This is a genomic window from Mycobacterium sp. SMC-21, assembly GCF_045310825.1.
Taxonomy (GTDB): Bacteria; Actinomycetota; Actinomycetes; order Mycobacteriales; family Mycobacteriaceae; genus Mycobacterium.
In genome coordinates this window covers 114303-229645 of record NZ_JBJIAO010000005.1, presented here as the reverse complement: position 1 = coordinate 229645, position 115343 = coordinate 114303, and the positions used below count along the sequence as shown (strand labels likewise).

Here is a 115343-nt window from a genome sequence, read left to right as displayed (position 1 = left end):
AGGGCGAATGATGGCTGATGTCAAGAAGTTTCAGGTCACCTTCGACTGCGCGGTACCCGAGCGGGTGGCGCGGTTCTGGTGCAACGTGCTGGGATACGTCGTACCGCCGCCACCGCCGGGATTCGCATCGTGGGACGACTTCGACCGTGCACTGCCACCCGAACATCGAGGTTCGAAGTTCGCGTGCGTCGATCCTGAAGGCGTCGGCCCGCGCCTGTTCTTCCAGCGCGTTCCCGAAGGCAAGACGGTGAAGAACCGCGTGCATCTGGACGTGCGCGTGGCCACCGGTCTGGCCGGGGACGAACGACTGGCGGCGCTCGAGGCGGAGTGCGAACGGCTGGTCTCGCTCGGTGCGGTCCGCGTGCGATTGCTTCCCGCCGACGACATCAACGAGTCGTGCATCGTCATGCAGGACGTGGAGGGCAACGAGTTCTGCCTCGACTGACCGCAGGCCCGTTTACCGCTGGCGCCGTGGGGTATTCACCAATTGCCTACGGCGCCAGGTCCGCTCGTTCGGGGGTCGGGCACGCTCGCCAGGTAGGAATGCGATGTCGCATCCGTCGCGGACCTTGACGCATGAGGCCATGCAGTCGAGGCAAGGACGAGACAATGACCATCAAACAACTGGCAGCAGCAGCCACCGTCGCCGGCAGTCTGGCGGCCGGCTTGTTCGGCGTGGCCGGCGGAATCTCCACAGTATCGCCGAGCACCCTGGGCAGCGGCGTCGCGAGCGCCGAACCGAACGTGCCCCCGGCGATTCCGCCGCCCTGGGCGCCGGTCCAACCGAACCCGCCATGGTGGGCTCCGGGCGCGTCCGTGGTGTGGAGCCCGGCCATCGAGCGTTGGGGCTTCTGGTGGTTCGGCAATTTCATGCCGATGTAGGCAGGTTGCCGTAGCCACCGGAACGAGCCGGTCGTCGCATCTCAGAAAAGAAATGCGGCGACCGGTTCAACGGCGTAGATGTGGTGAATCGGGATTGGCGACGACAACAAGAGGGGTGTCATGAGGCGACAGGTTGCGATCGGTGCGGTCAGCGTGGCGGTTGTCGTGGGGATCGCCGGCTGCAGTGGCGAGAAACCGCCGTCGGAGACGACGAGCTCGAGCAGCAGCACCACCACCACCAAGTCCACGTCATCGCCGGCATCGTCAACGACGGCCTCGCCCACCCAACCGCCGACCGGCAATCCGCCGCCCGGCCAGGCCGAGGTGACCGTCGACGGGGTGCGTCAGAACATCACGGGCAATGTGGTCTGTACCAACGCCGTCGGAAACTTCAACATCGCCATCGGTCAGAAGGCCTCGGGAGTGGCGGTGGTGCTGACACCGGACGCCGCCACGGTGCACTCGGTGATCCTGGGGAACGTCAACGGCGTCATTCTCGGCTATCAGCAGGGCATGTCGGGCGGTGAGGCCACGGCGTCCAAGGATGGCGACACCTACGTCATCAGCGGTAGCGCTACCGGGGTGACGGCAGCGCTACCGCCCGTGATGGTGACCAAGCCCTTCGAGATTCGCGTTACCTGCAGCTGATGCTCACGCCGCGATCTGAGTGACGTTGAGGTGCTTGTGCGCCTCGGCCTTCCGCTGCGCGAGCTTCGAGTGTGACCTGCCGTAGACGAAGTACAGCGCGACGCCGACGGCCATCCACACGACGAACCGAAGCCAGGTCTCGACCTCGAGGTTGATCATCAGCCAGAGGCACGACAGCGCAGCCAGGATCGGGACGAGTGGCACGAGAGGCACCCGGAAGCCGCGTTTGAGATCGGGCCGTGTGCGGCGCAGGATCGGCACTCCGATCGCCACGAGGATGAAGGCGACGAGCGTGCCGATGTTGACCATGCCCGCGAGGGTGCCGAAGTCCACGAATGCCGCCAGAACCGCGCACACCACGCCCACGATGACGGTCAATCGTACCGGGGTGCCGTGCTTGCCGGTGTGCGAAAGCCGCTTGGGGAGCAGGCCGTCGCGGGACATGGCGAACAGGACGCGGGTCTGGCCGAGGAACATCACCATGACGACGGTCGACAGGCCCGCCAATGCGCCGATGGAGATGATGTTCTTGGCCCAGGTGTCACCGTGGAGGGCGAATGCCGTTTGCGAGGGTGGCATTTTCTCCCTGCAGTTCGGTGTACGGCACCATGCCGGTGAGCACGAACGACACCGCGACGTAGCAGACGGTGACGATGGCCAGCGCGCCGAAGATGCCGCGCGGGACGTCGCGCTGCGGGTTGCGGGTCTCTTCCGCCGCGGTGGCGACCACGTCGAAGCCGATGAACGCGAAGAACGCGATGCTGGCCGCGGTCAGCAGACCCAGCCACCCGAAGCTCGTGCCGCCGGTTCCGGTGAGCCAGGCCAGCATGGACTGGTGTACGCCATCCGCCTTCGCCGAGGGCTGCGCCGCCGGGATGAAGGGGGTGAGGTTCGAGGCCTTGAAGTAGGTGGCGCCGACAACGAGGATCAGCACGATCACGGAGAGTTTGATCGCCACGGCGACGGCCGAAACCCGCGACGACAGCTTCGTTCCGGTCGCCAGCAGCACACCGACGATGGCGATGATCACCAGCGCACCCCAGTCGAACTTGACCGACCCAAGGTGCACCACCGGTGACACCGTCCCACCGAGGACGTGGCCGAGATACTGCGACCAGCCTTTGGCGACAACGGATACCGCGAGCGCGAACTCGAGGATCAGATCCCAGCCGATGATCCACGCGACCAGCTCACCGAAGGTGGCGTAGGCGTAGGTGTAGGCGCTGCCGGCGACGGGCACAGTCGAGGCGAACTCGGCGTAGCACAGCGCGGTGAGCCCGCATGTGATCGCCGCGATGACGAAGGCGACCGACACGGCCGGCCCCGCCATGTTGCCCGCGGTCTGAGCGGTAAGGGTGAAGATGCCGGCGCCGATGACGACGGCCACGCCGAAAACAGTGAGATCCCTTGCCGTCAGATCTTTGCGGAGCTTCGAGTCGGGCTCATCGGTGTCCCGGATCGACTGCTCGACCGACTTGGTGCGGAAAAGCCCGCCGCCGGCGCCCATCAGATGGCTCCGTCGAGCCGCTGTTCGGCGAACAGGTTCGCGGCGGCGCCGATGCTGATGCCCGTCTCGCGCGCGGTGGCGATGATGTCGCGGCAGCGGTCGTAGATCCGGGTCACGTCGCCCTCGACGGCGGTGCGGTCCGCGCCGTGCAGTTCACCGGCCACCTGAATGAGGCCGCCGGCGTTGGCGACGTAGTCAGGTACCCAGGTGATCCCGCGGCGGCCGAGCAACAGCTCGACGTCCGGCGTCGCGAGCTGGTTGTTTGCGGCACCGCAAATCAGCTTCGCCTCGATGGTGTCAGCGCTCATAGGCGTCAGAGTAGACCCGAGGGCACACGGAGCATAGACATCGACCGGGGCGTCGGCAACCGAATTGAGAAGGCGCACCGACGGGTGGTCATTCGACAGGCGCAGCAGCGCAGCGGCGTTCACGTCGGTGGCGTACACGTCCGCGCCATCCGCGAGCAGCAGTGCGATGAGTTCCCGGCCGACCTTGCCGACGCCCTCGACGCCGACGGTCCGGCCGGCCAACGTCGCTGCGCCCCAGACAGATTCGGCGCCGGCACGCATGGCGTTGAACACGCCCAGCGCGGTGAGGCGCGCGCTGTCACCCGAGCCGCCGGCCCCGGCGCTGCGGCCGGTGACGTGCGACGTGTACTTGCCCATGATGTCGAGATCGTCGGTGTTGGTGCCGACGTCACCGGCGGTGACGTAGCGTCCGCCCAGGGTGTTGACGTAGCGCGCGAACGCCGCGAACAGTGCTTCGCTCTTGTCGCTGGTGGGATCGCCGATGATCACGGACTTGCCGCCGCCCAGGTTCACCCCGGCCGCCGCGGCCTTGTACGTCATGCCCCACGACAGCCGCAGCACGTCCTCGAGTGCCTCGAATTCGTCGGCGTACGGGTACATGCGGCAGCCGCCGAGGGCCGGGCCCAGCGCCGTCGAGTGGATCGCGATGATGGCCTTGAGACCGGATTCGGCGTCCTCGCAGAACACGACCTGCTCGTGGCTACGGGAGCTCAGCTTGTGCGAACGACCGAAGACTCCGGCGGGGGTGGATACCGGCGAGTTGGACACTACTGTCACTACGGATTCCTTTCTGGTGCCGCATGTTCGGCGGCATGGTTGACGCTGCCGCGGGTGTCACGGCAGGACAGCTGGGGTGGGGCCGGTCAGGCCGGGATGCCGAGCTCGCGCAGGCGTGCCCAGTACAGCTCGACGTTGCCGAGTTTGATGTCCTCGTAACCGCGGACGATGTCGGGCAGTCCGGCTGCCTCGACGGCCGTGGTGTAGTTGTCGACGGTCAGTTCGGCGGCGAGGCGCAGCACCATGGCCGTGTAGTGAGACAGCAACTGCCGCTCCACTTTTCGCACGTGCGCGTAGCCGAACGGGTCCAGCTTGGTGCCGCGCAGCACCTTGGCCTTGGCCAGCATCTTCAGTGCCACATGCGATTTCGGTCCGAAGCCGACCTTCTTCGTGCGGCCCATGGCGCGCAGGACGGGCGGGTGCAGTTTGTAGGTGAGGTTCTCCCCACCGGGCACCTGCGCCTGCACATCGGCCAGGAACGCCGGGTCGACCAGCAGCCGGGCGACCTCGTATTCGTCCTTGTAGGCCGTGAACTTGTGCAGCCCGCGGGCGACGGCCTCGCTGAAGGCGGTGTTGTCGGTGATGGTGCGCTCCAGCTGCCACACGGCCTGCACCGTTTCGACGTACCGCCGCGCGACCTTCGTGTTCTGGTAGCGGACCAGTTCACCGGCACGCAGTTCGACCAGCCTGCGCACCTCGCCGCCGAACGTGGTGCTGGCCAGCAGCTCCGGGCTGGCCACCGCGGGCCGGGCCTTGGGCCGGGCGGCCTCGACGGCGGCGGCGAACGCGGCCGGATCGGCCACCGCGACGCGGCCCCAGCGGAACGCCGCCACATTGGCAGCGACCGCGACACCGTTGATGCCGATGGCCTCTTCGATGCGCGCCGCGGGCAGGCGCAGGCCGCCGTTCTGGAAGGCGGCACCCACGACCAGGAAGTTGGCCGCTGCGGTGTTGCCGAACAGGGCCTGTGCCGCGGCCAGCGCATCGAAGTGCGTCAGCGTGCGGGTGACGCCGGTCAGCCGGTCGAGCAACGACTGGGTCTCCGGGTAGGCGACGGACTTGTCGTACACCATGTCGCCGGTCGGGGTCTGGCTCGTCGAGGCGACCGCGATGGTTCGTTCGGCACTGCCGTAGGCCAGGTTCCGGTTGTCGGTCGCGGTGAGCAGGTCGATGGCGATGATGCAGTCGGCACTGCCCGAGGTGAGCCGGTTGGACGGCTCGAGGGCGGCGGTCGAGAACCGCAGGTGCGACACCACCGGTCCGGCCTTCTGACTCAGGCCGATCTGGTCGAGGCTCTCCACCTCGTAGCCCGCGCGCAGGGCGGCGGTCGCCAGCACCTGGTTCACCGTGACGATGCCGGTGCCACCGATGCCGGCGAGCAGGACGTTCTGCGTGCCGGTCGGCACACCGAACCCCGGATCGGCGACCCGCGGCGGTTCCGGCGCCTTGCGCCGGGATGTCTTGCGGCCCTTCTTCTCCGGGGTCAGCTCGACCGTGACGAACGACGGGCAGTCGCCGTCGAGGCACGTGTAGTCGGTGTTGCACGACGTCTGGTCGATGCGGGTCTTGCGGCCGAATTCGGTGTCGACCGGCTGTACCGACAGGCAGTTCGACTTGGTGCCGCAGTCGCCGCAGCCCTCGCACACCGCTTCGTTGATCACCACGCGCGTGTTGCGGGTGGGCAGCGTGCCGCGCTTGCGCTGACGGCGCGCGTCGGCAGCGCAGTGCTGGTCGTAGATGAGCACGGTCACACCCGGGATCTCTCGCAGCACCTTCTGCGCCTCATCGAGGCGGTCGCGGTGCCACAGCAGGGTGCCCTTCGCGAGAGCTTTCTTGTTGTGCCGCTTGGGTTCGTCGGCGCAGATGATGATCTGCTTGACGCCCTCGGCCGTCAGCTTGTGCGTGAGCCCGGCAACGACCAGGCCGCCCTCGACGTCCTGTGCGCCGGTCATGGCGACCACTTCGTTGTAGAGCAGCTTGTAGGTGATGTTGACCCCGGCGGCGATGCAGGCCTGCACCGCGAGCTGACCCGAGTGGAAGAACGTGCCGTCGCCGACGTTCTGGAACAGGTGCGGCACGTCGGTGAACGGTGCCTGCCCGATCCACTGGCTGCCCTCGCCACCCATCTGCGTCAGACCCACCACGGCGCTGTCACTGCGGCCGGACATGGTGACCAGGGTGTGGCAGCCGATGCCACCGCCGCCGATGGAGCCCTCCGGGATCGCGGTGGAACGGTTGTGCGGGCAGCCGCTGCAGAAGTAGGCGGTTCGCTTGGCGGACAACACTTCCAGTGACAGTGGCGGGGGAGGGGTGCGCTTGAGCTCGACGTGATCGCGCAGCACCCGGCGCAGCGGCGCGAGCAGGCGGGCGGCGGTCAGCTCACCACCGAGCGGGAACAGCGGCATACCGGCGGCATCGTGCTTGCCGACGATCTGCGGGGCATCGGCGGTGCCGTACAGGATTTCACGGACCTGGGTTTCGATGAACGCCGTCTTGTCCTCGACGACGATCACCTGCTCGAGACCGCGCGCGAACGCCCGGACGGACTCCTGCCCGACGGGGTACGGCATCCCGATGCGCAGCAGGCGGATTCCCGCGCGGTGCAGTGCCGCGTCGTCGACGCCGAGGTCGAGCAGCGCCTGCCGGACGGCGTCGAAGGTGGTACCGGTGGCGGCGATGCCGACCTTTGCACGCACCGGATCCACCTCGAGGACGTCGAGCTGGTTGATGTCCCCGAACGCGCGGACGGTCGCCCAGCGCGGACCGTAGAGGTCGGCCTCGGCGATGAGGCTGTCGGCCGGTGCGGCCATCGGTCGCTGGACGTAGGTGAACGGCTTGCCGTCCCAGAGGATTTCAGGTGCGGTGATGGTGATGTCGGCGACATCGGCGTCGACCGTCCAGGCGCCGTCGGCCACGTCGGCGACGATCTTCATCGCCACGACGCAGCCCGATGCGCGCGACAGCGCGACGCCCTGCATGCCCATGGTGATGATCTCTTCGGCGTTGCGCGGGAACAGGACCGGGATGCCGAGGGCCGCGAGCGACCGTTCGCTCACGGCGGGCACGGTCGACGATTTCGATGCCGGGTCGTCGCCGACCAGCAGCAGCACGCCGCCGCGGGGATTGACGCCGTACATGTTGGCGTGGCGCAGCGCGTCCGTCGCGCGGTCGACGCCGGGTCCCTTTCCGTACCAGACGCCGATGACCCCGTCGTGGGTGGCTTTCCCGGCGGGAAGGTCGGTCTGGCTGCCCCAGACCGAGGTGGCGGCGAGCTCCTCGTTGAAGCCGGGCGTGAAGACGACGTCGTGCTCGGTCAGCACGTTCGGCATGCCCAGCAGCATCTTGTCGACGCAGCCGAGCGGGCTGCCCTGGTAGCCGGAGACGAAGGTCGCGACGCGGCGGCCGGCACGGAGGTCACGGACATGCTGCTCGACCATCATGCGGGCGATCGCCTGGACGCCGGTCAGCAGGACGGGGCCGGCGCCGGCGCGGTACCGGTCGTCGAGGTCGTAGGGCGCGGCGGGTTCGGCCGCTGCGAGTTCGGATCGGGACAGGACACTGGTCATCGAGAACCTCCACACTTTCCGCCACTCAGATCGCCAGTCCTAGGTGCGAACTATTAGCAATCAGTGCAGCGAAATCTGCCCCTGTGGGTGATCTACGTCAACAGTCGGTCAAAATGTTGAGCAGACTGCTCAATTGTGACGTGGCACACTGTGACGCACGCATCATTTTGTTCGACGTTGCGTCACGTGCTGCACGAGAGGAAGCGATCGGTATTCGACCGGAGTCGCCATCGCGAGCATGGTTTCGGAGTGTTTGACGCCGTCGATGCGATGCACGCGCTGGATCACGCTGAGCAGTTCTTCCTGCGTCTGCGCGGCGATGCGGGCGAGCAGATCCGCCCGTCCCGTCGTGGCGTGGACCTCCAGTACATGCGGGACGTCCTGCAGAGCTTCGATGATGGCGTTCATCTTGGTCTGGTCCGTCTCGATGAAGACCAGCGCATGCACCGCGAACCCGAGCTGCGACAGGTTGATGTTGGGCGGGTAGCCACGCACCAGGCCGGATTCTTCGAGCCGCTTCATGCGCGCCTGCACGGTATTTCGAGCGACCTTCAGCCGCGACGCCAGCTCGAGGATCGGCGTCCGCGGGTCGGCGGCCAGCTCCGACAGCAGCGCGGAATCGAGTGCGTCGAGCTTGATGGTCATGCGCCATTTTCCCACGGCGGCACCGTGGGTCACGCCGATTCGGCGACGCTCACCTGCGGTTCGCACCGCACGTCGAAGTTGACGGAATTGGCGATGAAACACAGGTGGTGGGCCCGCTCGTGGACGCTCGTGAGCGCCTCGCGGTGCCGGTCGTCGACGATCTCGACGACCGGACGCAGCACCACCTCGGTGAAATACCCACCACCGTCAGGGGTCTGCGCCATGGTGCCCGACGGATGGTCGGCGTATCCGGTGACGACGATGCCCTCCTGGGAACACAGCGCCAGGACCCACAGCATGTGGCACTGCGACAGGGACGCCACCAGGAGCTCCTCGGGGTTCCAGCGCTGCGGGTCGCCGCGGAAAGCAGGATCAGCGGAGCCGGCGATCGTGGGTTTGCCGTCGGCGCTGACGTCGTGCGCGCGGTCGTACTCGCGGTAGCCCGAGGTTCCGGTGCCGGTATTGCCGGTCCATGTCACGTCGAGCTCGTAGTGGTGCGTCTTCGCCATGGCGGGCGTCCCCTTCGTCGGTGCTGGCGCGTACCTCTGTTCTAGCGCACGCCCACCGCCGCTCAGTGTTTACGCCGGCCGTGCTCGCCCTTCTCTTTGGACTCTTTGGACTCCTTGGACGAGGCGGCTTTGGCGGCGTCCACCTTGGCCGACGAGTCGTCACCCTTCGCGGCGCGCTTGGACTTCTTGGTGGGTGTCGCCGGCTTGGCATCCTGCTGCTCGGCGGCAGCCGTCGACGTGGCCGGTGCGGCAGCCGATTTGGGTGCGGTGGCGTGGTCACCGGGCTTCTTGGCTGCCGATTCTTCCTGCTTCGCTTTTGATTTGGCGCCCTTCGCTAGGGTCCGCGCGACAACAGCGGTCGGCTGCGCGACCGTTTGCGCCGCGGTCGCGGTCGCCCCGGCGGTCGTACCAGTCGTGCCAGTCGAGACCGACGCGGCCGGGCGCGGCGCGTGGGTGAGGACGTTGGCCAGGCTCTGGACCGAGGACACGACATTGGCGACTGCCGTCAACGGGTTGTGCCCGCTCAGCACCGTGCCGACTCCCGTGGTCGAGAGCGTGGCCACGGCGTAATAGACGCCGACCGCGGCCCGCAGCACCCTGACGACGTAGATCACCGGCGTCAGCGGCGCGAGGTGGGGCGCCAGAGTGGCTGTCACGGTACGCGTGGCGCCGGCCGCGGCGGCGCCGGCCGATCCGATTCCGCTGACCAGCTGCTTCACCTGTGGCGAGGATGATGCGCCGGGAAACGCGGTGACCGCGCTGACCAGACTCTGCAGGTGCCCCGCCGTCGACGTCACCTTCTCCACGGCCTCGTACTCACCGGTGCTGGAGTCAACCTGTGCGCTCAGCACCAGCAGCGGGAAGTCCGGTGTCTGCCAGTAGATCACGTCGGTGGCGACGGCCTGGGCCGCGCCTCCGACGTTGCCGACGTACCGAATCGGATTGAAGGCGGTGTCGATGGCTGCCGCCGTGAGCGCGTACCGGTATTCGGCGCTGTGCACCGTCGTCGGGTGCGCGGCCGGGAGAACCGGTGCGGCGCTGGTGACCACGACGGCTGCCGAGCACACCACCGACAGGGTCACGGCCTGCGTCTTGACCCACATGCGAACTACCTCCTCGATTCCCCGCCACGGCGAGATTTCCGAAAACCGAACCCCCGCTTGGGCTTCGGTGCTTTCTCTTTGTCTTCCTTCGCGCTGCCAGACTCCTTGGCGCCGGCAGCAGCCGGTTTGGCGGCCGCCGGATTCAGGGCCCTTGCCGCCAGGGCGGCGATCGACGGCCGGGGAGCCGGATCTCCAGGTGCAACCTGCGGGCGGTGGACGTAGGCGCGGTCGATCTGCGGCCGGAGCAGAGCGTCGATGAGAGACGTGTTCAGTCCGGCATCGCGCAACGGTTGAGTGAGTGGCAATCGCCTGGTGGGCACCACGTAATGCGTGGTGGTGCCGCCGGCGGCGTTGGTGCGGACGGTCTTGAGCGTTCCCGGTGTCGCCGGGTTGGCGGCCGACCCGTAGTCGGTGTGCACGAATCCGATTCCCATGACGGCGTTGAGGACGGCCAAACGCGTTGGCTTGTCCGGCCAGTCCGAGAAACCGTCGTACTCGCGAACGATCTCGGTGGTGGGGTATGCGCTCGCCCTTGGCACGTTCGGCGCGAACAGTTGCAGTGCCGGATTCTTGGTCGTGATGCCGCCGGTGGTGTTCTGCGGGTCACCGAAGGTCACGAATTGCAGATTGTCCGCACGGTGACGAGTGAACGAATCCTGCAGCGACCGCGAGAGTTTCACGTAGTTCAGGACGATGGCGCCCTGGCTCAGGCCGGCGAGGGTGACGGCGGCGCCGTCCGGAACGGTGGCGAGGGTCGCGTTCACCTTGGTGCTCCCGATGACTGCGTCCGCGCCGAACAACAGGCCTGCGGGATACCCGATGCCATGGATGGTGCCGCTGGAATCCAGGTACCCGTCGGCCAGTCCCAGGGCCTCGCGGGCGGTCGGCGACACAGCGCACAAGCAGGTGCCCTGCAGATAGAAGGTGACGTCGGGGCTTTCGTCCGATGCCGCCGCCGACGGCTCCGCGCCGATCGCCACGCAGAGTGCGACAACGAAACCTATTGCACTGCAGCGGTTCAGGCGGGCCACTGGGCAGTTTCCTATCTGTGCACGAGGACGGAATTACGGTTGATACGCAGCGCGCCACGAATCGGGCGACGATGTCGCCCGTGGTGACGTACGTGGAATCTCGCTGATGAGTCAGCGGCGGTGATGGCGGCGTGGAGCGAATGATTCTCGCCGGCGCGTCTGATGTGCCCTGCCGTCCCCGACTACCCCCGTTTGGTACCTCAGTACAACTTGACCAGGCGAAATTAACACCGTCGCAGCATTCTTGCTCGCCATGAGACGCACGTCACCGCGAGCTCAGTGCCGGAACACCACCCAGCGCATCGCGGCGTACATGTAGACCGCCTCGCAAACGCCCGCGGCCATCCGGGCGACGTGGTACTCGACGCCCAGGGCCGACAACCCGGTCGACACACCGAGGATGAACGCGAGGTAGTTGACGGCGACCACGACGACGTAGACGGCGAGCTGCGGACCCACCGCGCTGTGCGAGCTGAAGTTGAAGATTCGATTCAGCACATAACTGAGCCCGAACGCGCTCGCATAGGCCGCCGTGACTGCCCCTGCCAGTGGCAATCCCAACCCGTCGCGCAATCCGGTGAGCAACAACAGGTCGATCGCGAACGTGCAGCCGTTGATCAGTGCGAAACCCAGGAACGTCGGAGCGACAATCGATTTGAGGCCGAAGGGCAGCCGGCCGACGGCCAGCTCACAGCCCCGGTGAAATCGGTCGACGGCGCGCTGCAGGCCACTCGCCGCGTCGACGGTCACGCGGGCACTGTGTCATGGGCCGGCGTCGGCCAGGTAGCCGCGAGGCGAACTCTGCGCTGCGGCTCGGCAGCGTCCCGTAATGTCCACGGCGATGAGCGCCACCATCATCACGTCGGCGGTAGCGACCTTCGCCGTCACCAACATCGACGATCTCGTGGTGCTCGCGGTGTTCTTCGGCCAGGCCCGGGGCCACCGCGGCGCGGCCGCGCGGGTGGCCGCCGGACAGTACCTGGGTTTCGCCGCCATCTTGGTGGTGTCGATATGTGCCGCGCTTGTCGGCGCGGCATTGCTACCGGTCACCGTCCTGCCGTGCCTCGGATTGTTGCCAATCGCGTTGGGGCTCAGGGCAGCTTGGGCGGCCTGGCGGGGTCGTGGCGCCGAACCGTCGGAAGCCGACGGCGGGCCGGCGTCGTTCGCGCCGGGTGTCTGGCAGGTCGCCGCCGTGACCTTCGCGAACGGCGGCGACAACGTGGGCGTCTACGTGCCGATGTTCATGGTCGCCACTGCCGGCACCGTCGCCTGGTACGTCACGGTGTTTCTCCTCGGGGTCGGGGTGTGGTGTATCGCCGGCCGGTATTTCGCCTCGCATCCGGTCGTCGCCGACACGTTCACGCGGTGGGGACACCTCATCCTGCCCGTGGTCCTCATTGCGGTCGGAACCACGATCCTCATCGAAGGCGCCGTCTTCGCGCGGTGACCGCAGTATGTTCACCCGGGTGACCAGCAAACGACTGTCGCCGCTCGATTCGATGTTCCTGGCGGCCGAATCTCCCGAGACGATGATGCATGTGGCGGGACTCATGCAGTTCCGCCCGACATCGGGCGACGCCGGGGACATCCTGGATCAGCTGCGCGACGAGATCTACGGGTCGAACGAGATCGAGCCGCCGTGGAACATGAAGCTGCAGACGCCGTGGTTCCTGCTGAATCCACTGCAGCGGTGGGTCGAGGACCCGAAGTTCGACGTCATGTATCACGTCCGGCGGTCCGCATTGCCCCGTCCCGGCGACCAGCGTGAGTTGGGAATCCTGATCTCCCGCCTGCATGCTCGCCAGCTGGACCTGACGCGACCGCCCTGGGAACTGCACATCATCGAGGGCCTCGACGACGGAAACGTCGCCCTGTACGTCAAGATGCACCATTCCCTCGTCGACGGCTACACGGCGATGAAGACGCTCATCCGGTCGATGTCGACCGACCCGTCCGACACCGACACCCCGCTGTTCTTCCGGAACCCGGTGCCGAAGCGGGAGCGCAAGACGGACGAGAAGGACAGCAGCCTCATCCCCGACATCGGCGGGCTGCTGCGGTCCGTCACCTCGGAGTTGTCGACCGTCATCGATCTGCCTGCCGCGTTCGCCAAGCTGGCCGTGACCGCGGTCAGCAGGAGCAATCCGCTCGTCGGGCCGGGCCAGGCGCCGCACACCATCTTCAACGGTCGCATCGGCCGGAGCCGGCGGTTCGCCACACAGCAGTACGACATCGCGCGGCTGCGGGCCGTTGCGGATGCGGCCGGCGCGACTCTCAATGACGTCGCGCTCGCGATCTGTGGCGGTGGACTGCGTGACTATCTCCTCGGACTCGACGCCCTGCCCGAAAAGTCGCTGATCGCCATGCTGCCGGTCAACATTCGCCCGAAAGACGATCCCGGCGGCGGCAACGCCGTGGGCGCCATTCTCGCGACACTGGGTACCGACCTCGCCGACGCCCGCGAGCGGATCGAGACCATCAGCGCCTCGACGAAGGCGGCCAAAGATCAGTTGTCGGGCATGACCAGCACGGCCATCCTGGCCTACACCGCGGCACTGATGGCGCCGTTCCTCGTGCAGACCGGAGCGGCGACGGTGGGTGCCCCCAAGGTGGCACCGGCGTCCTACAACGTCATCTTGTCGAATGTCCCCGGACCTGACTATCCGCTGTACTTCCGGGGCAACGAGCTGGTGTCCACCTATCCGGTGTCGATTCCCGTCCACGGTGTCGGCCTGAACATCACATGTCAAAGCTACTCGGGCACTTTGAATTTCGGTTTCACCGGGTGCCGCGACTCGATGCCGCACATGCAGAAGCTGGCCATCAAGACCGGCGAGGCGTTGCTGGCGCTCGAGCAGGCCTACGGTCTGCTGTGAAAATTGTGTGTAAACGCAATTGACTCAAGTGGCGAAACGAACAGTCACAGCGGTCTCAATGGTGCTACCTTCACCGAACCAGATAGCGCCGGAGAGTAGGTATGAAATGAGTGCAACGACCACGCGATTCGCTCGCATGTCAATGGGGGCAGCAACGTTCGGCGTTGCATCTGCGGTGGCTGCATTGATCAGCATGCCGATCGCGCACGCCGACGAACTGCAGTGCTCGGACGGCTTGGTCGCCTCCGAAGGCACCTGTGTGCCGCAGGTGGATGCGCCCGCGGCTCCGGAAGCGGCTCAAGGTCCGTTCAATGCGCCGGAATCCTCGCTCGATGACCCCAGCTTGTTCACGCCGCCCTACCAATTGACCGAAGACGAGGTGGCCTCGCCCGGATACAACGGCGGTGGTCGGCGGTAAGCCGGTCATGGCCGACGCCGGACACCCGAGCCGCCGTGGGGTACTCCTCGGTGCGGGTGCCGTCGGTGCCGGGGTGGTGCTTGCCGCCTGTGGCGGGAAAGAGTCGCCATCGCCGGCCGGCCAGTCCACGAGCAGTGAGACCAAGGCCGCAGCACCCTCGGTGAAGACTGCCGATGTGCCGGTGGGCGGGGGAGTGGTCCTCGCCGCGGCGAAGGTCGTCGTCACTCAGCCGAAGGCCGGTGAGTTCAAGGCGTTCACCGCGGTGTGCACCCACAAACAGTGCACGGTGTCGAAGGTTTCCGACGGCACCATCGACTGCCCTTGCCACGGAAGCAAATTCAGTGCGGTCGACGGCTCCGTCGTCACCGGTCCGGCAGAGGAGCCGCTGGCGCCGAAGGCGGCGTCGGTCGTCGGGGACACCGTGACCGTCGCCTGACCTCACGTCCGACGACTACACCGAGCAGTCATGGGTCAATGCTGGGGCGGCGCCCTTGGTGGTGGATTCTTGGCAGATTCCTGTGGCTCGCGGGTATCGCTCGCCATCTGCTGTGTGTCAGCATGGAAAAACCGGTCGCAGTTAGCTGGTGCAAGGCGGTGAAGCTGGTATGGACATCATCAAGCTGTTCCGAGCCAGGCGGTTAGCCCATGTCGTCGGGGTCGCCACGGTCGTCGCTTCCGCGTTTGTGGGCGCTCCGGCACCACCGGCGTCCGCCGACCCGTGCCCCGATGTCGAGGTGGTGTTCGCCCGCGGCACCAGCGAACCCCCGGGTATCGGGATGGCCGGCCGGGCCTTCGTCGATGCCCTGCAGGCCCAGGCAGGCAACAAGTCGGTGGCGGTATATCCGGTGAACTATGCCGCCAGCAGCGATTTCGGGAACCGGCTGGATTTCGTACAGAGCGTTGTCGACGGGGTCAAGGACGCCGCCACACACGTCGAAGCGTCGGCCGCGGCCTGCCCACAGACCAGGATCGTCCTCGGCGGATACTCGCAGGGCGCAGTGGTTTCCGGGTTCACGACCGCGAACGCGCTGCCGAAGGAGATCCCGGCGGACTTGGCGGAGTACACCTGGTACGCGCCCAAGCCGATGCCGCCGACGATCGCGAATCACGTTGCGGCGCTTGTACTGTTCGGAAAGCCCTCGTCGCAGTTCATGGCGGACATCGGCGCGCCGCCGATAGCCATCGGGCCCGCGTACGTGGCCAAGACCATCGAGTTGTGCGTACCCGACGACACCATCTGCAACGGGGCCCCCGCGGGTGGGCCGTCGTTCGCGCACATCACCTACGGCTCGAATGGCATGGCCGACCAGGCCGCGACTTTCGTCGTCGGCAGGCTGTGACGACGTTCCTGCTCGTTCCGGGTGGCGGATGCGATCCGTCATACTGGCGATTTGTGGTGCGCGAGTTGGCTGTTCGCGGGCACCGCGGCATCGCGGTGGACCTACCATGCGCCGATGATGCGGCCGACCTCAACACGTACGCCGACGTGGTCGCGGCACAACCATTCGATGACGGCGAACCGCCTGTGGTCGTGGCGCATTCGTTCGGCGGGTTCACCGGAGCGCTGGCCTGCCCGCGGGCCGGTGCTGCGGAGTTGATCTACGTCTCGGCGATGGTTCCCCGGCCGGGCGAACGCCCCGGTGATTGGTGGAGCGCCACCGGATGTGTTGCCGCGCAACGGGAAGCGGCCGCCGCGGGTGGGTACGAAGTCGATGACGCCGTCGCGCTGTACTACAACGGTGTCGACCCCGCCGTGGTCGCGGAGGAGGTCGAACGCGCGCAATCGGAGACCCCGTCGCTGAAACCGTGGCCGGCCGAAGCGCTTCCGCAGGTTCCGACGCGGTTCATCCTGTTCCGCGACGACCGGTTCTTCCCTGAGCGATTCATGCGGCGCGTGGTCGCGGACCGTCTCGGCATCGAACCCGAGGTCATGCCCGGCGGTCACATGGCGATGCTGTCGCATCCGGCCGAACTCGTCGATCTCCTGACGCTCGGCCGGTGAGGTATGCCTGTTCGACGGGGTTCGCGGTCAGGTCGGCAGCGCGGCTGTAGGCGTCGGCCGCCTCGCTTGTCCGGCCGAGACGAGACAGCAGTGCGGCGCGGACCACGTGATAGACGTGGTAGCCGGCCAGGTCGAGCGCTTCCACCAGATCCAGCGCCGTCTGCGGGTCATGGACCTCGGCAACCGCCACGGCGCGATTGAGGGCGACAACGGGTGTCGGGGCAATCGCCATCAGCTGGTCGTACAGGGCGAGAATCTGGTGCCAGTCGGTGGCGGCGGCGGTCGGCGCGTCACTGTGCACGGCGTTGATGGCGGCCTGGATCTGGTAGGGCCCGGGCTGGTTCCTGCGCAGGCATCTGCGGACCAGCGCCTGCCCTTCGGCAATGAGGCCGCGGTCCCACCGACCGCGGTCCTGGTCCGCCAGCAGAACAAGCTTGCCGTCCGCATCTGTTCGCGCCGCGCGTCGTGCATCGGTCAGCAGCATCAGCGCGAGCAGTCCCCAGACCTCGGGCTCGTCCGGCATCAGCTCGGCCAGCAGCCGGCCGAGCCGAATCGCTTCGGCGGTGAGTTCGGCCCGTACGAGATCGTCGCCTGAGCTTGCAGTGTGTCCCTCGTTGAAGATGAGGTACACCACCGCGAGGACGCCGTGCACACGCTCGGGTAGGTCACTGTCGTGCGGCACCCGGTAGGGGATGCGGGCGTCGCGGATCTTGCGCTTGGCGCGGACCAGCCGTTGCGCGACAGTGCTTTCCGAGATCAAGAAGGCACGGGCGATCTCCTTGGTGGACAGGCCGCCGAGCAATCGCAGCGTGAGTGCGACGCGCGCGTCGAGGGCGAGCGCCGGGTGACAGCAGGTGAAGATCAGGCGTAACCGGTCGTCGTGCACGGGGCCTTCTTCGAGATTGTCGTCATCGGCCGCCGGATAGAGCAGTGCCGCCTGCGCGTGCCGTTCATCGCGGACGGTTTCCCGGCGGAACCGGTCGATGATCGTGTGCGCGGCGGTGGTGATGATCCAGCCCGCGGGGCTCGGCGGCGCGCCGGTCTGCGGCCAGCGGTCCACTGCTTTGGTGAAGGCGTCCTGGACCGCCTCCTCGGCGAGGTCGATGTCGCCGAATCGACGGACCAGGACAGCCACCGCGCGCCCGTACTCCCGCCGGAACACGCCGGCGATCTCTGCGGGCGGCAGCTCTAGCACGGCCGCGTTCAGCCCCTCAGATCGCCCCGGAACGGGCGCACCTCGATGGGCAGGAGCCGCACGGCTTCCGCCTGCCTGCGGGCCCAGCCGAGCGCGGAATCCAGATCGGGCACGTCGATGATGGTGAAGCCGCCCAGGTGTTCCTTGCCCTCGGCGTACGGTCCGTCCGTCGTCAGGACCGCGCCGTCGTGGACCCGGACCACGGTCGACGCGTCAGGACCGTGCAAGCCACCGGAGAACACCCACACGCCCGCTGCCTTCATGTCGTGCTCGACCGCGTCCAGGGCATCCATGATCGGCCCCAGCACCTCCGGCGGCGGCGGATCGCCGACCGGCTGATGCATGGCGAGTAGGTAGTGCATGACCGTCACTCCTCGATTCGGGGCGGCCGGTTGCCACCCTTCACCTTCTACACGAACGGCTACCCCGGGTTTCGACAGACATCGGATTTTCCTGGGCGATCGGCAGAATGTCGGGATGGCCTGGCACCATCGGGAAGCGTGACTTCCGTGCAGCGGCCGGTGCCGCCCATCAATGCCGACGAGCGCGCCACACTCGAGGGTTGGCTGGACTTCTACCGCGCAACGTTGGCGGCCAAATGCGAGGGTCTCGACGACGAGCAGTTGCGCACCGCGTCCGCGCCGCCGTCGGAGCTGACGCTGCTCGGGTTGCTGCGGCACGCCGCGGAGGTGGAGCGCAACTGGTTTCGCCGGGTGCTCGCCGGTGAGCAGGCACCACCGATTTTTGGGCCCGCGGATCACCCCGAGGGCCACGACGGCGGATTCGAGCTGTCACCGGAGTCGTCGTACCCGCTCGCGTTCCGGATCTGGCAGGACGAGATTGCCCATGCGCGCGCCAACTGCGCTGCGCGCCGGCTCGACGACACCAGCCCGTTCATGGGTGGCGAGGTGAATCTGCGCTGGATCTACACGCACATGATCGCCGAGTACGCCCGCCACTGCGGGCATGCCGACGTCATCCGCGAACGGATCGATGGTGCCACCGGCGTGTGATGTGGACGGTCAGAGGACGTAGAGCATCTCCTGATACGTCGGCAACGGCCACAGGTCGTCGGCCACCACCGTCTCCAGCGTGTCGGCCGCGGCACGGACCGCCTCCATGGCGGGCAGCAACGCAACTTGCGCGTGCTTGGCCTCGTCATAGGCCGACGCGGCCGAATGCTCCGACAGTGCCGCCTTCAGCGTGGCCAACGCGTCACTGAGCGCACTGATCGGCTCCGAGACCGATTGCAGCAGCGTCAAACTCGGCGTCATACCAGCCGCCGTCAATGCGGCGACGTTCTGTGCGAGCTCGGTCTGGTAGCGCAGCGCGGCCGGCAGCACGATGGTGGAACCGATCTCGAGCGCCAGCTTGGCCTCGACGCCGATCGTCAGCGCGTACTGCTCCAGGCGTACCTCATAGCGGCTGTGCAACTCCCGCTCGTTGAAGACGCCGTACTTCTCGAAGACCGCCACCGCCTCGGGCTTGATCAGTTCCGGGATGGCATCCAGCGTGGTCTTCAGGTTCGGCAGCCCGCGGGACGCCGCCTCGGCCTGCCAGTTCTCCGAGTAACCGTCACCGTTGAAGACCACCGCACCGTGTTCGGTGATCACCTCGGTGAGCAGCTTCTGCACCGCCGTGTCGAAGTCTTCGCCGTCGGCCACAGCTTGCTCCAGATTGGTGGCGATGTAGTCGAACGAGTCGGCCATGATGGTGTTGAGGACGATCATCGGGACCGCCACTGTCTGGCCCGAGCCCGGTGCCCGGAACTCGAACCTGTTGCCGGTGAACGCGAACGGGCTGGTGCGGTTGCGGTCACCGGGGTCGGTCGGCAGCACCGGCAGGGTGTCGACACCGATGATCATGCTGCCCTTGCCTTTCGACGACGTCGCAGCGCCCTTGGCGATCTGCTCGAAAACATCGGCAAGCTGATCGCCCAGGAAGATCGAGATGATCGCGGGCGGTGCCTCATTGGCACCCAAGCGGTGATCGTTGGTCGCCGATGCGACCGAAACCCGCAGCAGCCCAGCGAATTTGTGCACCGCGCGGATGACGGCGGCGCAGAACACCAGGAACTGGGCGTTCTCGTGGGGCGTGTCGCCCGGCACCAGCAGCGACCCCAGTTCGGCGTTGCCGACCGAGAAGTTGACGTGCTTGCCCGAGCCGTTCACGCCGGCGAACGGCTTCTCGTGGAACAGGCATTCCATGCCGTGCTTCTTGGCGATGGTCTTGAACACGGTCATCAGCAACTGCTGGTGGTCGGAAGCGATGTTGGCGCGCTCGAACATCGGGGCCACCTCGAACTGCCCGGGGGCGACCTCATTGTGGCGCGTCTTGGCGGGGATGCCGAGCTTGAACAGCTCCCGCTCGGTGTCCATCATGAACCCCAGCACCCGGTCGGGGACGGCACCGAAATAGTGGTCGTCGAACTCCTGGCCCTTGGGCGGTTTGGCGCCGAAAAGCGTACGGCCGGAATTGATCAGGTCGGGCCGGGCGAGGAAGAAGTGCCGGTCGACGAGGAAGTACTCCTGCTCGGGACCGCAGAACGAGACGACCTTCTCGAGATCCTTGTGGCCGAACAGCGTCAGGATGCGTTCCGCGTGGATGCCCATGGCCTGCTGGCTGCGCAGCAGCGGTGTCTTGTAGTCCAGCGCCTCGCCGGTCATCGACACGAAAACCGTTGGGATACAGAGTGTGTTGCCGTTCGGGTTCTCGAGGATGTACGCCGGGCTGGTGACGTCCCAACCGGTGTACCCGCGGGCCTCGAACGTGGACCGCAGACCGCCGGACGGAAAGCTCGACGCGTCGGGCTCGCCCTGCACCAGCGTCTTGCCGGCGAACTCGGCCAGGGCCTGCCCGTCAGAGACCGGCTCGAGGAAGCTGTCGTGCTTTTCGGCAGTCAGGCCGGTCATCGGATAGAAGACATGCGCGTAGTGCGTCGCGCCCTTTTCCAGTGCCCAGTCCTTCATCGCGGCGGCGACGGCATCGGCGACCGTCGGATCCAGCTTGGCGCCCTTCTCGATGGTGGCGACCACCGATTTGTAGATCGCTTTGGGCAGGCGCGCCTGCATCTCGGCCTTGGTGAATACGTTGGTGCCGAAGATCTCGCCGGGCGCTTCGGCCGGGTCGAAGGTGTACGCCGGGGGCGTATAGGCCTGGACGCCGGCGATCGCTCGCAAGCGGGTGGTATTTCCGCTCAATGCAGTTCCTATCCCTACGTGAATGACCGCTTCACACTAGGGACGCCTCATGGCAGCAGTGTTACGTCGATGTCAAGGGCGGCGTCAAGTACCGGTCAGCCGCGGCGGCCGACATCCTGGCTCAGAATCTTGGGCCACGTCTCGACGTCCTCCGGTGTGTGAGCGAGCGTCAAGGTGGACCGCGGCATCAGCGCGGCAAGGGCTTCGGCGGTCGAGAGCGGATGGGCCGGGTCGTCGATCCAGGCCAGGATCGTTGTCGGCACGTCGATCCGCGCGATGGCTTCGGGCGTCGGTAGGTCACTGAGCGCGGCACCGCGAAACAGTGACGGCAGTAGGGCGTCGGCGACATCGGGAACGGTTTCGGGTGCACCCACGGTCGCCGGCGGCCGGGGCGCGCCACGAGAGGCCGCAATGAACGCGCCGACGCCCTCGGTCTCGATGAGCGTGGCCGCGGCCTCGTAGTGCGCGGCCTGCGCGCGCCGGGTCTCCCACGCGGTGGCCGGCACCATCAAGGTCAGTCCCGTGAATCGTTCTGGTTCGCGGCACGCCGCATGCAACAGCGTCCCGGTGCCCATCGACGGCCCGACCCCGTGCACCGGTTCGCCGGGAAACCACCGGTCGAGCAGATTCAGCAGGTCTTGCGCGAGCTGTTCCCACCGGTAGTCCGCGGGGACTTTCCGGCCCGTCGACTTGCCGTGGCCACGCGCGTCGTAGCGCAGCAGCCGCGTCCCGCTGAGCCCCCGGCCGAGGTCGAGATTGAGCACCCGATCGCGCGCGCGGCTGGAGGTGAGTCCGTGGAGTTGGACAACGGGGTGGCCACCTTCGTCGCTCAGTTCAACCGCAAGCTCGGCTCCGGGAACTGCGAAAGTAGGCATCAGGCAACTCTTTCCGTAACCGATCGCCTCGTCGTGGCGTCGACCTGCTGACCGAGCATTCAGGCTAACCGGGGCGCTAGGGTACCGCCATGCGGCTCACGAACGTCTCGCACCTGCGACTGCCGTTCGGACGGCTCTGGGGCTACGACGTCGCGGTGTCGGCGCCGGGTCGGCAGCTTCCGGTGTCCTTTGACCAGCGGATTCATGTCGGCGCAGGGGCCCGGCCGGGCTCTTGGATGGCGTTGTCCATTCGCTTGCCGGACCGCGTGAGCCGGGAATCGCTGGCCGCTGCGTGGCTGGCGGTGGTGGCCCGCCACGGCACGTTGCGGACCGCATTTTCGGCAGGACCGGACGGCGATCCGCAACTGCACGAGATCGAAGTGCGTCCGGCCGGTTGGGTCGAGCACGAGATAGCTGCCGGCCAGGCGGTGAACGACGCGCTGCGCGGTGTCCTGGATGCGGCCTGCTCGCCGTATCAGCAGCCCTCACACCGGTTGTGCCTGCTGGAAACCGCCGCTGGTTTGACCGTGGTGATAGCGGCGGACCACAGCCACGTCGACATGTGGTCGATGCTGGTGATCGCCCGGGATCTGCTGGCGCTGCTCGCGGCTGCGCGCACCGGGCGCGTGGTTTCGCTGCCGCCGGCGCCCGCTTTCGTCGAACACACCCAGGCGCTGCTCGATCGTCCCGCGGCGCCGGACCACGTCCGGGAAACGTGGGCGCGCATCATCGCCGACAGCGGCGGGGTGATGCCGCGATTCCCGCTGCCTCTGGGCGAACCTGAGCTGGGGCCCGAGCGCGTCGAAGTCCGGGATGTGTTCGATGTCGACGCCAGTGCGGCTTTCGCCGTGCAGGCCCGCAACGACGGCGTGTCGACGCTCGCGCTGGCGGTGGCCGCGATGACGGCCGTGACCCGGGAGCTGGCCGACGCGCCGCTTCGCGCCGTCTTCCCGGTGCACAGTCGCTTCGATACCACCTGGCACGACTCGGTGGGCTGGTTCATCACCAATTCGGTTCTGGAGTCGACCGTCGCAGATCCACGTGCCGCGGCTGCCGCGGTCAAAGAAGCAGTGCAACTCGGGTCGTGGCCATTGGCGGACGTGCTGGCCCCATGGGGCGGCATGCCGATGTCGCCCGGGATGTTCGCGATCTCATGGCTGGATCTGCGGCGTCTTCCGGTTCGCATCGACGACGTCGGGCTGGACGCTCAGTACGTGAGCGCCGCCATCCAGACCGACGGCGTCATGCTGTGGTTCATCCTGGACGAGTCCGGCCTGCATCTGCGATGTCGCTATCCCGACACCCGCGAGGCGCGAACGAATGTCGGGGCATGGCTGGACCTCTTGGTGACGCGTCTGCAGTCGCAAGCGCGAACCTCGGTGCGGGGACTACTGCGGGTGGGAGACCGCAGTTTCCGGGTGGAACGGGCGGCCCGTGACGATGTCGCGTCGATCGTCGCGCTGCTGTCCGACGATGAATTCGGCCAGGACCGGGAAACCGCGGACCTCGAAGACTACGAGGCGGCGTATGACGGCCTCGTCCGTGACCACTCCAACTACCTCGGGGTGGTCCGCAACTGTTCCGATGTGATCGTTGCGACCGTCCAGCTGACCGTGATTCCCGGGCTGTCCCGCGGCGGTTCGACCCGACTACAGATAGAGGGTCTGCGGGTCACCGCGGCCGAGCGCCGAAAAGGACTGGGTACGGCCCTGGTGCAGTGGGCGCACGAGTACGGCCGGGCACACGGTGCGCGCTTGGCCCAGGTGGCCACCGACGAAGCGCGCGAACAGGCTCGGGCGTTCTATGACCGCCTCGGGTACCACGCCGCGCACGTCGGCCTCAAACGCACCATCTGAGGAGGCCGTCACCGCTCGCGGAGCGGTCGACCGCCGGTGAGCAGCCCGGCGACGAGAAGTGCTGCGCCACAAGCGCCGACGGTCGCCGGCCAACCGCATGAAGCCACAGCAGCCGCGCCGAACGCCGTCCCGAGGCTTCCGCCCACGAAGTAAACCAGCATGTACGCGCTGTTGAATCGGGCAGGCGCGGACGGATCGATCGCCAAGATGGTGGTCTGGTTCGCCACCTGTGCCGCGAACAGGCCGGTATCGAATGCGGCCAGGGCCGCCATGGTCGCCAGTGGGCTGCCCAAGCCGAAGGCGAGGACCGGGCAGGCGGCGCCCGCCACCGCGAGACCGACGAGGACCACGGGCCGGAAGCCCAATCGGTCGGTGTAGACGCCGGCGACGCGCGTCGCGAAGATCCCTGCGCTACCCGCCAAGGCGTAGAGCCCGATCTGCTTGGCAGACAGGAAGTATGGCTGTTGCGACAACGCGACCGCGATTCCGGACCAGACCGCGCAGAACGCGAAGAACCACAGTGATCCGCGCAGCGCGCCACGGCGTAACACGCGGTCACGGGCGAGCAGCCGGGGCAGCGATGCCAATCCGGCGAGATAGTTCTGTTCGACGGCTCCGGTCGCGGTCGGCAGGAACAGCAGGCAGCCGCCGGCGACTCCGAAGGCCGCGGCAGCGACCACGAGAAGCATTGCGTGCCAGCCGATCACGTCGCTCAACCAGCCGCCGGCGATCCTGCCGGCCAGGATGCCGGCCGAAATCCCGGCCGTGACGATACCCAGAATTGTCGAGCGCCGGTGCGCGGGCGCGAGGCGACCGACAACGGAACTCAGACTCGCGCCCACCGCGGAGCAGGCGCCGGTCAGCAGCAATCCGAACCCGACCAGCCACACAGTGCCGGCAACGGCGGTCAGTGCGAGCGCGGCGCCGAGCGCCAGGAACTGCCAGGCGACCACCCGCCGCGGCGAGAACCTGTCCACCAACGGGACCAGGAGCGCCAGCCCCAGCAGGTAGCCGATCGGACCGCAGGCCAACGCCGCACCGACCATCGCCGTGCCGGAGCCCAGCGATCGTGCGATGTCGGCGATGGCCGGCTGGAGCGGGTAGATCGTCGCGGTCCCCAAGGCGGCGGCCAGCGACATGAAAAGGACTGTGGTGCCGGTGATTACCGGACTTCGGTGTGCAGTTGTGGTCACGAGTCGACGTTATTGGCCACGTCGCGGGCAGCGCTGGCGGAAATCCGCCATCGCAGTCTGGCTAGCTCTTCCAGACCACCTTGTCACTGCCGCCGGCATCCCGGTACACGACGCTGTCGGGCGCGGTTCCGTTCCGGACATCGAAGTAGATTCGACCCGTGGCATAGCTGCCCGGGGCGATTGGCTGGTTGGGCAGGCCCTCGACCTCGTTGCCCTTCATGTCCGCATATGTCGAGCTGTTGACGGCCCGCGCGTTGAAATCGGAGATGTTCGGCGTCGGCGCACCGCTCACGGCGCGCGCTGTCACATCCGAGTACCAGATGCCGTCGTTGTGTCCACTCGGCTGCAGGTTGATGACGGTGTACTCGATCGCGCCACCGGGGCTGGGAATCTCGGCTCGCTGGCCGAACATCACTGCTGTCGGGTCGGCGAGCGCCGGGGTTGCCGCCAGGATTCCGGCGGCCGCGATGCCGGTAGCGGCTGCCATTGTTTTCGATGCGATCTGCGAGAACGCCACGTCGAGCTCCTTTCGTCTCCTCCTGTTTTCAGGAGTTGGCTGTCTTTGGTCCTTCTGCAGGGGTATCCAAAGGCAGGGACGACGAAACTGGCCGACGTGAAGACCGGGCCTTGCCGCCGGGGAGGGTTTGCCTAGATTGGGCGTCGGCGCCTCCTGGTAGGCGCCCAGGGTGTGGCCCTGGCGGCGTACGGCCCAGCCTTCGGGGTGGTGGAGGAACCACCGGCTCACATGACTGCTGCAGCGGCTATCGATCCCGGAGGGCTGCGCTGCACCGGCGTCATACGGCGCACCGGCCCGCGCCGCGGTCGCCGACATGTGGACTCCAAAGACCGACCAGCGCACCGGGGCCCGTATAGAGCGCACCCGACCGCTGGTGGCGTCGGTTGCTGACGGCAAGGAGCTTCAGCGGCGCAGAAGATCGCGTCGACTTCGGCGATCAGCGCTATCACCATCGTGGGGTCGTCCACACCCAGCGATTGGGCCAGCTCTTCTGGCGTGATGGTGTCAGGCGCGGCCGGCGCCGCAATCATGCTGTGCTGCATCACTTTTCACCTCCTTGCACTGTCGGCATGACACCGACCATTCAAGAATGTGCCGCAGTCGCGGAAAGTTGGCCGGCCGGTGCCGGGCTGGTCAGCGTCCAGCCCGGCACCGGCGCATCGACCCGGTCAGGCGTTCACCGGCTCCTTGGCCGCTGCCGTGTTGGTGACAGGGCTGCCGTCCTCGGTGATCACTTTGCTTTCGTCGATCGCCTTGGCGTTTCCGGTTCTGCTGACCGTGATCTTGCGCGGCTTGGCCTTCTCGGCCACCGGGATCACGAGCCGGAGCACCCCATCGCGGTAGTCCGCGGTGATCCTGCCGGTGTCAAGGTTGTTGCCCAGCACCAGCTGTCGGGAGAAGACGCCGCGCGGCCGCTCGGCGGCCAGCATTTCCCGCGACGAATCCACCGGGGACCGTTCGGCGCGCACAGTCACCACATTGTTCTCGATGTCGAGGTCGAGGGAATCGGCATTGACGCCGGGCAGGTCGAACTCGACGTGGAACTCATCGCCGTCGCGCCAGGCGTCCATGGGCATCGCCGCCGGACGGGCCGCGGTGCCGAGGACTTCTTGGGTGAAGCGATCCAGGTCTCGGAACGGGTCAGTACGCAGCAGCATCGTGGCCACCTCCATCTGTCCTTTCTCTTGTGCCATCTATGCGCTTCCAGCTCGATTATCTGTGTCGGCTGGCATAGATTTGTTTTAGCACTCGACGTCGGCGAGTGCAAGCAAGTCGCAGAAAAATTTTGATGGATGTCGACGCCCAGCCGGGTGCGCGATCTCGCGCCGGTTGCAATCGTGCAAAGGTACGGCAGCGCACCTGCGCCACGGGAGAGGGCACGCATCGGGGAGCCTTAGTCTGGGCTGCGATGACTGGACCGGACTCTCGTGTGAAGCGCTGCCGCGCAGCGCTTCACGTCGTCGTGTCCGCATTGACGGTCGCCTTCATCGGACTCGTCGGCACTCCGGTCGCTCATGCGGCCGCGGCCGGGGCGCGGCTCGTGGTGCAACACACCTGGCAGGACGGGTTCATCGCGCGCTTTGTGGTCACCAACTACAGCACCGTGCCGATGGCGGATTGGAAGATCGAGTTCGACATGCCGGTCGGGCAGTCGATCTCGCACGTGTGGAGCAGCACCTTCGCCCAGTACGGCACGCACTACGTGATCACCCCCGCCAGCTGGAACCGCGTGATTCCGCCCGGTGGTACGGCCAACGGAGGCATCCGCGGCATTCTGAGTGGCACCTACACGCCACCGTCGAATTGCGTACTCAACGGCCAGGTCTACTGCTCCTAGCGTGATGGCGGTCTGATGACGAGCGTGGCCCTTACGGACTGGCTGCTGGACTCGGACCCGGCGCTGCGCTGGCAGGTCGAGTGCGATCTTCTCGATGCGCCGGCCGCGGTGTGGGAGGGAACCCGGTCGCGCATCGCGACCCAGGGCTTCGGTGCACGCCTGCTCGCACTGCAGGATCCCGACGGCCAGTGGGCCGGCGGCGCGTTCTTCCCGGCGGACTACGACTTCGACGACCCAGAGCGGCCCGAGGAAGGCCAGCCATGGACGGCCACGACCTGGACGCTGAATGCGCTGCGGGAGTGGGGACTTGATGCATCGGTGTTGCGGGAACGCCGCACCGCCGAGCTGCTCGACGCGCACTGCCGCTGGGAGTACGACGACCTGCCGTACTGGTCCGGTGAGGTGGACTGCTGCATCAACGCCTGGACCCTGGCCAACGGCGTGTGGCTGGGCGCGGACGTCGACGGCCTCGCCGACTGGTTTCTCGAGCATCAGTTGCCCGACGGCGGGTGGAACTGTGACTGGGTCGAAGGATCGCGGAGATCGTCGTTCCATTCCACTCTGAACTCGCTCAAGGGGCTGCTGGCTTTCGAGGCCGCCACTTCGGGCAGCACCGAGATCCACGCGGCACGCCGGCGCGGGGAGGAGTACCTGCTCGAACGCCGGTTGCTCAATCGGCTCACCACGAACCAGCCAGTGGGGCAATGGATCAACGACTTCAGCTATCCGATGCGGTGGTCCTACAGCGCTCTCAATGCGGGTGAGTACTTCCGCCGCGCCGCACTGCAGGATGGCAGCGCACCGGATCCCCGGTTGAGCGACGCGGTCGACATCGTTCGGGCGGCCCGGCAGCCGGACGGCACCTGGTTGCAGACCGGCCGGCAGCCGGGCCGCGTGTGGTTCGAGGTCGATGTGCCGGCCGGGGAGCCGTCAAAGTGGCTCACGCTCTACGGGACACGACTGCTCGACTGGTGGGACTGCGCCGCGTAACCGCGGACAATGGCCGGCGCCGCGCCCTTTCGCTCTCACGTGCGGGACGCCCGGAAGGCCCGCGGACTCATCCCGTGCCACCGGCGGAACGCCTGCGAAAAGCTCGACAGCTCAACATAACCGAGTCGACTCGCCGTCTCGGCCACGGTCAAGCGACCCCCGATCAGCATCTCTTCTGAAAGGCGCTGGCGGATCTCGTCGAGGAGTTCGCGGTACGACGTGCCCTCGGCGCCGAGCCGGTGGCGTAACGTCCGCGGGCTCATCAGCAGCGCTTGGGCGATCTCGTGCGCATTCGGTGGCTGCGCCGGGGACGCCAGTAGCAGGTCGCGAACCTGGCCCGAGAGTCCGGTCCGGCTGCGCCGCTCTTCGAGGAGATTGCGGCACTGCTCCTGGGTGGCGGCGGAGTTGTAGGCGTTGGCCTGCGGCAGTGGGAGATCGAGCACGTCGATGGGCAGAATCAGCAGGTTCTCGGGTGCATCGAACTCCGGCTCGGCGTCGAATGCGGCGATGTACCGCTCGAGATTGGCAGGCCGGCGGTGGGTGAACCGGACGCCCAAGGGCGGCAAGTCTGCCGACAGTTCCCGTTTGATCACTGCGACCGCCGTGGCCAACCGGTCGATTTCGAATCGGCGGACGCGGTCGGGCGTGCCCGGCGCCTCCAGGACGAAGTGGAACTCGTCGCCGACCACCCGGGTACCGAGCGTCGACGAGGCGAACGTGAGGTCGAGATAGCGCACGCCGACGTCGATCGCACTGCGTAAGGTCGGGCTGCTGATCAAGGCGAACCCGAAGATGCCGTAGGTGGCAAGCCGATAGCGCAGCCCGACCTCGACGCCGAGGTCATCGGGATAGTCCAGCGCCTCAAGCAGATTCGTGACGACAGTCAGTTCCTGGCGGGCGGTGACCTCGGCGCCCGGGCGCTGCAGACCTTGGACAGTCAGTCGAGAGCCGGTGAGGCAGGTTTCCGGGCTGACGCCGCGTTCGCCGGCCAGCCCGAGCAGCACGCCGACGCTCGTCGGCGTGCGGGGGATGTCCCAATCAACCACATTGCCGAATCTAGTAAGTCGCGTCGCCAAGATCGATTTGCTTCGCCGAATTGATAGTGGCAGTCGCGGTTGCACCGGGTGGGCGGATACGTAGGTCGGTGACCACAGATCGTCGACCCCGGCGATCTGCTCTCAGCGTTGCCACTTCGAGTAAGTATTCCGCCGCTTAGGGTCTCCCAACTGCTCATCTTGGTTCGTAGCGTCATTACCAACGAAGAGGGATGTGCGGAGGAGGCCCCGTGAATGAGAACTGGTCAGACGCCGATCCACAGCCCGAATTCCAGATCTGACAGGACGGAGAAACTCGTGAACATTCTCGATCAGGCAATCACCAAGGCGCAGGAAGCGATCCTCGACCCAGTGCGCAGCCGCGCTCAGTCGACCATCCCGATGCCTTTGCAGATCAAGGGCATGCACCTCTACCAGAAGACGAAGAAATCGGTGGTCGGCGACAAGTCGCCGGTCTTCGTCGAGGCCCCGATTCCCCCCGTCGAGGAAGTCGAGCTGGCAGACATCGACGTCAGCAACCCGTTCATGTTCCGCCAGGGCCGCTGGCAGTCCTACTTCAAGCGGCTCCGCGACGAGGCGCCGGTGCACTACCAGCCGAACAGCCCGTTCGGGCCGTTCTGGTCCATCACCCGCTACGACGACATCGTCACCGTCGACAAGGACAACGAACGCTTCTCCGCCGAGCCGCAGATCATCATCGGTGACCCGCCGGAAGGCCTGGACGTCGAGATGTTCATCGCCATGGACCCGCCGCGGCACGACGAGCAGCGGGGCGCGGTGCAGGGCGTGGTGGCGCCCCAGAACCTCCAGGAGATGGAAGCACTGATCCGGACCCGGGTGCAGGAGGTCCTCGACGGTCTGCCCGTGGACGAGCCGTTCGACTGGGTCGACACGGTCTCGATCGAACTGACCTCACGCATGCTGGCAACCCTGCTCGACTTTCCCTACGACGAGCGCCGCAAGTTGGTCTACTGGACCGACACCGTGGCCGGCAGCGCCTCGGCCACCGGCGGCGAGGCCGACATGGATGAGATGTTCAGCGCCGCAGCCGATATGGCACGCGCGTTCAGCGCCCTCTGGTACGACAAGAAGGCTCGGTTGGCGGCGGGAGAGAAGCCCGGCTTCGACCTCATCACGCTCATGCAGTCGTCCGAGGACACGAAGGACCTGATCGACCGGCCGATGGAGTTCCTCGGCAACCTGATTCTGTTGATCGTGGGCGGCAACGACACCACCCGCAATTCGATGACCGGTGGCGTGCTCGCCCTGAACCAGAACCCCGACGAGTTCGCCCGGCTGAAGGCCGATCCGGGCCTCATCACCAAAGCGGTCCACGAGATCATCCGGTGGCAGACCCCGCTGGCCTACATGCGCCGCGTCGCCAAACAGGACACCATCCTGAACGGACAGTTCATCCGCAAGGGCGACAAGCTCGTCATGTGGTACGCCTCGGCCAACCGCGACGAGCGCAAGTTCGAGAATCCGGACGACTTCATCATCGGCCGCCACAACGCCCGCCATCACCTGGCATTCGGCATCGGCATCCACCGCTGCATGGGCAGCCGCCTCGCCGAACTGCAGCTGAAGATCCTGTGGGAGGAGCTGCTGGCCCGATTCGAGGACATCGAGGTTGTGGGGGAGCCCGAGTACACCCAGTCCAACTTCGTGAAGGGCTACTCCAAGATGATGGTGAAGGTCACCAGGAAGCAGCCGGCCGCCACGGTGTGACGAGAGGACAGCGATGGGCTCGTTCGATGTACTGATGGACGACGAACGGGCCCAGCTCGACGCCTTCGTGGAGGACTACCGCCGTGCCGTCGAACTGACTCTCGACGGCCTCACCGAGGAGGAGTCCCGCCGGCGCCTCGTCCCGTCAGCGACAACGCTTCTCGGGTTGCTCAAGCACGTCACCTGGATGCAGCGCGTGTGGTTCGAGGAATGCGTCGGCGGCACATCCCGTCAGGCTCTCGGCCTGGTGCAGAGCGTCGACGAGTCCTTCCAGCTGGATGACGACGACACCATTGCGTCGGTTCTTGCGGCGCACCGTGATGTCTGTGCGACAGCGCGGGCGGCGGTCGCCGATCTACCGTTGGACACCGTCGTGACGGGGCACCGGTCCGGGCCGCGAACCCTGCGTTGGGTCATGTTGCAGGTGCTGCGGGAGCTGGCGCACCACTGCGGGCACGCCGACATCCTGCGCGAACAGGTGCTTGCCAGTCGTGCGTGATCAGCGCGCATATCCTGGGTGTTAGACGCCGCGCTGTGCGACGCCCGGACCTCCGGGAGGCAGCGATGTTCGAGGAAGCGCAGTTGTATGCGCCGGTGACGCGGTCGGGAGATGACGTCACCGTCCATCTGGCTGCGGATCATCCAGGCGCAGTCGACCCGGAGTACCGCGCCCGCCGCAACGCTATTGCCGCGCTCGCCATGGATTGGCAGCCCGGAACGCCGCCACCCGTCGCGACCTACACCGACGACGAGCAGGAGGTCTGGCGCATCGCGTGCGCCGAGCTGCACCGGCTACACCAGCGCCGGGCCTGCACCGAGTACCTGCAGGGCAGGGAACGGTTGGGGCTTCCCGAGGATCGGATTCCGCAACTGGTCGAGGTCAACGAGAAGCTCGGGCCGCTGACCGGCTTCCAGTACGTGCCGGCGGCCGGTCTGGTGCCGCTGCGCGAGTTCTACGGACTGCTCGCCGACGGCATCTTCCACTCCACCCAGTACATCCGGCATCACTCCGTGCCGCTCTACACTCCCGAGCCGGACCTGATCCACGAGGTGGTCGGCCACGGCAATTGCCTGGCGCACGAGCGGTTCGCGGCGCTGTACCGGCTGGCCGGGCAGGCGGCGCAGCGGGTGAAAACGACTGAGGCCCTTGAATTCGTCTCGAAGGTCTTCTGGTTCTCGCTGGAGTTCGGTGTGGTCCGTCAACATGGCGAGGTACGTACCTACGGTGCCGGCCTGCTGTCGTCGTACGGGGAGATCCAGCAGATCGATGTGGCTGATCTGCGGCCATTGAACATCGCCCGGATGGGGGTGCAGACCTACGACATCACGCACTACCAACCGATTCTCTTCTGCGCCAGGGGATTCGGCGAGATCGAGGATGTTGTCGGCGGGTTCTTCGCCGAGGTCGACGACGCCATGGTGGAGCGCCTGGTGCACGACGCCGCTCAGGTCACGGGTAGGTGATCGCTGGTTGGACGACCGCGACGCATTCGCCGAACCCGATGATGGCCGCCCCGGGACGATGTGCCGTTGCCTTGAGGGTGATTTCGTCGCCGTCTTCGAGGAACGTGCGCGTTTCCCCGTTGGGCAGCGTGATCGAGCCCGTGCCGCCATGACTGAGCTCCAGCAGGCTGCCTTCGGAGCCGGTGTCAGGACCGGACAGGGTGCCGCTGCCGAGCAGGTCGCCGGGCTGCAGGTTGCATCCGTTGCTCGTGTGGTGAGTGACCATTTGCGCGAAGGTCCAGTACATGTGGCGGCTGGATGAGCGTGCGATCGGGTGCGGCGGCTCGCCGTCGTCGCGCATCCGGGCCGTGCTGATACGGACCTGCAGCTCGATATCGAGCCCACCGCTCGCACGGTGCCGTGAGCTGTCGAGGTAGGGCAGGGGAGCGGGATCACCCTCGGGACGATCGAACGGAATCCGGAACGGCGCCAATGCTTCTGGAGTCATTACCCAGGGCGAGACCGTGGTGCCGAAGCTCTTCGCCAGGAACGGGCCGAGTGGCTGGTATTCCCAGGCCTGCACGTCCCGCGCCGACCAGTCGTTGAGCAGGCAGTAGCCGGCGATGTGGGATTCGGCGTCATCGAGACGCACCGGTTCGCCGAGGCGGTTTCCCGGGCCGATCCACGCGCCGAGTTCCAGCTCGAAATCCAGGCGCCGGGTGGGTGCCAGCACAGGCGCTGGTGCGTCCGGACCCTTCAATTGCCCGTGCGGTCGCGTCACGGGAGTGCCGCTGACCTGCACGCTCGAGGCACGCCCGTGATAGCCGATGGGCACCCATTTGTAGTTGGGGAGAAGGGGATTGTCGGGCCGGAACAGCGCTCCGACGTTGCGGGCGTGGTGGATGCCGACGTAGAAATCGGTGTAGTCGCCGATGCGGGCGGGCAGCAGGACATCGACGTCACGCAGTGGGGTGAGCAACGCCGCCACGGTCTGTTGTTGCGGCGCGCCTTCGGCGAGCAGTGCGTGCAGCGCCCTACGAAGTGCTACGCGGGGACCAGATCCCAAGGCGAACAAGGCGTTCAACGTTCCGTCTGCCGCGGACTCTGCGGCCGTCTGCGCCTCGCCGGTGAGCAGGCCGGACTCGGCGAGCCCCCTCAGGTGCAGGACCATGTCGCCGATCCGGACAACACCGCCCGGTTCGCCGTTTACACCGGCGACCACGCCGAACGGCAGATTCTGCAGCGGAAAGTCACTATCAGGGCCCGCGGAGGCGACCCAACTCCGCCGGCCCGGGTCGTGGGTGAAGTCGAGTGCTGTCACGGCTTGTCCGGCTGGAAGCGCTTGACCAGCCCTCTCCAGCAGTCCGCGTAATCCTGTTGCCGCTGCGGTGAATTCGCGGCGTACGCCGTCACCTGCTGCGGGAACCGCGTCTCGAACATGAAGGCCAGTGTGTGCTCCTGCTTGACCGGTTTCAGTTCTTCGGTGCTGGCGGCGTGGAATGCGTTGGCGTCCGGGCCATGTGGGGTCATGCCGTTGTGCAGGCTGACGCCGCCGGGCACGAAGCCGTTCGGCTTGGCGTCGTACACGCCGCGCACGAGTCCCATGAACTCACTCATGACGTTCACGTGGTACCACGGCGGCCGGAAAGTGTCTTCGGCGACCATCCACCGCTCGGGGAAGCAGACGAAGTCCACGTTGGCGGTTCCGGGCGTCTCGCTCGGTGAACTGAGCACTGTGAAGATCGACGGGTCGGCATGATCGAACAGAACCGGCCCGACGGGGGAGAATCGGCGCATGTCGTACTTGTACGGTGCGTAATTGCCATGCCAGGCAACGACATCCAGTGGTGACTGGGCGATATCCGCTCGCCACAGCGTGCCGCCCCATTTCACATACATCGTGGACGGGGTGTCGCGATCCTCATACGCCGCGACCGGTGTCAGGAAGTCTCGTGAATTGGCCAGGCAGTTGGCGCCGATCGGGCCGCGTTCGGGGAGAGTGAAAGGGCCGCCATAGTTTTCGCACAGGTAGCCGCGGGCCGGACCATCGGGCACCTCGACCCGCATCTTCACGCCGCGGGGGATGACGACGATCTCACACGGTTCGGCGTCGATGATCCCGAACTCGGTGCAGAACCGTACGTTGCCGCGCTCCAAGACGAACAGCATCTCGGCGTCGCCGTTGTAGAAGTAGGCGTCCACCATCGACGACGTGATGGTGTAGACGCTGCACGCGAATCCGCTGCGGGTGTTGACGTCCCCGCCGGTCGTCATCGTCTGAACGCCGGTGATGAACGTGGTGTCCTGGTCCGGCATCGGCACAGGGTTCCAACGCATTTGGGCAATGGGAACGGCAGGAGCGTCGTCGGGCGCCGAGCGCCAGTGTTCGCCGGGGACGGCGGTGAAATCGCCCCAGTGGGCGACGCTCGGCCGAATCCGGTACAGCCAGGACCGCTTGTTGGCGGCGCGGGGTGCGGTGAATGGTGACCCGCTGAGTTGCTCGGCGTAGAGGCCGTGGGCGCACCGTTGCGGTGAGTTGCGGCCGACGGGCAGCGCGCCGGGCAGCGCCTCGCTTTCGAAGCTGTTGCCGAAACCGCTTTGGTACTCGGCCATCACAGATTCCCGCGCTTTTCCTGCTCGCGCTCGATGGACTCGAAGAGCGCCTTGAAGTTGCCCTTGCCGAACCCCAGTGAGCCATGGCGTTCGATGAGTTCGAAGAACACCGTCGGCCGGTCTCCCAGCGGCTTGGTGAAGATCTGCAGCAGATAGCCGTCTTCGTCACGGTCGACCAGGATGCCGCGCTGCTGTAGTTCCGCGACCGGCACACGGACCTCGCCGATGCGGGCGCGCAATTCCGGATCCTCGTAGTACGCATCGGGGGTGTCGAGGAACTGCACGCCCCGCCGGCGCAGCTCGTCGACACTGGCGAGGATGTCGTTGGTGGCCAGCGCCAGGTGCTGGACCCCCGGTCCGCGATAGAACTCGAGGTACTCGTCGATCTGCGACTTGCGCTTCGCCACGGCCGGTTCGTTGAGCGGGAACTTCACCCGGTGGTTGCCGTTGGCCACGACCTTCGACATGAGCGCCGAGTAGTCGGTGGCGATGTCGTCGCCGATGAACTCCGCCAGGTTCACGAACCCCATGACCCGGTTGTAGAAGCGAACCCACTCGTCCATCTTTCCGAGTTCGACGTTGCCGACGACGTGGTCCAGCGCCTGGAACAGCCGCGCGGGAGCACCGTCTCGTCGGACCAGACCACTTGTCGCCGGCTGGTAGCCAGGCAGGTAGGCACCGCGGTAGTGGGTTCCGGCGACATCCCGCTGAACCAGCGTGTGGCGGGTCTGCCCGTAGGTTGCGATGGCCGCGACGCGCACGGCGCCGTGCTCATCAGCGATGTCGTGCGGCTCTGCCAGGACTGTGGCGCCGGCTGCCTTGGCCTGTGCGATGCACTTGTCGACGTCGGGCACCTCCAACGCGATGTCGACGACGCCGTCGCCGTGGCTGGCGTGGTGGGCGATCAGGGGACTGTCGGGACTCACCGCGCCCTTCAGCACGAACCGGACAGACCCCGAACGCAGCACGAAGGCCTTGTGGTCACGATTGCCGTTCTCGGGCCCCGAGTAGGCGACCAGCTCCATGCCCCACGTCGACTGGAAGTAGCTCGCTGCCTCTGTGGCATTACCGACCACGAAAACGATCGCTTCCCAACCAGTTACGGGGAATGGATCGTCAGTCGGGTCGTATTCCACCAGGCCCACCAGCTGCTTGAGCTGGTTGACGTCGAGCCGGGCCTGCTTCTCCTGGTCGGTCAGGGCGCTCTGGTTCGCCATGTGGACATTCTTCTCCCAAATGCCGGATTACTCGATGAATTCGCGGCCGTGTTCAGCTACCACCGCGTTCGGCGGCGGGAACCTCGGCCAGCGCACAGTGATAGTGGTGGTTCTGGGGTTCCTCGGCCGGTTCTTCGGCGAGCAGATCGTTGGAGATCGTCGCGATCGCGAGCACGCCGCCGAGGGCGGCAAGGCCGGCCGATATCAGCATGGCCGTGTGGAAGCCGGCGGTGATCGCGGCGGGCGATCGGAAAGCGTCGTCCGTCAGCCCGGACAGCGGGGGCAGCAAGGCGACGGCCAGCAGCCCCGCGGTGCGCGCCACCGCGTTGTTGACTCCGGAGGCCACGCCGGCGTGGCGCTCATCAGCGGCTGCCAGGGCGGCGGCCGTGACGGGAGCGACCGTCGCCGCGAGTCCCAACCCGAAGACGACCACGGCGGGCAGTACGACGGTGCCGTATGAGGCGCCCGGGCCGATCCGCGTCATCAGCACCATGCCGGCCGCGATCACGAGCGGGCCGATGGTCAGTGGCAGTCGCGGGCCGATGCGCTGGGCGAGTGCGCCAGATGCCGACGACAGGGCCAGCATGATCGCAGTGACCGGGAGCGAGGCGGCGCCGGCCGCGACGGGGGAGTAGCCGAGCGCGGTCTGCAGCACGACCACGAGCAGGAAGAAGACCCCGCCGAGTGCGGTGTACACGACGAAGGTCACCGCGTTGGCACTCGTGAACTGTCGTGAGGAGAAAATGCCAAGCGGCAGCATGGGATTCGCGGTGCGCGGTTCGACCACGGCAAATGCGACCATTGCGACGGCACCGAGCACCCCGGCCGCGAGCACGACCGGAGAATCCCAACCGCGGTTGGGCCCTTCCACGAAGGCGACCGTCGCGCCGGCCAGCCCGGCAGTCGCCGTCGTCGCGCCGGCGTAGTCGAGGCGGCCGGCGCTCGACGGGGCGCGACTCTCGGGCACGTGGCGCAGTGCCAGCCAGGCGACCAGAGCGCCCAGCGGCACGTTGATGAGAAAAATGGCGCGCCAACTGATCGCTTGTACGAGGTAACCGCCGAGCAGCGGGCCGATTGCCGCGGCGACCCCGCCCAGCGCCGACCATGCGCCGATCGCCTTGCCGCGGTCGGCCGGCATGAACACCGACTGGATTATGGCGAGGCTGCCCGGCGTCAACAGCGCACCGCCGACGCCTTGCAAAGCCCTTGCGGCGATGAGCATTTGGGCGGTTGGCGCCAGCGCACAGATCGCTGATGCCACCGCGAACCATGCCACACCGACGACGAAAATCCGCTTGCGGCCCAACCGGTCACCGAGGCTGCCCGACAGCAGGATCAAGGCTGCCAGCGTCACCGAGTAGGCGCTGACCACGAGCTGCAGCCCGCCAACTTCGGTGTTCAGGTCGTGGCCGATCGCCGGCAGCGCCACGTTGACGACCGTCGCGTCCAGCTGGGCCATGCCGGATCCCAGCACCGTCGCGGCGAGGATCCAGCGCCCCGCCGCGCTGCTGAAACGTACGCCCGAGGAGGTGTTTGCGAGCATCGAAGTCCCCATTGAATCGCTGACGTGCCGTGAGCACCAACCTACCGCGCTGGAAAGTGATTACCTGGCAAAGATTTCCACGCGTTTGAAGTGTCGGTCTGCCCGCTACAATCACGACGGCCAGACCCAGCCCGCGTTACACCATCCGGCCATATTGTTGCGTCGACGCATGCTCTAATGGTCCGCATGGCAGGTTTGACGGAGGGGAGCGTCGATCCGGCGTTCGCCGCTGTGCGAGATATCTTCGAAGCGAGCTTCGCCGACGGACAGAACTGGGGCGCGGGCGTTTCTGTCGTGATCGATGGCAGGCCCGTTGTCGACCTGTGGGGCGGCATCGCTGACCCGCGCACGGGACGGCGCTGGCAGCGCGACACGGCTTGCGTCACCTTCTCGTGTACCAAGGCGGTGACCGCGACGGCCGCGCTGATGGTGGCGGAGCTCTACGGTGTCGACCTCGAAGCACCTGTGGTGACGTGGTGGCCCGAGTACGGCGCGGCGGACAAGAGCCACACCACGGGGGAACAGCTGCTCTCGCACGCCGCCGGTCTACCCGCTGTGGAGCGCCCCGTTTCGATCGAGGAAGCTGCCGATCCGGAACTGATGGCCGGTCTGCTCGCCGCTCAACAGCCCCTGTGGGAACCGGGATCGAAGCACGGCTATCACGCGTTGACGTTCGGTTGGCTCGCCGGCGAGATCGTCCGACGGCACGCCAAGAGGACGGTGGGTGAGTTCGTGCGATCGCACATCAGTGGAGATCTCATGATCGGCACCAGTAGCGCCGCCCTCGATGGCATCGCCCGGACCGGCTTTCCCGACGCGAGCGAACAGCAATGGGCAACGGACACCGCCGCAATCCCCGCCACCACGGTCGCACGCCTCGTCGAGGCATACCGCGATCCGCAATCCTTGTTCACCCGCGCGACCGCCAATCCACCTGCGCGCTACAACCATCCCGATGTTCTGGCGGCCGGCTGGCCGGCGAGCGGACTGATAACCACTGCGCGTGCACTAGCGGATTTCTATGCGCGCCTGAGCGCCGGGGAGCTGTTGCATCCGGAGAATCTGGCCGACGCAATCCGTGTGCGGCACAGCGGTTCTGATGCCGTCATGGTTCTCGATTCCAGCTACGGCCTGGGGTACATGCGGCCGTCGCAGTTGTTCTCGTTCCCCGATAACGCCGGACCCGGAGCGTTCGGGCATCCTGGCGCCGGCGGCGCGTTCGCGTTCGGTGACGTCGACAATCAGCTGGCGTTCGCGTTCGTGCCCAACCTCCGTCGCGACGCGCTCGCCGGGGATCGTCGTGCAAACGATCTCGTCGAAGCGACCTACGCCGCACTGTAAACGCGTTGCTCAGCCAGGAGTCGCATCCCGCCGCCGGCCGAGTTGCCGGAAGCCCGGGTGCACGGCCGGCGTCAGACCTTGCTGGTCGGCGACGGCGGCGAGCAGTTCGCCCAGCGTCTTGCGTTGTTGACTGGACAGGCCGGCGGTCAGGTCTTGTTCGTGCTCACGAGCGATCTCCGAGAGCGTCCGCATCAACTTCTCACCCGATTTGGTCAGATACAACGCGTACAGGCGCCGGTCGGTCGGGTTGCGCCGGCGTTCGACCTCGCCCCGGGACTCGAGCTCGTCGAGATATACGACCACTCTGCTGGGCAACAAACCCAGCAGAGTGCTCAGTTCCTGCTGACTGAGGCCCGGCTGAGTGGCGATCATCCGCAGGATGCCGGCATGCGGGGGAGTCAGCTTCACGGCCTCGAGACGTTCGGCGAACAACTGAGCGGCGTGGTGGCCGAGCTGGGCAAGCAGGAATGCGACACCGCCCCGCTGCTGGGCGCCGGAAGCTGATGACATGGACGAACAATACATGGCCGAAACCGTTCAATTCGTGAATGAGGTTGACGCATCTAATTCACTAAGAATATCGTTCAATACATGAACGATTACGCGCACGACGGACCACCGGTGCCAAGCCGGGCGCCCCAACAGAGCGGGCCGCCGCTGTGGCTTCTTGGCACGATTTCACTCGGCCTGCTGCTCTGCGGCGTCATATTGGGTGTCGCGCTTGGCGGCACACCGCCGCTGCCGTACCAGAATTCAGCGGCAGTGCAGGATTACTTCCGCGCGCATTCGTCGTCGGCACAGGTGGGCGCGGTGTTCGTCTTCGGGGCGTCGGTGCCGCTCCTGATCTACGCCGCCACCGTCAGCGCACGGCTGCGGCAACTCGGCGTCACCGCGCCCGGTGCCACCATCGCCCTGGCCGGCGGGGTACTGGCTGCTGGGGGATTGGGGCTGTCGAGCATGCTGCTGTGGACGCTATCGCGGCCGGAGATCATCACCGACGGCCCACTGATCAATGCGCTCTACTATTTGGTGTTTCTCACCGGCGGCGTGGCACACGTCGTGATGCTCGGACTGTTGACAGCAGGCATCGCGGTCCCGGCGCTGATCCTGCAGCTGGTACCGCGACCCGTGGCGTGGGCCGGCCTCGGGATTGCCGCGGCCGCCGAGCTCGCGACGATTGTCCTCATCTGGCCGCCGGCCTCGCCCCTCCTGCCGCTCGCCAGGTTCTCGGCGCTGATCTGGCTTGTCACCGTTGGCGTTCTGCTGCCGAAGCGACGTGCCGCCCGCAACCGGCGAGAGCACGCAGTCCCTGGCGGGGCGTCATGAGGCTCAGCGTCAGCGTCACCAACTTCTCGTGGCCGCAGGGGCCGACCGCGATCCGCGCAAACCTGGCCTCGGTTGCCGAAATCCTCGATGGCACAGATGTTCACACGCTCTGGGTGGCCGATCATCTGCTGCAGGCCGACCCGGCCGGCCGACTGGATGAACCGATGCTGGAGGCGTACACCACCCTCGGCTTCCTGGCGGCCTCGACCGCGGAGCTACGGCTCGGAACACTGGTCACCGCAACAACATTTCGCGACCCGGCGGTGTTGATCAAAGCCGTCACCACCTTGGACATACTGTCCGGCGGGCGAGCCTGGTTGGGGCTGGGCGCCGGCTACAACGCCGACGAGGCACGAGCGCTCGGGCTGTTCCTGCCACCGACCGGCGAACGATTCGACCGCATGGGCGAGCTCCTCGCGCTGGCCCGCCGCATGTGGGACGGCGACGAATCTCCTTACGAGGGGCGCTATTACCGTGCTGAGCACCCCATCGGCCGGCCGCTGCCGATCAGGCGGCCGCCCGTGTTGATCGGCGGCACCGGCGAGCGCCGCACCTTGCGCATGGTCGCCGAGTACGCGGACGCCTGCAACCTTTTCGATATCCCCAACGGGGACAGCGTGATTCGCCGCCAACTCGACACGCTCAAGCGGCACTGCGCCGAGATCGGACGGCCGCCTGAGGAGATCGAACGCACCCTCACAACGGCTTTGACTCCCGGCGAGACGGCCGACGACCTGGCCGAACGTTGCCGGAATCTGGCGGGGCTGGGAATTGAGCACATTGTCGTGATCGCCCGCGGCCGGCCGTGGACACCCACCGAGCTCGACGTCGTGGTCAGGGCTGCGGGTCAGCTGGCGAGAGTCTCGGCATCAGCCCGGGCGCACCGGTGAAGGTCCCAGAGAGACAGGCAAATAGCTGATCCCTCGCAGCAGAGTGCTGTCGTTCGTGGCCGGCGTACCAGCGAGAGCCAGACGCGGGAAGCGCTCGAACAGCGTCTGCAGGCCGATCTGCAGTTCCATGCGTGCCAGCGGAGCGCCGAGGCACACGTGACTGCCGGTGCCGAAGCTGACGTGATCGCGGGCGTTGTCGCGTGCGGCGTCGAATTGGTCCGGGCGTTCGAACACGGCTGGATCGCGGTTGGCGCCGGCGAGGAGCAGGAAGACGGCGGTCCCCTTGGGCACCGGGTATCCGCCGACCTGAACTTCCTCAGTCGCCACTCTGACTCCGATCTGGGAGACGGAGTCGTAGCGCAGCATCTCCTCGACGGCGTTGGGCCAGCCCTCCGGATGGGCTCGGAGTCGCTCCAACTGGTCGGGATGATTGATCAGCGCCACCACGGCGTTGCCGAATTGATGTGCCGTAGTGAGGAATCCGGCGCCGAGAAGAAGGCCCGCGAACGTCCTGACCTCGAAGTCGGAGAGTTCGGTGTCCTGGACGACGGCGGACAAGATGCTGTCGTCGGCGCTTGCGCCGCGGAGGTGCTCGATGTGGGTGGCGAGGTAGGTCTCGAGCTCGCGGAGCGCTGCGACGGCGGTCTGGAAGTTACGCCACGACGGTGCTGTGGTCGTGATCAGCTTGGAGGTCGACTCACCCATCTCGTAGAGGTAGGGCGCCTCCGCGCGGGGAATGCCCAGCATGTCCGCGATGATTTCGATGGGGATCCGGGACGCATAGGCGACCGCCAGATCGCATTCGCTGCCGCCGTCGTCCAGCTCGTTCAGCAGCCTTTCGGCGACGTCGTGGATGCGGTGCCGAAGCCCGTCGATGGCTTTCGGGGTGAATGCCCGGGATACCAGGCGTCGCAGCCGGGCATGGTCGGGTGCGTCGACCATCAGAAGTGACGGCGGCTCCACTGGATTGATCACGCCGGGATTGGTCTTCTCGAAGAGCCGCTGGACAGTGCGGAACGGCGATCGATCGGTTGGCTTTGCGGTTCGGTACCTGTTGTCACGCAGGATTTCTCGGGTGATCTGGAGATCTGCGGTGACCAGTGCGTTGCCGCCGAATATTGGCGACATGCGGCCCTGTTGGCGAATCTGCTCGATAAGGTCATACGCGCGATCATGCTGACCGTCGTCGAGCAGCAATCGGGCAAATGGGTCTCCGCGGCGTGAAAGCAGCTTCAGTGTCGCGCGGGGGAGCCCGTACCCCATCAGCCAGTGTGCCCGGGTCTTCATATCCAGATTCACGTCGTTCGCCCCCGCCGATCGCCTACCGCTCAGGCTAGACGGAAAAGCCGCCCGCATCGCCCAGGATCGAAATCATCGGTAGTAGCCATCACTGGCCAGGATCTCGACGCCGCGCCAACCCCAGTAGACGCGGTGGGCCTGGATCAAGCCGTCCTCGATCTCCATGACCTCGACGAAATCCATCTGCTGACCGTCCGGCGTCTCGCGGGGATACTCCCAGGTGGCACGGTGGCCGTCGGTGAAGAAGCCGGCGCGGAAGTAGTGTCGCTCGTCCGGAGTACGGGCCACCACCTCGGTCAGGAAAGGCCGGAGCTCCGTGTGGCCCCGGCAGACCCCCGGGCCGCCCAAGATGTGCGCTGCGACAGGGCTTTCCAGCGTCGCGTCCGGTGCGTAGCACGCCAACAGTGCCTCGACATCGTGGTTCGCCAACGCTTCTTCCCAAGCACGTGTCACTGCTTCGATGCCCGGGCGATCGACTTCGTCAGAGTTTTCAGCGTTCATGGATCCAGAATGCGCCGCCGATACTTCGGCGCTGGCCGAAGTGGCGACACCTCCGAATCGCATGACGAAAAATGGTTGGCCGCGATTGGCGGCCGCTGATACTTTCTTGGCAGGCCAGGCAAGAGGACGAGGAGGTGGTACCCGTGAACGTATCGACGTGGGTGCTCCTCACCAGGGCCACAGTCGGGCGATAGGTCGTCCCGGGAGCGCCGTCTCACGAGCACTCCCGAAAGGCACGACCATGCACTTCATTTCCGAACATCATCTTGACGGCGGCGGCGTCGAGCGCACCTTCAGTCTCAACGACATCCCGGGCATCCTATGGACGCCCGAAGCTTCACCCGCACCCTTGATCCTGCTGGGTCATCCCGGCGGTCTGCATCAGATGTATCCGCAACTCGCGAACCGCGCCCGCGACGCGTTGGCGCACGGTTTCGCCGCTGCCACCATCGAGCTGCCGGGAAGCGGTGATCGCCCCCGCCTGGCGGATCTCGAGCGGGCCCGCGCCGATCTGCACCGGGCGCTGGGCGCGGGCGAGCCGGTCGACGACATCGTCGACCGGCTCGTCATCCCGTTGGTCGATACCGCCGTCCCGGAATGGCAGTCCGTGCTCGATGCTCTCCTCGCGCTGCCCGAGATCAGCGGTCCGGTCGGCTTCTCCGGCGGGGTGCTGGCCATCGGTATCCGGTTGGCCGTGGTCGAGCCGCGCATCGTTGCCGCGGGTTTGTTCGCCGGCAGTTTCGTACCCCGCGCCATGTTCGACGAGGCCCGTCGAATCACGATTCCCCTGCACGTCCTGCTGCAGTGGGACGACGAATCGAATGACCGCCAGATGGCGCTCGACGTGTTCGACGCTTTCGGCTCACGAGAGAAGACGTTGCAGGCCAACATGGGTGGGCACACGGGCGTCCCCTCGTTCGCCGGGGAGGACGCGGCGCGTTTCTTCGCTCGACACCTCACACCGGGCGGCGCGCGGTGCTGAAGTGCCTCCGTTATGGTCGTGACCGGGCCGGGGCATCAGCTGCAACATGACGCGCACCACACCGAAGACGTGAGGGGAACCTATGGACACGAGCACGTACCGCCGCACTACCATCGCCGGCCTGGCCGCCGTCGCACTGGCCGTTGCCGGCTGCAGCAATGGCACGAGGATCGGTGTGTCGGCTCAGGAACCGCAGGTCGCCTTGGTCGTGACGTCCGAAGTTCCGGCGCCGCCCGCCGAAGTGAAGCTCATCGGTGAGCGGGACGTCGAGGTCACGCTGACCGGCCCGATCGCGGCAAAGTACGCGTCGGCGAGCGACAAGCAGAAGTCGGCTCTCGGCAAGCCCCTGACCGGTGACCACAACGCCGGAACCCGCGACAGCGGCGTCGTCTTCCAGCAGTTCCAGGGCGGCGCCATCGTGGCCAAGAACAGCCAGCCGGGCACGCCCGCGTACATCATCTGGGGCAAGATCCGGGAGGCCTGGAATGTCCAGCGCGATGCGGACGGCGTGCCCGCGGCCACCGGCACCAACGGCTCGGCCGGCCCCCTGGGCGTCGTCACCAGTGACGAGACGCCTGTCGGCGATCAACTCGTCGCGACGTTCGAGCACGGCAAGATCACGTACAACACGAAGACCGGTCAGGTCGAGGTGACGGTCAACGGCAAGGGCGTCCCGTCAGGGCTGTAGAAGGCGACGCTCAGCTCGATGACGTCAGGATCTGAGCCGGTGACACAGTTGGAACGAAAGCGCTTGCTGCGGAAGCAAATTCATGGTCCGCAGTGGCCAGCGCGTCGGCCTGCAACTGAGTGAGTGCGATGAACTCAGCCCGGTAGGTGTCCGGCCAGTTCAACTCGGCGGCTATTCGCCAGGCGTGATCCTGCAGGGATCGATCGCCGAGAAGCCGGATTCGCAGCCCACGGATCCGGTCGAGCACTTTTCGGCCCGCCCGCTCGTCGATCTCGCCGCCGCGCACCGACTCGTACACGAGCGCAAGGACTTGCGAGCGCAGGAGCGTCGGCGCAGCCAGGCTGTGTTCTGACGGAATCGAAGCTCCCGTCGTCGCGAGCGAGATTGCCACCGGCGCATCGATGACGAAAGTTGTCATTCCAGCACCATCGCATGGTGGGGCTGATGCTGCGTGTCGATGAACTCGTCTCAGGTATTCGGTGTCACCCGCCCGAATCGGCGTCTTTGCACGCGGGCTTTCGCGCAGCAGCGACGTTCTGCTTGGTCGTCTGCAAGAGGCGTCCGATCGCTGTGTCCATCTCTTGTGGGCTGCGCCAGCCAGTTTCGATTGAAGCCCGTTTCCAGGTGCTGCCGGCGAGAACAAGGTTCGCCACATGTGCGAGTCTGTCCGCGCTCGGATATTCGGACGCGGTGGCGAGTGCGGCGAGCACTTCTCGCGCGCGCACGCTGCGCCGTCGAACTGCCTCCCACTCGCCGACGGCTTGTGTGCGGATTGGGTCTTCACCCCGTGCCGCAGCGTCCCAAGCGGGACCATCTTTGACAATCATCTGACCGGTCACGCGGCTTCTGGGGGTATCTCTGATCCATGCAGTGATCACGTGCTCGAAAGCGAGAACGATCCAGAGATACTTCCGCGCTTCGACATTGCACCGCAGGGACATGTACGTGATGCGGCCTGTACGGACATTGGTCTCGACGGTCATCACCTCCCAGTGCTGGGGCTGAAAATCGGTCAGATACTCCATCGGAATTCCGCGCGCTTCGAGGCGGGATTTTGCATGCGGTATCTCGAGGCCAAGACCGGCGAGCTCCGTCAGCTGTTGGCGCGCCTTATCGAAGAGCGGCGTAGGGCCGTACTTGGTGTGGAATCTCAGGGTGCGGACATTGGTCATAGCCGGCACAGAGTGCCAGCAGCCACCGACAAGTTTCGCCCGCGAGACAACGCTGCCTGCGGTGCTTCACCCCAGGATCGCCCGCGCTGCACGTTCGGCGATCAGCATCACCGGCGCGTTGGTGTTCCCGGACGTGATGGTGGGCATCGCCGACGCATCGACGACGCGCATGCCCGCGACGCGGTACACCCGACACTCGGTATCGAGCACCGTGGCTGCTGACCGCGGAAGACCTTGTGTGTCAAAGGCTCCCATCGCACAGGTGCCCACTGGATGGAAGATGGTCGTGCCCAGCTCGCGGGCTGCCTGCTGCAGGTCGTCGTCACTGGCCACTTGCGGGCCGGGAAGCAGCTCCTCGGGCCGGTAGCGCGCGAGGGCCGGCGCCGCCATGATCTTCCGGGTCATCCGCAGGCCCTTCACCGCGGCTTGGTGGTCGGCTTCGGTCGACAGGTAGTTGCACATGACCTTCGGGTTCGTCAGGGGATCCGCACTGGCGATGCGCACATGACCCCGCGAGGTGGGGCGCAGATTGCACACCGAGGGAGTTATCGCCCCAAACGAGTGCAGCGGGTCACCGAACTTGGGCAGGGACAAGGGCTGCACGTGCCACTCCAGATCCGGACTGGCCAGTGCCGGATCGCTTTTCGCGAAGGCCCCCAACGTCGACGGTGGCATGGTCATCGGTCCGGAGCGCAGCGCCAGGTACTGAAGCCCCATGCCGCCACGAGTGACCAAGTTCCGGTACAGCGTGTTGACCGTCCGGGCGCCCTGGATGCGGTACACCGTGCGCAGCTGCAGATGGTCCTGGAGGTTCTCGCCGACGCCGGGCAGGTCGACGGCCACCGGCACGTGATGCTCGGTGAGCAGCCCGGCCGGACCCAGACCAGAGGCCTGCATGAGTTGCGGTGATCCGATCGCGCCGGCGCTCAGGATCACCTCATGCCGGGCGTGGACATCGACGATCTGGCCGTCTTTGCGCAGCCGCACACCGGTGGCACGGTGTCGGGCGGTGGTCCAGGCGCCGCGACGCTGATGCTCCTGGACGCCGTCGTCCATCAGCAGCTGCACGGCCTGGCTGTCGGTATAGACGGTGAGGTTGGGCCGGTGGGCGATGGGGTGCAGGAACGCGTCGGCCATCGACCAGCGTCGGCCACGCTTCTGGTTGACGTGGAAATACGCGCTGCCGGAGTTGTCGCCCCGGTTGAACTCGTCGATCGGTGCGATGCCCACCTCGGCAGCGGCCGCTTGCCAGGCGTCCAGGATCTTCCAGCGCACCCGTGGCCGCTCGACGCGGATCTCGCCGCCGACGCCGTGCCACTCGTCGGCTCCGCCGAAGTAGTCCTCCAGCTGCTTGTAGATCGCCAGCGTCTCGCCGACGCCGTCGGAGCCACCCCAACGCCAGCGATCGTCGCCGGTCGCCTGCGCCCAGAGGTCGTAATCGCTGGCCTGCCCCCGCATGTGGATCATGGCGTTGATCGACGAGCACCCACCGATGACGCGGCCGCGTGCGTAGTGGATGCTGCGGCCGGCCAGACCCGGGTCGGCCTCGGTGGTGAAACACCAGTCGGTGCGGGGGTTGGCGATGGTGTACAGGTAGCCCACCGGCACCTTGATCCAGAACCAGTTGTCCCTGCCGCCTGCCTCGATCAGCAGCACCCGGTGATCGGGGTTGGCGCTGAGCCGATTGGCGAGCAGACAGCCGGCACTGCCTGCTCCCACGATGACGAAGTCGAATTCGGCAACTGGGCTCATTCCGGAATCGGTCCTCCAGGGCGTCGGATTGGTGTCTCAGTCTGCGTTATCACCATCCGGTCCGTACACATCCCCGCCGCCGAGCCCCACCGCGGTGTCGCGGCGCGCGCCCGGTTGGCTATCTCCGACGCGGCGACATTCCCAGTTTGCACCCCTGGCAAACTGGATGAACATGTGATGCAATCATTCGTCAGCAAATGTGCGTCGGACAGCGATCAGCGGCTGCGAGGGTTTGACGACTGCGGACGTCCAGGTAACCCGTTGGGGGGAGATGCACCATGCGTTGGGTCAAGCAATGGTGGCGTCAGTCCGATCACTACGACTGGCTCATGGGGTACCTGAAGTTTCGTGGGCTGTCAGGCCTCGTTCGCACGATGATCGCCGCCGTGGCCATCATGAGCACCTTCATCCCGATTGCGCTGATGACGGTTCCCGAGGGACCGGTCGGCGTCGTCCCGCGACTGGTCACCCGCGCGGCCACCGTCGGGTTGGTGCTCGCCGACCTCATCTGGGTTGTCGGGCTGCCCAGCCGACGACGGTCGACGATCTTCGCCGCGATGGTCACGGCCTGTATCGCCGCCGTTGCGCTGTCCTGTAGCGACCCGGCCGTCGCCATCCTGGTCTGTACCACGTTCGGGGTATCTGCGGCGTACGTCGCATTCACCCACCGGGCCATCCACGCGGCCTTCAACTTCCAGGTGGCGATGATCGTCGCGACGGTCGAGGCCGTCCGACTGACCACGTCCGGCCGACCCGTCCTCGCGGTGTGCGCAGTGTGGTTGGTTTTCGTTCTCACGGTGACGGTGCCTGCCAGCATTCAGATCGTCGTCCACGCCCTGGGGACCGACCTCATCCGGGCGGACTGTGATCCACTGACATTCCTGCTGAACCGGCGTGGTTTCGGCATCAAAGCCCAGGAGCTGATCCATCGCGACCGGGGCACGTCCGCACATCTCATGGTGACGGTGATCGATCTCGACGGGTTCAAGCTCCTCAACGACAGCCGTGGCCACCTGTTCGGTGACCGTGCGCTGATCGCCGTGGCCGACATCCTCAGGAAGCAGGCCAGCCATGATGCGGTGATCGGCCGCAGCGGTGGTGATGAGTTCCTGATCGCCGACACCACGCACCGACCCCATCAGTCGTCGGCCGCCGAACGCCTGCGTGCGGCGATCGCCGCCACTCCGTATGCCATCACCGCCAGCGTCGGAGTGGCAACGATCGCGCTCTCAGATGTCGACGACTCCGCTGCCGCCACGATCATCGACGACCTGGTGATGTCGGCAGACCTGGAGATGTACGTGGCGAAACGCTTGGGCGGCAACGCATCCAGGCACGCTGACGGTTCGCACGGACAGACCGCCGTACGTCTCGCGGAGTAGCCGCCCTTTCTCAGAGTTGACCGACTCCGTGCGTATCGACGGGGTTCACCCGGGACACCACCAGCGGGTCGGCCGGAGTGAAGGGGAACGTCGGCAGGTCATCGATGTGGGTGTTGAATGCCGCGGCCAGGACCTCACGCGAATAGGCGCTGGCAGAGGCTTTGAAGCCGATGTCGGCGGGGAACGGCTGGTCGAAGAAGATCAGGAAATGCCAGTCGTCGGCGCCGATGTTCTCGATGTGGTGGGGGTAGGCGCGGGGGATGAAATACATGTCTCCGGTGGTGAGGTTCCACGTGTCCAGGGTCCCGTCCGGATTCATGATGGTCATGCGCGCGTCGCCGTGCTGCACGTAGCCCATCTCCGCGGTGACGAGATGCCAATGTGGTTCGCGCATACCGCTTTCGGTGACGCGCAGCGAGTACATCGAGATGTCCTTCAGCGCAGGCCAGAACTGGTCACGGGCGAAGCGTGCGTTCCCGCTGGCGTAGTTGAGACCGGGCGCTTGGGCCTCGATGTCGAACTTGTGCGGGTCGTTGAAGTGAGCAGCGGCAGGGATACTCGGGTCGCCGGTGCGGGCTGCCAGTTTGTGGTCGACGGTGCTACGGCGGATCTTGCTGATGTCGGACGACGGCAGGTCGTACGTATTGCCCAACACGGCGTCGGTGAACGCCCCGAAGGTGGCGCCCAGCCCGAAGTCCTCCGGACGTTCGTTGCGGAAGGCGATGATGAACTCGGCGACGTCGGTACCGATGTTCTCGATGTGGTGCAGCGCACCGGAATCGATGTGGAACATCTGCCCTGCGGTGACGATGAAGTTCGAGAACACACTGTGGTTGTCCAGGACCGACACCAGCGCGGTTCCCGAGACGCAGTAGGTGAGTTCGTTGGCGTTGGCGTGCCAGTGGGGCGTGCGCATGGCCCCCGGATTGAGCAACAGGCGCTTGATCGACAGATTCTTCAGAATCGGCATGGCATCAGCGGTGACCCGGCGCATCGAGCCGTGTTCGGATTCCTCGACGATCTCGCCGTCGAGTAGCGAGACGGTGTGGCTGCTGCGGGCGATGGACGTTGTCATGCGGAGCCTCCTCGTTGGTCAAGCGGATACAGGTCAGTGTTGTCGGCGGGGAGCGTGCCGTCATGGACGGCGGCGGTAATCCGTGGTGGCGGCGAGCGCTACCTCAGGTATTCCTGCTGGCGGTAAGGCTCGTATCACCCGGATTGAGCAGAACCCTTGGTGACCGCCGACCGACTTGCTAACTTCCGGCGGTGCGCTACATACGAGGAGCCGTCCTGCCGGTGTTGCTGCTCGTCGCTCTGATACTGGCGGCGTGCGGATCGCCGAGTAGCAAGGACGGCGAGAATCCGGTCCAGGCGGCGGGCGTGCTGCGCGTCGGCACCGAAGGGGTGTATTCACCGTTCAGCTACCACGACCCGGCCACGAACGAGCTGGTCGGATACGACGTCGACGTCGCCAAGGCCGTCGCCGGCAAGCTCGGTGTGCGTGTCGAGTTCGTCGAGACGCCGTGGGACTCGATCTTCGCCGCGCTGGAGGCCAACCGATTCGACGTCGTCGCCAATGAGGTGACGATCAATCCCGAACGCAAGGCGAAATACGACCTCTCCGAGCCGTATTCGGTGGGGGAGGGCGTGATCGTCACGCGTGCGGACGACAACTCGATCAAGTCGCTCGACAACCTGAAGGGCAAGGTCGCCGCCGAGAACGCCACCAGCAATTGGTCTGAGGTCGCCCGAAAAGCCGGGGCCCGTGTCGAGACCGTGGAGGGCTTCACCCAGGCCATCAAGCTGCTCAACCAGGGGCGCGTCGACGTCGTCGTGAACGACAGCATCGCGGTGTACGCCTACCTCGCCGAGACCGGGGACAAGTCGGTCAAGATCGCCGCCAACACCGGCGAGAAGAGCGAGCAGGGCTTCGCCGCCCGGAAGGACAGCGGGCTGTTACCCGATCTGAACAAGGCGCTCGACGAATTGCGGGCCGACGGCACTCTGGCCCGGATCTCGCAGAAGTACCTCAAGGCCAACGCATCTGGCGGACCCGACACCGACCGGGCGCAGCATGTGGCGCGCTCGACATGGGCGCTGATCGGGGACAGCCTCGTGCCGTTGGCGAAGGCCGCAATCACCAAGACCATCCCGCTGACGGTGATCAGCTTCGTGATCGGTCTGGTGATCGCGTTGGCGGTGGCGCTGGCACGGTTGTCGTCGAACGTGGTTCTTGCCAACGTGGCGCGGTTCTACATCTCGATCATCCGCGGTACTCCACTGCTGGTGCAGCTGTTCATCGTGTTCTTCGCGCTGCCGGAACTGGGTGTGAAGATCGATCCGTTCCCTGCCGCCATCATCGCGTTCTCCCTGAACGTCGGCGGTTACGGGGCGGAGATCATCCGCTCGGCCATCCAGAGCATTCCCAAAGGTCAATGGGAGGCCGCCGAAACCATCGGCTTCAATTATGTTGGCGCGCTTCGGCGCATCATCCTGCCCCAGGCCGCCCGGGTGGCGGTGCCGCCGTTGTCGAACACGTTGATCTCGCTGGTGAAGGACACGTCGCTCGCCTCGACGATCCTGGTCACCGAACTGCTGCGGCAAGCTCAGATCATCGCGGCGCCGACGTTCGAGTTCTTCGCGTTGTACGGCACCGCCGCGGTGTACTACTGGGTCATCTGCCTGGCGCTCTCGTTCGGCCAGGGTCGTATTGAACGCCGGCTGGAAAGGTATGTGGCGCGATGACAGAGAACCGCGTGGTCGCCGAGGGCGTCCACAAAGCCTTCGGCGACAACAAGGTGCTCAAGGGAGTTTCGTTCACCGTCGAGCAGGGCACGGCGACGGCCATCATCGGGCCGTCCGGATCGGGCAAGACGACGCTGCTGCGCACGCTGAACGCCCTCGACCGGGCTGACGCCGGGGTCATTCGGGTGGACGATATCGAAATCGACTTCTCCACGCCCACACCGAAACCCGAGGTGCGCCGGTTCCAGTCCCGGAGCGGCTTCGTGTTTCAGAACCACAATCTGTTCCCACACAAGACGGTCCTGCAGAACGTGACCGAGGGCCCGGTCATCGTGCAGAAGCGGCCCAAAGCGGAAGCAGAGGCCGAAGCCGTCACGCTCCTGGAGCAGGTGGGGCTTGCCGCCAAAAAGGACCAATACCCGTATCAGCTGTCCGGCGGGCAACAGCAGCGCGTCGGCATCGCCCGGGCGCTCGCCTTGAAGCCGAAATTAGTGCTGTTCGACGAGCCGACGTCGGCGCTCGATCCCGAACTCGTCGGCGAAGTGCTCTCGGTGATCAAGGATCTCGCGGTCGAGGGTTGGACCATGGTGATCGTCACCCACGAAATCCAGTTCGCCAGGCAGGTTTCCAATCAGGTGCTGTTCACCGATCAGGGCATCATCCTGGAGCGGGGCACGCCCGACGAGGTGATCGGCAACCCGAAGGAAGAGCGCACGCGGCAGTTCCTGGACCGCATTCTGAATCCGCTGTAGCGCGATTCAGCTCGCGATCACGCACCATCCCGCCATGCGACCACCTCTTTGAGCGAGGTCAGGTCGTAGTTGTTGTCCGCTGTCAGTTCGGTCTGGAACAGCGTGACGCCGGCCTCACGGAAGGCATCGGCAGCTTGGGCGTTCGTCCACAGCGTCGAGCGTTCGATGTCAGATCCGTTGCGGCCGAATGTCGCTGCCAGCTCGTCGACGCGGTCGCTGGATTTGCGGAACGCCTCGATGTCCTGGAATGCGTGCCAGATGTCGGCGTGCCGGGCGACGGCGGGCAGGGAGCGCTTGGGCCCGGTGCCGCCGATGAGAATCGGAATCTTGCGGACGGGCGGCGGAATCAGGGCGGCGAGCCGGTTCTCGATGCGGATCAGGCTGTCGTCGAACAGGTCGAAGCGCGAACCGAAGGTGCCGAAGTCGTAACCGTAAGTGGTGTAGTCCTTTTCGTACCACCCGGCGCCCAGACCGAGGATGAGGCGACCACCGCTGATGTGGTCGACGGTGCGCGCCATGTCGGCCAGCAGATCCGCGTTGCGGTAGCCGACACCGGTGACGAGGAGCCCGATCTCGGCATGTGAGGTGATCTCGCCCCACGAGGCGAGCGCGGTCCACCCCTCGAAGTTGGCGACGTCGGGCTGATCGTCGAACAGGACGGGCTTGCCGTCGACGATGGCCTTCATCGCCGGGCGATGGAAGTGGTCGTAGCCGAAGATCACGTCGACGCCGAGATCGTCGGCGGCCACGACGGCGTCGCGCCAGGTGGCGTAGTCAGGCGTGCCGCCGGGCTGGATCTGTACAGCGACGCGGACGGGACGAGTCATGGATGCTCCTTGGTCGGGGAAGGGGCGACTCTTGAGCCAAGGTCCCCGCGTGCGGGTTTATTCCGGGTCGGGCGTTTCCAGCCTTGAAGTGGTTGGTGCACCTCGTCTTTGGGGAGGTCGTGGCCGGTCAGGTCCACGCTCATGCGCAGGCGGTTTCGGCCACGGCGTCCTCGGGTACCCAGCCGAGCGGTGCCGCCAGACGCGGCGGCGCAGGCAAGGAGTACACCATGCGCGCTGAGGAAGGCGATGAATCGATCGCTGAACTGGCTGACTACGCCGAGCAGGCCGAACAGAATCTGGACGAGAGTATTGCGCCGCTCGAGGGCAAGAAGGTGGCGATTCTTGCCACCAACGGCGTCGAGCGCCGAGAGCTGCAGGAGCCCCGAGATGCGGTACAGGCCGCGGGTGCCAGCACCGAATTGATCTCGCTGCAAGAAGGCTCCATCGACATGCGCGACAACGACCTGAAACCCGGTGGCACCGAGCCGGTGGAACGCCTGGTAGGTGACATCACGCCGGAGGACTTCGACGCGCTGCTCATTCCGGGCGGCACGGTGAACGCCGACAAACTGCGCGCCGACGACAAAGCGGTCAAGTTCGTCCACGACTTCGTCGAATCCGGCAAGCCGGTCGGCGTCATCTGTCACGGTCCGTGGACGCTGATCGACGCCGGCGTCGCCAAGGGCCGGACGCTGACGTCGTACCCCAGCCTTCGGATCGATCTGCAGAACGCCGGGGCGACAGTTGTCGACCGCGAGGTCGTCATCGACGGGAATCTGATCTCCAGTCGTGGCCCCGATGACCTACCGGCGTTCTCGTCGGCCGTTGTGGAAGCGCTCGCCGGCACCTGACATCAGGCTTACTGAGCGCTGTCGTCCGGCGAAGAGTCTCCGCTGGAACCGATCGCGGACATGTCGGCGTAGCGGGCCCCGGTCACTGCGTTACCCGCATCCCCGAGCGCGCTCACCTGCTCGGCGGTCAATGTGACCGACAGTGAGGCGAGGTTCTCGTCGACCCGTGCGGCGCGGCGCGTGCCCGGAATCGGCACCGCCGCAACGCCCAGGTCATCGGCGCGCTGACGCAGCCATGCCAACGCCACCTGTGCCGGCGTCGCTCCGACCGTGGCGGCGACCGACACCACGGCGTCAACGACCGCCTGATTGGCCTCCAGCGCTGATCCGGCGAAGCGCGGCATCGTGCGCCGGAAGTCGTTCTCGCCCATATCGGCCGCCGACCGCACGGAGCCCGTCAGGAAGCCGCGGCCCAGCGGAGAGAACGGAACAATACCCACGCCGAGCTCGGCAGCGGTGGGGACGATGACGGACTCGATGTCGCGCGTCCAGACCGACCACTCGCTCTGCAGCGCCGCGATCGGATGCACGGCATGGGCAGCCCGCAGTTCGGCCGCGCTGACCTCAGACAGCCCGAGGTGACGCACCTTGCCGGCCGCGACCAATTCGGCCATCGCGCCGACGGTCTCCTCGATCGGCACGGCTGGGTCGCGCCGGTGCAGGTAGTACAGGTCGATCACGTCGGTCTGCAAGCGCTGCAGGCTCTCGTCGATGCACTGACGTACGTAGGCCGCGTCGCCCCGCGGACTGATGCGACCCTGCGCGCGGCCGGCTGGGTTGCCCTGGATGCCGAACTTGGTGGCCAGCGTGACCTCGTCGCGGCGGCCGGCGAGCACACGAGCGATCAGCCGCTCGTTGTCCCCGTCTCCGTAGATGTTGGCGGTGTCGATAAAGGTCACCCCGGCGTCGATGGCGTGGTTCAGCGTCGCCAGTGATTCATCCTCATCGATGGCTCCGCCGTACACCGGTGTCAGCGCCATTCCTCCGAAACCCATTGCACTGGTGGCCAATTGGTCGCCGAGCACGACCGATTCGGGCATGTGTCATCCTCCTCCAGGTTCGATGGGCGTTCTAGGGTGCAACCTGAGGCATCGCGAATCTGTTCCGCGGATCGGCCGGCAACGGCGGGTGACAGCGAGCGAGAACCCCCGTCGCTATCGGCGTCGATTGAGAGTGTTGCGCAGTTGTTTGGCCAAATCCCGGTTCTCGATCGGCTTGCCGAGGTAGGGCGCTATCGCGCGCGCGATTCGCACCACCGCGAGAGGGCGCGGCGGGATCTTGTAGAAGTGGTTGCCGATGATCAGCCATCCGCCACCGTCGCCCGCGACGCCGCCGAGGATGTCGCCGACGAGGTCGGGCACGTCGGGGAAGTGGCGAACGTGGTCGCCGATCACGGACACCGAGTCGTCGCCGAGATTGGTGACATAGATCCGCTCTTCGTCGGGGCTGACCGCCAGAGCCCACGCATCTTCGCCTACCTCGAGCGTTTCGGTGACATCGTTGGTGGCGGCGTTGATCACCTGCAGTGAGCCGGGTCCGGGGTAGCCACGGTTGGTGATGTAGAGCCGGGCACCGTTGGGACTGACCGCAACGCCGATCGGTGAGTTACCGACAGGGATTGTCTCGGCGACGGTGTTCGTCGTCGCGTTGATCACCGAAACCGTTCCGATGGGAGCCGCGTTGGTGACGTAGACACGGGAACTGTTGGGGTTGACGGCGACACCGCTGGGCAAGTCTCCGACCTCAACGGTCTTGATCACCGTGTTGGTGGCGGTGTTGATCACCCACACGGAACCGTCCAGGTTCCAGTTCGTGACGTACGCGCGCGCACCGTTCGGACTGACCGCGACGCTGTGGGGATGTCCGTCGACGGGGATCGTTGCGGTGACCGTGTTGGTAGCCGTGTCGATCACCACGACGTCTCCGGACGTGGCCGGGTTGTGCGCCGCAGCGACATATGCACGGGCGCCGTTGGGAGTTAGCGCGATTCCGCCCGCGAAGTCACCGACGGGAATGTTCGCTGTGATGGTGTTGGTGGCGGTACTGATCACCGAGACCGTGCCGGCGTTCTCGATCGTGACGTAGGCACGTGTGCCGTCGGGGGAGATCGCCACCGAGTCGGGGAGGTCCCCGACGGGAATGGTGGTGGTGACCGTATTGGTCACGGTGCTGATGACCGAGACGGAGTCGCCGCCGCCGTTGAGGACGTAAGCGCGGCCACCATCGGGAGTAAGTGCTACCCGACTCGGGGAGCCGCCGACAGGGATGGTCTTGATGACTTCGAGCGCCATGGCTTGCCTTCCGGTCGAATCGAATTGACCTGACCCAGCGCCAGCCAAGCTACAACAGGGAGATGCGCTCGACACCCGAATGGCAATACTGCCGACGACGATGAGTTATCGGCGCCGCAGCGGTCTCAATGTAGACAAGGGCAATCGCATGAACCGATCGACGGAACGGAACTTGACGTGGCACGAACGAATCTCTCGATGTCGATCTCGGCCGACGGGTATGCCGCCGGGCCCGGTCAGAGCGAAGAGAATCCGCTAGGGGTGGGCGGGCTCGACCTCCATGATTGGCATATCGGTCCCAGCAGAGATCACCCCGTCAACCGGCAGGTGATGTCCGAGATGCTGGACGGCATGGGCGCAACCATCATGGGGCGCAACATGTTCGGACCGATTCGTGGGGAATGGGACGGCTCGGACTGGCAGGGCTGGTGGGGTGACACTCCGCCGTATCACTGCCCGGTCTTCGTGCTCACGCACCACGCCCACGACCCGATCGAGATGAAGGGCGGTACGACATTCCATTTCGTCACCGACGGCATCGAATCCGCGTACGCACAGGCGCAGGCGGCTGCCGGCGGGAAGGACATCTCGATCGCCGGCGGCGCATCGTGTGCACGCCAGGCGATCAAGGCGGGCTTGGTGGACGAGATCGACCTGCAAGTGTCGGCGGTCATCCTCGGTTCGGGGGAGCGCTTGTTCGACGGATTCCGGCCCGGCCTACCGAAGATGGAGCTCGTGCGGGTGCTGCAGGCCCCCGGCGTGGCTCATCTGCGCTACCACGTCACCCGATCACCTGAAGGAAGCTGAGATGTCGACATCGGAGTGGGAAGGCACCGTCGTCAAGAAATCCCGGGCGCTTCTCGACGGGGCGAATCTCTACCGGCGCCTGCGCATTCGGCGCGACGACGGGCAGACGATCACTGTGCGCGTCGACCGTGCGACGTGGAAGGAGCTATCCGTCGGGGACAGGGTGAGCAACACCGCGGGAGGGCGGTTCGTAAAAGACGTAGGTCGGGAGTGAGCGCCGCAGACGCGGTGAGTGTTTACCTGTGGCGGGCCGGGGGTAGCCGGTCGGAGTTCAAGCGTCTTTGCAATCACCACCGCGACGACGGGCGGACCAAGGTCGTCCTCAAACCGCCATGGCCGGCCGACCTCGCCGGACACCATCGAAGGAGGAGCCGGCGAGCACTCCCACCGATCACCCAGCACCTGTACGCAGCGGCTTCTGACTCATTCTGGCACCGACCTGATGCGTTACGCACCAAGCGGATTGAGCTGATCGGCGGTGGCGTCGTCGGCCGCGGTCGAGTTGCTCAGATCCGCGTACCGTTCGTCAGAGGCGAGCAGGTCGCGCCCGGCCGCGGTGGCGTACCGGTAGGCATCTGGGCCGACCAGCAAGCGAGCCGGCGGAGTGTCCATCTCGACGATGTCGAGCAACAGCGCCGCGACCTTTACCGGATCGCTGGCGCCGAGGTTGGCGGATTGGCTCAGCTGCGCCGCGGCTCCCACTGTGTCCCTGTACTCGTCGCGTACCGGGGCGATGCGCATCGACGAGCCCGACCAATCGGTACGCATGCCACCGGGCTCCAGCACCGTCACCTTGATGGCGAGCGGAGCGACCTCCTGTGCGAGGACCCCGGAGTAGCCGGTGACGGCCCACTTGGAGGACTGATAGGCAGCCAGGCCCGGCCGCGCCAAACGTCCACCGACGGAGGATATTTGGACGATATGGCCCGCACGCTGCCTCCGCATGATCGGAAGCACGGCCTGGGTGAGCCTTACGACGCCGAAGAAGTTCGTCTCGACCTGGGCGCGGAAGTCGTCGACGTCAACGTCTTCGACGGCAGCCATGTTGGCGTACCCGGCGTTGTTGACCAAAACGTCGAGGCGACCCCAGCGTTGGATTGCGGTGTCGATGGCACTGCGGACCTGCTCGTCGTCGGTGACGTCGAGCGGGACAACGGCCAGACGCTCAGGTTCACGGGCAGCGAGATCGTCGAGCGCTGATACCGAGCGAACACCCGCGACGACGTGATGCCCGGCTGCCAGCGCCGCTTCGGCGATGGCGCGCCCGAGACCGCGGGAAGCTCCGGAGATGAGGAAGACATGCGACATGACAGTGACCTTTCTTTGGCGACTGGTGGTTTCAGTTGACGTTGCGGATGGTGCCGCCGTCGACGCGGAGATCGGCACCGCTGATGTACGCGGCATGGGAGCTGGCGAGGAAGCAGACCGCGGCGGCGATCTCCTCAGGACGGCCGAGTCGGCCGATGTCGTTGGGGAACCATGTTGTGGCCGCGGCTTTTTCAATGTCTTCCCAGGAGGTTCCCCAGCCGTGCACGGCGCCGGCCTGCAGCACCATGGCCCGTGTGCTGTCGGTGAGGATGGCTCCGGGCGCGACGATGTTGGCGGTGACGCCGGTTCCGGACAACTCTCGGGCGAGCGAGACGGTCAAGTTGTGTCGCGCAGCCAACGTGGCGCTGTAGTGCGGCTGCTGGGCGACCGGTTGAACGGCGAGACCACCGCCGATCTGGATGACCCGGCCCCAGCCCCGTCGGCGCATGCCCGGGACAAGATGGTCGATCATCCGCACGACGGACACGACGTTGGTCTGGTGGATTCTCGCCCACTCGTGGGTGGTGAGTTCCGCCCAGGACGAACCGTCGTAGTCGCCGGCATTGTTGACCAGGATGTCGATCTCGCCCGCGGCATGCGCGACGGCTGCGGCGCCTTCGTCGGTCGAGAGGTCGCCGAGTACGGCGACCGCTTCACCGCCGTTGGCGCCGATCGCGGAAACGACCGCTTGCGTCCGGTCGGCGTCACGTCCGTGTACCACCACGGACGCGCCCTCTGCAGCCAGCATCTCAGCGATCGCGCGACCGAGACCCGCACTCGAACCGGTGACCAATGCGCGCTTGTGCCTCAATCCGAGCTCCACCCGGGTCCTCCTTGTCTACATCTGTATACCTTCGATGTATACGAACGTAGACTTAGGCGGGTTCATTCCTGTTTCGGAGTTCAGACTCGCGAACCGCCGATGAGCGCGGCGATGGCCGGCTCAAGCACCCTTTCGATGTCCGCGGGCTTGCTTTTGCGAAGCGCGCTCGTCCCGACCACGCCGCGCATCATGAGCATTCCGCTGATCAACGCGAGCAGGATCTCGCCGCGCAGATTCTGATCGGGCGAGTCGAGTTGTCGCGCCAGCCGGGCGCCAACGTGGCGTTCGATGGCGTCGCGCACGATCGTCGTGGCGACCGGGCTCGAGGCGGACCTCAGCATGATCATGAACGGTGGTGGCGCATCGTCGCCGGATCCGGTCCTCGCCACCAGGGCCCGGACAGTGTCAGCGACCAGATCGTCAGATCGCTCTCCGATGAAAGTGGGTGTGGCAAATGACGTTTCGACCGCCTCGGCGAACAGCCCTTCCTTCGAGCCGAAGTACCTGTTGACCAGCATGGCGGTCACGCCGGCGTCGTGCGCGATCTGGCGGACTCCCGCGCCGTCGTATCCGGCGCGGGCGAAATTCTCGATCGCCGAGCGCAGGATCGCCTCACGGGTAGCGGCCGCATTGCGCGTAGGCGAAGTGGATGTGGCCATGTGGGTATCTCCTCCCAGCGATGCACCAAGCATCGTTATTGAAGCGGGGAACTCGCGATCGGCTGCAGCGTTTGCGTGTGCGTCGCGACGATGAGCGACGTATCGAAATGCCGGTGGTCCTCGACGAAGTCATCGCTTGCGCGGTAACTCTCGGCGAGGCGGCGGGGATCGCCGCCCGCATAATCGACGAGTGCGATGACGCGAGGCTCACTTGACTCGAGGTCCGTCCAGACGCCGCGCACAGTGATGCCGTACTTGCGCAGCGTGCGAATGTGGCGAGGCCAGAAGTCCGAGACGTAACTCTCCAGCGCGGCGGCGTCAGTCAATGTGTAGGTTCGCAACTCCACGCGGCAAGTCTACAGTCGTAGATTCGGCTGGATGTCGTTCTCGCCGACGGGGTGCGCCGGACGCGGGGGCTCCGCGATCCAAACGACGCGATGCGCTTCTTTCGGCGTCGAGGATTGGAAGTCTCGATCTCGGGGAATAACGCAACGACAGCCGAGAGGGAGGCAAACATCACCATGAGATTGACAGCTGACACGAGCATCCGCCCGCAATCGCGAGCATCGTGGCGTAGGCACTCAGCCTGGATCGGCCTGATCGCCGGCGTCGCGGTACTTCCTCTCGCCACGGGATGCGGCACCGACGAAGGCAGCAAAACGACAACGACCAACTCGACGACTACCACCACGGTGACGACGACGCCGACGACCATGTCACCTACGACTTCGCCCGGCACCGGCACCGCCCCAGGCGGAGCCACGGGTGGTGGTGGCCCTGAAGGTGGCGGCGGTTCGATCCCGGGCGGCCCGACCGGCAGCGGGGGACCCGGTGGCGGGGGCGGCAGCGTGCCCGGTGGACCCACGGGTGGCGGCGGCCCGGGCGGCGGCGGTGGGTCAATTCCGGGCGGCCCGACGGGTGCTGGCGGTCCTGGTGGCGGAGGCGGCAGCATTCCTGGGGGGCCGTCCGGCGGCGGCGGTCCCGGCGGCGGTGGAGGCTGTGTGCCCGGCGTGGGGTGCGTCTCGGTTCCTTGATCCGAGGCGGATGTCAGCGCAGTCCCGGTACGCGAGCAGCGCTCCCGTACCGGGACTTACGCGAGAGCGCGTCGCTGTATGTGACCAGCGCTGCTGACGAGCGAGTTCGGCGGGACATCCGTCGCCACGACCGCGCCGGCGGCCACGACCGACCCTGAGCCGATCGTGACCCCAGGAGCGATGGTCGCGTTGGCCCCGATCCAGACATTTGTCCCGACATCGATCGGGGAGACCGTGATCCCGTCGAATCGGGCCGCCGGTTCGACGGGATGACCGGCGGTACAGAGGGTGACGCCCGGCCCGATCAATGTGCGGTCTCCGATTGTGATGCCGCCGAGGTCATAAAACGAGCAGTTCTGGTTGACGAAAACCCGGTCACCCAGACGCAAGTTGAGGCCGTAGTCGCAATAAAACGGCGGGTAGATCGTCGTGGTTTCCGGCAGCGACCGCCCCAGGATTTCGTTCAGCAATGCGTTGCGGCCATCCACATCCGAGTGCCGCAGCACATTCAGTCGCGACGTCAGGTCCATGACAAGCTGGACCCGTTCCACCACACGGCGCGATTCGTCGGTACCTCTGGGGATCAGCCGCGCGGTGTTCTTCTTCATATCTCGATCCTGGCACCGACCGCAGGCATCTCAGCGAGCGACGCGCCTTGTTGCCGAACTTGGCAACTGACTTCGCCGGCGGGCGGAAAGCGTTGCACGGCAACCGAAATCCTTCACTCCAATGGCTCGGGGGTGAAGGTCACGTCGACTCCGCCAACGGTCATCGTCACCTGACCTTCGATCACCATCACCTGTGCCGAGACCCGTCGATCGACGCTTTGGACCAGTTGCTGCACCGACTCGTGCGGTATCTGCAGCACCGACAGGTTCGCCAGCCCCGCCACTTTGGGACCGACGGTTCGCCACCAGGTGGCCACGCCGGCGGCGAACGGGTAGAGCAGCACCTGGTCGGCCTGGCTGGCCGCCTTACCCAAGACGCGTTCGTCGGGCTGGCCGACGTTGATCCATTCCAGGATCCGGCCGGTGTAGTCGGCGAGCCGCAAGTCCGGTACGCCAGGGGTGGACAGGCCCGGCCCGAACGCCAACTCGCCGTCGACGTCGCTGAGTCGGTGTGCACGAAGCCCAAAAGCCAACAACCGCACGACCATCCGCTCATCGGTCTCACTGGGATGGCGGGCCACCGTCAACGCGTGGTCGGCGTAGTAACCGTGGTCGACATCGGAGACGCCGAGTTCAACTTTGAATACTGTTGCAGAAAGGGCCACGTCATAGTGTCCACCCGGCCGGCACCTGCCTTGCAGTCGGGCCGCCGTCAATTCGAATTGCCATAGGGGAGAAGTGGCGACTCCGCGCTAGCCGACTGGCGGTTGTGAGCCATTCGGCCCGTACGGGCCGTTCTGGCTATTTCCGCCGCCGCCCCCGGAAGCGCCGCTACCACTCTGTTCGGGTGGGGTGGCGATGACGTTGGCGTTTCCTGGCGCCTGGCAAACGGTGGCACTGCCTTCATCCGCACACGGAGCGGACCCGCCATCTGCGTAAGCGACCGGCGCGAGTACTACCGCGGCGGCCGCACCAGCGGCGACGAGCATCGACGTGATCGAGATGTTCGACAACATGAGTTCTCCTGTGGTGGCTGCGCATTCGTTGCCGCAAAGAGCCGAACCAAAATATTCATGCCGCTTCCGGAGCGGTCAGGGCTCTGCGGCTTTCTCCTGTAGTGGCTACCCGTGCCCGCCCGACAACAAACGTGGTGGCGACGGCCCGAGCTGCGCCGAGCTACGGCCAGCGACTACGCAGCTGTTCCGGAGTCCACGACGGCCATCGGGGCGTGTCGACGCTCAGTCCGCCACTCATCTGCGCCACGATCTGCGGTCCACTGGCCGCGGAATTGTCGTAAACCGCTGCGCTGTCGACGCGAACGATCGCTGCAGCCACCAATGTCCACAGCCGGCGATACCGTTCCCGGATCTTCTCCTCGGGCACATCGTGGCCACCGGCGGCAACCCGGTAGCGGACGCGGTGAACGGCCAAGTTCTCCGGGATCAGCACAATGTGCAACACCACGACGTACCCCGCATGACGGGCCGCATCGATCAGCTCCAGCTTGGAGGGGTGCGAGAACACTGTCTCGGCGATGAATGAACGCCCCTGCTCGATCAACGCTTCCCGCGTCGCCGCGGCGATCCGCGCGGCCTCGTAGGCGTGGCCCAAAGCGTCGGTAGGCCAGCGCTGTTTGGCGATCTCATCCGCGTTGACGAACACGCTGCTCGGTAGCAGCGGAGCCAGCGTGAGTTCGACGAACGTCGATTTTCCGGCACCGTTCGAGCCGACGACGAGGTCCAGGCGTTTCACCGACGCAGCGAGTGCACCGCACCAACCACGGACTCGGTGCCGTCCGGGCGATGCTCGACGATCTGGCCGTCCTCATCCAATGCCACCGTGGTGATCCCACGCGAGGCGAGCACGGCACCGTAATCGGTGCGGGCCAGACTCTCCTCGATCGCCGCGGAAACCTCGGCATTGAACACCACGCCTTCTTCGGTGTTGAGAACGGCGATGTCGATCTGACCGGCGAGGGCAGCCTCCACCCTGCGTCGTGAAGCGGTGTGCTGGGTCGATACAGCGCGGCCCACCCGCGCCCAATGGTCGAGTTGCTGCTTGGCGGAGCGACTCTGCCGGGCACCCTCGGCGGCCGCGGCCTCGAACAGGTCAGCGGACACCCGGGTGACCCGATCGGCGACTTCGGACATGACCCACCTCCCGTGTAGCATGTTGCTACCACCGTAGCAGATTGCTACTATACGGCGTCATTTTTCCAGGGCACCGCCGGCAGAAGGGCCAGAGGCGGACAATTGCTCCATGTCCGCTGCGTTCTGGATCGTCGTTGCAGTGCTTGCCGTCGGGACTATCGCCGGCGGGTTGTTGCGGATTCGAACCTGGTTACAGCAGCCAGCCCCGCCCGAAGCGATCGAGGCCGCACACCGTCACGACGACGAAAACGACTAGCAGCGTGAACCGAACACATACGTAGGGCCGTGTTGGGTGACAACGAATCTGAGACTATTGACAACATCTTGAGACTCGCCACCTCGAAGATCAAATACTCACGGATCGTGAACAGGGACAGATGATTTGAGACTTTGTTCATCGGGTCTGCCTTTTGGGCTGCCTGTCAGAACCCGTACAGGTGCTGCCTGGCGTTGAATGCCGCCGGTCCACCCTCGAGGATCGATTCCGCGAGCGCACGGATGGTGGCGTCGTCGAGCGATCCAATGCCGCCTTCCACTGGCTTGCCGTTCTGACCGCTGCCCTCCAAAGCGACGATGAGTTCCGCATCGCCGAGGACCGGAACATTCGCGTTGTGTGTGCTCGCGATGATCTGGCGCTTGCCCTTAAGTTCGCGGAGGTTCTTGACGATCCCGTCGTACACGAACCTGTTATCGAGATCGTCCTCGGGTTGATCAATGACGAGTGGTGCACGTGATGCTCCGAGCAGGAGCAGCAGGAGGGCGGTGGCCCGCTGCCCCTTGGATAGGTCGTCCATCTTCTTGAATTCCCGTGTGCCCGTTCCCGCCCCGATGTCGAGCTGCACTTCCACCGCATTCCCGACCGACAGCTCCTCGATCTGGCGGAAGAGAGCTTCCCCGGCATCGACCACTCCGCGGGCCTGCGCACCACGGATCGAGAACTTGGCTGTGAGTTCAGCCTCACCCTTGCGGGCAGCCTCAACGAACGCACGGGTCGAAAAGCCTTCAGCGTCAACGGCTGCCATGATCTGCGTCCGTTGCCCGCTGACCGCGTCTTCGATCAGCGACTTGATGTGGCGACGGTCCTGGGCCGCGATTGGCTTCACGATGACGACGCCACCTGTTGCTGCGTTCGCAGTTCGGATCGCATCGTGCAGGGCTTCCACCCGCTTGTTCTCGTGCTCAGCGAGTTCCTGGAGAAGTGTCTTGCGGGAAGCGACCAGTTCCTTGATGTTGGCGTCGATGCTGGCCCGCCGAGGCTCCTTGGCCTTGAGGTCTTCAAGCGCCTTCGTCGTCGTCAGGTACTTGTCGGGCTCAAGCCCGTCTTGAACGAGCTTCCGCAGCACCTCTGCGTGATCGTCGCGCTGCTCGCGGACAGCATTCGTCCAAGCGATTTCGGCCGAGGCGATCGCAACGTCGGCAGCTGCGATGGCTGCTTCGGCCTGAGTCGCGAGGGCCTTTAGTATCTCCGCCAACGTGTTCGTCGCAGATCGAACGAGTCGGAGAGTTTCCGCTTGTGGCGATTCTTCAAGCCCGTCGTAGGACGCGCCGAGCTTCGCCATCAGCTGTGTGTCCGTCAGCCCCGTGAGGGTCGACTTTGCGTCGGCAACGCGCGAGTGTCCTTCGGAGAACACCGCCTCGTCTTGGTTCATCCGCGTGACCTCACTCAACCGAGTAGGCACGTCGGTCTCCTGAAACTGGCGCACTTGCTCTTCCAAGCGCGGGATGTCGGCGAGTTCTTCCTCGAGTTCGGCCTTGTCCTTCTCCGCGCGCGCGAGCTTCTCGCGGCTTTCCTTCAACGTTGCCAGCGTCGCGTTGTGCTCGGCAGTCAGGTCTCCGTTGCCTTGAAAACGGTGGAGCATACTGGCGACTTTCGCGCTGTCGCTTGTCAATTCCGCCAGCTCATGTTGTCCGAAGATCTCGACGTCGCCGATCACGTCAGCCGGTTGAAGGCTGGTGACCGTACCACTGGAGTCCTTGACGACCGGAGTGTTGTGGACAGACCGCTCGATCGTGAATGCCTGGATCATCGGCGAGGTCGCCTCCACAGCGAGTTTCACGACGGTCCCTGCCCGAAGCACACCGCTGACGATCGCGTCGTGGTCTGCCTTGGCTGAGGCGCCAATCGGCGTCAGCCCGAGAACGTAGCGAAGGCTCTCGATGGCGGTGGACTTCCCCGTTCCTCGCCCACCGATCAACGCGGTCAGATCCGGCGAGAGCGGGATCGTGACGCCGTCCAGGAAGCCGCCGACCCACGATATTTCCTTCAAGAGAGGGCGAGTCTCTCCTTTGGGGTCAGCGAGAGCGATCCGGGTTTCGGGGGTACGGACCGCGATCTTGAGGCTCTCGACGGTCAGGGTGCTCACTTTGAACCAGGTGGAGCCACCCTCTGTCTCCAGAGCATCTGGGTGGGAGATGTCGTCGGCGTGAATGACTGCGAGTGGGTGCCGGCGGTCGAACGGCTTGCGGCGTTCGATGATGGCTTCCTGCTCCTGCGCAGCAGCCACGCTGGGTGTGATCCCCAAGGCATGGAGCTGTGGATGGTTGATCAGCTTTGCGAGTGGATTGCCCTGCCGGCCCGTAAGCATTCCGCTGTTCGCCACGTTGGCGTGCGCAGGAATGACCAGCGCACCGCGATCCGACATCTTCTCCAAGATGTCCTCGAAAGGCTGCCCGACGGTGCCGTTGTTGCACCCTGGGGTGACACCGCACGCACCGATGGCCGCGTTCACATCGGCAGCAGCGGTTCCGGACTCGAAGATGACGAGCAGATGGAAGCCTTCAGCCGTATTTGCCTCGAACCCAGGCAAGGCAACGACTCCGCGAGCCGTCGCGTCTTGAATGAGTCCACGGGCCGTGTCGACCGCCCAGTGATCGGTAATCGCGATGAGTTCGATGCCAAGCTCGTCACATTTATCGAGAAGCGCCTTGTTGTAGTCAGCCTCCGAGGCGAACCTGGTTGAGGGCGAGTTTCGCCCCTGGTACGCGTAGGGGTTGACCTGCAGAGCGGCGCGAACCCAATGAGCTCCGGGCATCAGATCGCCCGCTCAGTCGGACGCAGGAATGCCCAGACCACCTGCTGGCTCATTCGTCGAGCGCCTTCACGAGGGCATCTTGCGCGTCGCTGTAGAAGATGAATGAAACCCTCGTCGCGACCTCGTCACTGACGTCGAGGAGTTGGCGGCGGGCAGACACCGGGAGCAAGAGGGCTGTGGCCCCCTTCTCCATCGCGTGCTCGGCAAGTTGCGCGGCATTGTGAACGGTCTCGACGCCGCCGCCCAGCGACAGGTTTCCGACGGCGATCAGCCCGCCGCGGACCGACCGCTGGAGCATTGCGGAGGTGAGAGCCAGCAGAATCGGGAGCCCGAGGCCGGCACCGGTCTTGGCAGCGTCGAGGGCTCGGATCTGAGCAGTGAGATTGTGCTCGCGTGGGTCGCGGTCACCCACGAGTTGTCTCGCCTGGGCGATGAGGTTCTGCTCGGCGACCTTGAAGCTCTCGCGGAGAGTCGCGGGCGCGGCTTGGTTGAGCAGACCACGCGCGCCCGAGCCGGGCGTGTCCGCCGCCTCGATCCGGTAAAGCCCTGGGCCGACGTCGCCGTCGCTCTCGGAAATCGCCCACACTTGGCCGGGCGGTAGCGGATCGAGACCAATCGAGTCTGGGCTCGCCAGCTCGGGCGTCGAGACGAACTGCTCGACTCCCTCACCAAGGCGGTAGCCGAACTGTGTGTTCCGGAACTCGGCGGCACCGATACGCCGCTGCTGCTCCTTGACTCGACGGCGGCATTCCAAGGCAATGCGAACGGCCCATTCGAGGTCCTCGTCGCATATGGCGGCCTCGGCATCGGGGTAGAGCAGTTTGAGCAACCCGTCGACGGTCTTGTTGACGGCCGAGAGGTCACGACCTGACAGCGCGTCCGAGTAGTTCACGCGGCCCTGAATGGCCGAGAGCCGTGACTGGTCGCGCAGGCGCGACCAGCACTCGGAGAGAAAGTCGCTCACAAGCCCGAAGTGATGGGTGAAGTACGTCGGGTTGAGCTTCGGGACATCCCATCCGGGCAGGTAAGCGTGGATGCGGTCCATGAACGCGGTGTCGTCGCGCATCTCCGGCGGCAGGGGTGAGAGCAAGTGGCCGATGCGCTGCTGATGAGCAACATCGACGTCGAAGTTGCCGACCAACACGATCGAGCCGTCAGCACGGATGGACTCACGACCACGGGAGAACTCGCCGGACTCCATGTAGCCCTTCATGATATTGACGCCGTCCTTCTGATCGAAGGAGACGCCGGATACTTCGTCAAAGCAGACCACGTCGTACTGCGCGACGAGGCCGCGCTGCCCAGTTGCGTTGTTCACGAACATCCGGGCGACGGTCGCTTTACCGCCCGAGATCAGGTGCGCGTACGGCGACACCTGCTGGAATAGGTGCGACTTACCCGTACCTCGCGGCCCCAGTTCGACCATGTTGAAGTTTCGCTGCACAAACGGGACCATTCGTAGCAAAAGCACGTTCTGCTCGCGTTCGCTCAACTGCGCAGGCTCGAAGCCCACCGACCGGAGCAGAAGGTGCTTCCACCGCTCGGTCGTGAACCGCGACCGTCCTTCAGCCAGTCGTGATAGCGAGTCGCGAGTTGAGAGCTGGATGGGGCGCAGCGACCCGATGGCGAAGGGCTTTCCGTTGTTCTCCTCAGCGATCGCGGCGTCGTAGGAGAGGTCGACTTCGGCGTAGAAGCCGCCAGTGAGCATGCGTTCGTTGTCCCTGACGACGGCGTCGTCGATCCTGACATCGCGCAGCGCGAGGCTCGGCAGCTCGGCGAGGTAAGCATTCGACTTCGCGTCGAGTCGGGCCTTGACTAGATCGATGAGCTTGACAGTCATGCGCTCGCGAGCGCGTGACTTGAACAGTTCCTCCTCGCCGGCCCGCACGGTGCGGTCGGCGAGCAGACGGCGTACAACCTGGAGGCCCTCTTCGATTTCCTCAGGATCGGTCGTGGCACAGTATCGCCCAATGAGGAACTCGCCCACGTACGTCGGGACGGGATACGCCCCCTTGAACTGTTGCGCTAGATCCTTGCGAACGACGTAGCCCTCGAACACCGAGGCCGCTGTCTCGTCGATCTCATCGAGCGTGATCGCCACAGTCATTCCGCGCCTCCCACCGTAGTTTGTGCTTGGGCTAGAACCCCACCGCTCTGGTCAAGAAGCACGACCCACGCGGCCGCCCCACCGGGAGCCTGTTCTTCATCGACGAGAATTTTGATCTCGCCCGGTTCTGTGGCCGATTTCGGACCACCGACGGTGCTCGACGCATCGGCTGGGCGGAGTCGGATTTCGGCGACGATATCGGCCTCGGCGGGGACGTAGTCGACGCGGCAGCGGTGGCCAGTCCACCGGATGGCATCAACTTGGACGGGCGCAACGGCCGTGTCGCCGCGCGTCACCGTGACGACGGGAATCACACACTCCTGCAGGCTCAAGCCACCGTGCTCGTAGAGGCAACCCGCCTCGAACGCCGCAGTTCCCGGTGCACTCACCATGTCGACGGACGAATCCCATGTCCAGGGCAGCGTCGGGAAATCCGGACGCGCCGCCGCCGCCTTCAACCGGGCCACACGCGGTTTGCGCGCCGCATCACCTTCCGTGACTTGTAGGGGGAGAGCGACCTTCTGTGCTGGCTTGCCAGGCAAGAGGAACCCGTGGTCAGTGACAATGACGACCGTTTGCCACCCCGCGTCGAGCAACCCGCGAACGCGCTCGGCGACGAGGTCCAACTGCTGGTCGACGAGGTCTGCAAGCGCATGTCCGTGGGAATGACCAAGCGAGTCAATCGAATTCGTCTGCGTCCATGCTTTTCCGGTCGGATCTCCGACCTCGGCGGCGTCCCACTCGAGGAACTGAACACCTGCGCTCACCAGTGCCGAACGCAGGACCGCGCCCTTGAGGGATCGACCTTGGTCGTCAGCCGCATCGAAGGCGGTGCCGCCGCCCGTGGCGATCGCGATAGGGGCGACCGCTGGCTGCCCAGTCGGTGTCACGCTGGGGAACGCGGCAAACCGCGTCTCGACAGAGACGACGAGCGGTGACAACCGCCGAGTCACTCGGGAGGCCAGGTCGAAGCGCAGCGCGTCGACGTAGACGACGGCAGTCCCCACGCTGATACCGAGGCCGATCTGCCCGGGATAGCTGGTCATCGCCGCGATCTGGAAGGCCCGCGCGGACTCATCGATCCAAGGGTCGTAGAGCGCACTGAGCGCAATCGAGACTGCGGCCCGGTCCTGCGCCGTCTTGGCCGACGCAATCGCCCGCAAAGCGAGGTCGTCGATCGCGTGGCCTTCATCGCCATACCAGGCGACCTGAGACTTGAGATCTGTCGCTGTTGATGCGGTCAGCACACGACCCGCTAGTTCGGCGAGGTGCCCGACAGCCCGCGCCAACGGCGCCTGCCCGAGGGCGGCCCAGACGTTGTCCTCCCTCGCCGAGTGTGCGGCAACGAGTTCGACGATCCGGCGCTTCGGGTCCGGGTCAGCCGCCAGCCCACCTAATGCGATCCGCAACGCCTCCTCCTGGTCGCGATTCCATGACGGCCACGAATCGGCATGGGGGTCCGTGTCTCCGAAGAGCGGCACGACCGAGGGGCGCGCTTGATCGAGTAGTTCGGGGATGTTCGGATAGCGGGCGGGGTTCTCGGCGAACCGCTGCCAGACGGCACTCCACTCGCCGGTCCTGCTTCCAAGCTTGCTGGCTGCGGTGAGCGGACCGTCCTTCTCGGGGCTGAACCCGTAGACGGATTTGCAGGAAGCGTTGAGTGCCTGCCATCGCGCGCCTTCGAGCGAGGCCCGAACCACGTCCGGGTCATTCATCCATTCGAGCAGGGTGCGTACCGCGTCATCGAGCACGAGGTGGTGGAGGCGCGACGAGTCGAGGCGCCCCATGCGCTTGAGGTCATCGATGTCCTCGAAAAGAAACTTGTCCAGCACTTGCGCAAATGCAGTTCTCGTCGCGGCGTCGCCAGCGAGGTCTAGCCCTGCACCCTGTCTTGATGCGAGGAACGAGTGCGGTGTCCACGGCGCCTGACCGAGCGCAGACGGCCACCAGTTGGAGCGGATTGAGATCTCCGCAAGCGGCGCAAGCGTGTCATCGAGGGCAGATGCTTCGACTACAGAACTGCGGCTGACACCGGGTAGATAGATCACCCACGGGTTGCGCTCACCGTGCTCCGCTAGGTGAGTCGGAAGGTTGGCTGACTCAGGCGATGCGAGAACGGCTCGAAGCCAGAGTGCGGGTCCTTGAGCACGTGCGGGATCGTATTCGCCGAGAACGAGAATAGGCGCTACCTCCTGGAGACCGCGGATCACAGGCTCCCACGCGCGCTCGGGGTCGGCCCACAGCACAGCCGCGGGGGCAGAGATCGCCCCCGCGTTGAAGGCCGCCGCATCACGGAGCGCTTCGGCAACCACGGCACGGACGAGCGTCATTCAGTCGCCTCCGCGGCTCTCCGGGCTGCGCGGCGCTCATCGAGTGTCGGGTGCAGATCGTTGTGGCGCTCGGATCCGTCGGGATTCGTTCCGCGATCTTTCTTCCAATGCACATTGACCTTCGACCGGAGTACCCCGGCGGTCACGAAAGGTCGGATGTTGAGGCGGACACCGTCGTCAAGGTCTGGCTCCCAGCCGATCGGTTGCTCGGCCATGGGCTTCCACCGCACGTACACGTCGTAGGGCGGCGCACCTTCGAGGATGAGCTTGAGCCTGTGCTGGAGTTCCTCGGCTGCTGCGAGTCGAGCGTCAGCGCCAGCCCGTTCCGCCCGAGTCTCATGCTTCTGCCGGTCGATCCATGCGCCGAGCGACGTGAAGGTCAGCTTCTCCAGCGTCCGCCGGTCGAGCTTGTGGTAGTTGACGATCGCCGAGAACCCATCCTCGCGGCCATCCCAGATGTGCCAGAGGAATGGTCGGTTGTCGAAGACCTTCACATGCTGAGCGAAAAAGGTAGCGCGGAGCCAGTCGTCGAGCTTGCCATTCTTGCCGCCCGCCTGGACGACCAACTGTCGTTCGTGGGCGCTAGACCAGCCACCGCCGTGAACGACCGAAAGTACCTCCCGCAACCGCGTGACAAGGTCGGATTCGCCGGGTAGCGAGACCAGCGCCGCGATGCCGTCAGCGTCCACCAATTCATCGAAGGCAGTTGAATCCTGCCCGGGCCAGCGGTATCCAAGTAGTCCAGCGAGCGCAACCTGGAGAGGATAGTTCGAATCGACGGTATCGCCGGAGAACGTCCACTGGGTCGGATCACTTACGTTGCGCACGAGAGTCGTACCGGCCTCTTCAGCGATGCGGCGCCAGTGGTCGCGATCAAATGGAACTTTGATCAAGTAGCCCGGATTGACGACAACCTTGGAGTTCACCCGGCGTACCGCGTCCGCGTACTCCGGTGATTGCAAATAGCACCAGACTGCGCGCAAGTCGTCCGGATTCGACGGTATGACTGGGGCTGAGGCGTCATTGAACATCTCGCCGTCGTACAGCGTTACGCGCAGGCTTGACTGGCCGACGAGCACCCCTCGCTTGCCAAGTACTGATGATGGGTTGTAGTTGTGCGCTCGGGATGACTGAAGCGCACCATCACCGGAATCCCAGCGAAGCAAGTACTGCCGTCCGGTAGTAGGTCCAGTTTCTGAAGGCGCGGTAACGTACTTCTCCCACACTGAGGGGTCGCCGGTGACCTCCCAGAAGTGAAGGACATACCGCGAGGTATCCATCGTGACGAGCCCCTGCCAGCTCGTGGCGTAACTCGACAAGAGGCTCTTGCCCAGAGTGCTTGCGTCAAGTATTGACCCGGGGTTCTTGCGTAGGTCGTCAAATGTCACCAGATCGATGTCGCCGGCCCGCAACACTTCTGATTTCGCCTTGGTCGAGGAGGACTGCCGCGCGTCGACGAACATCATCTCCTTCGGACGCGCAGCGGAGATCAACACCAACGCCGATTGGACGACTTGGCCAGTGATCGTTTGGAACGCGCCAGCGCCGAGCGGCGCAACCGCATTCCAGCCCGAGCGATGCAAGAGATGCACGCGCAGCGGACCGAACGACTTCAGGAAAAGCCAGTTCATCGGCATGACAGCAGCGATCGTTCCGGTCGAGTCCGGTAGGAAACGCTCCAGCATCGCCGTCGCGAGCTCCGTTCCCGAGCGCGGAAACCGGTCTGATATGAACTCGGCGGTCGATTCATCCATACGCTGCGTGCTCAGGTATGGCGGATTGGTGGCGACGAGCGTGTAATTGCGACCAAGGAGACCGGCAGCGTGCATCACGTCGTCGGCCGCATGCCCAAGGACAGTTGCGTCTTGACTCTCGTTGCGGAGCGCCGTCGAGAGGAGTTCACGCACTCGGTCGGCAGATACACCGACACTCAAGTCACGACCGAAGAGGCCGTCGCGATTGGCTGTGGGCCGTGGGTCGATGAGCGAACCCAAGCTGTCTGCGTTTCGGAAAAGCGTGTGTAGCCCGCGCATGGCTTTGCGGAGTTCCCCGTCGTCTGCAGCCAAGCCTTCCCAATCTTGGCGCACCCCGTGGACCGGCACGCCAGAGCAAGCGATCTGCGGAGCGGGAAGTTCACGGAACCCACCCTGCTTCCACGCTTCAAGCGCGACGTTGAAGGTTGCGATCTGGGTGCATCGTGGATCGAGTTCGAGGCCGTGGAGGTTGTCGCGAAGGACCGCATCCTGCGCATCGGCCGACGTGAGACCCTCCTCCTCGGCGCGCATGCGCCAGAGCATTCCGAACATGGCAACGAGGAAGTGGCCAGAACCGCAGCAGGGGTCCATCACCGTCACGTCAGCTGCACATTCGGGCCACTCACTGAACGAGCCGGCGGCAGGTGCACCGTCCTCATCGAGTCGGAGGTACTCCCACGAATCAACGAGCGGTGACTCGGGGTGACGGGCTGCCCACCAAGCGCCGAGAGAGTTCTCCAGCAGGAAGCGCACCATGTAGTTCTCGGTGAACAACTGCGTCACGGGCGAGATGTCGGCACCGCCGATCTTGACGCCGGAGTCGTTGACTCTTTTCTTCTCGGCCGTCTGCCAGAACTGGTAGACCCAGCCGAGAGCATCCTCCGTCGTGAACACCTCCGCCGGAATCTCCAGCAACAGTCGCTCCAGTGTGTTCCGGTGTTCGGCCGCGAACCCCACCTGGACTGCAGGATCGGTGAGGCGGAACACACCGGGCAGGATTTCGGATGCGAAGCGAGCGGCAACAGCCCACGCGTCGGGCTCGCCGAGGTCAGATGCGAGATCGCCGCAATCCTCCAAAGACAATGGGATGGCTCGGTACTCGGGATGCCGCAGGAGTCCGTTTACTTCCAGGAAGCGTGCGAACAGCAACCGGTGCCACTGCTCATAGGCGACGTCGTGAACGAGGTTCGTCAAGGGCACACCCGCGCGCGAGGTGTCATCGCCGAGTTGGCGAGCCTTGTCGCGAAGTGCAAGGCGAAGCTTGTTCTGCTGTTCGCTTAGGTATGCGGGCCGGCTCGGCTCGCTGACCGCGAGTGCGCGCAATGCGTCTTCGGCTGCGCGTTGTGCCGCCTCGCGGGCACGTTGCGTCTGGGTGTCAAGGAAGCGCCGTTGTTCAGAGTTGAGGACAGTGATCGTTTCGGTGGTCATGGTCAGCCCTTCACCACGACAGTGTCGTTGCCGCTGTTCAGAGCGTCGAGAAGCTGACTGCGCAGGTCATCGATGAACCGTTCGATCTCGTCCACGTTGTTCAGGCTCGCCGTCGACACCCGCACCGTGGTTGTCTTGGCTGCAGGCGTCGTGAGTCGGATCGCCGCCTCCAGCGCCCGAGAGGACCGCTGTGGGATTGCGTCTAGTTCAGCGGTCCACCCCTGGAGCGGCCGGGCCTGCGCGGCCACCAGAACGGCCGACGGATCGGCAAGGTTGGGCTCGGGCTCGGCTCCGAGGTGGTGTTCCGCCAGGAGCGCCTCGCGCTGCGCCTCGTCGAGAGCCGTCCACGCGGGCTGCTGTGCGAGGCTCGCCACAGCCGTCGCGCGGGCATCACGCAACGCAACTGCTGCTTCGTGGATGGCATCGCGAAGTGTGTCGGCGAGGTCCTTGACGATCGGGGCGACGGGGTCGGCGTCGGCGAGTAGATCGCGGCTCGCGGCCAGCGCGTCGAGCCGGTCACGGGCCGCCGACGCCGGCACCAGGCCCGCAGCCGACGTCGCAAGCGAACGCGCCAACTCGAGCGAGGGTGTCCGGCTCTTGAGCCTCCGTTCCAGGTCCCCCAGCCGCTCGTTGAAGCTCGTCAGGTCACTCTTCGCAGCGAGAAGGGCGTGCACACGGTCGTTGCCCGAGGTGCTCACGATCACCTGGATGTTGCCTGGGACAGCGATGTCCGGGCGCGGAGCGGGTCCGCTTACGTCCTTCGCGCGGTCGACGAGCGACTTGACGGCCTGCTCGACCGCTGAGACGAGCCCATCGTTGTCGGTCGAAAAGCCGAGGTTGCTCAGCAGCTGGCGCGCCTGAATCTTCTCAGCGGGCTTGAGAACTGTCACTTCACGACGAAGCTGCACATTGCCGAGACGGGTTTGCTTCAGTACGTCGGCAGTAGTCGCGTCGCTTCCGTTGAGCGTCGCTCGAATCACCCCGGTGTCGAGGAGCACCCCGAGGGCGGCCATGAGCGCGTCCCTCGGCCAGCCGAGGGGCTTCGAGGTGACGGCCTTTTCGACGTCACTAGCTGCAGTCCCCGCTGGGCCGATGCGATTGAGTACCTCCTTGACGACGCGGTGCTGCTCAGGGTCGCCGTCGTATTGGACTGCTTTGAGGGCGTCCACCGCCGATCCGGACTTCACCCGGGCGATGACTTGCGGCCACCGGTTGTCGTCAGCCTCGGTGAACCGTGGGAAGAGCCGTGTCGCAGCGGCCTGCGCGCCTGCCTCGATCCCCTCGCGCAGGGTGACTCCGCTTGGTGTCGTCCCGCCGCCAAGTAGAACGTTCGCCTTGGAGATGACATCGCGGACGTATGCGTTCACCTGGTCTGTCGCCCGGTTGAGGCGCGTCTGCATTGCGCTCCGGGCCTGCCTGCCCTCGTCGTCCTGCGGAATTCCTTGCTGGTCGATCACCCGTTGCGCAGCGAGCTTGTTGCGGACCGCTGCGGCGAAGGCGGGAGCCTGGAGACGGGGGAGGTGAACGAGGACGATCGGCGAGTCGACGCCGAGGCTTCGGGCGGCCTCGTCGAACTGCTTCGCGGTGATACCTTCGTCCCACTCGGAGCGCAGCCACACTGGGATCGCCTCGGAGTCCGGCGGGAGCGACGGGTCGGCGTGAAGGGCGAGCTTGCGCGACTCCTTGGCGCGACCCTGCTGGATAGTCGCGGGCAGAGCCCGATTGACCTCCGCGAGCAGCAGGGAGTCGCGCTCGGTGCTCACCTCGCTGTCGGTCACTTGCGCGTGGTGCCTGCGGAAAGCTTCGTCCCACTCGCGGCCCGCCTTGGTCTGAAGACGGAACTCCTCGCCGTCCTGTTGAAGAATGCCCTCTGCGGCGAGCGCTTCGAGCACTGTGGGGACTTTCTGCCGGAGTCGGTCCCCGTCGTGGGCAAGGTCTTCGACTAACAGATCCACGAGGTGGTCTGCCGTGGCGCGCACGCCAATGTCGCCGTGCCCGGACGTCGGCAGCAGACCGATGAGGTGGATGAGGCCGAGGATGCGCCCCCGCAGGTCGTCCTTCTGTCCCTGCTCGTGGATCAGCGTCTGCGTCTCCTTGAGGAGCAGCCCTGCGCCGTTCAAGTCTTCGTTTTTCTGTGTGTAGAGGAAGTCGGCACCGACCGCCGTGCCGACGGATTCAGGAGCGACCATGCGGTTCGCCTCGTGGACGATGCGGAGCTGGGAACGCAATTGCCCGGCGCGGCCGGCGTCGGCCTGGCGGAGCACGCTTTCCCAGAACCGACGACGCACCGGGAGCAGCGGGTAGTCTTCGGCGAGGTCCTTGTCGTCAGCGGCGGTGTGCTGGATCTTGCTGCCGATGAGCTGCCGGGAAATCTGCCCGGCGACCGACGCCAACGTGGTGTCGAGACCGGACTTCTTCGCGGGCTCCTTGCTGAGCAGCACACGGCGGACGACGGCGTCGACGTCCTGGTTCTTGAGGACGACCTTGACGGTGAAGCGGTCCTGGATCTTCTGGAGCGTCGAGTCGGCCGTCAACTCTTGCTGGCCCGTTGCCACGAGTAGTACCCGACCGTCGAGTTCGCGAGACACCGACTCGACGAGGTTTTGAACCTCCATAGCTCGGCCGCCGTCGCCGCTGATGTACTGCTGCACCTCGTCGAGGACGATCAGCGACGGCGGAATGTGTCCGTCGCCGGCGTATTGAAGGATCTTCTTGAGTAGTTCGACCGTCTCATCCGTGGAGAATGAGCGTGCGCTCGTCGGGAACTGGCTGCTCAGCTGGCCGCGCACATCCTTCGCCGAGCTCGCAAACTCCGGATCGACCGCGAGGATGGCGTTCGCCAGCTGCCTGCTGAGGTGATACTCGGCCAGTTCCTCGATGATGTCGCCGCCATCGGCCACGATGTGCTCGCGGACAGCGTCAAGGTGCCCGTTGTCGGCCAGCCACAATGCCACTTGAGCGGGCGCGACACGCGTGGGCAGCCCAGCTGCCCCGAGGACGATGGAGAGAAACACCGAGTTGAGGGTGTCGCCGCTGCGGTCAAGCGCTCCTGCGGCCGCCCACGGGGCGGCGCCATCTCGGCGGCCGAGCGTCGTCAGCTCGGTCAATTGGTCTTGGATGCCTTGCGAGGTGTTGGCCAGCCCTCGCGCAGTCGCGCCGTTCGGGAACTTCGTGTCGGCCCACAGGTGCTGCAGAACGCGGACTAGGTGGGACTTACCGCTGCCGTAGAACCCCGAAACCCAGACAGCAGGCTGTGTCGTTCGGTTCCGGTGACCGGTGTAGGAGTCGAGGATGCGCTGGAGACCGTGCTCATACTCGCCCTCGCAGACAAAGCTTTCCAATTCGTACTTGAGGACATCCCACTGGTTGGAGTCTTCGGGACGGTCGACATTGGTGACACCGTCGTTCGGAATTTCGAAGCTCAGCGGGGGCCGCACGAAAAGATCGTTGTTGATCGTCACGAGATGTCCTTCTGCGGATCGATGACGCGGGCGCGGTAGTTGAACCCGTCGCGCGCGTCGAGCAAGCGGAATGAATGAGTCTCCGAGTCGTGAAGCCCAGGAAAGAGAACGAGGAGGCGGCCAGTCACAGCGGAATCGACGGACTTGATCACGCTCGATGCCCGGAGGAACGGATAGATCGAACCGATCCCCACCAGTGCCACGACGGCATTCGTGGGAGCCGCTTCGAGGGCATCGCGGATGCGCGTGACCAATGTCGTCTCGAACTGGTCGAGGATCGACTGCGTGAGATCGCTCGGCTCCTCGTAGAACGCCTCCGCATGCCGATGCGAAGACAGCCAGCGCCCAAAGTCATCGCTGACGTCAACGACGAGCCAGTCGCGGCCCGCCTGGGTTGTCGTCAACTCCATGCTCGGAAGAGCGTGCCGCATCCGGCGTTCCAGGTCAGGCGGGTAGACCAGCATCCAGACGCGCTCACCGCCTGAGACGTTGTCCTGCCACGTTAGGGACAACTCGGCTTTGTACGCATCGACAAGATCGGCGACTGGGCTCATCCAGCACCACCTACGGCGGGGAACGATACATCGATGACGTTGCCTGCGACGAGGAGGTCGACGAGTCCCTGGGTGTGCGCGTCCCGCAGCGCCTCCAAGGAGTGGCCATGTGCGAGTTCGAGGATCTGCGACCAAGGGTTGTCGAGAACGCCGAGGCCACGCCCGCCGGCGAGGTGCCCCAGGTATGCCGCGTAGGCGATGGCCGCCGGGCGGGCTTCCACTTCGGTCCGCACCTTCTTGGCGCGACCCGCGAGGTGGCCGGTCTGGGTCCAGCAAGCCCCGGTGTTGCGACCAGTCTTCGCCAGCGTCGACGCCGACATTTCGTGGCCGAACTGTCCGGCAACAGCTTCGGTTAGGTCTGCCGACGTCACGCTCGAACCCGCAGGGAGGTCCGAAATCGCGGCGAACGAAGCGCGAAGCACCTCGTCACGGGTGAAGGCCAGAAGCCCCGCAAGGAGCGAGCGCGACGAGGGGTCGATGTTCCAGAAGTGCCGCAGCGCCGCGAACTCCGAGCGGCCAGGGTCTAAGAAGTACAGCTCGCGGAGATGGCGGAACGAACGCTGCCGACCGGCCTGAGTTGGACGGCCGAGGACGTTGCCTTCTACGACCGCCTCGCGGTACCGCTCGGCGGGCGCATCCGACGGCACCTCGCGCAGAAGCTCAACCAGGTGGGGGATGCCGATCGTATGGCTCGCAGTTGTCCGCAGCGTGCCGAGGACTGAATCGCTCTCAGCGATACGGGAACTCGTCATCTCTCGGTATTTCTCCTTCCCCACACGCACACGGCGCCATCAGTCCACAGCTCCGCATCTCGACTGCCCGATGCGATGCACTCCATCCCGGGTGTCATTGCAGCAGGAGCCACTGACATTGAGCAGTCATGAGACGCCTTCCCCCGCCGCACCGCCACGGCGCACCCAGTCGTCGATCTCGCTTGCTTGGAACTTCCAGAGGCGCCCAACCTTGTGGGCCGGCATGGCTTTCTCAGCGATCCAGGTGTACACGGTGTCCTTGGTGATCCCGAGGTGTGCGGCGATGTCGTCTGCGGACAGCCACGGCTCAGCCACGTCGATCCTCCCTCGGACAGCGTGACCCGGGCAGGTCAACGGCCTCAGAGCTTATCGGAGGTCGGGCCGTTTTAACTGGGTTTTTCCGGGCGTGGCCTAATCGAGCCGGGTGTGACTGGGTGGGTTACACCGCAACGGACGAGAAGCCGATGAAGTCCACGGACCAGGAGCCGGTGATCCGCGCCGATTCAGCAGGTCCCCAGGGGACTCGGAAAGTTGCGGCGCCGAGGAGTGCGATAGTCAAGCCACACTGCGGACGTGTGATTGAAGCAGTTCCTGCAGATTCTTGACCAGCAACCATCGGTCGTCTCCAGCCCAATCGAGACTGTCAGTCAGGGCGCTTCTGACCTCGTGCCGCTTGCGGCTGCCTTGATTGGCCAAGGTGATCAGTTGAGGTCGAGTCACGGCGCGAAGCGCCAGCACGGTCTGCGGGAACAGAGCGATCCGGTCATCGGTACCGACGGTGAATTTGGGTTGGTCAAGAGCTCGCCGGAGTCTTTCTGGCTGGGCGTTCTCACCAATCATGTACGCATGGTCGCGTACGGCGTCCCAGGTGCCTTCGTACAGCTCCCGGGTTACGTCCCCTGATCGGACCATGCGGCGCAGGGCCTGCTCGGCCTTCCAGAGGTCGGCGTCGAGGACGGCAGCGCGTTGAAGTTTGCCTAACCATTGGCCGTGCCGACGGCAAAAGGCGAATCGGATGTGGGGGTAGGTCGCTACCGCTGTGCCGGCGGTGCATGACAGGCATGCGGTGCCGCTGGTGGACTGCTTGTCCCAGGGGCCGCGGAGGTTCCGGTGCCCGATGAGCGCCCATGCGTGCGCTGATTCGAATCTTCCAGGTTCGGGTCCACCCAATTCGGAAATCATGACTCCGAGTTCGCGCGCACCGCAGCCTCCGGTGCGCCGTCGTTGTCGGACAATCGTTTCCATCCACGGACGGTCGATTGAATTCGCTGTGCATAGCCGCGTGAAATACGACCCAGGGGTCTCGAGGTGAACCGGGCGGACGGGCACTGACTGGCGTGGCAGCTCGTCGAGATTCATGCAACGCCGATCTGCCCGACCCCGACAAGGTGCTCCTGCGTGATGATCTCGCTGCCAGTGTCATCACGGTCGGTGATCGCGTTCGCCATCGCGAGGGCAAGAATGCTTCGAAGGTCGCCGATTTTTCCTCCAGTCATCGTCAGCAGGATGTCGGCGTAGGGGGCGAGATGAGCGGGTTCGGCATCGAGCAAATGCATTGCGTCGCCGAGTGAGTTGACCAGCGAGGCCCAGTGACCGCGTGAGGTGTCGTCGCTGCTGAGGAATGGACGCATCTGTGTCACTTGGCATCTGGCCATGATTTGCTCTGCTGGCCGGCTGGAGAGTCCTTCGAGCAGGTCGACGCCGGCGAATACGCAGATCGCCCCCGAGTCGTTCATGATCGTCTTCAAGGAGTTGACCGCATCGTCACCGGTCTTGCCGTCGAGTTTGAGCATCTGAAGCTCGTCGATGATCAGCATCTGGGTGTGTCGCCGACGCAGAGCGTCGAGAGCCTGATCGGTGAGCTGGTGTTGCGTGGCGGACTTGAAGTTATGCGGGATCCCGTAGAAGTTGAGGATCGAGCTGGCGATCGACTTCGGGGATGCCTTCGGCTCCATTTCGATGTAGGCCACGGGTGCACGTCCGGTCTCCCGGAAGTCGGGCGCGCGTTTGCCTGCCCACTGCTCGACTTCGGCAGCGAGGCGGATCAATGCAGTGGTTTTCCCGATGTGTGGCGGGCCGGTCAGGACGATGCCACGCTCACCCACGGTGCTGGGGTCATGGACGCGCAGTAGTGATAATCCGGTCATGGTCAGTCGCCGCAGCGCTGGGGTCCTCACGATCAGTCCGTTGCTGAACCATTGCAGCCGCTGGTCGTCATAGAGAACCTGTTCAGCTTCGGTGCACCGGTCGAAGTCGGTGCGGCTAAGGACGTCCGGCCGGATGATGCGGTTATCGATCCGCTGACGCAGCCCTTCCAAGGTTGTCTTGCGGCCAGGTGTCGCAAATGCGTTGTGGATCATCGTCTTTGGCCTTTCATGCAACCGTATAGTCGTCGGGGTGTTCACGCACCGGCACGGCAGTCGGAAGCTGCATTGGTTCGACAGCTGCTGGGCGGGGGAGCGGGTCACGTTTGCGATTAGCACGTTCGGCAGCACTCTTTGTGGCCTTCTTCTGCGCGGCTTTGCCCGACGAGGTCCTTTGTGTGCCCTTGTCGGTGCCAGAGCGTGTCGCTTTCACACGATGAGATTCGGCGTCGAGGAAGTCCTGCGCCCACTGAGTGTGCGGATCGTCCGCCTGGGCCGTCGCGGAGAGGCTCGCGGTGGTGCTCGTACCGAAAGGCAGGGCGGCGAGCCGAATTGATCGCGCGAAGCAAGTGATCCATTCACCGTTGTCGGGGTGGCGAACCCAGATCCGTTCTGTGTCATAGGGATCTTGACGAATCTCGTGCTTGCCTGGCCGTCCCCGGACTTCGTTGAGATCGGGGGAGTCGTAGATCTCGTTGCTCAGGTGGATGCCGTCTGATTGGAAAGTCCGGTCGTGCCGGGGCATCAGTGAGATGTAGTCGGACTGGGAGATCGGGATCGGGATACCGGCGCTGGCGTCGAAGGTCGCCGAGTACATCTGGTTCGGCGTAAACGTCCGTCCCGGATGTTCGCGAAGCACCAGTCCCTTGTGCGGACGATTCTGATAGACGGTGACGATGAACGACCACATGCCGTCGACCAGCTGCGTGAAAGGTATTGGTGCGCGCGGGTTGCGGCCACGATGGTCAGGGGAGTTGCCGACGTAGGCATCCAGGCGCGACAGGAACAGGCTGTTCATGCTCTTGAAGAACCGCTCGACATGAGGCTTCGCCGTCGGAGAATGCGGTGGTGCGTCCACGACGCTCCACCCGAGCATTTCTGCGGCGACCCGGCTGGCCAGAAAGTCTTTGCCGCGGTCCATAGTCAGCGTCTCGATGGAAATGAACGGCATCGCCGGAGCATCCCCGGCGGCCTGTCCCATCGCGATCATTTCACTCGAAGGGAGCGTCTTCGAATTCGACAGCCACAGTGCCGGATTCATGCGATCAATGGCACGACGTGGTGCAGCGATCCGAGCGAAAAGCACGGTGTGGTCGGTAGACGATGGCGCACCGGCGTGAATGTGGAAGCCGGCAACGCTCCCGGAATAGACGTCGACCGCAGCGGTCATGTAGGGGCGGATGATCTTGCCGTCGGGCATCGCGGTTTCGATGTCGAGGGTGTTCGAATCGATCTCGACGTATTGCCCTGGGTAGAAAGCGAGGATCGGCTGGAATGCTCGGTTTGGCCGGTTCGATTCTGATCGGCGGTGACTGGCGGTCTTGGTCAGGCCGGCTGCTTCCAGCATCGGGGTAAGCCAACGTCGTATCGTGCGGTCACTTGGCCAGTTGACGTCTTTCCCCGGATTGTCCTGGCGGACAAGATGTTTGACCTTATCTATGAAATAGAGGACATCGCGGCTGGTTGCACCGAGATGATCAGCGATGACACGCTGAGCGGCTTCCTCGATCTCAGGTGCGATTCGCCGTGGTTCCTGACGGCGCAGGAGCCGCCGGTCGACGAGCCCGGCGATACCTTCCGTTCGGTACTTGGCGACTTTCCGGAACAGGCTTGGCCGCGACGTTTTGATTCCCGCGGCATCGAGTTCAGCAAGCTTGCGCTGCACGCGTTCTTCAAGGGTCGTCTCTGGGCCGTAGCCGTCACGCGGCTGGGCATCCGGGTCGTGTGGATCGATCAGGCCGGACTGCACCTCGTTCACGTGTTGCAGCCAGAACAGGACATCCTGACGAACTTCCGACGCAAGCATTGCGAGCTCAACGCGGTTGCGCGCCGCCCGGGCATGCTCGGTGTCTGCATGATGATGCTCGAAGGACTCTTCCTGGGAGATCGTCGCGAGATCGACCCAGACGGGCGAGCCGCTTGCCACGGGGTTCAGACGCGTACCACGCTCACCGTGGGCGTCGACTATCCAGTCGCAGCCATCCCAGGTGACGATATCTCCGAGATTCACGCTCCGCAGTTGCATGGTTCTCCCTTGTGGATGGCGTGTTCCCTGTGAATGAGTCCAGCGTGTTTTAGAGTCCCGTGGCCCGGTTTCGGGCCGAGAAGGGACGATGAGATACATGGCTGGACGCAAGCGGCATTCCGCGGAGGACATCGTGCGCAAGTTGCGCCGCGCGGACGAGTTGGCTGCCGAGGGCAAGACTGGCGAGGAGATCGCCGCCGAGCTGGGCGTATCGCCGGCGACGTTGTACAACTGGCGCCGCGCCTACGGCGGGATGGACACCGACGCCGCCCGCGAGCTCAAGGAGCTGCGCGAGCAGAACGCCCGCCTCAAGCGGCTGTTGGCCGAGGCTGAGCTGGAGAAGGACGCGTTGCGGGAGGTTGCGAAGGGAAAATTCTGAGCCCAGCTGCCAAGCGCCGCGCCGTGGACATGCTCAAGGACACCTTGAGCATGTCGGAACGGTTGGCGTGCAAGGCCGTTGGGCTGGCCCGCTCCACTTACAGAAACCTGCCGATGGCGCTGACCCCGTCCGATCCGGACGCCGATATGCGGGTTTGGTTGCGCTCGTACGCCACCAAACACCCGTGTCATGGGTTCCGGCGTGCCTGGGCGGCGTTGCGGTACGACGAGCGCCGTGAGGTGAACAAGAAGAAGATCCACCGGCTTTGGCGCGAGGAAGGTCTGCAGGTGAAGGTCACCTCGCCGCGCAAGCGGTCGGGGGTGTCATCGTGCCCACCGGAGGTCATCGCGGATGCGCCGAAGGTGGTGTGGGCCATCGATTTTCAGTTCGACTCCACCGTCGACGGCAAGGCCATCAAGATCGCGTCGATGCTTGACGAGCACACCCGTGAGTCGCTGCTGAACATCGTCGAGCGGTCGATCACCGCGCAGCGACTGGTGGCCGAGTTGGAGAAGGTGTTCGCCGCGGCCGGCGGGCCGCCGATGGTGTTGCGGATGGACAACGGCCCTGAGTTCATTTCGGCTGCGCTGCAACAGTTTTGCGACGGCAAGGTCGGGTTGTCCTACATCCCGCCGGGCACGCCGTGGAACAACGGCTACATCGAATCGTTCAACAACCGACTACGCAAGGAGTGCCTCAACCGCAATCACTGGAACACCCTGATGGAGGCCCGAGTGGTGATCGGGGACTTCAAGGCTGACCACAACCTGCGGCACCGGCACTCGGCGCTGGGCTACCGAACACCCGCCGAGTACGCTGCCGTCTGTACGTGCAGTCACACCCCGATGGCCTGCGAAATCAACTGAATCTGGATCAACAAACCCGACTCTAATTCCGGGTGGACTCAGAATCGGGGACTCGCCATGGACGCTTTCAAGTAGGCTCGACTCGGTAATAACCTGGTCAAAATCAGTGCGTAAATGCCTGTGCCACAGCAGATGTCGAATATGTGCGGCTGCAATATACGGTCGCTTGAGATCGGCTTTGAGCGCTCCGTCGCGGAATGTGCATCCGTCGGCGAACACCGCGACCAACCGGTCAAGCTCGGGCTGCGTTGGGTGATAACGCGTATGCCGTGCTGCACGAAGCCATTCGAGATTGCGCAGCTTGGTCGGGTGCAATTCGTGCAGCACCTGATGCTTCCAGCCGACCGTGCGACACACGTCCGCCGTCTTCGCGAACTGCTCGACCGTCGCATCGGTCATGCGACCCGATGGTTTGACGTCATAGAGGACCTGGTCACCGCTGCGGAGCGTGGCGAAGAAGTCAGGGAAGTGGGTCGAGCCGTCGGCGAAGCTGATTTTCATGGGCTGCGAGGCGATCTGGCGAACCAGGCCGTCGAAGTCCAGCGACAGCAATGATTCGGCTTCCAAGCCTGATTCGCACCACACATGCGTGCGCTGCGAGGCGAAATACTGCCGCGAATGCCGATTCAGCCGGTTCTGAAACTGGACGCCGGAACGCCAGGGCAGAGCTCGGTGGAAATGCTCATGAAGCAAGGCGGGCGACACTGCAGCCGATCGTTCGTTCCCGTCGGCGGTGATCCACGAGACCGTGTCGATCCCGATCTGCGCCGACGAATCTGCCGATGACTCCACGGACGTGCAACTGGACATGAGCCAGACCATATTGCGGGGGTACGACAAGCTGACGGGCCCGACAGTCTCAACTGTCTGTCACTGAGTCTCAACTAGGGTGTCAAAGTCTCAAATAGGTTGTCATCCGACAAGGGCCGGGGCGGGTGCAGCATCGGACCACGGCAGACCACTATTCGAGTAACTGACATAATGTCGATTATCGGCGTTTGGCTTTCGCCTGGTACGCGAGGGTGGACCAAGACCGTCGATCTCTTCGCCTGATCGGCGGAGTCGCTCACGGACCATCACATGCTTAACCATCACCCGGAACACTCATGGCGCGTATCCGCGCGCTGCAAGCCGCACAAGCGTCGCGGCGCCGGCGGCCGTTCCTCCAAGGACCGGTTGTCACGCGTCGACACCCCGGGTACGTCCGGAGATACTAGCGCCACCCACTCGGCTGCGACGACTCTGATCGAGCCACCCTGTGCGACAATAACGATACGTCACAGTGACGTTTCACCAGCGGCTCGCCGGATGCTTGAATGTTGTTACCCGCAAAGGTTTTTCAAAGGCATAGCCCATGTCGATGCATCGTCACATTGGTGCGCCGGATGTCCGTTCTCATTGAATCTGGGGCACATTTACTAGTCTGACCTGCATTGCCCCAGATTGGATGAGAATTTCGATCGCGACGTTTCTCATTGAATCTGGGGCTACCCTGCTTCCGCGCCCGGCTGCGAGCGCAGCAGGGTAGCCGGAATGGTCTCCTGTCGATTCCGTTGGCTCGGGTACGTCTTCGGTATAACTACTGTGATCGTGTCTCTCGTGACACACGATCATGATTCTGTGGTGCGCTCGCTCGTGTTGGTAGTTCGGGTGCCGGCTGCGGCCTTTGAGCACCTTGGCCACCGCCCGTTTTAGATTGTCATAGCGGATACGGGCCGGGACATCACCAAAGTGGTTGAACGCCAACACATGCCGATGCAGGAGCGCCTCCTGGCCCTGAGTGGTGAAGTTGCTCCGAGCTAGAGGGCGAACGCTCCGCCTTTGATGAGGATGAGGGCCCCGATTGTGATCAGTGCAACGGGCAGAACGATGTGGCCCCAGCGTGAGAGTGCTTTGGCGATGATCGGGTGGGAGGCGAAATATCGGCCGGCCGCGCACCAGATGGCCACACCGATGAGGAACACGATGATGTAAACACCGATGGTGGCGATCGTTGAGACGGCGAAGATCGGAACGTACACGCCGATGTTGTCGCCGCCGTTGGCGAAGGTGATGACTGCGACCTGCCAGGTGCCAGGCGTCAACAGTGTTGCGGGATCATCGGTCGGCGCCGGTTGGGTGCGGCGATCCCGCCAGGCCAGCCATGCCGCCCGCAGCCCCAACACGATGGGCAGCAGCCCGAAGTACGGCAGTGCGGCTGGAGGAAGCAGCGTGGCACCCAGGAGTGCGCCGCCGACCGAAACTGCCAAGATGGCGGTGAAGCCGAGGTACTGACCGGCGGTCACTCGGATGGCTGCGCCACGATGACCGGGCGCCTGGCCGAACATCACCGCGAGGACCACGATGTCGTCGATATTGGTGATGGCGAAGGTGGCGATCGCCTGAACGAGTGTGGCTGGGCTCAGCACGGCCAATGCGACCAGCTTCGAGTGAAATCCCACCGCATCGGGTGAGCCTACTGCTCAGCAGGCCCCGCGCTCCCGCGCACCAACGACCTCCAGTGGGGCGGAAATTCATGACGACTGCCGGGGTCAACGGACTTGACGAAATACATGCCTCCGGTGCCACGGAGGTGGCTCCTAGAGGTATCGACATACGTCATCGGCGCTGCATGATTCCGGGTCGACGCTTTCGGCGCCCTGCCGCAGCCGGGCGATGGTCTCGCGCAGTGCCACCAGTGCGCTGATCTGCTCGTCGAGGTCGGTCAGTCGGATGTCGAGCAGGTCGCGCACGTGCGTGCACGGCGCGTGGCCGCTGTCACGGATGTCGAGGATCTGCCGAATCTGGGCGAGGCTGAACCCGGCGGCCTGTCCCCGTCGGATGAAGCCGACCCGGGCGATCGTGTCGGCGGCATAGTCGCGATACCCCGCCGGGGAACGTTCGGCGGGCGGGAGCAGGCCTTCGTCTTCGTAGTAGCGCAGCGTCGCGGTGGTGGCCCCGGTCGCCTCGGCGAGCTTCCCGATTCTCACGATGTCTCCTCAGAACACTTGACCTTCAAGCCTACTTGAAGGTCAAGGATGGGTGCATGAGTCAGGGATTGGACCTCGCGGTCATCGGTTCCGGCGGCGCGGCGATGGCCGCGGCGATCCGCGCTACCGCGCTCGGCAAGTCCGTCGTCATGATCGAGCGCGGCATCTTCGGTGGCACGTGTGTCAACACCGGCTGCGTGCCGTCAAAGGCCCTGATCGCAGCGGCCGAGGCCCGGCATACCGCAGCCGACACTGCCCGGTTCCCGGGGATCGCCACCACGGCCGGCCCGGTGGACATGGCGGCCCTGATCGCCGGCACGCACGATCTGGTGGAGTCGCTGCGCTCAGAGAAGTACCTCAACGTGGCCGAATCGTATGGCTGGCAGCGCATTCAGGGCCAAGCGCGGTTCGCCGGAACCCCGGACGCGCCCGTCATCGAGGTCGGCGATGCCACCATCGAGGCCGAGCACTACCTGATCGCCACCGGCGCGAACCCAGTCATCCCGCCCGCATTCGAGGGCGTCGCCTACCTGACCTCGACCACCGCGATGGAAGTCACCGAGGTCCCGGAGTCGCTGCTGGTGATCGGCGGCGGCTACGTCGCGTTGGAGCAGGCGCAACTGTTCGCCCGGCTCGGGTCAACGGTGACGGTGCTGGTCCGCTCCACGCTGGCATCGAAGGAAGAGCCGGAAGTCGGCATGGCGCTGCTGGAGGTGTTCGCCGACGACGGCATCCGGGTGGTGCGCCGCGCCACGGTGAGCGAGGTCGAGCAGGCCGACGATCAGGTCACGGTCACCGCGACCATCACCGGCGGAACGCAGCAGTTCCGTGCCGCGAAAGTCCTCGTCGCCACCGGCCGCCGTCCGAACACCGACGGCCTGAATCTCGAAGCGGTGCAGGTCAAAACCGGCGAGAACAACGAGGTCGTGGTGAGCGACGGGCTGCAGTCGTCGAACCCACGGATCTGGGCGGCCGGCGACGTGACCGGGCACCGCGAGTTCGTCTACGTCGCCGCCCATCACGGCGCGATGGTCGCCGACAACATCTTCACCGACGCCGGCCGCAGGGTCGACTACCGCCATCTGCCCCGCGTGACGTTCACCAGCCCCGCGGTCGGTGCGGCCGGGACGACCGAGGCCGAGCTCCTCGCCGCCGGGACACGGTGCGACTGCCGGGTGCTGCCGCTAAAACATGTGCCGCGTGCGGTGGTCAACCGAGACACCCGCGGTTTCATCAAACTCGTCGCCGACGCCGGCACCGGCCGCATCCACGGCATCACCGCCGTCGCCAAGGATGCTGGCGAGATCGCCGCCGCCGCGGTCTACATCCTCGACGCCGCGATGACCGTCGACCAGGTCGCCGGGTCCTGGGCCCCGTATCTGACCATGGCCGAAGGCATCAAAATCGCCGCCCAGTCCTTCAGCGCCGATATGTCCCGACTGTCCTGCTGCGCATCCTGACGCATGGCTCACTCGAAAGGTTCCTGATGCCCAATTTCCTTGACCGCCTGACCATTCCGGAAGAGTCCGGGCTCGACCCGACGATGCTGGTGCCGTTGCTGCGGCTGCTCGCCGCCGGCGAGCCGGTCACCGTGGAGGCGCTCGCCGCGGCCGTCGGCCTCCCGGTTGACGAGGTGACCCGGCGTCTGGCCGCGGTACCCGACACCGAATACGACGAGCAGGGCCGCATCGTCGGCCAGGGCCTGACCCTGCGCCCGACCCGCCACCGATTCACCGTGGCCGGCCAAGAGCTCTACACCTGGTGCGCCCTGGACACCCTCATCTTTCCCACCATCCTGGACCGGCCCGCCAGCATCGAATCCGAATCACCCGTCAGCGGGCACCCGATCAGGGTCTCGGTCGGCGAAAACGGTGTCACCAGCGTGCAGCCCGAGACCGCGGTGGTCTCGCTGGTCAACCCCGACGACCTCACCTCGATCCGGTCCTCATTCTGCAACCAGGTGCACTACTTCACCTGCGCGCAGGACGCCGCGCCGTGGCTCGCCGAGCACCCCGAAGGTCAGATCGTCAGCGTCGCTGAGGCCCACCAACTCGGCGCAGCCCTGACCACACAAATCCTTACCCAGCTCCATACCCCGCCAACTGCCCACCCCGGCTGCTGCAGCTGACCAGCCGCACCCAACCTGATGAGGAGAAATCAATGAATCAACGTCCACGAAGAAATCCCGTGCTGCTGGGTGCGGCAGCGGTGCTGGTGACGGCCCTGTGTTGCGCCGCGCCAGTCCTGATCGCCGGCGGCGCGCTCGCCGCCGTGTGTGGACTGCTCGAGAATCCATGGGTCATCGGGGCAGCCGTCGCGCTGCTGCTGGCGGCTGTGGTCGCCTTCGCCCGCCGCGGTCAACGCGGCGATCACTGCTGTCCCGCCGACAGCCATTCACCCGCGACGCACACGCTCGACGACCTGACGAAAGGAAGCATCGACAATGTCTGAAACGCGTTCGTTTACACCCCACAGGTGGGCGGGCGTTACGGCTGTGATGCTGGCAGCGGGCGCGCTGACCGCGTGCGGCCAATCGGCCACAACCAGCAATCCGACCTCACCGCCACACGCCAACGCCACAACCCAGGCGACGGCGGCGACACTGACCACGGTGGACGGCAAAACCGTCGAACTGCCCGCTGCCGCCCCGACCGCGATCCTGTTCTTCTCCTACGGGTGCGGCGAATGCGTCGGCGGCGGTAAATCCCTGGCCGCTGCTCGGGCGGCCGTGGAGAAAGCCGGAGGCAGCGCCAAGTTCCTAGCCGTCGACATCGTCCCCACCGAGAAACCCGCCGATGTTCGCCACTTCCTGGACCAGATCGGCGGCACCAGCCTGCCCGCGGTCGTCGATACTAACGGGGCCCTGACCAGCCGCTACCAGGTGACCGCGCCGACCACCGCCCTCGTCATCGACCCGTCCGGGCAGATCAGCTACCGCGGCCACGCCCCGTCCCAGGATCAGATCCTGGCCGCCCTCGGCAGCAGCGCCGCACGGTGAACCTGCTCGCGCTCGCGTTTACCGCTGGCATGCTCGCCCCGGTCAACCCCTGCGGGTTCGCGCTGCTACCGGCGTGGATCACCGGCACCATCGCCACCGGCGGCACCGATGCGGTGCTCGTGCGGCTGGCCCGGGCACTGCGCACCGGGGCCGTCCTGACCATCGGGTTCACCGGCACCCTCACCCTCGCCGGTATCGCGATCAGTGCCGGTGCCCGGACCCTGGTGACGGCTGCTCCCTGGCTCGGGATCACGATCGGGCTCACCCTGGCCATCTTGGGCGGCTTCATGCTCACCGGCCGCACCATCGGTCTGCGTATGCCTGCCCGGACGCGTCATCGGCCGGACTCCCCAACAGCCGGTGGTGTGCTCGCGGCCGGAATCGGCTACGCCCTGGCGTCACTGTCCTGCACCTTCGGGGTACTGCTCGCGGTGATCGCCCAGGCCCAGGCCACCAGCGGATGGGGCGGTCTGCTGGCAGTGTTCACCGCATACACAGCCGGTGCCGCCACCATCTTGATGCTGGTCAGCGTCGGCACCGCCATCGCCGGCACGGCCCTGACCCGGCATCTGGGTATCCTCGCCCGCCACGGGACCCGCGTCACCGCCGTTGTCCTCATCGCCACCGGCGCCTACCTCGCGTGGTACTGGCTGCCCGCGGCCACCGGGCACACCGCCAGCGGCGGCAACCTGCTCACCGGCTGGTCGGCCACCGCGACCGGATGGCTGCAGGACCACGCCCTCCCGGCCAGCGTCATTGCCGCCTTCGCTGTGGTGGTCAGCGCGGTGGCCGCGTGCTGGACCACCCACCGCCGGCCAATCACCGGCAAGCAGCGCCGCCGGTGATGATTCACCGGCCGATACACCCAGCCAGATACCACTGTCCCTAACGATTAGAAAGCCGATAGATACAACCGTCGGACACAGTCAGATGCACACCACAAGTGCCTTACTGATAAGGCACATTCAAGACTGCCGACCCCTAAGCGCGACACGCCAGTTCTGCGCCGTCTGAGCGTGTCGTCAATACGGCAGTGGCGAATAGGCGTCGGTACTGCGCCCATTGCTCGACGGGGGTGGCGTCGGCATGGTGGGCGCCGGTGCGTTCGTTGATGCGGTCGAGCAGTAGCGTCGGCCAGGCGGGTTCCGTTGGCGTCCTGGGCTGTTCAACCCGAGGGCGAGCTGTGAGCAATGTTGCGGCTACGGCGATCACATCGGGGTAGGCCACCACGTGCGCTTCTAGGCCATTCTGCAGAATCCCCGCCGCCACGTGACGCTCTGCGTGAGCCCAGAAGACCAGGATGTGGCGGGCGTCGCCCAAGGCGTCATGAAGGTCGACCTCTGAATACTGACGGGCCAAGCGCCGATGCGTGCGCCCGGCACTGAGCACCGTGGGCCGGTCACGAAGATCCACCTGGTCGTCAAGAACGCGCGTTGGTGAACCGATCCAGCGTCGGTGACGGTGGCATACGGAGACATGTGCAGGCAGGTAGCAGTAGACGGGTTCGTGTATTCCCTTGCGTGCCATACATCTTTGACACAAAGGGCGGCGGAGATATTGCTTGAGCGCGGTGGGGTCGCCAGCAAGCCCGCAGAGACGGGACCGGATTACCTGCTCAGGTTGGCCGCTGACGACGGCCAACCAGTCCGGTCGCGGCCGGGCTGCGCATGATTCGGCGACATGGCCGCGCAGTGTGGAGACGCCGATATGGTTGGCGCGGGCCAGCCTGTCGATGTAGGACGATACGGCTTCCCAACGGAACGGTGCGATCGTTCGCGGGAGCCGCTGGCGTGGTCCGCGCGGCCACGGCCTGACAGTTGCCACGTCAGCTGGCCGTGCGGGCCGCGGCCGTGTGGGCGGCGTAGTCGATCAAAATATCGTCCATGGCCTCGCGGGTGATGTGCTCGGTGCCGTCGAGCATCGCTTGGATTGCTGAAGCCCGGATCAAGTGGGCCAGGCTGCCGATCATCCCGCCGGTGCGGCGGTGCAGGTAACGGGCCTGGGCGACAAGGCTTCCCGGTTCGTGTCGATGCAGACGCAAGGTACCTTCCATGGCGGCGACGAGTTGTCGCCACTCCTTGGCGTCGGGGAATGCGCTGGTGTGGATCACCCCGCAACGGCCGGCCAACTGCCGTCCCCGCGTGCCGGTGAACAGCCCCGAGCGTTCCACTTCGATCCCGGCGTAAACGAATGTCGCAGGCAGATGCTCGGTGAAGTATTTGAGGTGGTCGGACAGTTCTTCGCCGGCGCGGGTGTCGAGGTTGAGGTTGTGGATTTCATCGACCACCACGATGTCGGTACGGGCATCGATGAGCACCTGGCACACGGCATCGGAAATATCGGTCACGTTCATCCGCTGATTGAGCGTGGGAAGCCCCAGAAACCGTGCGAACTCCATCGCCAACTTGCGGGGCGACCCTTTCGGCGGGGCCGTCACATACACCACCGGAATCCGGCTCTCATCGCCGGGAAACCGTGCACGGGTGCGCAATTCGTGAAACCGACCCAGTTGCTTGATCGCCGTAGTTTTCCCCGTCGCTGCCCCGCCGGAGATGATCAGCCCGCGCCGGGCCCCGATCTCGCGCTGGTTGAGCAATGTCAACAGCCGGCCCTGATGGGTGATCGCTTCGATCGCCGACGTGGTGACCACCACCAGCTCCGAATGATGCGCAACCCGGGCCTCGTTGTAGGCCGTCCGCTCGTCCTCACCGAGGCTGGCCCACTCGTCGTCGGCGAGCAACGTGAACTCCGGCGGATCGGCATCAACAAAACGCCGCCAGCCCTCCAGCGTCGTGGTCGGCTGGCGGCGATCCTCTAACTGACCCACCGCCGCAATCTCGGTCACAGTCGCCACGTTTGGGCCTCCTTGCGTGCATCAAACACCGGCAGGGGTATGACCTCCGCCATCTCGCCGTCATCGTCGAAAGTCTCGTTGTCGGCGGCCCGTTCCGACGGTGACGGGCCATGATGTTCGGATGATTCCGTCGGGTCCGGCCAGTCCCGGCCGGCGCTCGCGGCGCTGGTCCGTCCAGTCACTCGGCGCTCGGCTTTCGTCTGCTGCTGCGGCCCAGCGGCGGCGCGGTCCAGCAAGTCCTCCGCGATGGCCGCAATCTCCGCTTCCTGGGTCTTCTGGGCCCCTCTGCGGTCGGCTACGGAGCGGGCGTGGCGCCACAGTGTCTCGCCGAACGGCACCGGCGAGGACCGAAGGTGCGTCCACGTCGCGGCCAGCCATCCGTCTTCGTGGTGATTGCGCACCCAAATCCTCGACACGTCATACGGGTCGTAGTGCACTTCCCACTGTCCGTTACGGGCATCGACCCCGGAATGCTGGCGCCGGTATGGGTTGAGCGCCTTGGCGTCATAGGTGCGATGGTTGATCCGGACCCCGTAACTGTTGATTGTGCGCCACTGCACGGGAAGCAATTCGATATAGTCGTCGGCGTCCAGTGGGACCGGTACATAGCCAGCCACCTCAACGAGGGCAGTGTATTTCTCGTTGGGAGACAACGCTTTCCCCGGCGTCACCGGATCCCGCAGGCCATCGTGGGGGCGGTTCTGCCACACCGCGATGATCCACTCGTCCAGCAGCGCCTGCAGCTCAATCATCGACCACACCGCGTCGTCCTCGGCGTTTTTCCCACGCCGCTCCACCGATGAACCGACGTAACCGGCCACGTACTGTGCGAACAGGGTGCCCACCGACTGCAATGTCCGCTCGATCTTCGGCTTATCGGTCGGGCAGTCGGGATGAGCCGGCTGCAGATTGATCCCCAATGTGCAGCACGCTTGCCGAAATGTTTGGGACAGATACGCTTTCCCGTGATCGCAGACGATCGTCTCGGGAGCGATCACCGGCCTGGCCGCAGCATCGGCCAGGCGCTGATCGACACTGGTCAGGCTGTGGTGCGGAAGTACCGACCGGGACATCCGCAGCGCATCGGCCCATCCCGGGCGCATCGGTTCGGGCGTCAATGCCCGCGCCAAGAGCAGTGACGCGTCCACTGCTTTGGTCGTCGGTCGCAGCACCGCGGCCGGGATGGACCGCGTAGCGTTGTCGACCATCGCAGTCAGCTCGACTCGGTCTACCATGCCGTCATCGAGCACTACCCGTACATCCAGAAGGGTTGAATCGATTTCCACCATCTCGCCGGGGCGCACCACGGTGATCGACCCGAATGGGCCATCGGGCTGCTTGGACAGCGATCGCCGCGTCCGTGCTGACCCGAACGTGTGCCGTCCTTCCGCGAGGCGCTTGACCAGCCGGTAGAAGGTGGGCTGCGACGGCAGCGCGGGCGCGTCGTCGGCACCATAGGTGGCCACCAGCGTCTTGGCGACCCGCCGTTGCAGACGCTGCACCGTTCCCGTTGACAGGTCGGTCTCGCCCTCGATCGCATCCCGCACCGCGGCGACGACACGGTCGTCCACACGGCCGAATACCGCGCGCCGCCGATTATGGCGCCCGTCAACCACTCCCAGGAGCCCGTCCCGTTCGTAGGCAAATCGGCGACGCTGCAACGCATTCCGACTCACGTCGTGGCCGGCGGCACGCAGCTCGTCCAACTTGGCCAGCTCACGCTGCCGCAGAGATCGTTTCGCCGTGTCGAACTCTGGGCGGGGACGAATGCCCGCGGCCGTCCCAGGCGGGCGGCCGCTGAGGATCTCCACGATGTGGCGCTCCCACCACCGTGCTTGCTCGACGGCTGCCTCGGGAATGCCAGCCAGCATTTCCTCAGAACACAGTGGCGGTCGCGACCCCGACACCAATTCCAATGCCGGATCAACCATCAGCTGCGAGAGCGGCACCACAATCTGCTCGCCGACAGCGTCAACCAGTCGAGCTGATCCGCCCGACAGGGTTACGACGGTGAAAACACCTGCTGATAAACGGATTTCGTCTCCCTCTCGGACGACACCCGTTCGCACGTCAGGTCACCACCCGGTCCCGAGGCCAATCGCCGTGTCGTCGCCAAGTGCCGCTCCTTGCAGATCGGCAACTAAACGGCCGTGCCAGAGCAGATGAAACAGTACGGGCAGCACCACCAAAGGAGTCCCGACCGCGTGCACACCAGCCATCAACGGACGGACCCGAGCGAAGACCTCCGCCAGTTGATCAGCCAAACCGATCTTCAATACTCGCGGATGCCGATAACCCGACAACCAACGTAGATTCGCCCGCAGCACTGGATCGAGGGAACCGACACGCAGGTAATCCCAACCGACCATCGCGCACGTGGCGGCAGACCGATCGAACACGTCCCGATCAGCGTCAGAGATCCGGTCGTCCTCACGAACGTCGACTACGACGACAGATCCATCGCGGCGCCGCACGAAGTAGTCAGGAGCATGCCGCGTGCCGTCACGCCAATGAATCCAAAATGGTTGCGACAGAACACCAACAACATCCGGATCGGCATCCAACGCCATCAACTGGTCACGTTCTACCCAGGACTCGTGACCTACATGTGCGCCGGTTGTGGCGAACCACCACAGCCCGGGAAAGTTACGCTGACCTCGAAACGAGGGGAAATTCCGCACTGGTGAACAGTCCAACTCAAACCGGGTTGCAGCACATCGGTCCAGCGATTGCCGCGTGCATCCCTCGCGGGTGTTGAACTCCAAGTCCACTGCACTCGCTACACCTGGCCCAGCCGAAACAGCCGACGTCAGCACACATAAACGCTAAGCCTCGTGCCCCAGATTCAATGAGAAAGACACGCACTTACCCCAGATTCAATGAGAATGCCCCAGAATCAATGAGAACGGACAGGAGTGACGGTCGGCCACACAACCTCGCGTTGTGAGCCTGAATGGGTCGAGCGCCGCCCGAGGATCGACATGTCGACAGGGTCGCCCCGGCCGCCCCCATTCTGTAGTGCGGGTTCAGCCATGGCTATTCGTCACTGTGACGAATAGCCATGGGCCGCAATGGAGTTGGTCATTCGCAGGCAACGTCGCTGCCACCGCCCGACGATAAGCTCGACCGAAAGCCACGTCCGGCCTTAGTCGCGGGGCGTGATGGCACCCATTGAATCCCGACAATCTGCGCGACGCGTGAGCGTTGAGGCAACGGTATACCGACGCGCACCGCAGCACCTGACTTACACTGCTGTCAATTATGCGGGAGGGTCGCCTATGAAAGTCCGGGTAGTCGCCAGCGTGGCGGTCATCGTCGCCCTGTATCTCACGACGATCGCACTGTACGCGAGGACCGGCCTCGGACACCCAAGCCAAATCAGCGAGCCGATACCGACAGGCGATGGCACCACCGTCACCATCGACTTGAACGAGGTCCATTCGGTCAAAGGCGACATGGTGGCCAACGTGACCGTCGTTCCCGGTCCGGCGCTGCTGGACCCGCAAACGCACAGCCTTACCGAAGATCTCAGTGTCGCAGTGCAATCCGCAGTGACACCGACCCGCCGCACATGGACGAAAGGCATGGTGCCCGACGTCTTTCCCGTGGCGCTGATCCTGTCCGGCGACCCTGGCAGCTATCCATTCGACCATTACCGCTCGGGCCCGATCACCGTCGAACTGTTTCGCGGTGCGTCACACGTACCGATACGAGTGACGCCCGCGTTCTTCGATCGGGTGCCCGGATGGATGTTCCACATTCCGGCCGGCAGCAACGACGCCGCACCGGGTGTCTACCGCGTCAAGGCGCAGCGCTCCCCCAGCACAGCCGCATTCGCCGCAGTCCTCGTCGGCGCGCTCGTCACGATTGCCGTACTGGGAGCGGTGGTCGCGGTACAAACCGCACGCAACCGCCGCAAGTTTCAGCCGCCCATGACGACATGGTTTGCCGCAATGCTTTTCGCAGTGGTGCCGCTGCGCAACGCGCTGCCCGACGCTCCACCCATCGGAACGTGGATCGACGTGTCCGTAGTGCTCTGGGTGATCGTGACACTGGTGGCCTCGATGAGCTTGTACATCACCTGCTGGTGGCGCCACCTCAAGCCCGAATAGAACGGCCGCCGGCAGACACTCCTAACGGCTGTCCAGTTCCTTCAGGAAGTCGTCGATCGCCGGCCACGTCTCGGTGACACCGGCCGACAATGCGACCAAGCCGAGATGGCTGGCTTCCACAGTGGCGAACCGAACATCGGCCGACTTCAGCATGGTCACCCCGTTGTGCACGCATTCCCACGGCGCGATGGCGTCCCGGTGGCTGCCGAACAGTTGGATCGGCAGTGTCAATGACGTCAGGTCAAGGGTCCGGCCCGCGACATTGACGACGCCGGTGGCGATCTCGTCGTGGTAGATCAGCCGGCCCCACATCTGAGATACGGCGCGCCCCGGATATCCCGGGAACGCGTCCTGGAAGCGGTCGATCACTTCGGCCCTGGCCAAGGCTTCGGTGTTGCCCAGGTTGTTGAGGACGAACCACGGTCGCTTGAGTTCGCGATCCCAGGACGTCGCGCGGTAAGCGGCCTGCACCACCGGAGCGGGCACCCCGCCCATGGCGCGCAGGACGGTGGTGACCGCATAGCCGTTGGTGGGCTTGGTGATTCGTCGGACTTCCGGGTAGCCGGGGATTCGGCCGTAATCCAGCGGCGTGCCGATGCCGGTGATCGAACGGATGGGCAGGTCCTTGTTGGCAGCCGCGGTGAACAGGCTGAGTGTGCCGCCGAGGCTCCAACCGATCAGGTCGAGTTCCTGAGCCCCGGAATCGATGAGCACCCGCTCGATGGCTTCCGGCAGGATGTCTGCGAAGAAGGCCTCCAAACCGAGATGCCGGTCAGCCCAGCCGATTTCGCCGTAGTCGACCACATACGGGGTACGGCCCTGTTCCAGCAGGTGAGCCACCAGCGATTGACCCGGCGACAAGTCGTAGCAGGTCGCCGAAGCGGCCAGTGGTGGTACCAGCAGAACCGGCACCAGTGCGGACTCGCGTCCGTCCGACTGGCCGTAGCGCCGCAGTTGGCGGTGCGGTTCATCGAACAGCACCACATGCTCGGTCGGCTCCGGTGGGCAGACACCATCGCCGAGCGTGATGGCGAACAGGTTGCGCGCCGAGGTCGCAAGCGAGGGCATGGTCGGGCAGTCTATCTTCTGCCTCCCCGCCCAGAATGGTTGGGAATAGGCAGGGCTACAAACGCGATTCAATCCTCGTGAATCCAAAGCCTTCCCGGCAGGGCCGTCGCCAGCGGCGTCCTGACGCCGTCTCGCCGTCTGGGATGATCGAGACGTGACCGATGTGCTCGCCGATCCCGTCAACGCCGCGCTGGACGGCCCGCACAGCCGATTCCGTGAAGTCAGCGGACGAATCCAGCGATATCACCCGGACGTGTCGGTGTTCTATGGTCACCCACGCGAGCTGACCGACGAGGACTACAGCCACGTCGCCCGCCTGGCCGGGCCCACCAAGATTGCGGTACTTCGCGACCGCGCCACGCCACTGCCCGCGGGATGGTCCGTCGTCGAGACATTCGGTTTGGTCCAATTTGAAGGTAGCGGCGTCGATACCGCGCCCGAACCGGCGGCGATACCGCTCACAGCGGCCGACGTACCCGAGATGACCGCTCTCGTCGAGCAGACCAAACCCGGGCCGTTCCTGCCCCGGACCATCGAACTCGGAACGTACCTCGGCATCCGTACCGCCGACGGTTCGCTTGTTGCGATGGCCGGCGAGCGGATGCGTCCGACCGGCTACACGGAAATCAGCGCAGTCTGCACCGCCCCCGAAGCCCGCGGACAGGGCCTGGCATCCCGCCTGATCCGCGCGATCGCACACGGCATCCGCGAGCGCGGCGAAACTCCGTTCCTCCATACCTCGAGCGACAACCCGGCTCAGACGCTCTACAAGGCGATGGGTTTCACCCTGACGCGCACGGTCCCCCTCGAGATCATCCGCATTTCCTGACGCCCCAGAGCAGTCAGGTCTCGTCTCACATGGGTCTGAGGCCAGATGTGATGGCCGTAACACGTGTTGATTAGGTGTCCTACTTGCCTGTTTCAACCCTTAGGTATAAATTTGCTGCAAATCGCATTCGTTAACAGATACAGCATCACGCGAGACCACCGTCGGTCCGCGTGTGGATCCTGAACTGGCAGGTGAATCCTGCAAGCAGCCAGGGATCGAACCCGCCGAGTGAGTCCCGCCCAGCAGAGAGCGCCCCGGTAGCCATGTCGACACCAACCGTAGAAAATGCGCAGGTAAAGTCGGTAATCAAGTCGTCCACCGGTCAGGTCGACACAACAAACCAGCTCAATCTGCAGCCACCACCGGCTACCACAAGCGGCAACCGGGGCAGGTCAATCCGTGAGCAACGTCACGCAAAATATGCACGCCAGCTTATTTTCAGCGACGCACTCGTTATTTCCTCTGCCGTCATCCTCGGGCAGATTTTCCGCTTCGCCGGTGCCGACGCGCGCCCTGTCTACGTCTCCCTCGACGGCGGTCCCCACATCCGCTACCTCGTCGTGTCCGCCATCATCGCCATCGCCTGGATGGGTTTTCTGTCCCTTGGCAGCCGATCAGCCAAAATCGTCGGCCGCGGATTCGATGAATACGTCACCCTCGCTGCGGCCACGCTGCAGCTGTTCGGCCTAATCGCCATCGCCTCGACGCTGTTGCACTTCGACATCTCGCGCGGCTACCTGGCCATCGCTCTGCCCACGGGTCTGGTCGGTCTGATCGCCACCCGCTGGATCTGGCGCAAGATCCACGCGAACAAGCGCCGCCATGGCTACAACCAAAGCCGCCTCCTCGTTGTCGGCGCCACGAGTGCCGCCGCGGACATCGCCACCGAGTTCGCGAAGGATCCGTGGGCGGGGTACCACGTCGCCGGATTCTGCACCCCGATGGGACCCACCCACGCCAAGGAAGTCATCACCATCGCCGGCCGCGACATCCCCATCGTCGGCACCGACGAAGCCATCCTTGCCGCAGTCCTGCACACCAACGCCGACACTGTCGCCCTGGCAGCCACCCACCATCTCAGCCCCACCGACATCCGCCGGCTCATGTGGGAACTGGAAACTCATGGTATCGATCTCATGGTCGCTCCCGGCCTCATCGACATCGCCGACCAACGCCTCACCAGCCGCCCGGTCGCCGGCATGGCCGTCTTCGAGATCACCAAACCCCAATACAGCCGTGCCAATTCGCTCATCAAGCGCACCTTCGACATCGCCTTCGCCGGTGCCGCGCTACTGGCGGTGGCCCCGCTCATGCTCGTCACCGCGCTGGCCGTCAAGCTCACCAGCAGTGGCCCGATCTTCTACAAGGCGGAGCGCATCGGCCTCGACGGCATCCCGTTCAAGATGACCAAGTTCCGCAGCATGTACCAAGACGCCGACACCCGCCAAGCCGACCTGATCGCTGCCAACGGCGGTGGTGCCATGTTCTTCAAGATGAAAGACGACCCCCGTGTCACCCCCATCGGCAAAATCATCCGCAAATACTCCATCGACGAACTCCCCCAATTCCTCAACGTCCTCACCGGACACATGAGCGTCGTCGGACCACGACCCCAAGTCCGCCGCGAAGTCGACACCTACGACGACCTCGTCAGCCGCCGCCTCACCGTCAAACCCGGCCTCACCGGACTCTGGCAAATCAGCGGACGCTCCGACCTAGCGGTCGAAGACGCTGTGCGCCTGGACCTTTCGTACGTCGAAAACTGGTCCCTACTACAAGACCTGCTCATCATCGCCAAAACTGTCCGTACCGTCCTGACTGGCAGCGGCGCCTACTGACAACCGTGGCAACCTGCCCACAAAACTCCTGGACCTCGAGCGAGACCGACCCCGATCAACTTCGCTCGAGGTTCAGGCTCGTGAGGAGATGCGGCCGTGGGCACCTCGGCCGCCAGTCCGAGCCCACTATCGGCTTCAGGCAACAGTCCGATGACTCGGGACGGTTGTGATGAAATCAACCAGGCGGCAGGGCAAGGCGCTTTCGCTGACGGTCGCGGGCTTGGTCGTCGGAATTGTCGCCTCCCCGTCAGCGAAGGCAGATCAGCCGCCGCCGCTGGTGAACGATGCACGGCCAGCGGCATCGGGCGCCTCACATGGTCATTCGGTACACGGTGCACATGTGTCGAAAGCGATGAGTGATGGCCGTGATGCCCAGCAGACACCGCTGATGTCCGCCAATCCGTCTCCCCGACCGCGTAAATCGCTGCGTACGGCCAACGTACCCGCGCATAAGGCACCAACCAACAAGAGCCGCCCACTGGAGACCGCGCCGCTATCTCCGGATCAACCAGTTGCCGGATCTAACGAACCCAGTCGAGTCGATGCCCGTTCGCTTCGTCAGCAGGACACCACGATCTTCCCGATTTCCATGAACTCCGCGCTGACATCCAGCCCGCAGTCGAGTGCACGGCAGCGAGGCGACCTTTCAATGCCATCGGCTGACATCGCACCGGTGAGCGTGCGGCGCGCTGTCCGCGGGCGAACCTGGCCGGCCACCACCAGAGACACCGACGTGGTAGCAGGCCCATCACGGTGGGGCACGCTACAAGCCGTCGATATCACCCGGTTCATGCCGACTTATTCATCGCCAGCAGATGGCGTGCGCAGTCCCCTTACAGTCTCCTCGCAGGCACCAATTCCGGGGCTGTCAGATCCGGATATACCGGGAGGAGGATGTCTGATCAGTGGTGCACTCCCCGGCGTTACCGGGATGTTGATCCTCACCATGGTTGGCGTCGCACTCGGTCGTCGGCACACGAAACTGGACGACACTGCCGGTGTCGACCGTCTCCGCTTCATGCCGTGAGGGCAGGACGATGCATCTGAGCGGTTGGATCAACGCATAGCGCATATCGACTGTTAGCAATCGGTTCAGCGATGGACGGCCCTGTCACCATCCGAGTTGCTTCCGGACCAAGGCTGGCCACGAATCCGTCTCGAGACCATGAGTCACCAGGAGCGCCAGCGCAATTCGCTCCATCCCGAACCCGACGCAGGCGCTGTGTGCCGTCGCACCATCGGAAGTCGAGAGGCCGAAGGTCTCACCGAAGTGGTCACGGTGACAGTTGGCTGAGACAACTGCGGTGCCCTCGTCGAGATCCCCGTAGAGGCGCACAACCAACTCAGTCTTCAAGTTCTCGTCACGCTGGTTGGCCGCCAGCATCCGGCCGGCTCGCCCAAAGAAAGGATCATTGGCAGCTTCCGAGCGGGCATCGACCCCGAGCGATGTCAGTACGTCCATGCCGTGCGCCACCCACGAATTACGGTGCACCTCAGCCTGTTCAGGCGAACCGACACGAACGTACTCATGCATCCGGAAGGCCTGCATCCGTGCGGGATCGATCGCTGGTTCGTGCCGGAAGCAGTAGCCGTAGATGTCCATCAGCGCACCGCCTTCCGGCAGCACCTTCGGCAACGTTCCATAACTGGGGTGGCATGCGGCCGAAACCAGCATGGTTCCGGCCGGACTCAGATGCCCGTCCCAGGACATGCCGGCATCACGATCAGCCAGCAGGGCCCGGTGCTCGGCGTTGCCGCCGGTGAATGTCGACACGGCGCCGGTGAGGTTCGGAAAGGACGCAATATAGTCGGTCTTCTCAAACGCCTCGCGCGGATACAGCGGTGGAAAACGCAGAACCACCGCATTGTCACCGTGCACTTCGGCACCTTTGGCGCGGACCGCGATGTCGATACCATCGATGATCTTCTCGAAGGCACCGCTGCGGCCATACAACCCGTCGATCCCGAGCGGGACGAGCAACCCGGCTTCAGTCAATGAATCGCGAAATTCCTTGCGGGCGAGTTCGAGTGAATCGGAAACCATGTGCTGATCGTTACCCCCGGTAGGCCAACACGAGGTTGGCGTTATTCAAGCGAATGCGCTCATTGGAGACCATGAGCTGCGGTCCGAACGCGTCCCGCAGCAGACGTCCCATGGACAATGCATGGTCCTCACGATATCCATTGAGTCCCACAATCCTCAGAGCGTCGGTGACCACTTCGATGACAGCAGTCGACGCCGCGATCTTCAAATTGTTCATCGCGAGGGTGAAGCTGATCGTGGCCTCGTCGGCGTTTGACTCGACCAGCGCCTGATACCGCCGCACTTCGTGCTGCACCATCGACTCGAAACCCTGATGCGCGACAGTCAGATCGGCCAGCAATGTCGCCTGCGGTACGGATTTGCCGGGCGACTTGCGCGCAGCTTGCCGAACGGTGCTACGCGCCTTGGCGTAGGCAGCATCGGCGATACCCAGCCACACTGACGCCCACAGCGTGTGCGACGCAGGCAGCATCGTCGTGGCGAGGATGCTGGCAAAGTCGGCCTGGATCACATTGTCGGGCGACGTCCGAGTCGACAAAAGGTAGCCCGGACTGCATGTCCCCCTAAATCCCAGGGTGTTCCATGTGCTGGTGCGCTCCAATTTCGTGTCCTGGGCGGGACATAGCAGTAGTACCTGATCATTCGCCGAGGCGTCGGGATTGCGTCGCGCCGTGGCACCGATGTAGTCCGCGTGCTCGGCGTACGAGATGACTGGTGCGTTCTTCTCCAACTGCACGCCATCGCCGTCGCTCACCACCGCGCACGTGGATGCACCCAGATCGCCACCAGTAGTCACCTCAGTGGTTGCTGAAGCAATAAGTGATTCATTTGCTGCAATCAACTTTGTCAGCTCGGCGGGCGGCCCCGATCGGGCATATTTGGCTAGCACCAGCGCCTGCGTCTGATGCATTGCGAAGACCATGCCCGCCGCGCTGCAGGCGCCACCCAGGGCGCGCGCGACGACAGCCAACCGGCCGATTGGGAAGTTCCGGCCCCCAAGTTCGACCGGCAGGCCACAAGACAACAATTTTGCGTGCTTGAGAGCCTCGACAGCCTCGTGAGGAAAGCGCGCGTCCCGATCAACGTCGTCAGCGGCCGCGGCCGCCGCTTGCACAGCTTCGGCGAGGCCGGGCACCACAGCCTGGTTCAACGTTGCGACGCCGTCACGGTCGGACATGGACGCTTCCCCCAAAAGTTCTCGACGCATTCCGAATCCGTGGTGGAATGCCATTCGCTACAGCACTGACAGCTAACTCAAAATTCAGTTTGGCCTGTATGATAGCCCCATGCGGGAGACTATTGAGCGGGTCCTGGCGGCCCATGGTCGGATGGCCGTCGACCCAACCGGAGTGGCCGATGATGCCGACCTCTACGAACTCGGATTGACGTCACATGCATCAGTGAACGTGATGCTGGCTCTGGAAGATGAGTTCGACATCGAATTTCCCGACGAGGCACTGAAGAAATCCACGTTCGCCTCGATCAAGAACATCGAGGCGGTCGTCTCCAGCCTCGCTGGGTGACGACCGTGACACTTGCCGCGGTGCCCCAGACAGCGACAGCCCTGCGGATCGACGCAACGCCCGCCAGCCATGCACAGCATTTCACGCACGGCGCCGACCGCATCTGGACCGAGACCAACTGCTACCTGGATCTCTGGATCGAGATACTGAATTGCCTTGGGCTGAACCCTGTTCCCGCGTTCGCAGCACTGTTGTCCGCCGATCACGACGGCCTGTCCTGGACGTTCGGCAAGCAGCAACCCGACGAGCTGCGGCGGCTGTACGGCTTGGAGGTCGGCGAAGAAAACGTGTGGCTTCCCGTTCTAGACATCGTGGAGACAGGCCCACAGCGCGGTGTGCTCCACACTGTTGAGGTGGACAGCTGGTGGCTGCCGGATACGGCTGGAACCGCGTACCGCGCAGAGCACGTCAAAACCACCATCACCCCGATCTGGATCGACCGTCCCGCGCGTGAGCTGCGGTACCTGCACAACGCGGGGCTGTTCGAGTTGACCGGCGAAGATTTCGATGGCATCTTCGGCCTGACCGCGGAATCCGCGCTGCCGCTTCCGCCATACATGGAGGTGATCCGGCACTTCCCGCATTGGGCTGAACCCGGTGCTCTTCCCGCCATCGTGCGCGACCACCTGCGTCGCCGACCGCGCGGCAATCCGGTCGATCGACTGGCCGCCTGCGTCCACAATGCCGCCAGCTGGCTACCCGAGGCCGGTATCGCACGATTTCACCTATGGGCGTTCGCTTCGTTGCGCCAGTGTGGCGCCACCGCTGAGCTGCTCGCCGACTTGGCCGAATATCTCGACACCGAGTTCCCGGGCGCGGCGGTCGCCGCCGGATGTCTGCGCAATGTGGCGAGCAACGCCAAATCGGTGCAGTTCAAGATGGCTCGTGTCGCCAACGGCCGCAAGGTGGACGTGACTCCGGCGCTCGATTCGATGGCCCAGGACTGGCAGATCGGAATCCAGGTCATAGCCGACGCGGTAGGTTAGGCCGATGCTGGCCCGGTGGCAGGTCCTGCGTTGCGCGCCTGATGCATTCATACACCCCGACGAATTGGCCGATCAGTGGGAAGCGGCATCAGTTCTGGACGCACCCTCGACAGTGGCCGGCCTCCAGAGCGGTAACCCGGATGATTTCGACTGGTGGTGCCGTACCACGTTCACCGTTGACGAGGCAGCTGATGTCGCGTTCGCCGGCCTGACGTTCCCGGCGATCGTGTTCTTGGACCGTACACCTGTCATCGAATGTGAGTCGATGTTTCTACCGGTCCGGATCGATTGCGAGGCAGGCAAACACGAAGTGGTGATCCGCTTCGGTTCGCTGAACCGTTGGCTGGAGACTCGGCGCCCGCGCGGCCGCTGGCGCTCAACAATGGTCGCATCGCCGGGCCTGCGCTGGGCGCGGACCACATTGCTCGGGCGCGCCCCCGTGTATGGGAACACCCCTGCTCCCGTGGGTATTTGGCGTCCAGTCAAAGTGATCCCGGCGCGCCTGCGCACGGACATCGTGGCGCGGGTCGAGGGCGACATCCTGACCATCGCCGGAACCACCAATGCGAAGTCGATCCATATCGCCCTGTTCGATCCGGCCGGCAGCCTGATTGCTGAACATTCGGTGCCACCGACCAATGGCGCCGTAGACATCGATGTCGCGGTCGCCGACCCCGAACGCTGGTGGCCTAACGGCTATGGCCCTCAGCATCTTTACCGGGTCCGCGTGGCAGCGGACGGCGTCGAGATGATTGATCAGCTGATCGGGTTCCGGACGGTTTCGGTATCGACCGACGGATTCCAGATCACCGTGAACGACACCCCGATATTCTGCAGAGGCGTGACCTGGTCCCCGCCGGACCCGTTCCGGATGTACGCAGAAGACGAGGAAATTCGCTCTCAGGTAATGGCTTTCGCCTCTGCTGGCGCGAACATGGTACGGGTCGTCGGCGGGTTGGCATTCGAACAAGACGAGTTCTGGCAGGCGTGTGCGGAAGCGGGTCTATTGGTCTGGCAGGATGCGATGTTGGCGACGTTCGACCCTCCGGCCGAGCAGGGCGAGTTGATCGCGCGCGAATTGGGATCAGTTCTGCGTCGAGTGTCAGGGAACCCCGCACTGGCGGTGGTCAGCGGTGGTAGCGAGACTCTCCAGCAGCCCGAGATGCTCGGACTGAGCGCACAGGAATCCGCCATTGAAGTCATCGACACACTGCTCCCTGCGGTCGTCGTAGAGCATTCGGATGCCCACTATGTCCGATCTTCGCCCTCACCCGCCCCTGGCAGCGCGCAGCTCGCTATCCGCCCCGACACCGGTGTGGCCGGATGGTTCGGGGTGGGCGGTTACCTGCGGCCGCTGGCGGACGTGCGCAGCGCGGGGATCCGATTCGCAGCCGAGAGCCTGGCGTTCTCCAATCCACCCGAGTCCGCTCATGTGGAAAGGCATTTCGGTTCTGCAAGCGTTGCTGGACACCATCCGGATTGGAAAGCGGGTGTGCCCCGAGACCGGGGATCCTCGTGGGACTTCGAGGACGTTCGGGATTTCTACGTCCGTGAGATCTTCGGGGAAGACGTCCTGGAGGTTCGGCGCACCAGTGCCGAACGGTACCTCCAACTGGGCCGACTTGCCGTCGCCGGCACAATGCGCGAATGTTTCGGCTTCTGGCGACGTTCCGACTCGGGTTGCGGGGGCGCTCTGGTGTTGTCCGGCAGGGACTTGGTGCCCGGCGCCGGTTGGGGCCTCCTGGACTCCGACGGCGGGGCCAAAGCGGCATTAGCAGTGCTGGCCCGCACCTGGGCACCGGTGTCGGTCATCGTCGCGAACGATGGGCTGGCCGGCATCCGGATCGACGTACACAACGACACCAGTACGCCGCTGAACGGCGAATTGAGATTGACTGCAACGAATTTCACAGGTATCGCGGTCGATGCGACGTGCCGTGTGGCGGTGCCGCCCGCTTCGTCGGTCACATACTTCGACTCCGAGATATCTGGTCACTTTCGCGATCTGTCACATGCGTTCCGCTTCGGACCGCCGTCCGCAGACGCAGTGCAAGCCGTCGCGGTGTTCGACAACGCCCGCACCGCGCGCGACGTGTTGGTGATCAACCCGAGAGTCGGGCAAGCCGCGTCAGCAGTGACGGCCATGGTGTCGAGATCATCGCCCGACAACTGGGTACTGAATGTGACGTCAGAGGTCGCGCTCCGTTATGTCGAGGTCGACATTCCCGGCTGGACACCCGGTGACAACTATTTCGACCTGGCACCGCGGCTGCCCCACCAAGTTCTCCTGGCGCGCGAGGGCGGCAGCGAAAGGCCCACCGGCACAGTCGATTCGATAGATCTGATCACCCGCGTTCCCGTCCAGACATGCGAATGAACCCGCCTGAGGCGCAGGTTCCGGGCGCGCAGATTCGGGTGGGCTGCGACGTCGTGAGCCTCGGGGAGATCAAGCACTCGCTGTCAGCGTTCGGACAGCGGTTTCTTGACAAGATATATACCGCCGATGAGCAGGCGGCGTGCGCCGGCCCCGATCAGGTGGCCCGCCTCGCTGCTCGATTTGCCGCGAAAGAGGCTGCAATCAAGGCGTTTTCGCAGCCTGATGCAGCCTTTGCGCCGCGCGAAATCGAGATAGTCACGACTGCCCGACTGCCCGCTTTGCGACTCTTCGGCGCTGCGGCGATGCTGGCAGCAGAGCAGGGCTGGAACCAAATATCTGTGTCACTGACGCACTCAGACTGCCACGCTGCCGCAGTGGTCGTGGCGGTGTGCTCGGGAACAACCCACGGCTGAGTGGTCATTGGTGGCTAATGCCACGTAACCGAGGAGAAACATACAATACCGTCAATACGCGAAAACCATCTCGCCAAATGCGGTTTGTTATCAAAGTGATAGCTGGGACCATTGTTTTGATAGCGACTTGACTGCAGGATGTGACACGTTCTGATCGCCACAACCTCAGGAGCGCGTCATGGCAGTTCGCCGATGGACCGCGCTCGCCGTCGCAGTGGTGTTTCCGATCGCCGTAGCCGCACCAGCCCACGCAGCGGACGCCGCAATCGCCGGAACCACTTTGTCTGTGTCACCCACCGGATCCGCGACAGCGCTCTCTGACGGCACCGCGACGAGCGGAGCAGCACTTGCCTTCATCGCCAAAGGGACTGCGACGGCAACGCTGTCCATGCCCGTCACCGCCGCTGCGACCATCACAGTGCGCGCCAGAGGCGTGCCCTGCAACGGCTCACCCAACATGGTGGTCGCGATCGACGGTTCGCGAGTCATCAAGACCAGTGTCAAAGAGACGACGTGGACGAACTTCAGCACGAATCGCACGGTGCCTGCCGGATCACACGCTCTGACGATCACGTTCACCAATGACAATTCGACGAGCACTTGCACTCGCGCATTGCTCATCGACACGATCACCATGACCCTGGCCGGTTCGTCCACGACCACGCCACCGCCCGTGCCGGCCGGCACCGGGACCGCCGGCGTGCCGTTCACGTCGACGAGCACTTGGCGCACCGCGTTGAGCACCGCGACACCGGTAGATCCCAACAGCGCCAACATGGTTGCATACGCGGCGCGCAATAGAGCCGGTTACGCAAACCTCGTTCAATACGCGGTGCCGATCTACGTGGCCACCACGTCGACGCCCCGCTACAGCGTCGCTTGCACCATCAGCTCATGGGGACCGTGCCCATTCACCGGACACCAGATCCCGATCCCGTCTGGCGCAGTTCCATCTCCAGGATCGGACGGTGCGATGGTGGTCATCGACGAAGCCAGCCGCAACATCTACGAGTTCTGGCAAGCCAGGCAGTCCGGCGCCTCGTGGGTGAGCTCATGGGGTGCGGTGAACAGCCTCGACGGATCCGGCTGGGGCGGAGCCAGTACCGGTTCGGGCGCATCGCGACTCGCCGGAGTCATTCGGGTCGCCGAGATTCAACAGGGCAGCATCACCCACGCCTTGGCACTGCAGACCGACAACGTCTGCGCATCTATATATCGCGCCCCCGCACTCAAGACCGACGGGAATTCGACCGCAACCAATTGCATACCCGAAGGCGCGCGCGTACGGCTGAACCCATCGGTCAACCTCGCGTCATTGAGTCTCACGCCAGCCGAACGTACCGTCGCCACTGCGCTGCAGACCTATGGCGCCTACGTGATGGACAGGGGCGGATCGTCGATCAGCGTAAGCTTCGAGCGGGACACCACGGCGGCCGCGAATTCGATCGGTGCCGTATACCAGTCCGCTGGCTTGCGGTGGGACTACGACAGCATGCCCGACATCCCATGGAGCAGTCTGCAAGTGCTGGCGAGCTGAACCCGTATCGGTTCGCAATTTCGTGCTTCGCGCGACGTCGACTAGGAACAGTCCGCCTACGCTCAGGTGACCAGGCCTCTTCACGGCCGTTGATCCCATGGTCCGGACGAATCAGCCGCGCCGAGGCGCAGCCTATCTACGTGACCGGCAGTGATGGTCGCCAGCGCGGTCTCAGCAAAAGCGAGTACCAGATTGTGCGCTGCACGTCGCCGCCGCCGCCGTCACGCCGACCAACAGGTCCGATTGAAAACAAACTGACGTCCTAGCAAATAAATACTCATGGTCTGATTTGGCTGCGTACTGCACACTTCTCGTCATCTACGTCAATTTCTCAAATTATGGCGAATATTGTTGTGGCGCAGCGTGGTTCAGACTTTTGGAATTGTTTGCGAATCTCGATACACCACCGTCAATGCTCGCCATCATCGTTGCGACAACTGCGGACCTCGTAGCTCAAAACCGCATGCAGCGTCGAAAGGCCGGGCAAATGGACATCGGATTGGGCATCGGACGCGTAGGGGCATTGGCTGTTGCGCTCGGGGTCGGTATGGCCATCGCCGCCGTGCCGGGTATCGCAACGGCAGAGACCGATTCGGGTGCGACATCGTCGAATCCGCCCAAATCCGCATCCGTCGGCGCGCCGACGACAAGCAGCCAGAGGGTCGGGGCACCCAATAAGACTCACACCCCCGCCAAGCGGCGGCCCGGGCCCCGCGGCGCCGGCAGTGCCCCAAAAGGCCACGACGACGATTCGCCGAGCAGTCGACCGGTGGTGAACTCGACCGCGTCCACGCCGTCGCGAGATGGCAGTGCCGCCCCGCGCCCGGCAGCGGCTTCAGCCGCGGCCCGGAAGTCCTCCGCCGCTGCGGCGCCCCCAGCACCATCGCCTGTCGTGGCCGGAGGCGCCAACATCGACCGACTGGCCGTCTCGCACTACAACACCTCTCTGACAACAACCACGCCGCTCACAAATCTGAGCGCGGGGACTTTGACTGTCGGCCCCACCGCACCAATGGACACACCACTCGTACCGCTCGACTCGGCTGCGCAGTTGGGCCTGCTGGCCTGGACGCGTCGCCAACAGACTCAGACGGCGGCGACTACCGTCGCCGCAACGGCCGCAGTTCGACCGTTGACCGCGGTGGCGGTCACGGCTCCGCCGACGGCATCACCCACGCAGACGTCGCCGAACCCGACTACGGGCGTGGTGACTGGATCGATAAACGGCACAGACACCGCCGGAAACACGTTGAGCTACAAGCTTTCCGGCCAGACAGCGAGCAGCGGAGCCGTTGTGGTTGACGCCGCGACGGGCGCATTCACGTACACGCCGAGTCTGGCCGGCCGAGTGCTCGCCGGACTTGCGGGCGGAGCCACCAAGGACACCTTCACAGTCGCCGTCAGCAACGCCTCCACCTCGACATCGGTAACCGTCACCGTGCCAGTCTTACCCGCGACCATTGTCCCGTCGGCAACGCCCACCACCGTGGGCACCGGCCCGGTCGCGCTCGCAGTATCCGGCACCAAGGTGTATGCCGCCAATTCGGGCAGTTCCACATTGTCAGTGATCGATCGGACCACCGGCGCGGTGACCAGCATCCCGGTTGTCGGCTCGCCTTCGGCGATTGCGCTGAGCAGCGATGGCAGCCGCGCGTATGTGGCCGGAAACGGCGCAGTGTCGGTGGTCAACCTCACCACGAACTCCGTTGTGGCGACGGTGAATACCGGAGGTGGAACGGCTTACGGCATCGCGTTGTCCGCGAATGGTCAACGCCTGTACACAAGCAACTCGGGAACCAATTCGGTAACCGTGATCGACACCTCGACAGCGACCCCGAAGGTGCTGAGCACGATTTCGGTTGGTAAAAGCCCGCGCGCGATGGCGCTCTCGGCCGACGGAACCCGGCTGTATGTCGCAAATTGGAATTCCAAGTCGGTCTCGGTGGTCGACACCGGAACGAACAAGACGGTGGCCTCGATTGCCGTGGGCAGCAACCCCTTCGGAGTGGCTGTCTCGGCCGACGGCCGCCAGGTGTACGTCACGAACAACGGCAGCAACTCGGTGTCGGTGGTCGACACCGTGGCAGCGCGGTCGGTGTCGACCATCCAGATGGGTAGCAAGCCCCTCGGTCTCGCTCTGAGCCCCGACGGCACCATGCTGTTTGCTGCCAATGCCACAGACACGGTGTCTGTGATCAACATCAGCACCAACAGGGTGGTGGGCGCTCTCACCATCGACAGCGCGCCAGAGTCGAACTGGCACGGCATCGCATCCGGCCCGGATGGCCGGCAGCTCTACGTGTCCGATATGGCCGACAACGCTGTCCGGGTGCTGAACCTCAACAGTCCGCCCGTTGCCGGAGTTCCCACGGTGGGCACACCCGACCCGGCCAGCGGTGCAGTCAGTGGCACGCTGAACTTCGTTGATCCCAACAACAATTCGCTCACCTATAGCATCACTCAGCCCACTGCCGGCGTTGTCACGGTCACTTCGGCGGGCAACTACACCTTCACCCCGACATCTGTTGCCCGAATCGCCGCCGGACAGGCTGACGGGGCCAAGACCGCGGTGTTCGCTGTTACTGCCAGTGATGGCAGCCTGTCGGCCACGGTGTCGGTGTCAGTGCCTATCCTCGCCACGACCACCCCGACGACACCGACTGTGCCGGAATTCAATTCAGCGACCTGGCTCTGGAACGCGATATCAGGCGGAGCGGTACTCAACACCAATTCGGCAGCGTGGGCCGCTGCGATTTCGGGGGGTCAGCACGTCTTCGACATCAACGCCTACAGTGTCAGCGTGGTCGAGGCATCTCAGGTCACGGCCAACACGCCCCGCTACACCATCCAGTTCACCAATGCCCCGGCCTGGGGGCCCAGTCCGTTCGGGACGTATCAGGTTCCGATTCCGCTCGGCACCCCCGTTCCTACGGGCAGCGACGGTCATCTCGTCGTGGTCGACCCAGTCACCAACATGGTATTCGGCCTGTGGCAGGCGAAGTACAACGCAACGTCGAATACCTGGTCGGCATCGTGGGGCGGCATGACTTCGTTGACCGGCAACGGGATTGACACGTCCGGTTCGGCCACCGCCACCGGGTTCTCGCGGCTGGCGGGAATCGTCATGGCCGACGAGTTCAGCGCTGCGGCGGCGAACAACACCGGTCTCAACCATGCGTTGTTCTTCTCGTCGTCCTTTGCGGCGAATTCCTACGTCTACCCAGCCGTGAAATCCGATGCGTTGGCGTCGACGCCGCTCATTCCCCAGGGAACCCGGTTCATCCTCGACCCGTCGATCAACGTCGATGCGATTCCGGGAATTACGGCCGGAGAGAAGGTCATTGCTAAGACCTTGCAGACGTACGGCGGGTATATCGGGGATGCCGGCGGCGCTCCCCTGGCGCTGATCGGCCAACTGGACCCCGGAAATGCGGCATACACCGGAGCCGGCATCGCATGGGACTACTACAACATGAGTCACATCCCGTGGACATCACTGCAATTCCTGGCCACGTGGAACGGCGCCAGCCCGGCATGAGGGATCCGGCGCGATGCGACTGGGAGTGACGGCTGACTGATCCCATCATGGTTGAGCGGGTGTCGCGGTGGGCTTCGTCTGCAGCACCAACCAGCACGCTGCCACCGCGACGACGAACTGGATGGCAAGAAACGTGCCGAGAGACGTCGGCCCGACGACGCTGAACTCATGATGAAGCGAGCCGATGGCCAATAGGCCCACCGTGATCAGGATTCGGCTCCGCGGCATGTCACTGCGGTGTGCAAGACCCAGCAGATCGGCAGCAGCGCACGACAGCGGCAACAGTGCCAACGCGGCCAAGCGCTGTTCATTGTGTGCGAACCCGGTCCAGGCCGGATCGATCATCAACGGCTGAACTACCAATGACGCTGCGACAACCAGTGAACCCCAGCACCGGAACGTCACACGGCGCCACCCGAGGCTGATGACGAGCACGATGATCAGGGCGACAGGCACGATCAACGGGGCCATGGTGCGCGCAGCGTGGGTGATCAGTTCTGAAGCGGCAGCGGGTAAGTCGGCGATTCGTTTCAGGACTGAGTCGTGCAGGAGGGACGGCTCGTAAGGGATGGTGAAGCGAGCGGTAAACGCTCTGACTCCGCTGTAGAGCGCCGTGGTCAAGACGACCGCGACGGCAGCGATCGTGACGCGCACGCGGATCGATACCGATGACCGCCAGGCCGGATCCAGCAAGACCCACAGCGCCAACACCGGTGCGACACCGATCGCGCTCTGTCGCCCGAGAACCGCGACGACCAGGCCGGCCAACACCTGAGGTACCCGTCTGCTGCGAACGCCGTAAAGGCTCGCACCCAGCCCGATCACAAATACCAGATCGCCCAGCATGCTCGTCTGGATGAGGTAGGGCCGCAGGGCATACGGGCTGAGAGCCAATAAGCCCGCGGCAATGCTGAATTCGCCCAACGAGCAACTCTGAAGCAGCGCAAGAATCACCGCACCGAGGACCACGAGCACCCCCGCGAGGGCTACAGCGTATGCCGCGCCGAGCGGCAGCCCCGTGGCCCAGGAAAACAGCCCGACGGTGTAGTGGACGACAAATCGGCCGGTATAGGCCGAGCCGATGTGGCCATGGGGCAGATGGGGTGCCGCGCTCGCGATCTCGCGGTAGTCGATCGAATCGTGGGTCGGCGGTGCGCCGAGAGCGGAGTTGCTGACCAACAAGAATCCGGCAAACGCCACGAGGATCCAGAGCCGTGGATTCAGTCGGGTACTCAAGCGTCTTCTTTCCAGCGAACGTGCAAGGACTCAATCAACTGCCGTGCCACCACCGACCCCGGTCCGGGTTGAGCACCCCGCGCCAAGGGGTCGGCCCGGATAGCTCCCGGAAACGTCGAACCGAGGACGTGCGGGATGCGGCGCTACGTTTGCTGAAAATGCCACATCACGACAAAACATACCATTCGTTCGTTGTCTCGGCACTCCGCGTCAACAGCGGACAGCGACGTCCGAATCGCCCCGGCAA

The 115343-nt window shown here is 65.0% G+C and carries 103 protein-coding genes and 3 pseudogenes (1 of these 106 only partly in view); 45 read left to right on the top strand and 61 right to left on the bottom strand.

The annotated features are described in order from the left end of the window. The 4 genes from ACJH6H_RS08255 to ACJH6H_RS08240 form a co-directional block, all read left to right on the top strand. A protein-coding gene (locus ACJH6H_RS08255; protein WP_406774621.1) for an NAD-dependent epimerase/dehydratase family protein crosses the window boundary here: on the top strand, position 1 shows a 1-nt sliver of it. 986 nt of this gene lie to the left of the window's left edge; just 1 of its 987 coding nucleotides falls inside the window; the start codon falls outside the window, past its left edge; its stop codon straddles the left edge of the window (only 1 of its three bases is visible, at position 1). Between the two features lie 9 nt (positions 2-10). Further along, the gene (locus ACJH6H_RS08250) at positions 11-445 is read left to right on the top strand and encodes a VOC family protein (protein ID WP_406774620.1); all 435 of its coding nucleotides are present in this window, start codon (positions 11-13) and stop codon (positions 443-445) included. 164 nt (positions 446-609) lie between these two features. Next, positions 610-882, top strand: coding sequence for a hypothetical protein (locus ACJH6H_RS08245; protein ID WP_406774619.1), 273 nt, complete (start codon positions 610-612; stop codon positions 880-882). 120 nt (positions 883-1002) lie between these two features. Then, entirely contained in the window at positions 1003-1530 is a 528-nt protein-coding gene (locus tag ACJH6H_RS08240; RefSeq protein ID WP_406774618.1) for a lipoprotein LpqH, read from the top strand. A 3-nt stretch (positions 1531-1533) separates the two neighbouring features. Here ACJH6H_RS08240 and ACJH6H_RS08235 read toward each other — a convergent pair. The 8 genes and pseudogenes from ACJH6H_RS08235 to ACJH6H_RS08200 all read right to left on the bottom strand — a co-directional run bounded on the left by ACJH6H_RS08235 (position 1534) and on the right by ACJH6H_RS08200 (position 11726). Next, positions 1534-3037, bottom strand: a pseudogene (locus ACJH6H_RS08235) (amino acid permease). Beyond that, a complete protein-coding gene (locus ACJH6H_RS08230; RefSeq protein WP_212811386.1) occupies positions 3037-4122 on the bottom strand; it encodes a Glu/Leu/Phe/Val dehydrogenase dimerization domain-containing protein in 1086 nt (361 codons plus the stop codon). The pseudogene ACJH6H_RS08235 and the gene ACJH6H_RS08230 overlap by 1 nt, the downstream one beginning before the upstream one ends. A gap of 86 nt (positions 4123-4208) precedes the next feature. Beyond that, positions 4209-7688 carry an indolepyruvate ferredoxin oxidoreductase family protein gene (locus ACJH6H_RS08225; protein ID WP_406774617.1) on the bottom strand — a complete coding sequence of 1160 codons (3480 nt, stop codon included), beginning with the start codon at positions 7686-7688 and terminating at the stop codon, positions 4209-4211. Between the two features lie 162 nt (positions 7689-7850). Next, a complete protein-coding gene (locus ACJH6H_RS08220) occupies positions 7851-8333 on the bottom strand; it encodes an Lrp/AsnC family transcriptional regulator (protein WP_061001308.1) in 483 nt (160 codons plus the stop codon). Positions 8334-8362: 29 nt separating this feature from the next. Beyond that, entirely contained in the window at positions 8363-8842 is a 480-nt protein-coding gene (locus ACJH6H_RS08215; RefSeq protein WP_212811387.1) for an OsmC family protein, read from the bottom strand. 62 nt (positions 8843-8904) lie between these two features. Further along, entirely contained in the window at positions 8905-9945 is a 1041-nt protein-coding gene (locus tag ACJH6H_RS08210) for a hypothetical protein (RefSeq protein WP_406774616.1), read from the bottom strand. Between the two features lie 5 nt (positions 9946-9950). Further along, positions 9951-10925 (bottom strand): PE-PPE domain-containing protein, encoded by a 975-nt coding sequence (locus ACJH6H_RS08205; protein ID WP_406774615.1) that lies wholly within the window; start codon positions 10923-10925, stop codon positions 9951-9953. 327 nt (positions 10926-11252) lie between these two features. Continuing rightward, entirely contained in the window at positions 11253-11726 is a 474-nt protein-coding gene (locus ACJH6H_RS08200; protein WP_406774614.1) for a GtrA family protein, read from the bottom strand. 91 nt (positions 11727-11817) lie between these two features. Between ACJH6H_RS08200 and ACJH6H_RS08195 the strand changes: the two genes are divergently transcribed. From ACJH6H_RS08195 to ACJH6H_RS08170, 6 genes are all read left to right on the top strand, one after another. Next, the gene (locus ACJH6H_RS08195) at positions 11818-12423 is read left to right on the top strand and encodes a cadmium resistance transporter (protein WP_406774613.1); all 606 of its coding nucleotides are present in this window, start codon (positions 11818-11820) and stop codon (positions 12421-12423) included. Positions 12424-12430: 7 nt separating this feature from the next. Beyond that, complete coding sequence (locus ACJH6H_RS08190; protein WP_212811392.1) at positions 12431-13852, top strand: wax ester/triacylglycerol synthase family O-acyltransferase; 1422 nt, start codon at positions 12431-12433, stop codon at positions 13850-13852. Positions 13853-14045: 193 nt separating this feature from the next. Then, positions 14046-14270 carry a hypothetical protein gene (locus tag ACJH6H_RS08185; RefSeq protein ID WP_346415790.1) on the top strand — a complete coding sequence of 75 codons (225 nt, stop codon included), beginning with the start codon at positions 14046-14048 and terminating at the stop codon, positions 14268-14270. A gap of 7 nt (positions 14271-14277) precedes the next feature. Next, entirely contained in the window at positions 14278-14706 is a 429-nt protein-coding gene (locus ACJH6H_RS08180; RefSeq protein WP_406774612.1) for a ubiquinol-cytochrome c reductase iron-sulfur subunit, read from the top strand. Positions 14707-14875: 169 nt separating this feature from the next. After that, complete coding sequence (locus tag ACJH6H_RS08175) at positions 14876-15610, top strand: cutinase family protein (RefSeq protein ID WP_244872537.1); 735 nt, start codon at positions 14876-14878, stop codon at positions 15608-15610. A 53-nt stretch (positions 15611-15663) separates the two neighbouring features. Beyond that, complete coding sequence (locus ACJH6H_RS08170) at positions 15664-16272, top strand: alpha/beta hydrolase (RefSeq protein ID WP_244872538.1); 609 nt, start codon at positions 15664-15666, stop codon at positions 16270-16272. On the opposite strand, the gene ACJH6H_RS08165 is transcribed toward ACJH6H_RS08170, so the two are convergent. Then, a complete protein-coding gene (locus ACJH6H_RS08165) occupies positions 16199-17467 on the bottom strand; it encodes an RNA polymerase sigma factor (RefSeq protein WP_371824544.1) in 1269 nt (422 codons plus the stop codon). The two genes, ACJH6H_RS08170 and ACJH6H_RS08165, sit on opposite strands and share 74 nt — an antisense overlap. An 8-nt stretch (positions 17468-17475) precedes the next feature. Continuing rightward, positions 17476-17829 (bottom strand): YciI family protein, encoded by a 354-nt coding sequence (locus tag ACJH6H_RS08160; protein WP_318985023.1) that lies wholly within the window; start codon positions 17827-17829, stop codon positions 17476-17478. Positions 17830-17967: 138 nt separating this feature from the next. Here ACJH6H_RS08160 and ACJH6H_RS08155 point away from each other — a divergent pair, with 138 nt between their 5' ends. Continuing rightward, positions 17968-18480: a DinB family protein gene (locus ACJH6H_RS08155; RefSeq protein ID WP_212811397.1), complete on the top strand. Its 513-nt coding sequence runs from the start codon at positions 17968-17970 to the stop codon at positions 18478-18480. A gap of 9 nt (positions 18481-18489) precedes the next feature. On the opposite strand, the gene ACJH6H_RS08150 is transcribed toward ACJH6H_RS08155, so the two are convergent. Beyond that, complete coding sequence (locus ACJH6H_RS08150) at positions 18490-20667, bottom strand: glutamine synthetase III (RefSeq protein WP_212811398.1); 2178 nt, start codon at positions 20665-20667, stop codon at positions 18490-18492. Positions 20668-20762: 95 nt separating this feature from the next. Further along, entirely contained in the window at positions 20763-21542 is a 780-nt protein-coding gene (locus ACJH6H_RS08145) for an alpha/beta fold hydrolase (protein WP_212811399.1), read from the bottom strand. An 89-nt stretch (positions 21543-21631) separates the two neighbouring features. Between ACJH6H_RS08145 and ACJH6H_RS08140 the strand changes: the two genes are divergently transcribed. Beyond that, positions 21632-23398 carry a GNAT family N-acetyltransferase gene (locus ACJH6H_RS08140; protein ID WP_212811400.1) on the top strand — a complete coding sequence of 589 codons (1767 nt, stop codon included), beginning with the start codon at positions 21632-21634 and terminating at the stop codon, positions 23396-23398. Between the two features lie 8 nt (positions 23399-23406). On the opposite strand, the gene ACJH6H_RS08135 is transcribed toward ACJH6H_RS08140, so the two are convergent. The 3 genes from ACJH6H_RS08135 to ACJH6H_RS08125 form a co-directional block, all read right to left on the bottom strand. Beyond that, complete coding sequence (locus ACJH6H_RS08135) at positions 23407-24591, bottom strand: MFS transporter (RefSeq protein WP_244872539.1); 1185 nt, start codon at positions 24589-24591, stop codon at positions 23407-23409. Positions 24592-24652: 61 nt separating this feature from the next. After that, positions 24653-25108 carry a DUF1942 domain-containing protein gene (locus tag ACJH6H_RS08130; RefSeq protein WP_212811401.1) on the bottom strand — a complete coding sequence of 152 codons (456 nt, stop codon included), beginning with the start codon at positions 25106-25108 and terminating at the stop codon, positions 24653-24655. Between the two features lie 668 nt (positions 25109-25776). Beyond that, positions 25777-26265, bottom strand: a complete 489-nt coding sequence (locus ACJH6H_RS08125) for an Hsp20/alpha crystallin family protein (protein WP_244872940.1) — start codon at positions 26263-26265, stop codon at positions 25777-25779. A 251-nt stretch (positions 26266-26516) separates the two neighbouring features. Between ACJH6H_RS08125 and ACJH6H_RS08120 the strand changes: the two genes are divergently transcribed. Beyond that, entirely contained in the window at positions 26517-26945 is a 429-nt protein-coding gene (locus ACJH6H_RS08120; protein WP_212811402.1) for a cellulose-binding domain-containing protein, read from the top strand. 15 nt (positions 26946-26960) lie between these two features. Further along, positions 26961-27935 (top strand): squalene cyclase, encoded by a 975-nt coding sequence (locus ACJH6H_RS08115; protein WP_212811403.1) that lies wholly within the window; start codon positions 26961-26963, stop codon positions 27933-27935. Between the two features lie 35 nt (positions 27936-27970). Here the strand turns inward: ACJH6H_RS08115 and ACJH6H_RS08110 are convergent, their stop codons facing one another. Next, on the bottom strand, positions 27971-28981 hold the full coding sequence (locus ACJH6H_RS08110; RefSeq protein ID WP_212811404.1) for an AraC family transcriptional regulator: 1011 nt from the start codon (positions 28979-28981) through the stop codon (positions 27971-27973). A 306-nt stretch (positions 28982-29287) separates the two neighbouring features. On the opposite strand from ACJH6H_RS08110, the gene ACJH6H_RS08105 reads away from it, so the two are divergent. The 3 genes from ACJH6H_RS08105 (at position 29288) to ACJH6H_RS08095 (ending at position 32182) form a co-directional block, all read left to right on the top strand. Further along, entirely contained in the window at positions 29288-30718 is a 1431-nt protein-coding gene (locus ACJH6H_RS08105; RefSeq protein WP_244872540.1) for a cytochrome P450, read from the top strand. A gap of 34 nt (positions 30719-30752) precedes the next feature. Then, positions 30753-31217, top strand: coding sequence for a DinB family protein (locus ACJH6H_RS08100; RefSeq protein ID WP_406774611.1), 465 nt, complete (start codon positions 30753-30755; stop codon positions 31215-31217). 65 nt (positions 31218-31282) lie between these two features. Then, positions 31283-32182 carry a phenylalanine 4-monooxygenase gene (locus ACJH6H_RS08095; RefSeq protein ID WP_212811406.1) on the top strand — a complete coding sequence of 300 codons (900 nt, stop codon included), beginning with the start codon at positions 31283-31285 and terminating at the stop codon, positions 32180-32182. Here ACJH6H_RS08095 and fahA read toward each other — a convergent pair. The 4 genes from fahA to ACJH6H_RS08075 are packed head-to-tail and all read right to left on the bottom strand — an operon-like array spanning position 32169 to position 37534. Then, positions 32169-33482, bottom strand: coding sequence for a fumarylacetoacetase (gene fahA, locus ACJH6H_RS08090; RefSeq protein WP_212811407.1), 1314 nt, complete (start codon positions 33480-33482; stop codon positions 32169-32171). The genes ACJH6H_RS08095 and fahA overlap by 14 nt on opposite strands. Beyond that, the gene (hmgA, locus tag ACJH6H_RS08085; protein ID WP_406774610.1) at positions 33479-34774 is read right to left on the bottom strand and encodes a homogentisate 1,2-dioxygenase; all 1296 of its coding nucleotides are present in this window, start codon (positions 34772-34774) and stop codon (positions 33479-33481) included. The genes fahA and hmgA overlap by 4 nt, the downstream gene beginning before the upstream one ends. After that, positions 34774-35991, bottom strand: a complete 1218-nt coding sequence (gene hppD, locus ACJH6H_RS08080; RefSeq protein ID WP_406774609.1) for a 4-hydroxyphenylpyruvate dioxygenase — start codon at positions 35989-35991, stop codon at positions 34774-34776. The genes hmgA and hppD overlap by 1 nt, the downstream gene beginning before the upstream one ends. Before the next feature lie 52 nt (positions 35992-36043). Next, the gene (locus tag ACJH6H_RS08075; RefSeq protein WP_406774608.1) at positions 36044-37534 is read right to left on the bottom strand and encodes an MFS transporter; all 1491 of its coding nucleotides are present in this window, start codon (positions 37532-37534) and stop codon (positions 36044-36046) included. A 186-nt stretch (positions 37535-37720) separates the two neighbouring features. On the opposite strand from ACJH6H_RS08075, the gene ACJH6H_RS08070 reads away from it, so the two are divergent. Continuing rightward, complete coding sequence (locus ACJH6H_RS08070) at positions 37721-38875, top strand: serine hydrolase domain-containing protein (RefSeq protein WP_135356231.1); 1155 nt, start codon at positions 37721-37723, stop codon at positions 38873-38875. Between the two features lie 9 nt (positions 38876-38884). Here the strand turns inward: ACJH6H_RS08070 and ACJH6H_RS08065 are convergent, their stop codons facing one another. Beyond that, positions 38885-39385, bottom strand: a complete 501-nt coding sequence (locus ACJH6H_RS08065) for a MarR family winged helix-turn-helix transcriptional regulator (RefSeq protein WP_135356205.1) — start codon at positions 39383-39385, stop codon at positions 38885-38887. A gap of 81 nt (positions 39386-39466) precedes the next feature. Between ACJH6H_RS08065 and ACJH6H_RS08060 the strand changes: the two genes are divergently transcribed. Both ACJH6H_RS08060 and ACJH6H_RS08055 read left to right on the top strand, forming a co-directional pair. Then, complete coding sequence (locus tag ACJH6H_RS08060; protein ID WP_174814012.1) at positions 39467-40201, top strand: hypothetical protein; 735 nt, start codon at positions 39467-39469, stop codon at positions 40199-40201. Then, positions 40198-41091, top strand: coding sequence for a TIGR03560 family F420-dependent LLM class oxidoreductase (locus ACJH6H_RS08055; RefSeq protein ID WP_406774607.1), 894 nt, complete (start codon positions 40198-40200; stop codon positions 41089-41091). The genes ACJH6H_RS08060 and ACJH6H_RS08055 overlap by 4 nt, the downstream gene beginning before the upstream one ends. On the opposite strand, the gene ACJH6H_RS08050 is transcribed toward ACJH6H_RS08055, so the two are convergent. Together ACJH6H_RS08050 and ACJH6H_RS08045 are read right to left on the bottom strand one after the other, a co-directional pair. Continuing rightward, complete coding sequence (locus ACJH6H_RS08050; RefSeq protein WP_406774606.1) at positions 41071-42378, bottom strand: cytochrome P450; 1308 nt, start codon at positions 42376-42378, stop codon at positions 41071-41073. The two genes, ACJH6H_RS08055 and ACJH6H_RS08050, sit on opposite strands and share 21 nt — an antisense overlap. 84 nt (positions 42379-42462) lie before the next feature. Next, positions 42463-42891 carry a nuclear transport factor 2 family protein gene (locus tag ACJH6H_RS08045; protein ID WP_061006491.1) on the bottom strand — a complete coding sequence of 143 codons (429 nt, stop codon included), beginning with the start codon at positions 42889-42891 and terminating at the stop codon, positions 42463-42465. Between the two features lie 241 nt (positions 42892-43132). Between ACJH6H_RS08045 and ACJH6H_RS08040 the strand changes: the two genes are divergently transcribed. Together ACJH6H_RS08040 and ACJH6H_RS08035 are read left to right on the top strand one after the other, a co-directional pair. Next, positions 43133-43873 carry a S9 family peptidase gene (locus tag ACJH6H_RS08040; RefSeq protein WP_212811415.1) on the top strand — a complete coding sequence of 247 codons (741 nt, stop codon included), beginning with the start codon at positions 43133-43135 and terminating at the stop codon, positions 43871-43873. 82 nt (positions 43874-43955) lie between these two features. Next, the gene (locus ACJH6H_RS08035; protein ID WP_212811416.1) at positions 43956-44561 is read left to right on the top strand and encodes an LGFP repeat-containing protein; all 606 of its coding nucleotides are present in this window, start codon (positions 43956-43958) and stop codon (positions 44559-44561) included. 10 nt (positions 44562-44571) lie between these two features. On the opposite strand, the gene ACJH6H_RS08030 is transcribed toward ACJH6H_RS08035, so the two are convergent. From ACJH6H_RS08030 to ACJH6H_RS08020, 3 genes are all read right to left on the bottom strand, one after another. Next, on the bottom strand, positions 44572-44952 hold the full coding sequence (locus ACJH6H_RS08030) for a type II toxin-antitoxin system VapC family toxin (protein WP_406774605.1): 381 nt from the start codon (positions 44950-44952) through the stop codon (positions 44572-44574). 91 nt (positions 44953-45043) lie between these two features. After that, positions 45044-45733: a hypothetical protein gene (locus ACJH6H_RS08025; protein ID WP_133428351.1), complete on the bottom strand. Its 690-nt coding sequence runs from the start codon at positions 45731-45733 to the stop codon at positions 45044-45046. Between the two features lie 66 nt (positions 45734-45799). After that, positions 45800-47485, bottom strand: coding sequence for a GMC family oxidoreductase (locus ACJH6H_RS08020; RefSeq protein WP_212811418.1), 1686 nt, complete (start codon positions 47483-47485; stop codon positions 45800-45802). A gap of 278 nt (positions 47486-47763) precedes the next feature. Between ACJH6H_RS08020 and ACJH6H_RS08015 the strand changes: the two genes are divergently transcribed. Further along, entirely contained in the window at positions 47764-48867 is a 1104-nt protein-coding gene (locus tag ACJH6H_RS08015; RefSeq protein ID WP_212811419.1) for a diguanylate cyclase, read from the top strand. A 10-nt stretch (positions 48868-48877) separates the two neighbouring features. On the opposite strand, the gene ACJH6H_RS08010 is transcribed toward ACJH6H_RS08015, so the two are convergent. After that, positions 48878-49942 carry a cupin domain-containing protein gene (locus ACJH6H_RS08010; protein WP_212811420.1) on the bottom strand — a complete coding sequence of 355 codons (1065 nt, stop codon included), beginning with the start codon at positions 49940-49942 and terminating at the stop codon, positions 48878-48880. 191 nt (positions 49943-50133) lie between these two features. On the opposite strand from ACJH6H_RS08010, the gene ACJH6H_RS08005 reads away from it, so the two are divergent. Then, positions 50134-51612: an ABC transporter permease subunit gene (locus tag ACJH6H_RS08005; protein WP_135356213.1), complete on the top strand. Its 1479-nt coding sequence runs from the start codon at positions 50134-50136 to the stop codon at positions 51610-51612. Then, entirely contained in the window at positions 51609-52364 is a 756-nt protein-coding gene (locus ACJH6H_RS08000; RefSeq protein WP_061006497.1) for an amino acid ABC transporter ATP-binding protein, read from the top strand. Before ACJH6H_RS08005 ends, ACJH6H_RS08000 begins: the two co-directional genes overlap by 4 nt. 17 nt (positions 52365-52381) lie before the next feature. On the opposite strand, the gene ACJH6H_RS07995 is transcribed toward ACJH6H_RS08000, so the two are convergent. After that, positions 52382-53191: an LLM class F420-dependent oxidoreductase gene (locus ACJH6H_RS07995; RefSeq protein ID WP_061006498.1), complete on the bottom strand. Its 810-nt coding sequence runs from the start codon at positions 53189-53191 to the stop codon at positions 52382-52384. Between the two features lie 227 nt (positions 53192-53418). On the opposite strand from ACJH6H_RS07995, the gene ACJH6H_RS07990 reads away from it, so the two are divergent. Beyond that, positions 53419-54042: a type 1 glutamine amidotransferase domain-containing protein gene (locus ACJH6H_RS07990; RefSeq protein WP_244872542.1), complete on the top strand. Its 624-nt coding sequence runs from the start codon at positions 53419-53421 to the stop codon at positions 54040-54042. Positions 54043-54050: 8 nt separating this feature from the next. Here ACJH6H_RS07990 and ACJH6H_RS07985 read toward each other — a convergent pair whose 3' ends face one another. Then, entirely contained in the window at positions 54051-55082 is a 1032-nt protein-coding gene (locus ACJH6H_RS07985; RefSeq protein WP_212811421.1) for an aldo/keto reductase, read from the bottom strand. Positions 55083-55196: 114 nt separating this feature from the next. Next, positions 55197-56333, bottom strand: coding sequence for a YncE family protein (locus ACJH6H_RS07980; protein ID WP_212811422.1), 1137 nt, complete (start codon positions 56331-56333; stop codon positions 55197-55199). 177 nt (positions 56334-56510) lie between these two features. Here ACJH6H_RS07980 and ACJH6H_RS07975 point away from each other — a divergent pair, with 177 nt between their 5' ends. Beyond that, positions 56511-57140, top strand: a complete 630-nt coding sequence (locus ACJH6H_RS07975) for a dihydrofolate reductase family protein (protein ID WP_212811423.1) — start codon at positions 56511-56513, stop codon at positions 57138-57140. A gap of 1 nt (position 57141) precedes the next feature. Beyond that, entirely contained in the window at positions 57142-57354 is a 213-nt protein-coding gene (locus ACJH6H_RS07970) for a hypothetical protein (RefSeq protein WP_064859155.1), read from the top strand. 233 nt (positions 57355-57587) lie between these two features. On the opposite strand, the gene ACJH6H_RS07965 is transcribed toward ACJH6H_RS07970, so the two are convergent. The 8 genes from ACJH6H_RS07965 to ACJH6H_RS07930 all read right to left on the bottom strand — a co-directional run bounded on the left by ACJH6H_RS07965 (position 57588) and on the right by ACJH6H_RS07930 (position 63722). Then, positions 57588-58448: an SDR family NAD(P)-dependent oxidoreductase gene (locus ACJH6H_RS07965; RefSeq protein ID WP_212811424.1), complete on the bottom strand. Its 861-nt coding sequence runs from the start codon at positions 58446-58448 to the stop codon at positions 57588-57590. Positions 58449-58479: 31 nt separating this feature from the next. Beyond that, complete coding sequence (locus tag ACJH6H_RS07960) at positions 58480-59271, bottom strand: SDR family NAD(P)-dependent oxidoreductase (protein WP_061010194.1); 792 nt, start codon at positions 59269-59271, stop codon at positions 58480-58482. A gap of 80 nt (positions 59272-59351) precedes the next feature. Next, positions 59352-59930, bottom strand: coding sequence for a TetR/AcrR family transcriptional regulator (locus ACJH6H_RS07955; RefSeq protein WP_212811425.1), 579 nt, complete (start codon positions 59928-59930; stop codon positions 59352-59354). 35 nt (positions 59931-59965) lie between these two features. Further along, a complete protein-coding gene (locus tag ACJH6H_RS07950; protein ID WP_212811426.1) occupies positions 59966-60277 on the bottom strand; it encodes an NIPSNAP family protein in 312 nt (103 codons plus the stop codon). A 743-nt stretch (positions 60278-61020) separates the two neighbouring features. Beyond that, a complete protein-coding gene (locus tag ACJH6H_RS07945) occupies positions 61021-61572 on the bottom strand; it encodes a DapH/DapD/GlmU-related protein (RefSeq protein ID WP_212811427.1) in 552 nt (183 codons plus the stop codon). Between the two features lie 113 nt (positions 61573-61685). Further along, positions 61686-62237 carry a YaeQ family protein gene (locus ACJH6H_RS07940; protein ID WP_135356156.1) on the bottom strand — a complete coding sequence of 184 codons (552 nt, stop codon included), beginning with the start codon at positions 62235-62237 and terminating at the stop codon, positions 61686-61688. A 511-nt stretch (positions 62238-62748) separates the two neighbouring features. Beyond that, positions 62749-63324, bottom strand: coding sequence for a zeta toxin family protein (locus ACJH6H_RS07935; RefSeq protein ID WP_212811428.1), 576 nt, complete (start codon positions 63322-63324; stop codon positions 62749-62751). Then, entirely contained in the window at positions 63321-63722 is a 402-nt protein-coding gene (locus ACJH6H_RS07930) for a TA system antitoxin ParD family protein (RefSeq protein WP_212811429.1), read from the bottom strand. The genes ACJH6H_RS07935 and ACJH6H_RS07930 overlap by 4 nt, the downstream gene beginning before the upstream one ends. Before the next feature lie 109 nt (positions 63723-63831). Between ACJH6H_RS07930 and ACJH6H_RS07925 the strand changes: the two genes are divergently transcribed. Then, positions 63832-63978, top strand: coding sequence for a hypothetical protein (locus ACJH6H_RS07925; RefSeq protein ID WP_212811430.1), 147 nt, complete (start codon positions 63832-63834; stop codon positions 63976-63978). Positions 63979-64144: 166 nt separating this feature from the next. On the opposite strand, the gene ACJH6H_RS07920 is transcribed toward ACJH6H_RS07925, so the two are convergent. The 11 genes from ACJH6H_RS07920 to ACJH6H_RS07870 form a co-directional block, all read right to left on the bottom strand. After that, positions 64145-66754 (bottom strand): TrlF family AAA-like ATPase, encoded by a 2610-nt coding sequence (locus tag ACJH6H_RS07920; RefSeq protein ID WP_074304484.1) that lies wholly within the window; start codon positions 66752-66754, stop codon positions 64145-64147. A 49-nt stretch (positions 66755-66803) separates the two neighbouring features. Then, positions 66804-68861, bottom strand: a complete 2058-nt coding sequence (gene brxL / locus ACJH6H_RS07915; RefSeq protein ID WP_079676085.1) for a protease Lon-related BREX system protein BrxL — start codon at positions 68859-68861, stop codon at positions 66804-66806. Further along, entirely contained in the window at positions 68858-71191 is a 2334-nt protein-coding gene (gene pglZ, locus ACJH6H_RS07910; RefSeq protein WP_406774604.1) for a BREX-1 system phosphatase PglZ type B, read from the bottom strand. The genes brxL and pglZ overlap by 4 nt, the downstream gene beginning before the upstream one ends. Then, a complete protein-coding gene (locus ACJH6H_RS07905) occupies positions 71188-74373 on the bottom strand; it encodes a hypothetical protein (RefSeq protein ID WP_406774603.1) in 3186 nt (1061 codons plus the stop codon). The genes pglZ and ACJH6H_RS07905 overlap by 4 nt, the downstream gene beginning before the upstream one ends. 2 nt (positions 74374-74375) lie before the next feature. Beyond that, the gene (gene brxC, locus ACJH6H_RS07900; protein WP_406774602.1) at positions 74376-77834 is read right to left on the bottom strand and encodes a BREX system P-loop protein BrxC; all 3459 of its coding nucleotides are present in this window, start codon (positions 77832-77834) and stop codon (positions 74376-74378) included. Further along, a complete protein-coding gene (locus ACJH6H_RS07895; protein ID WP_406774601.1) occupies positions 77831-78388 on the bottom strand; it encodes a BREX protein BrxB domain-containing protein in 558 nt (185 codons plus the stop codon). Before ACJH6H_RS07895 ends, brxC begins: the two co-directional genes overlap by 4 nt. Continuing rightward, the gene (locus tag ACJH6H_RS07890; RefSeq protein ID WP_406774600.1) at positions 78385-79140 is read right to left on the bottom strand and encodes a hypothetical protein; all 756 of its coding nucleotides are present in this window, start codon (positions 79138-79140) and stop codon (positions 78385-78387) included. The genes ACJH6H_RS07895 and ACJH6H_RS07890 overlap by 4 nt, the downstream gene beginning before the upstream one ends. 126 nt (positions 79141-79266) lie before the next feature. Next, positions 79267-79455, bottom strand: a complete 189-nt coding sequence (locus ACJH6H_RS07885; RefSeq protein WP_070917645.1) for a helix-turn-helix domain-containing protein — start codon at positions 79453-79455, stop codon at positions 79267-79269. A 240-nt stretch (positions 79456-79695) separates the two neighbouring features. Continuing rightward, positions 79696-80385 carry a hypothetical protein gene (locus tag ACJH6H_RS07880; protein ID WP_074304472.1) on the bottom strand — a complete coding sequence of 230 codons (690 nt, stop codon included), beginning with the start codon at positions 80383-80385 and terminating at the stop codon, positions 79696-79698. A 110-nt stretch (positions 80386-80495) separates the two neighbouring features. Continuing rightward, positions 80496-81500 carry an ATP-binding protein gene (locus tag ACJH6H_RS07875; RefSeq protein ID WP_236741111.1) on the bottom strand — a complete coding sequence of 335 codons (1005 nt, stop codon included), beginning with the start codon at positions 81498-81500 and terminating at the stop codon, positions 80496-80498. A gap of 13 nt (positions 81501-81513) precedes the next feature. Further along, entirely contained in the window at positions 81514-83529 is a 2016-nt protein-coding gene (locus ACJH6H_RS07870) for a Mu transposase C-terminal domain-containing protein (protein WP_074362046.1), read from the bottom strand. Positions 83530-83626: 97 nt separating this feature from the next. On the opposite strand from ACJH6H_RS07870, the gene ACJH6H_RS07865 reads away from it, so the two are divergent. Then, a protein-coding gene (locus ACJH6H_RS07865; protein ID WP_109557130.1) for an IS3 family transposase occupies positions 83627-84774 on the top strand; the annotation gives its coding sequence in 2 pieces (ribosomal slippage) (positions 83627-83894 and positions 83894-84774; 1149 coding nt in all). A 129-nt stretch (positions 84775-84903) separates the two neighbouring features. Here ACJH6H_RS07865 and ACJH6H_RS07860 read toward each other — a convergent pair. The 3 genes and pseudogenes from ACJH6H_RS07860 to ACJH6H_RS07850 all read right to left on the bottom strand — a co-directional run. Beyond that, positions 84904-85584 (bottom strand): annotated as a pseudogene (locus ACJH6H_RS07860) (TnsA-like heteromeric transposase endonuclease subunit); the annotation flags it as partial. Between the two features lie 989 nt (positions 85585-86573). Further along, positions 86574-87215 (bottom strand): cadmium resistance transporter, encoded by a 642-nt coding sequence (locus ACJH6H_RS07855; RefSeq protein WP_079481877.1) that lies wholly within the window; start codon positions 87213-87215, stop codon positions 86574-86576. Between the two features lie 138 nt (positions 87216-87353). Continuing rightward, positions 87354-87743 (bottom strand): heavy metal-responsive transcriptional regulator, encoded by a 390-nt coding sequence (locus tag ACJH6H_RS07850; protein WP_005148625.1) that lies wholly within the window; start codon positions 87741-87743, stop codon positions 87354-87356. Positions 87744-87799: 56 nt separating this feature from the next. Between ACJH6H_RS07850 and merA the strand changes: the two genes are divergently transcribed. The 5 genes from merA to ACJH6H_RS07825 are packed head-to-tail and all read left to right on the top strand — an operon-like array spanning position 87800 to position 91586. Next, positions 87800-89203, top strand: a complete 1404-nt coding sequence (gene merA, locus ACJH6H_RS07845; protein WP_005148655.1) for a mercury(II) reductase — start codon at positions 87800-87802, stop codon at positions 89201-89203. Between the two features lie 26 nt (positions 89204-89229). Continuing rightward, positions 89230-89871: an organomercurial lyase MerB gene (merB, locus tag ACJH6H_RS07840; RefSeq protein WP_005148656.1), complete on the top strand. Its 642-nt coding sequence runs from the start codon at positions 89230-89232 to the stop codon at positions 89869-89871. Between the two features lie 32 nt (positions 89872-89903). After that, positions 89904-90194: a hypothetical protein gene (locus ACJH6H_RS07835; RefSeq protein ID WP_005148657.1), complete on the top strand. Its 291-nt coding sequence runs from the start codon at positions 89904-89906 to the stop codon at positions 90192-90194. A gap of 46 nt (positions 90195-90240) precedes the next feature. Further along, complete coding sequence (locus ACJH6H_RS07830; protein ID WP_225433764.1) at positions 90241-90741, top strand: redoxin domain-containing protein; 501 nt, start codon at positions 90241-90243, stop codon at positions 90739-90741. Beyond that, positions 90738-91586 carry a cytochrome c biogenesis CcdA family protein gene (locus ACJH6H_RS07825; protein ID WP_024444598.1) on the top strand — a complete coding sequence of 283 codons (849 nt, stop codon included), beginning with the start codon at positions 90738-90740 and terminating at the stop codon, positions 91584-91586. Before ACJH6H_RS07830 ends, ACJH6H_RS07825 begins: the two co-directional genes overlap by 4 nt. A 136-nt stretch (positions 91587-91722) precedes the next feature. Here the strand turns inward: ACJH6H_RS07825 and ACJH6H_RS07820 are convergent, their stop codons facing one another. The 4 genes from ACJH6H_RS07820 to ACJH6H_RS07805 all read right to left on the bottom strand — a co-directional run bounded on the left by ACJH6H_RS07820 (position 91723) and on the right by ACJH6H_RS07805 (position 96411). Continuing rightward, a complete protein-coding gene (locus ACJH6H_RS07820; protein WP_226522004.1) occupies positions 91723-92268 on the bottom strand; it encodes a hypothetical protein in 546 nt (181 codons plus the stop codon). A 298-nt stretch (positions 92269-92566) separates the two neighbouring features. Then, positions 92567-93595: an ATP-binding protein gene (locus tag ACJH6H_RS07815; RefSeq protein ID WP_005148661.1), complete on the bottom strand. Its 1029-nt coding sequence runs from the start codon at positions 93593-93595 to the stop codon at positions 92567-92569. Further along, positions 93583-95547: a Mu transposase C-terminal domain-containing protein gene (locus ACJH6H_RS07810; protein WP_406774646.1), complete on the bottom strand. Its 1965-nt coding sequence runs from the start codon at positions 95545-95547 to the stop codon at positions 93583-93585. Before ACJH6H_RS07810 ends, ACJH6H_RS07815 begins: the two co-directional genes overlap by 13 nt. Before the next feature lie 123 nt (positions 95548-95670). Further along, entirely contained in the window at positions 95671-96411 is a 741-nt protein-coding gene (locus ACJH6H_RS07805) for a TnsA-like heteromeric transposase endonuclease subunit (RefSeq protein ID WP_011894084.1), read from the bottom strand. Positions 96412-96873: 462 nt separating this feature from the next. On the opposite strand from ACJH6H_RS07805, the gene ACJH6H_RS07800 reads away from it, so the two are divergent. After that, positions 96874-97707 (top strand): DUF4436 domain-containing protein, encoded by an 834-nt coding sequence (locus ACJH6H_RS07800; RefSeq protein ID WP_212814813.1) that lies wholly within the window; start codon positions 96874-96876, stop codon positions 97705-97707. 21 nt (positions 97708-97728) lie between these two features. On the opposite strand, the gene ACJH6H_RS07795 is transcribed toward ACJH6H_RS07800, so the two are convergent. Beyond that, the gene (locus ACJH6H_RS07795; RefSeq protein ID WP_212811431.1) at positions 97729-98775 is read right to left on the bottom strand and encodes an alpha/beta fold hydrolase; all 1047 of its coding nucleotides are present in this window, start codon (positions 98773-98775) and stop codon (positions 97729-97731) included. Between the two features lie 154 nt (positions 98776-98929). Here ACJH6H_RS07795 and ACJH6H_RS07790 point away from each other — a divergent pair, with 154 nt between their 5' ends. Further along, on the top strand, positions 98930-99604 hold the full coding sequence (locus ACJH6H_RS07790) for a GNAT family N-acetyltransferase (protein ID WP_212811432.1): 675 nt from the start codon (positions 98930-98932) through the stop codon (positions 99602-99604). A gap of 170 nt (positions 99605-99774) precedes the next feature. Continuing rightward, positions 99775-101442 (top strand): sugar transferase, encoded by a 1668-nt coding sequence (locus tag ACJH6H_RS07785; protein WP_406774599.1) that lies wholly within the window; start codon positions 99775-99777, stop codon positions 101440-101442. A gap of 1111 nt (positions 101443-102553) precedes the next feature. Here the strand turns inward: ACJH6H_RS07785 and ACJH6H_RS07780 are convergent. Both ACJH6H_RS07780 and ACJH6H_RS07775 read right to left on the bottom strand, forming a co-directional pair. Further along, positions 102554-103486: an amino acid--[acyl-carrier-protein] ligase gene (locus ACJH6H_RS07780; RefSeq protein ID WP_064860118.1), complete on the bottom strand. Its 933-nt coding sequence runs from the start codon at positions 103484-103486 to the stop codon at positions 102554-102556. Between the two features lie 10 nt (positions 103487-103496). Next, on the bottom strand, positions 103497-104663 hold the full coding sequence (locus ACJH6H_RS07775; protein WP_064860131.1) for an acyl-CoA dehydrogenase family protein: 1167 nt from the start codon (positions 104661-104663) through the stop codon (positions 103497-103499). Between the two features lie 109 nt (positions 104664-104772). On the opposite strand from ACJH6H_RS07775, the gene ACJH6H_RS07770 reads away from it, so the two are divergent. The 6 genes and pseudogenes from ACJH6H_RS07770 (at position 104773) to ACJH6H_RS07745 (ending at position 110322) form a co-directional block, all read left to right on the top strand. Next, positions 104773-105009 carry an acyl carrier protein gene (locus tag ACJH6H_RS07770; protein ID WP_064860119.1) on the top strand — a complete coding sequence of 79 codons (237 nt, stop codon included), beginning with the start codon at positions 104773-104775 and terminating at the stop codon, positions 105007-105009. Then, positions 105006-105995 carry a DUF1839 family protein gene (locus ACJH6H_RS07765; protein WP_234789728.1) on the top strand — a complete coding sequence of 330 codons (990 nt, stop codon included), beginning with the start codon at positions 105006-105008 and terminating at the stop codon, positions 105993-105995. The genes ACJH6H_RS07770 and ACJH6H_RS07765 overlap by 4 nt, the downstream gene beginning before the upstream one ends. Before the next feature lie 4 nt (positions 105996-105999). Continuing rightward, positions 106000-108372 carry a hypothetical protein gene (locus tag ACJH6H_RS07760; RefSeq protein WP_406774598.1) on the top strand — a complete coding sequence of 791 codons (2373 nt, stop codon included), beginning with the start codon at positions 106000-106002 and terminating at the stop codon, positions 108370-108372. Beyond that, positions 108363-108785, top strand: a complete 423-nt coding sequence (locus ACJH6H_RS07755; protein WP_234789729.1) for a holo-ACP synthase — start codon at positions 108363-108365, stop codon at positions 108783-108785. Before ACJH6H_RS07760 ends, ACJH6H_RS07755 begins: the two co-directional genes overlap by 10 nt. Positions 108786-108963: 178 nt before the next feature. Further along, positions 108964-109365 (top strand): annotated as a pseudogene (locus tag ACJH6H_RS07750) (carbohydrate-binding domain-containing protein); the annotation flags it as partial. Between the two features lie 396 nt (positions 109366-109761). Further along, a complete protein-coding gene (locus ACJH6H_RS07745; protein ID WP_406774648.1) occupies positions 109762-110322 on the top strand; it encodes a hypothetical protein in 561 nt (186 codons plus the stop codon). A 681-nt stretch (positions 110323-111003) separates the two neighbouring features. On the opposite strand, the gene ACJH6H_RS07740 is transcribed toward ACJH6H_RS07745, so the two are convergent. Further along, a complete protein-coding gene (locus ACJH6H_RS07740) occupies positions 111004-111234 on the bottom strand; it encodes a hypothetical protein (RefSeq protein WP_406774597.1) in 231 nt (76 codons plus the stop codon). Positions 111235-111334: 100 nt separating this feature from the next. On the opposite strand from ACJH6H_RS07740, the gene ACJH6H_RS07735 reads away from it, so the two are divergent. Continuing rightward, positions 111335-113860 (top strand): YncE family protein, encoded by a 2526-nt coding sequence (locus tag ACJH6H_RS07735; RefSeq protein ID WP_165605577.1) that lies wholly within the window; start codon positions 111335-111337, stop codon positions 113858-113860. 45 nt (positions 113861-113905) lie between these two features. Here the strand turns inward: ACJH6H_RS07735 and ACJH6H_RS07730 are convergent, their stop codons facing one another. Continuing rightward, a complete protein-coding gene (locus ACJH6H_RS07730; protein WP_131808814.1) occupies positions 113906-115096 on the bottom strand; it encodes a hypothetical protein in 1191 nt (396 codons plus the stop codon). Positions 115097-115343 lie beyond the last annotated feature (247 nt).

Coding starts and splice junctions, on each gene's coding strand:
- ACJH6H_RS08250 (WP_406774620.1), top strand. CDS start 11: ATGGCTGATGTCAAGAAGTTTCAGGTCACCTTCGACTGCGCGGTACCC.
- ACJH6H_RS08245 (WP_406774619.1), top strand. CDS start 610: ATGACCATCAAACAACTGGCAGCAGCAGCCACCGTCGCCGGCAGTCTG.
- ACJH6H_RS08240 (WP_406774618.1), top strand. CDS start 1,003: ATGAGGCGACAGGTTGCGATCGGTGCGGTCAGCGTGGCGGTTGTCGTG.
- ACJH6H_RS08225 (WP_406774617.1), bottom strand. CDS start 7,688: ATGACCAGTGTCCTGTCCCGATCCGAACTCGCAGCGGCCGAACCCGCC.
- ACJH6H_RS08220 (WP_061001308.1), bottom strand. CDS start 8,333: ATGACCATCAAGCTCGACGCACTCGATTCCGCGCTGCTGTCGGAGCTG.
- ACJH6H_RS08215 (WP_212811387.1), bottom strand. CDS start 8,842: ATGGCGAAGACGCACCACTACGAGCTCGACGTGACATGGACCGGCAAT.
- ACJH6H_RS08210 (WP_406774616.1), bottom strand. CDS start 9,945: ATGTGGGTCAAGACGCAGGCCGTGACCCTGTCGGTGGTGTGCTCGGCA.
- ACJH6H_RS08195 (WP_406774613.1), top strand. CDS start 11,818: ATGAGCGCCACCATCATCACGTCGGCGGTAGCGACCTTCGCCGTCACC.
- ACJH6H_RS08190 (WP_212811392.1), top strand. CDS start 12,431: ATGTTCACCCGGGTGACCAGCAAACGACTGTCGCCGCTCGATTCGATG.
- ACJH6H_RS08185 (WP_346415790.1), top strand. CDS start 14,046: ATGCCGATCGCGCACGCCGACGAACTGCAGTGCTCGGACGGCTTGGTC.
- ACJH6H_RS08180 (WP_406774612.1), top strand. CDS start 14,278: ATGGCCGACGCCGGACACCCGAGCCGCCGTGGGGTACTCCTCGGTGCG.
- ACJH6H_RS08175 (WP_244872537.1), top strand. CDS start 14,876: ATGGACATCATCAAGCTGTTCCGAGCCAGGCGGTTAGCCCATGTCGTC.
- ACJH6H_RS08160 (WP_318985023.1), bottom strand. CDS start 17,829: ATGCACTACCTACTCGCCATGCATCAGCCGGTCGGCGATCCGCCGCCG.
- ACJH6H_RS08145 (WP_212811399.1), bottom strand. CDS start 21,542: ATGCCTACTTTCGCAGTTCCCGGAGCCGAGCTTGCGGTTGAACTGAGC.
- ACJH6H_RS08140 (WP_212811400.1), top strand. CDS start 21,632: ATGCGGCTCACGAACGTCTCGCACCTGCGACTGCCGTTCGGACGGCTC.
- ACJH6H_RS08125 (WP_244872940.1), bottom strand. CDS start 26,265: ATGCTGCTGCGTACTGACCCGTTCCGAGACCTGGATCGCTTCACCCAA.
- ACJH6H_RS08120 (WP_212811402.1), top strand. CDS start 26,517: ATGACTGGACCGGACTCTCGTGTGAAGCGCTGCCGCGCAGCGCTTCAC.
- ACJH6H_RS08115 (WP_212811403.1), top strand. CDS start 26,961: ATGACGAGCGTGGCCCTTACGGACTGGCTGCTGGACTCGGACCCGGCG.
- ACJH6H_RS08100 (WP_406774611.1), top strand. CDS start 30,753: ATGGACGACGAACGGGCCCAGCTCGACGCCTTCGTGGAGGACTACCGC.
- ACJH6H_RS08095 (WP_212811406.1), top strand. CDS start 31,283: ATGTTCGAGGAAGCGCAGTTGTATGCGCCGGTGACGCGGTCGGGAGAT.
- hmgA (WP_406774610.1), bottom strand. CDS start 34,774: ATGGCCGAGTACCAAAGCGGTTTCGGCAACAGCTTCGAAAGCGAGGCG.
- hppD (WP_406774609.1), bottom strand. CDS start 35,991: ATGGCGAACCAGAGCGCCCTGACCGACCAGGAGAAGCAGGCCCGGCTC.
- ACJH6H_RS08075 (WP_406774608.1), bottom strand. CDS start 37,534: ATGCTCGCAAACACCTCCTCGGGCGTACGTTTCAGCAGCGCGGCGGGG.
- ACJH6H_RS08070 (WP_135356231.1), top strand. CDS start 37,721: ATGGCAGGTTTGACGGAGGGGAGCGTCGATCCGGCGTTCGCCGCTGTG.
- ACJH6H_RS08065 (WP_135356205.1), bottom strand. CDS start 39,385: ATGTCATCAGCTTCCGGCGCCCAGCAGCGGGGCGGTGTCGCATTCCTG.
- ACJH6H_RS08060 (WP_174814012.1), top strand. CDS start 39,467: ATGAACGATTACGCGCACGACGGACCACCGGTGCCAAGCCGGGCGCCC.
- ACJH6H_RS08055 (WP_406774607.1), top strand. CDS start 40,198: ATGAGGCTCAGCGTCAGCGTCACCAACTTCTCGTGGCCGCAGGGGCCG.
- ACJH6H_RS08050 (WP_406774606.1), bottom strand. CDS start 42,378: ATGAAGACCCGGGCACACTGGCTGATGGGGTACGGGCTCCCCCGCGCG.
- ACJH6H_RS08045 (WP_061006491.1), bottom strand. CDS start 42,891: ATGAACGCTGAAAACTCTGACGAAGTCGATCGCCCGGGCATCGAAGCA.
- ACJH6H_RS08040 (WP_212811415.1), top strand. CDS start 43,133: ATGCACTTCATTTCCGAACATCATCTTGACGGCGGCGGCGTCGAGCGC.
- ACJH6H_RS08035 (WP_212811416.1), top strand. CDS start 43,956: ATGGACACGAGCACGTACCGCCGCACTACCATCGCCGGCCTGGCCGCC.
- ACJH6H_RS08025 (WP_133428351.1), bottom strand. CDS start 45,733: ATGACCAATGTCCGCACCCTGAGATTCCACACCAAGTACGGCCCTACG.
- ACJH6H_RS08020 (WP_212811418.1), bottom strand. CDS start 47,485: ATGAGCCCAGTTGCCGAATTCGACTTCGTCATCGTGGGAGCAGGCAGT.
- ACJH6H_RS08015 (WP_212811419.1), top strand. CDS start 47,764: ATGCGTTGGGTCAAGCAATGGTGGCGTCAGTCCGATCACTACGACTGG.
- ACJH6H_RS08010 (WP_212811420.1), bottom strand. CDS start 49,942: ATGACAACGTCCATCGCCCGCAGCAGCCACACCGTCTCGCTACTCGAC.
- ACJH6H_RS08000 (WP_061006497.1), top strand. CDS start 51,609: ATGACAGAGAACCGCGTGGTCGCCGAGGGCGTCCACAAAGCCTTCGGC.
- ACJH6H_RS07995 (WP_061006498.1), bottom strand. CDS start 53,191: ATGACTCGTCCCGTCCGCGTCGCTGTACAGATCCAGCCCGGCGGCACG.
- ACJH6H_RS07990 (WP_244872542.1), top strand. CDS start 53,419: ATGCGCGCTGAGGAAGGCGATGAATCGATCGCTGAACTGGCTGACTAC.
- ACJH6H_RS07985 (WP_212811421.1), bottom strand. CDS start 55,082: ATGCCCGAATCGGTCGTGCTCGGCGACCAATTGGCCACCAGTGCAATG.
- ACJH6H_RS07980 (WP_212811422.1), bottom strand. CDS start 56,333: ATGGCGCTCGAAGTCATCAAGACCATCCCTGTCGGCGGCTCCCCGAGT.
- ACJH6H_RS07970 (WP_064859155.1), top strand. CDS start 57,142: ATGTCGACATCGGAGTGGGAAGGCACCGTCGTCAAGAAATCCCGGGCG.
- ACJH6H_RS07965 (WP_212811424.1), bottom strand. CDS start 58,448: ATGTCGCATGTCTTCCTCATCTCCGGAGCTTCCCGCGGTCTCGGGCGC.
- ACJH6H_RS07955 (WP_212811425.1), bottom strand. CDS start 59,930: ATGGCCACATCCACTTCGCCTACGCGCAATGCGGCCGCTACCCGTGAG.
- ACJH6H_RS07945 (WP_212811427.1), bottom strand. CDS start 61,572: ATGAAGAAGAACACCGCGCGGCTGATCCCCAGAGGTACCGACGAATCG.
- ACJH6H_RS07930 (WP_212811429.1), bottom strand. CDS start 63,722: ATGTCCGAAGTCGCCGATCGGGTCACCCGGGTGTCCGCTGACCTGTTC.
- ACJH6H_RS07925 (WP_212811430.1), top strand. CDS start 63,832: ATGTCCGCTGCGTTCTGGATCGTCGTTGCAGTGCTTGCCGTCGGGACT.
- ACJH6H_RS07920 (WP_074304484.1), bottom strand. CDS start 66,754: ATGCCCGGAGCTCATTGGGTTCGCGCCGCTCTGCAGGTCAACCCCTAC.
- brxL (WP_079676085.1), bottom strand. CDS start 68,861: ATGACTGTGGCGATCACGCTCGATGAGATCGACGAGACAGCGGCCTCG.
- pglZ (WP_406774604.1), bottom strand. CDS start 71,191: ATGACGCTCGTCCGTGCCGTGGTTGCCGAAGCGCTCCGTGATGCGGCG.
- ACJH6H_RS07905 (WP_406774603.1), bottom strand. CDS start 74,373: ATGACCACCGAAACGATCACTGTCCTCAACTCTGAACAACGGCGCTTC.
- ACJH6H_RS07895 (WP_406774601.1), bottom strand. CDS start 78,388: ATGAGCCCAGTCGCCGATCTTGTCGATGCGTACAAAGCCGAGTTGTCC.
- ACJH6H_RS07890 (WP_406774600.1), bottom strand. CDS start 79,140: ATGACGAGTTCCCGTATCGCTGAGAGCGATTCAGTCCTCGGCACGCTG.
- ACJH6H_RS07880 (WP_074304472.1), bottom strand. CDS start 80,385: ATGGAAACGATTGTCCGACAACGACGGCGCACCGGAGGCTGCGGTGCG.
- ACJH6H_RS07875 (WP_236741111.1), bottom strand. CDS start 81,500: ATGATCCACAACGCATTTGCGACACCTGGCCGCAAGACAACCTTGGAA.
- ACJH6H_RS07870 (WP_074362046.1), bottom strand. CDS start 83,529: ATGCAACTGCGGAGCGTGAATCTCGGAGATATCGTCACCTGGGATGGC.
- merA (WP_005148655.1), top strand. CDS start 87,800: ATGAGTCAGGGATTGGACCTCGCGGTCATCGGTTCCGGCGGCGCGGCG.
- merB (WP_005148656.1), top strand. CDS start 89,230: ATGCCCAATTTCCTTGACCGCCTGACCATTCCGGAAGAGTCCGGGCTC.
- ACJH6H_RS07835 (WP_005148657.1), top strand. CDS start 89,904: ATGAATCAACGTCCACGAAGAAATCCCGTGCTGCTGGGTGCGGCAGCG.
- ACJH6H_RS07830 (WP_225433764.1), top strand. CDS start 90,241: ATGCTGGCAGCGGGCGCGCTGACCGCGTGCGGCCAATCGGCCACAACC.
- ACJH6H_RS07820 (WP_226522004.1), bottom strand. CDS start 92,268: ATGGCACGCAAGGGAATACACGAACCCGTCTACTGCTACCTGCCTGCA.
- ACJH6H_RS07800 (WP_212814813.1), top strand. CDS start 96,874: ATGAAAGTCCGGGTAGTCGCCAGCGTGGCGGTCATCGTCGCCCTGTAT.
- ACJH6H_RS07795 (WP_212811431.1), bottom strand. CDS start 98,775: ATGCCCTCGCTTGCGACCTCGGCGCGCAACCTGTTCGCCATCACGCTC.
- ACJH6H_RS07780 (WP_064860118.1), bottom strand. CDS start 103,486: ATGGTTTCCGATTCACTCGAACTCGCCCGCAAGGAATTTCGCGATTCA.
- ACJH6H_RS07775 (WP_064860131.1), bottom strand. CDS start 104,663: ATGTCCGACCGTGACGGCGTCGCAACGTTGAACCAGGCTGTGGTGCCC.
- ACJH6H_RS07770 (WP_064860119.1), top strand. CDS start 104,773: ATGCGGGAGACTATTGAGCGGGTCCTGGCGGCCCATGGTCGGATGGCC.
- ACJH6H_RS07760 (WP_406774598.1), top strand. CDS start 106,000: ATGCTGGCCCGGTGGCAGGTCCTGCGTTGCGCGCCTGATGCATTCATA.
- ACJH6H_RS07755 (WP_234789729.1), top strand. CDS start 108,363: ATGCGAATGAACCCGCCTGAGGCGCAGGTTCCGGGCGCGCAGATTCGG.
- ACJH6H_RS07740 (WP_406774597.1), bottom strand. CDS start 111,234: ATGTTGGCGCCTCCGGCCACGACAGGCGATGGTGCTGGGGGCGCCGCA.
- ACJH6H_RS07735 (WP_165605577.1), top strand. CDS start 111,335: ATGGACACACCACTCGTACCGCTCGACTCGGCTGCGCAGTTGGGCCTG.